The organism is Hydrotalea lipotrueae, from assembly GCF_019249625.1.
Taxonomy (GTDB): Bacteria; Bacteroidota; Bacteroidia; order Chitinophagales; family Chitinophagaceae; genus Hydrotalea; species Hydrotalea flava.
In genome coordinates this window covers 1-115,343 of record NZ_JAESDL010000001.1, presented here as the reverse complement: position 1 = coordinate 115,343, position 115,343 = coordinate 1, and the positions used below count along the sequence as shown (strand labels likewise).

The window sequence follows — 115,343 nt, the reverse complement described above, 5'->3', positions numbered from 1 at the left end:
AAAAAACAAAAGATCAGGAATACAAAAACAAGGAGGCTACTCTTCAAAAACAATTAGAAAACAGAGAAATTGAATTTAATAAAATTTTAATTGAACAAAAACAAAAATTACAAACAGAATTAGAAAACAGCATTCAACAACGCATTGCAGCAGACTTTGAAAACAAATTGCAATTGTTGCAAAAAAGCGAAATGGAAACCCGCGAAAAATTAAGAATTGCCAACGAAAAAGAAATTCAATTTTTACAAAAAGAACAAGCCTTACAGCAAAAAGAAACGGAATTAGAATTAACCATACAGCGAAAATTGTTAGATGAAAGAGAAAAAATAAAACATGAATTGCTGCAGGTAGAACAGGAAAAAATGAATTTAAAAGAAGAACAATACCAACTGCGGATGAAAGAATTAGAAAAACAAATTGAAGATCAAAAAAAGTTGGTAGATGAAATGAAACGCAGAGCCGAACAGGGCTCCATGCAATTACAAGGCGAAGTGCAGGAATTGTTGTTAGAAGATGTATTAAGAAACACCTTTCCTTTTGATGTGATTAGCGAAGTGGGCAAAGGGGTAAAAGGGGCAGATTGTATTCAAACCGTACGAAACCAAATGGCGAATACTTGCGGAAAAATAATTTATGAAAGCAAACGAACAAAAGATTTTAATAAAGAATGGATTGAAAAAATTAAAATTGACATGCGCAATTTAGGTGCCGATGTTGCAGTAATTGTAACACAGGCAATGCCAAAAGAAATGGACCGCTTTGGTGAAAAAGAAGGCATTTACATCTGCACTTTTTCTGAAGTAAGAAGTGTGGCCTTATTATTAAGAAATGCATTAATCAAAATTGCAGAAGCCAAAAAAAGCCAGGAAAACAAAGGTGAAAAAATGACCATGCTGTACGATTATCTTACCGGGGCCGAATTTGGAGAACAATGGAAGGCCATTAGTGAAGGATTCATTCAAATGAAACTTTCCATTCAACAGGAAAGAATTGCCATGGAAAAACTTTGGAAAGCCAGAGAAAAACAATTGGAAAAAGTTTTGCTAAATGCAGCACATATTAAAGGTTCGGTAGAAGGTATTGCAGGCAGCGGAGCAGTAAACCTGAATTTAATTGACGATGAATTCAACCTCTTATTACCCGATTAAAATTGGATATGACAAAAGAAAGTATAGAAACCGCTGAAAACTTTTATAAACCCAGCAGAAAGAAACCAATTTATCCAATTCAAAAAGAATTAAGGCATTATTTAATGCGCTTTGGTAGAGAATTGCAATTGCCGGCTCTATATAACGATTTAACCCGATTTACCTACACTTTACCCATTAAAGATAAAAGTGGAAATGATACTTTTTGGGAAAGTGCTATTTATGATATGCGTGATTTGGAGCTTTTGAAAGAAAACTTAGTAAAAAATTATGCCATTTTAAAAACCAAAGGCGATTATAGTTTTATTAATCATTTAGATGTTGCAGGTATTGATTTTTGTTATTTTGGCAACAGTCAGCCTTTCCGAATAAGAATCATTAATAAGTTCAACGACAACCAGGATCACTATTATATTAAACAAGCAGATGCCAGCCGGGTATATGGACTTGAATTGGAACATTTGTTATCGCCTAACCGTATTACCTATTTTACCTGTAAAAACACATTAATTGAAGAACATATACCAGGCATTCCAGGCGATAAATTTATTTCCAATTACTTACATGCACCTGATTTAAATGCTATTCGACTGGCAAAGGAATTTGTAAAATTTAATGAACGTTGTTTTACCCATTTATTGGGCGATATGCGCAGCTATAATTTTGTTGTGAATATTACACCCGATATTGAAGGTTATCAATACCGTATTCGTGCAATTGATTTTGATCAGCAATCCTATGAAGGAAGAAAAAACTTGTACCTGCCACAATTTTTTAAAGAAAATAATGCCTTTGTTGCTTTGGTAGCTAAGTATTTGAATAAAGAATCCATTTCGCAATACCAGGCTGAAGAAAAAACACTGATGGCTTTCAGGTTATCTTCCGCTAAATATAGAATCAAAGAATTATTGGATATTATGAGTAATGACATGATTTCAAAACCGGAAAAAATTAACCAGCTGAAACAAGAGTTGAGCGAACATTTTGAACAACCTGTATTCTTAAAAGCACATACAATGGGGCAAATTGTAAAAATGCAACTGAAACAAAACCTCAAAAAAAGTTTGGCTTTAATACCTAGGCAAGCTACTCCCGGAAAATCATTGTAATGCCGGCGTAGTAAGCCATACCATACACAATTGTTGCAAAAAACGATAATGAAGTAATAATGGTTGTGTTATATCCAGATTTTGAAAGTTGGCATGCAGGGTTTGGGTAATACTGTCTGTTGATTCAATACGCAACATTTCTTTAAAATCAATTTTACCCATCCCCCACCATTTGTACATGGCTTCTTTGGCACTCCACAATAAAGTTGTGGTCGCAATTAAATCGCCACCATACCGAACAAATAAAAATTCATCGGGGTGCATGAATTTGGTACTAATGTTTACAATCTTTTCTTGGGGCATTTCAATATCAATTCCTACTCTTTCATACCTGCTAACAATGGCCGCGGCATAATTACCACAATGCGAAATAGAAAAATGGTATTGTTCATCTGGTAAATAGGGCTTTCGGGTATCGGCTATTAAAATTTCATCATAAGGAAAATCATCAAATAAAAAAGGCAGTAAATATCTGCCAGCGGCATGTTGCAGCTGTTTATGTTTATGGGTAACTTTATGCTGAACAGGTATTTCTTTCAAAAAAAAATCCAATGGTTCTGTTATTTGCCAAATGGCCAGTCGGGTATTTTCGTTAATATTTTGTTGATAAAACAAGGGCATAAAAAAAGGAATAGTTCTTCATGCAGAATTACGAATTATATTGCACTATACAATGTAATTAAAACAGGAATGGGTAATTGGCCATTACATAAAAATGCTTTGAATCAACCATTTAAATAGTCAACACACATGATTTTATCGGATACACGAATTTTGGAAGAGATGGAAAAAGGTACTATCAAAATTGTACCCTTCCAACAAGACTGTTTAGGGAGTAATAGTTATGATGTGCATCTGGGCAGTACTTTAGCCACATATAAAGACCATATTTTAGATGCAAAACTACACAACACAATAGAGTATTTTGAAATACCCGATGAAGGCTTTGTATTGTATCCGCATATATTTTATTTGGGTGTTACTGCTGAATATACCGAAACCCATGCTCATGTGCCATTTTTGGAAGGCAAATCATCCACCGGACGGCTTGGTATAGATATACATGCCACTGCAGGTAAAGGAGATGTTGGATTTTGTGGCAACTGGACACTTGAAATTTCAGTAAAACAACCGGTTAAAATATATAAAGGAATGCCCATTGGTCAATTAATATATTTTCCTGTTGAAGGTGATATTGCTGTGAAATACAACCAAAAATTAAATGCAAAATACAGCCACCAACCCAATAAGCCCATTGAAAGTATGATGTGGAAAAACAGTTTTTAGTTTAACATAATAGCTCCGTTCAATATGGCTGCAAAACTTACCCAGGCAATATATGGTATTAATAACCACGCTGCCCATTTTTGAACGAAGCGCTATAAATGATGGTCAGTAAAATAAACAACCGCATCAATAGTATTTCTGCAAGCGCCCATCCGGTTTTATGCAAATAAAAAATATAAATGACCAGGCAATATTTAGCAAGAATTGTATAACAAACAATAATATAGCCTTTTGCTTTTTAGGTGAAGCAGCACTATTTTAAAGCAAATAAAAAGAAACGCCCATAGAGGCATATAAAAATGTCCACACCGGAGCAAACAAACCATTGGGCGGATTAATAAAGGGTTTATTCAAATGGGCATACCAATTTGTGGTGCAGTAACAATGCCACCTGCTGCCCCTAAAACCATAATAGTAATGAGTGCAACAATGAATTTTTAAGCATTAAATTTTTTTATATTTTTTTTGAAAAGCTATTAACAAACCCACTACTTCATTATAACTGTTAATACCGTTCTTTTGTTGATTCGCTCTTAAATAAACATCATACAAATCCATTATCTGTGGGGCAATACTGTTTTGTTCCTGCATAAAAAACCGATTGACCCGCTTAAAATCATTTCTAACCAAGGTATCTAAAGCCGGAGTAGCATCCGGAAAGGTATTTCTCAACAATAATTCATTGTATACATATTTATACAATTCACTGTAACAGGAATAAGCAACATAGGCATTTCCAGATTCTCTGGCAACCAAATAGCCTACAAAATTGGCTTCTTCTTCACCGGCATAACCAATTTGATGTGCCATTTCATGCAATACAGTGTAAGGAATTAATATGCGGGGCATATCGGCCCTTATCTGTGCTTCGCCGGTAAAGGGATTATAATAGCCCCCCCATCCAAAATATTTTGCCCACGGTGTAAACAAACTGTTTTTAATACTTCGGTAATGGTATTGAATAAATGGATACAGTTTTGAAGCCTGTTGATAGTATGTTGGTGCCTGCCAATATAAAGTTATTAAATCAGGAGATGGCAATATTGAATCCTGACCTATTTGTTGTCTTAGGCTGTTTAACTTTACAGCTAAACTGTCTCGCAACACACACAATTCATCATTTGTATAAGGATTTACCTGTAAATGTAGCTGATAAGCAATACCCAATCGATGATAATTCAATCCCCAACTCAACATAAACCAGACATAGGCAACCACAACAATTTTCAATAAATTTTTAAGTATTAACCAAATTTGTGCGCCATTTTTTCGAACCAGGCAGATTTTTATCAATCGAATAACTGAATAACACAAATAAAGACCTATTAAAATATACAAAACATCACCCAAACTAAATGGCAACCAGCCGGTTAACCATCTTAATATTTGGGCATACCCAACATATAGGTGTGTACTGTATAGTTTTTCAACAAAATTTGGATAAAATGTGGCGAACTGAATACTGCCAATCAGAATAATGAGAACATTCCAGATAAAATTTTGCTTTACCAAAAACTGTTTATTTCTTAATTTCATTATCAATTTACCGGGTCACTGAATATGGTATAATAATTTCCTTTTGCTCTTTCAATACGATATTGTACCTTTGCCCACCCTAAAAAACAAACCATGAGCCATAACAGGGAATTTGAAATAGCTTTTGTTGGGTTGAAATCAGGGCTTCATGTTTTTGAATATAGGGTTGAAGATAAGTTCTTTACAGCTTATGGACATCAGGATTTTACCAATTGCAATGCAAATATCAAACTAAGCCTCGATAAAAAGAATGGCTTTATGCAATTGAAATTTGATATTGATGGCACGGTAGATATTCAATGCGACCGGTGTGGCAATCCACTAACCAAACTACTTTGGGATGAATTTAATATTGTAGTGAAAATGGTGGAAGAACCTGATTTAATGAATCATCAGGAAGAAGACCCGGATGTATTTTATATTGGCAAAGGTGAAAGTCATTTGCTGATTGCAGACTGGATTTATGAATTCATTAATCTTTGTTTGCCCATTCAAAACATGTGTAACCCCGATGAATACGGCGGAACATTATGTAATAAGATTGTTTTAGAACAACTCAAAAAAATGGAAGAACAGGTCAATAACGGAAACAATCCCCTATGGAAGGGATTGGATCAAATAAAAGGTTTAGAATAATTTTTTGAAAGTATAAATTTTAGGTTATGCCCAATCCAAAACGCAGACATTCTCAACAACGTAGTGCAAAAAGAAGAACGCATTACATTGCAGAAACCGTTACTTTAAGTAAAGACACCACTACCGGTGAAACGCATGTACGCCATCGTGCACATGTAAGTGAAGGTAAATTGTATTACAAAGGAAAATTAGTAGCTGAAAAAGCACCCTTAAAAGCTTAATTTTCTATTACATAAATGCATACTGCTACTTGTTTTGTAACGAATAGCAGCTTTTTTTGTTTTTATCAATACCTTTACCGAAGCATATATTGTCTACAAACCTTACAGTAGTAGATTTTCAGCAATATAATATTCATCAACGTTTAAACGTTTAGCCACACAGAGTTCCATAACAGGCATTTCTTGTTGAGCAATAAAACAGACTGAATCAAATGAATATAGGAATAGATTTAATGGGTGGAGATTATGCTCCTTTAGAAGCTGTAAAAGGCATTCAAGAGTACTTGCATTCCGGTAATTATCCGCATAAAAATAATATTACCATCACAGCCATTGGTAACGAGGCCACGATAGCTCCTTTATTATCTGCCCACGAATTAAATAACATTCCTGTTGTTCATGCAGATGAAGTAATTGGATATCACGAACATCCCACCAAAGCTTTAAAAGAAAAAAACAAAAGTTCAATAGCCATTGGTTTTCATTTGCTGGCAACCCAAAAAATTGATGCTTTTATCAGTGCCGGTAATACCGGTGCCATGCTCGTAGGGGCACTTTTTAGCATTAAAGCTATTGAAGGGGTTATCAGGCCAACTATAGCCACCATCATTCCTAAAATAAACGGCAGTACAGGTGTATTGCTGGATGTAGGTTTAAATGCAGATTGTAAACCAGAACATCTGGATCAATTTGCTGTTTTAGGTAGTTTATATGCACAACATATTCTACACATTACGCAACCAAAAGTTGGATTGTTGAATGTTGGGGAAGAAGAAGGCAAGGGAAATATTTTGGCCCAAACTACCTATCCCCTTTTAAAAAACAATCCGCACATCCAATTTTCCGGAAATGTTGAAGGGAGAGATATTTTTGAAGACAAAGCAGACATTATTGTATGCGATGGATTTACCGGCAATGTGGTATTAAAATTAGCCGAAAGCTTTTATGATATTGCCAGTAAAAGAAATTTACAGAATGATGCTTACCTAAAACGCTTTCATTACGAAAATTATGGAGGTACCCCTGTATTAGGTGTTTCAAAGCCGGTAATCATTGGGCATGGCATTAGTAATGCCAAAGCTTTTGCCAATATGATTGATGTAGCTGAAAAAATGATTGAAACTGAACTCTGCAAAAAAATCCAAGCAAGTTTTAAAGCTTAGCCGGATCTTGGGTTCATTCATATATCAGCCTGTTCTGAACCAGTTTCCCAATATTACTGCTTTTCTGTTATAAAAGGAATTTCGTTTTGATTTGCATTGGCCAGATAGATGGTTTGTGATGGGAATGCAAACTCTATCCCCTCTTTTTCAAACTTTTCAAATACAGCTAGATTTATGTTCTGTACTGTATTCATATATATCAAATAATCCGGTGTTTCTATATAGTATACATATTCAAAATTGATTGAAAAATCACCAAACGACTTGAGGTGCGCCCGATCAAAAGTGGCACCTGCAGTGCGTACAATTTCCTGAAGCATACCGGGCAATTGACGTAAATGTACCGTACTGGTATTATACACTACACCAATTGACGATACCACTCTGCGCCGTTCCATCCTTTTATAATTATGTATGGTAGATTTCACCAATTCTGCATTGGGCATTACCAATTGCTGACCATCTAAACTTCTGAGATGAGAGGTTTTGATTCCAATTCTTTCAATCACCCCACCGGTATTCCCTACCACAATAAAATCACCAATTTCAAAAGGTTTATCAAAGAAAATAACCAGATAACTAAATAAATCACTCAAAATATTCTGTGCAGCCAATGCTATGGCAATACCTCCAACCCCTAAACCTGCAATAATGGTGGTAACATTGTACCCCAAATTGTCTAATAACATAATAAACCCTGCACCCCAAATCAATACTTTAATTAAAACCAATACACCATTTAATTGCTTTACGCGTTCAGTCGGTTCATTTTTAATGCTCATATACAACAAAACCAGACTATGGAACAGGTAATTGATTAACCGAACGGCATAATACATGGTTACAACAGACAGGCCGGCAGAAAAAATTTTGTCTATTTTGGGAGAAAGGGTAAGCGTATTAATAATGACATAATTGATAAAAAGATAGCTATAGGGAATTACGAACCTTTCTGCAGCTACCACTATCTGATCATCGAATTTATTTTTTGTTTTACTTGTAATTTTTTTAAGAAGCCGGATGATATATCTTTTACAGATCTTAAAAATCATCCAGACAAAAATCATCCAACCCAGCACAATGGCATAATCCAATACTTTATTTTTCCAGAAAATTTGTTTCAGAAAATCTTGCATAACCAATAGAATTTATCTTCAAAAAATAACCACAGCTCCTGAAGTCAGTTCAACAAAAAGAAATCAACCGCCATCAAAAGCGTTATTGCATTAACCTGATTTATCCAGTGTCATTTTCAAACAAATCAAAAACTGCAAACCATAGGTAATTAAACTCCAGTTTGCAATACATTAATAGTATTGGGACCTTCGCAGCAAATAATATCAATACAACTTAAATTTTTTTGAAAGCCAATTTTGGCCTCAAAAACCTGCGGATAATAAACAGGTTGATCAATATTTTGGAAATTATTAGGGCTAAACCTGTTTCTGTAATCTGTTACAAAATTAGGGTATTGTGGTAAAAAGCTATCAGTATACGTCAAATTGACAGAAAATTTTAAACACTGAATTGCCCATTGTAAAGTAGCCAGATTCAGTTCAAACAGCAAAGCGTATTCCTGAAAAATTACCTCATGAAGTGAATCAGCATAATATTCAAAAAAGGGAGAACGATTGTAACAAGACACAATAGTTCGCCAATGCTGTTGCTGCCATTTGGAACGATAGTCAATTTTAACCAACTTAAATAATCCTTTTTGATCCCGTCCTTTTAGAACAGGAACTGTTAAGCCAATCAGTCCATTAGCCCCGGCAACCATACTCCGGTTGCGAAAACTCATTTTTTGCCAGTTATCGCATATTTCAATTTTAACATTTGAAAAATTAAGTAAAGCCTTAAATAATTCAACGTTTATAAAATACTGATTATCAATTACTAATGTTAATTTATTATTCATTTATTCATATAATTTAATTTTTTGTAAATATTGTTATTTTTAGCATGAAATTATCTATTTTTTATTTTAAATAAATAATTATAAATAATTTATAAACAAGTATTTATGTTTATTTTTATCAACTAAATTTTATAGCTCTAAATTTTTCAAACGGGTATTGAAAAAAATCTAAATTGTTTAGCATCAAAAATAAGGCAAATTTTCTTTCAATTGCGTAACTGAAATTTTTGACTACTTTTCATGCAAAATTGTATAGCGTGAAAAATACCATACTCCTATCCTTTTGCATTTTCCTGTTTTGGAGTTGCCAGCAACCTCAGGCCTTTGTTTTTCGTTCTATCCAAAATGTTGCTATGCTGCCAAAAGCAAAAGATTCAATCGGCATTCGATTGAATCTGGCATTTACCAACCCGAATAATTTTAATGTGGTACTAAAAAAAGTAGAGGGAAATATTTTTGTGAACGGCAATTTTATTGGCCATTATTGTTTAGATACTTTATTAAAAATTGCCAAAAAGTCAGCTTTTGAATTACCGGCTGCAATCACCATTTCTAAACAAGTACTTTACAAAAATGCCTGGAACAGCCTTTTGCAAAAAGAAATTTTGCTGGAAGTAAAAGGGTCCAGTAAAGTGGGCAAATCGGGAATTTTTATCAATTTGCCGTTCGATTATAAAGGGAACCAGCGCATTCCTTTTTTCTAAAAAAACTATTGTATGGGTTGTATATGGCAGGGTTTTCCTTTTTGCGGGCCGCCCCCATCTGCAGCTCGTTTACAAATAGGCGGTAATTTTTGATAGGCATCCGGTTCTGCTTTTTCATTATCGGCATCAAATCCGGCATTATTTAGAGCCGTTTTAATTTCATCCACAGAAACCCTGTCGGGTATGTATTGCACCCTGATTTCGCCGGCTAATAAATTTATCTTCCACTGTATCATCCCTTTTTGCATGTTGGCATTGTTTTCAATAATCAGATATTTATCCAGCTGCTCTTTACATTGCCAGCATTTTAAATTATCAGATTTAATGGTAACCCATTGCGGCCTTGCGGCCAGTACCTGACTTTGAGCGGAATGAACAATTAAACCCAAAACAAAAACAAGTGCAATTTTTTTAAGCATAATACGAAAATTTCGATGTGTACATTAACCTTATTATTGTTGCCAGTTGGCCGGATCTGTTCTCCAATTTAGCAATAATTGTTCAGTTGAGGCATCTACCAGCTTTTTTTCGATGGATAGATCAATTAAAACGCTATAATTGGTTAACGAGCGATATACTATTCCAGCTTCTTTAAAAGCTGTTGCTGCTGCTTCAAAACCATAAGTAAATATAGATACCATCCCTACTACTTCCATGCCTGCATCCTGCAGTACTTTTACCACCAGCAAACTACTTTTTCCGGTAGATATCAAATCTTCTACCACCACCACTTTTTTGCCGGGCAGTACAGCACCTTCTATCTGATTGCCCAACCCATGTTCCTTTGGTTTAGGGCGAACATATAAAAATGGTAATTTTAACTGATCGGCTGCCATAGCCCCCCAGGCTATTCCGGCAGTAGCTACTCCGGCAATGGCCTCAGCAGCATCAAATTCACTAAACAATACATTACACAGTTCACTTTTTATAAAGTCACGCTCATAGGGATAAGAAAGTATCTTTCTGTTATCGCAATAAATTGGACTTTTCCACCCACTGGCCCAGGTAAAGGGCTGGTTTGGACTTAATTGTATGGCTTTAATCTGCACTAATTTTTCGGCAACTGCCCGTTCGTTTGTTTGCATATTTACTTTCATTTATTCGCAAAAATCAATCAAATTTTACGCTAAATTAAGCTTAGCCGCCACGATGAAATATTTACCTTGCGTAATATTATTCACATTCTATCAATAAAAGGGATATGAAAAAGAAAATTATAGCCGGTGGCGGATTGATTACCAATGAAGATGATGCAGTTTTAATGATTTACAGAAGAGGTAAATGGGATTTACCCAAAGGCAAGAAAGAAGAAAATGAAACTATTGAAGCTTGTGCACTTCGTGAAATAACAGAAGAAACCGGCTTACAAAATTTGTTAATTGAAGCAGAAATTACTGTTACAGTGCATGAATATATTGATCCATTTTCAGGAGAAGCCATTGAAAAGCACACCCATTGGTTTAAAATGCAAGCCGGTAAAAAGGAAAAATTAGTGCCCCAAAGTATTGAAGATATTGTTGAAGTGAAATGGATTGAGCGCAACGAATTAAATACTTATGTAAAAGAAACTTATCCCACTTTAATAGAAGTATTTCAAAAGGCCGGCTATCTGAATTAGTGTTTTTTAAGAATAGCTACCGTTAACCGGCTGATGCAAATTAATTGATGCTTTTCATTCGTTATACGGATATCCCAAACATGTGTAGTGGCTCCAATATGCAAAGGCGAACAGATTCCGGTAACAAACCCTTCTTTTACCCCTTTTAAATGATTGGCATTAATTTCAATGCCCACGCAAATTTGCTTATCCGGATCAATAATGAGTGCAGAAGCAACACTCCCCAACGTTTCGGCCAATGCTGCGGATGCGCCGCCATGTAATAAACCATATGGCTGGCGGGTATTTTGATTAACGGGCATGGTAGCTTTCAGATAATCACTACCTACTTCTGTAAATTCAATACCCAACACCTCGCCCATCGTATTTTTACCAAGGCTATTTAAGTCAGCAATACTAAGCTGTTCAAGGTACCAGATGTGCTTTCTCACTGAATTAATGATTAATGGTTGCAATCACTTCATCGGGTAAAAACGGGGCAGCATTTCCGCCATTTTTTAAAATATCGCGAACAATAGTAGATGCTACAGATGTATATTTTGGTTCACCGGTTAAAAAAATGGTTTCAATATTCCGATTCATTGTTCTGTTGGCATCTGCAATTGATTTTTCGTATTCAAAATCGCTAACAAAACGAATACCTCTTAAAATGAAGCGAGCACCAATTATGGCACAAAAATCAATGGTTAGGCCTTCGTAACAAATACTTTCCACTTTGGGTTCATTTTTATAAATGGCTTTAAACCAAGCCATACGTTGTGCTGCTGAAAACATTGGATTTTTTGCGGCATTAATACCTATACCAACAAAAATTTTATCGAATAATGGTAATGCCCGGTTAATAATATCCACATGCCCTAAGGTTACCGGATCAAAAGTTCCGGGAAAAAGACAGATTCTTTGCATAGCATTATTTTTTTCTGAACAAGAATATCTACTCTTTTTCAGTGTTAAGCATTACGGTTCGATAATAAATATAAAGCAGCCATACGCACCGCTACCCCATTTTCTACCTGGTGTAAAATTATTGAAAAGGGACCATCGGCCACATCGCTATCTAACTCAACACCGCGATTAATAGGTCCTGGGTGCATAATCACAATTTCTTTACCCAAATTTTCTAATAACCGGCGATTAATGCCATAGCTTAAATTGTATTCCCGCAATGATGAAAACAAGGGTTGATTTTGCCGTTCTAATTGGATGCGTAACACATTGGCCACATCGCACCACTGCAAAGCTTCTTTTAAACTGTAGGTAACCTTTACACCTAAAGCAGTTGTAATATAAGGTGGAATTAATGTTGGAGGCCCGGCTACCATTACCTCTGCTCCCATTTTGTTCAATAAATAAATATTGCTCAATGCTACACGGCTATGCATGATATCACCAATTATGGCCACTTTTAAACCTTTTAAAGAACCAAATTTTTCAGTCATGGAAAAGGCATCTAAAAGGGCTTGTGTTGGATGTTCATTGATACCATCACCGGCATTAATAATAGCTGCGGGAATATGGCGGGCTAAAAAATGGGGGGCACCACTGGCGCTATGGCGCATCACCACCATATCCACCTTCATACTTAAAATATTATTCACCGTATCTAACAGTGTTTCACCTTTTGCAGCCGATGAACCACTAGCAGTAAAATTGATGGTATCTGCACTGAGCCTTTTTTCAGCCAATTCAAAAGAGATACGCGTACGGGTAGAATTTTCGTAAAATAAATTTACAATGGTGATGTCACGAAGAGAAGGAACTTTTTTTACCGGCCGCTGCAATACCTCTTTAAATTGTGTTGCAGTATGCAGAATAAGTCCAATATCTTCTTTTTGAAGATCCTTAATACCAAGGAGATGTTTGGTAGATAGTGCCATTAAAAAGCGAAGATAATGTTTTCACAAATTAGCTGTCTAATAATTCTACATATTCCTCTTCATCTGTTTCTAACCAATGTACTTTTACCTTTTGGGAAACAATGGTATCAATAGATCGGCCAATATAATCGGGCTGTATCGGAAATTCTCTGCTGAATCTTCTGTCAATCAAGACACATAAAGCTACTTTGGCCGGCCTGCCAAAATCAACCAATGCATCTAAGGCAGCTCTAATTGTTCTGCCGGTATACAGCACATCATCTATCAGTATTACATTTTTGTTTTCAATATTAAAAAGGATATCTGTTTTATTGGCACGATGCAATTCTTTTCGAATATCGTCCCTGTAAAAAGTAATATCTAATTTTCCATAATGAAATGTTTGTTGTGGCAATAATTGCTGCAATGCCTGCGCTATTTTATTGCTAAAAAAAACCCCACGGGGCTGTAAACCTATCAACACAGTATCCTGCAAATCGGGATAATCTTCTCTAATTTGGCAAGCCAAACGTTGAACGGTTAAATGCAATTGTTCCTTTGTTAGTATTGTTTTCAAACCCTGCTATTTTTTTATAAAAATACGTGTTTCAATTTATCCTGCTTATTTTGCAAATCTATCATGCTTTATTTGAAGAAGATATCATTATTTCAATTTAAAAATTACGGCAGTAACAGTTGGGAGTTTACTGAGGCTGTAACCGGGATATGCGGACCAAATGGTACCGGTAAAACCAATTTGCTGGATGCAATTTATTATTTGTGTTTTACCAAAAGTTATTTTGCCCGACAGGATACATTTTCAGTTCAGCAAGGTAAAAAGGGTATGCGTTTGGAAGGTTTGTTCGAAAATAATAATCAATCTTTTGAAACTGTTGCCATTTTGCGGGAAAATAATAAAAAAGAATTTTTATTAGATCAGGAAACTTATAAAAAATTTTCTGAACATATTGGCCGGTTTCCCTGTGTAATGATTGCGCCCGATGATGCTGCAATTGTTGTAGGACTGAGCGAAGAAAGACGAAGGCTGATTGATACCATTTTATCACAATACAATGCTACCTATTTAGAAGCACTGATTCAATACAATAAATTACTACAACAACGCAACAGTTTATTGAAACAAATAGCCGGCACCGGGCAGCACGATATTACTTTGTTGGAAGCCATTGATACCCAGTTTGTGTATTATGGCAGCATTATTTACCAACACAGAAAAAAATTCACTATTGAATTCATTCCAAAAATTTTGGAAAACTATCAATTAATTGCAGGTAGCGATGATGGTATTTCAATCAGCTACATCAGCCAATTGAATGAAAACAGTTTTAAAGATTTACTGAAGGCTTCGTTACAAAAAGATATGCTGTTACAAAGAACCAATTCCGGCATTCATAAAGATGATCTTGAAATAACCATGCAGGAAAACAGTTTTAAAAACAGGGCATCGCAGGGGCAGAGAAAAACATTGTTGTTAGCCATTAAACTGGCAGAATTTTCTGTTTTAAAAGAACAAAAAAAAGTTGCTCCCATTATGTTGCTGGATGATGTGTTTGAAAAATTAGATGAGCAACGAATGCATCAGTTATTTTATATAGTTTGTGTACAGGAAAACTGTCAGGTATTTATTACGGATACGCACGCCGAAAGGCTCAGCAATTATTTAAAAAAAATGCAGGTAAATTTTAGTTTAATTACATTATAACCAAAGTATCTTTACAGCATGGGAGAATTTAGTATTGGAGATGCGCTCCATCAGTTTGTAAATAAAAGCAATTTACGCAATGGGCTGAGAGCCGTTCAAATTACCCAAATTTGGGAAGAAGTGATGGGTAAAACAATTGCTAAGTACACTACAAAAATAGAGATTATTAATAATACATTATTTGTATATACGCCTGTAGGCCCATTAAAAAATGAGCTACAATATCAAAAAAGCCAAATTATTGAACGTATTAATGAGGCGTTGCAGGAAAAACTTATTACTGAAGTAGTTATTCGCTAACTCCAATATTAAGCATAGGTATAATCTTCATTATGCTTTAAATGTTGTTCTTCTGCAGTTTCCTTTAAAATGTCATAAATACTTAGAACACCTAAAAATTTATGCCCTTTAAAAACCGGCAGATATAAAATCTGGAAACTGTTCATTAATTCCATACAACGTTCTGTACTATCTTCCGGTTCAACAATCGGGAAATCTTTTATCAAAATATCTTTTACAAAAGTTTTTTCCGGACACAGTCCGTTCAATGCAATTTTATGCAGGCAGTCTTTTTCACAAACAATACCTTTATACTGGTCATCATCCGTAACAATAACATAACTAACATTCGCCACCTTCATTAAAACAAGCGCTTCCAGAACAGTTGCTTTGCTGCTAATATAATTAAATTTAGCAGTTTGTTTTTCTAACAATTCATGTACATTTTTCATACGTAAGAATTTGTTTTATTACATGCGGCATTCACAAATACATATATATATTATTTTATAAAATAAAAATATATAAGTATAGGATTTGTTTAAAAACCACATGTAAGAAGGTGATTGCAGAATTGCATGATAAAGGTAGTAAAAACGATTATGTAAGAAATGATAAAAATCAGTTAATTAGAACTATGTTATTTTACTCTGGGATCAATCCATGCATACAAAACATCGGAGAGTATATTCATTACAATAAAAAAGCAAGCTGTTAACAAAACACTGCCCATAACTACCGGAAAATCAAGTTGTTCCAGAGCATCTACCGTAACTTTTCCAATCCCATTCCAACCAAAAATATATTCCACAAAAAATGCGCCTGCCAGTAATTCCGCAAACCAACCGGTTATGGCAGTAATAATAGGATTCAATGCATTTTTTAACGCATGAACAAATAGTACTTTAGTACGAGTTAATCCTTTGGCATATGCTGTTCGAATATAATCCTGTTGCAACTCATTCAATAAACTACTTCTGGTTAATTGGGTAAAAATGGCAAGCGGTCGTATACCCAAAGTAATGGCCGGAAGAATTAAGTTTTTCAAGTCTAGTTGCTTTCCTTTAAAAGGATCAATATAATATAAACTGCCCAGCATGTGCAGACCGGTATATTGAGACAATAAAAAACCAAACAGATAAGCTATTACAATTCCTGTAAAAAAAGAAGGAACAGAAATTCCCAATATGCTGGTAAATACAGTGGTTGTATCGATCCAACTTCCTTTCTTCACAGCAGCCAAAACACCTAAGCTAATGCCTAACAAAAACGCCATAAGTATAGCCGCAACAGTGAGTAATATGGTATTGGGAAATGCCTCTGTTAAAATTGCTGTTACTGTTTTCCGGCTTTGATAAGAACGGCCTAAATAAGGCAGTTTGATACCAACTTTATAATGGCCACCAATGAAAAAGCCATTTAAATTTTTTTGAAAAATGGCCTTTTCGGGATAAATAGAAAGTGGAGAAACATCATTGATGTAAATTAAAAATTGTTTCCATTTGGGTTCATCCAATGCCAATTGTTTCCGAATATTTTGAATGGTGGCTTTGTCAGCAGTTTGCCCCATGATTAATCTTGCAGGATCACCTAAACCTTGAAACAGTGTGAATACCAGCAACAAAACACCCAATAGTACCAGCATTCCATATAATGATTTTTTTAGAATAAAAATTGCCATTATTCTTGTTTTAGAAAAGCCAATACGCTTTGTGCATCTGCAAAACTTATTTTATTTTTTACAGTTGGACCTTGCATTATAATATAAGTTGGATTTACTCTTGCAGCGGTTTTCATCACTGTTGCATCGCATTGTAATACGTTAACATTTGGGAACAAACGCTTTCCTTCCGCCAGGTCAGCCGTAACGATAAAAACAGGAATATGCATACTGCCGGCATCCTGGTATATTTTCTGAAACATCTCTTCCCACTTTTTTACATTCGAAAAATCACGGGAAAAAAGAAGAATATACCTGCCTTTTGTTTGTAAAAGGGCCTGTGTAGTATCAGATCCATCAGCGGTTTGTAATGCAAAATCGGCAATGGCGGCCGTTAACCCATTGCCTTTTTTAATCAATTTGGCAGATCTGTCAACAAATACATAACTGCTATCTAAATCATCCGGAATACTGTCTTCAGCAAACTCAATCATTTTTCCATCTTTTTGATATTGAAAAGTATAGGTGTAAACATCCGAAACTGCATTTTCTGGTGTTTTCATTTCATCTAACAGATTGTTCCCAATTTTATAGGGCAAACAATCAATAAAGGGTAAATGCCGCAAAACATACCATTGTGTAATAGCTAATATCAGCACTACGCCAATTAATGTAACGAATGCAACGCCTGATGAAAAGAAAGGCTTTACATATTTAGTTGTGAAAACAAGAAAAATAATGAGTATTAATAACAATACGTCCTTCGTAAAAGTTTGAATGGGTGTTAAAGGAATACAATCTCCAAAACAGCCACAAGCTTTTATTTTGCCACTGAATAAGACGTAGCTGGTTAAAAATGTAAAAAATACAATCAGTATCAATAATAACCTGCTAAAAAACCGAGCCTTCCAGCCAATAATAATGGCAACGCCGGCCAGCACTTCCAAAAGATTCATACCAAATGCCATGTACAATGAAAATGAATCGAAAAAATTCCAATGCCATGCCTCAAAAAATTCCTGCATTTTGTAACTTAACCCAAGTGGATCATTGGCTTTTACCAAACCTGAAAAAATAAATAACAGCCCCACCAACCACCTGACAATTATTATTAAATATTTCATGGCAGTAATTTTAATTCGTTAATCTGTTAATAAAATTCAAATGGCAAAATGAAAATTAAAAAATATTTTTATAACCAAGTTTCAAACAACTTGATAAAAGCTAGCTTAATTTATATCCTGTATTTATTCATGCATTAATATTAATGCAAATACGGCATAATTGATAATATCAATAAAATTGGCATCAATTCCCTCGCTTACAATCGTTTTGCCATCATTAAATAAAATCTGCTTGATGCGCATCAATTTCATTAGAATTAAATCGGCAAAACTTTCCTGACTCATTTCTCGCCAGGCCTCACCATAATCATGATTTTTATTTTGCATAATGTTTTTGGCAATCTGTATTTGCTTTTCATACCACTCTTCTACCTGCGTAACCGGAATTTCTTCTACTTTGGCATCTCCAATTTCAAGTTGAATTAATCCAATCACTGCATAATTCACAATGGCTTTAAATTCAGAGGCGATATCATCTGCTACCAATTGTGTTTTTTTATCTTGTATCGTTCTAATGCGCAATGCCTTAATAAATAACTGATCTACCACAGAAACAATTCTTAAAACACGCCAGGCTGTTCCATAATCTGCCGCTTTTTGAACAAAAATTTTTTTACACTGCTGTATTACTGCATCGTACTGCTGGTTAGTAATGTTCATATTCATTTGTTAAAGGCCTGAGTATATAACCCGGTTATTCTATTGAAATAAAGAATGCAATATAATTTTGATGAAAATATCAATTATTTTCAATTAGAACAAACAGACTGCTTTACTATTAATTTTGTTGCAAGATAAATGAAAGCAAAGAATGTATACGCTCAATTGTAATGGAAGGTTATTGGTAATTGAAAAACCCATCATTATGGGCATTATTAATGCAACACCCGATTCTTTTTTTAAAGACAGCCGGCAAACCACCATACAAACAGCAGTTGAGCAGGCAGAAAAAATGACAAAAGAGGGGGCTGTTATTATAGACATAGGCGGACAAAGCACCCATCCTAAAAGTAGTCTGCAAACAGCTGCAACAGAAATGGAACGCATTATTCCGGTAATTACACAAATTCGTAAAACGTTACCTGAAGTTTTTATATCGGTAGATACTTTTTATGCCTCTGTAGCCAAAGCTGCTGTTGAGGCAGGTGCTGATATAGTGAATGATATTAGCGGTGGAAATTTAGACCCGAAAATGATTGAAACGGTTGCAAATCTGCACGTACCCTATATTTGTATGCATATGCAGGGCACACCTCAAACCATGCAAAAGTATACTTCATACGAGGATATTTGTTTAGATATTGTAGACTATTTTATCAAAAAAACCACGCTGGCAAAAGAGGCCGGAATTATAGATATGATAATTGACCCCGGCATTGGATTCAGCAAAAATATTCAGCAGAATTTTTTATTGATTAAACAACTCAGTATTTTTCAGATACTGCATAAGCCCATTTTGTTGGGCATTTCAAGAAAGTCTTTTTTATATAAAACACTTCAAAAAGAAAATGCCAGTGAGGCACTTAATGCAACAACAGCCATGCACATGGCGGGTTTAATAAATGGTGCAAACATTTTACGGGTGCATGATGTAGCTGCTGCGCAGGAGTGTATTACATTGTACAATGCTTATATGGCATCATAAAAAAAGCCCCCTTTCAGGAGCTTTCAAAAACTGAACAATCTATACTTTTTATTTAACTGGTTTCACTGAACCGGGTAATAACGGAGCAGGTGCTTTTTGTGGAGCTGGTATGGTTACATCCGTAACTTCAATATCAAAAATTAAATTGGTGTATGGAGGAATCACCGGAGGACTGCCCTGTGGACCATAACCCAACATAGCAGGTACCAATAAACGGCCCTTCCCTCCTTTTGCAAAATATTTCAATCCATCATCCCAACCCTGAATTACATTGTGTTTGCCAACAACAAAGGTAAAGGGTGGCTTTTTAGCAGTAGCCGTATCCATATTGCCATCAAATTTTTTTCCATTTTCAAGGTAGCCTTTATAATATACAGATGCCTGCATGCCTGAATCGGCTTTTGGCCCCTGGCCTTCTGTTTGTACCTCTACCAAAACTCCATTGGGTGATTGGATAGTTTTAATATTATTTTTTGCAGCATAGGCCTGTAAATCTTTAATTTCTCTGCTTTTCTCCTCTTCCATTTCTTTTTGGTAATCAGCATTAACTGCTGCATCATTATTGTAAACTTTCAAAATATCCACCCTGCCATCTATAGTACCGCCTTTTTTAAACAGTTCATTGTATTCAGGAATCATGCCCAGATTTTTGAGTGTATCAATACTCATTACAAAATTAATTTTATCGCCCGGAGCACATTGCAATAACACTTCAGTAAAGCTATGTTTACCAAAAGATGCAGTATCAATTTTTACAAATGCAGGAATATGCCCGAAAGTAGAATTCAAGATAGAGTCTTTCCCTCCCACTTTCATTTTGTATTCAATATTAAATTTAATAATATCACCTTGTTTTAACAGCACCTTACTATTGCCATGTATAATTTTATATACCAGGCCCGTTTTGGTTTTGTTGTACTGATGACAACCTGCAAGCAGCAGCGCAACCCCCAGAATTGTTGTTGAAATTTTCATTGGTTTATGTATTGTTATTGTTTACAATTTAGTTAGAACAAATTTTAAAACATTATTGCAGGGCTTCCTTGTAAGCCGGAATAACATTGTAAAAATGTTCTAAAGTTTTTTCTAAAGTATCACTACTTCTGCCCCCGGCTGCATTTTTGTGTCCGCCGCCTTCAAAATGATTACGGGCAAATATGTTCACATCAAAATCTCCCTTACTACGAAAACTCCATTTTCTTTCTTCATTCCTGTCAATTACAATGGCCCCAAACTTAATGCCTTTAATGGTTAATAAATAATTTACCAAGCCTTCCGTATCGCCCGTTTTAATATCATATTGAATGATATCAGCTCTGGGGATTGACATGACTGCCGTATTGTATTCGTACAATACCTCCATTCTGTTCAGTAAAGCATTCCCAATAAAACGAAGCCGATTTTCTAAAAAACTATCATAAATGTTATCATGAATGGGCGTATGCTGTAAGCCTAAATCTTTAAAATGTGCCACCATTCTGTGTACTGATGCTGAAGTTGCAGGAAACCTGAACGAGCCGGTATCAGTCATTGTACCAGTATATAAACAAGTAGCAATAGTTACATCTAATAATTCAGGACGTTCAGATTGCATAATAAAATCATACACCATTTCGCAAGTAGAACTTTTGGCAGTATTACTAATGCCAAATTGAAATGCCGATTCTTGTGGTTGTTCATGATGATCAATCAGTACTTTAATCCCTTCGGCTGCTTCTAAATGTTTTTCGAGGTGTTTGGTTCGGTGTAAAACATTAAAATCTAAACAAAATAAAATTTCAGCAGATTGAATGAGCACAAGTGCTGCATCTTTTTTTGCTTCAAAATCAATAACTTTATCCGCATCCGGCATCCAATCTAAAAAATCTGCCCAATTGGTGGGTGTAATAACAGTAACATCGTGTCCGGTTTTTACTAAAAAATGATATAAACCAAGGGCTGAACCCATGGCATCGCCATCAGGTTTTTGATGTGTTGTAATAATAATTTTTTTGGGCGTTCTCAATAGTGGATAAAATGCTTCAATTGCTTTCATAATCAGGTGGGCAAAAATAGAGTAAATCTATATGCCATTAACAGCTTTTTAAAAAGATAAGCATTTATTTAGCAGGAATATTGGAAGCACTGTAACCTAAATCATTAATTTTGCAGCCAAATTGAATAAAACATTTATGAGTAACAGAACTTTTACGATGATTAAGCCCGATGCAACTGCAAAAGGTTACACCGGTGCCATCTTAAACCAAATGATTGAAGCGGGTTTTACTATTAAAGCCATGAAGTGGACAAAATTAACCACTGAGCAGGCTGCCGAATTTTATGCCATTCATAAAGAACGTCCGTTTTTTGGAGAGTTGGTAACTTTTATGAGTAGTGGTCCCATTGTTGCTGCTATTTTAGAAAAAAAAAATGCAGTGAATGATTTCAGAAAATTAATAGGTGCTACCAATCCGGCTCAGGCCGAAGAAGGTACCATCCGAAAAAAATATGCAGCATCTGTTGGTGAAAATGCAGTACATGGTAGTGACAGTGATGAAAATGCATTGATTGAAGCTGACTTTTTCTTCTCAAAATTGGAAAGATTTTAGTAACCTCCTCAAAGTGGCATGATTTTTTCTACTATTTGAACGGTTTTTTAAGGGTTTAGGGTTGAAAAAAGGCTTCTGTAAATTGAAGCCTTTTTGAATAAAGTAAATTGAAGTACTTACTTAATATGCATTTCTTCTATAAGTGCGGGTTTTGGGTGCGAACGGACCACCACCGGGATGGCTAGTATAATATCCGCCAAGAAAAACATTATCTAACCGCACTGAGAAAGTAACCTGAAAAGAATAGAAAGCATCTTTATTATGAGGATTACCACGTGGCATATACAAAGGTGGTTTAGCACCGGGACTTACCTCATCACCCCTAAACGATAATGAAGCAGCTTCTAACTGACCTGCAGCAATTAATGCGTTGGTTGCATATTTTGGTGTACTTACGTCATCTAAATAATCGGTAAAAAGGATGCGATAATTAAATTCAAAACCAACTGCAAATGCGTCTGTAACCTCATAACGCACTCCGGCCCCAAATGGAATATTCAGTTGCATTCTATGATAAGGCTTTGGATAACCGGGTTGATTTAAATATTGTCCCTCTGTACCAATATCATGAAGGTAAACTTTGTTCCCGTTGCGATCGTAAGTGGTGGGGTTAAAATGGTATATTCCAAAACCGCCAAATACATAAGGCACAATATTATAAACATTCCGGTCTAAAATATCATATTCCATCATATTAGAAACTTCCCATATAAAACTTTTAAAATTTAAATTACGGGCTCGCAGATCTGCTCTGGGAGATAAAGCATCATTCCTTTTTACACCCAATAAAGACAATCCTAAACGATAGCGTATTTTTTCACCTAAATCGTAGGTTGCACCTCCCATAACATCAGGAGAAACTTGTTTTAATGCAGGGGGACCCTGTATTAAATCGCCCAGATAAGCGCTAACGCCTAATCCACCAAAAGCACGAACACGTTGTGCCAAAGAAGGGGAACTTAATGCTAAAAAAGTAATTAGCAGAAATGTGCGATAGGATGCTTTTAAATGCATTAAAAAGAGTTAGTGGTTTGTAATTGATGATGTACCTAACTCAGGTTAATTACTTTTCAAATATATTGATTTTGTACAATTGTTAGCAATAACTGTTCCAATTATTCAAAAAATGCATAGGAATCATAGCTTCATCTTTTCAATCAAAAAAAATAGCATTTCCCCCATCTGTCTGCATTAAAGCTTCGGGGTTGTTTTATTTACTTTTTTCAGCCAGCCATTTGGCGCGACCATACCCTTTTAAAACATGCTTTTCACTATGGTAAGAAGAACGCACCAAAGGGCCACTTTCTACATAATCGAACCCAATTTGATAGCCAATTTCTTTTAATTCAGCAAATTCATCCGGATGTACAAAACGCTGAACAGGCAAATGTTTGGCAGTTGGTTGTAAGTACTGCCCTAAAGTTAACACATCACAATCAACAGTTCTTAAATCATGCATAGTTTGTATCACTTCTTCTTTGGTTTCGCCAATACCTAACATTAAACCTGTTTTGGTGCGCATACCACCTGCTTTTAAAGTTTTTAACACTTCTAAACTTCTGTGGTATTTGGCCTGTACCCGAACTTTTCGGGTCATTCGTTCTACTGTTTCCATGTTATGGCTTACAACCTCAGGTGCAGCATCAATAATTCTTTGTATTTGATTGGATATGCCTCTGAAATCGGGAATTAATGTTTCCAGAGTTGTTGCAGGGTTTAAGGCTTTTATGGCTTTTATGGTATTGTGCCAGATAATGGAGCCGCCATCTTTCAATTCATCTCTGTCAACACTGGTAATTACTGCATGTTTTACTTTCATTAAGTGAATGGCTTCTGCAACCCTTTGAGGTTCATCCCAATCAACCGGTGCAGGCCTGCCTGTTGCTACAGCACAAAATCCACAACTGCGGGTACATACATTACCTAAAATCATAAATGTTGCAGTACCTTCTCCCCAGCACTCACCCATGTTGGGGCAGTTTCCACTTTCACAAATGGTATGTAATTGATGGGTATCAACCAAACCTCGAACATGTTTGTAACTTTCGCCAATGGGCAGTTTTACCCTTAACCAATCAGGTTTTTTTATTCTTATAGCATTTGTTGTTGCTGAAATAACCGGTAATTCTTCCACAAAATCTGTTTTTATAAAATAATTGCAATACTGCTGTTCATTTGCTATTTTAAAATATTTGCTTCCCAAACTTTGTACATGAAGCAATGTATATTTCTGATAGCCGTAAAATGAATCATCCTTCGCTCAAATAAAACAATATACGTAATAAAAGGATGTGCAAATTTACATTACTTTCTTCTTCCAAATACTATAGCAGCATACGCATTAAAGAATAATTTTCTATCAGAACTATTCACCATAATGGGCATATTCTGTGTATAGTATTCCAGATTAACGCCTAACTCTAATGCAGAAAGTAATTCGTTATACCTTCCATAATCAAACCGAAGTGCTGCCCGTGCCTGCACACCGGGAACATATTTTATTTCATTCAATCCTTTACTAAATCCGGATGAGCCTTGAATAAGCGTATAATCGAGAAATGCAGTTGGATTATCTGAATATTTAATATCGTTTACCTGATTGGCATTGTTTGGATCCTGAACCTGCAAATAGTATGGTTTTAACATGCCTAAACTAATACCACCGCCATAAATTGCTGAAACAGCAACGCCGTTTTTATTACCCTTACCACCAATTAAACGTTGCTGGCCAAGTCCTAATTTAAAACAGTAGAAATTATTCTGCTTTCCGTAAATGTAGGGATTACCCAAAAAAACAAATCCACCCCCTACCAATGGTACAGATGTTTTTTCTTCGTGTTTGTCTTTATGCTCACCTAACTCCATCCACCACAAATTGGTTTTGGTAATGGTTTTATATTTTCCATGTTCATAAAAAATACCATACCCATCGGTATTCAATTTCACGCCAAATGCTCCTTGTTTCTGATAAATGAGTGCCCCTTCTTCTTCCTGCTTAATTAAATTATTAATTCTTTCTCTACGTTCTACAGCTTTTTGTTGTCTGCTGGTAAGTGCATTTGTACTTTGTGCAAATAAAAAAACTGGTGCCAGGGCTAAGGTTAATACAATTAATTGCTTCACAAGAATTATTTTAATGCTAATTTAGATAAAAATTTAACCTATGACTTCAATTGTATTGTATAAAGGAAATTTAAGAACAGAATTAACACATTTACAAAGTGGAACGTTAATTGAAAATGATGCACCCACCGATAATCAGGGGAAAGGGGAAAGATTTTCACCAACCGATTTGGTAGCTACTGCTTTGGGTAGTTGCATGATTACAACAATGGGCATTAAAGCCAATACAATGAACATTGATTTAACCGGTACCAAGGCTGAGATTACGAAAATTATGAAGAGTGATCCCAGAAGAATTGGTAAAATCATTACCCATATCATATTTCCAACTTCTTTGCAGCAACTGGATGAAAAACAAAAACAAATTTTAGAAAATACGGCGCGTACCTGCCCGGTAGCAAGAAGCCTGCACCCGGATTTAGAAACAGATATTCAGTTTACTTGGGAATAATTACTGGCTGGTTTGCTTTAGTATTTTATGACCAACCATACAGGATAAACATTTTTTTTCTGAACAATATTGTCGGGATAAATGAATGAATGCCTGCGAATCGAATGCATTTTTGTTAGGAATTTGATATTGTAACCAGTTACTGGTAATCAAATTTTTTTCGGCAGGAAGCAGCGTTAACCATTGAATTACTTTGTTTTTATAATTGTCGTCATTATGATAATGCCCATATGCAAACAACATGGGGCTTACAGTATTAATGATTAAAGTATTGATCATTTGCCTACCTAATTTTTTGGGTAGATATGCAGTTGGTTCATCAGTTAAATTGTAATGATAATGCCAGTAATCATTTGCAGTAACGTTAAATAATGCGCTAACCTGTTGGATAGTAGTGGCTTTCTTTACCGCATCAAACAAATGAAAAGATTGATGAATGAGCATGGCCAATTGTGCCAAACGAACGGTTGGAAAATTTGCAGGTCGCATCCTTAAAAATTTAGGTAATGCATTTGCCGGTTTCAGGGAATATTTTTTTTGCAGAAATAGATACTCCTTTTGCAGCATCTGAACATATTTATCTTCAAAATCATTCCTGTTCAATAAATTGGCCTGACCAAGTAACAGCGCTTCTAATTGTTGAATATTGTTTTTGTGCTTTGCCAATATATTTACAGGTGTTAATGCTGCCATTTCCTGAAACAGCAATGCGTTTTGTGTTAGTCCAAAATTATAAGCCAAAACCTGCCAAAAAACCGCTTCCCAATGGCCTTTGGTTGCATGTAATTTTTGAATGATTTTTTCAGTATTTCCCATTAACTTTTCAACGGCCAGTCTTTCTTTCCATGCCATCCATTCTAAATAACTCAATGCAGGTAAATGAAGTGAACAGGGTATTTTTTGCGGGGTTTGTAATAATTGCTGATAATGTTCTAATAATAGTTTAGACACCCGGTTGCACAAACTTAGCGTGTGCATTGAATTACCGGATGCATCGGGTATTGCTTTGTTATTCTGCCAAACCACATGTAAAATAACATTTTTAAAATGCGGATCATTTTCGTGCTGATGTGCTAACCAATCGGAAGCCTGCACATGAATTTCTACATTACCTACCAAAGTGATTTGATTGATTTGAATAACAGCCTCTAAAAAATCGGGGCCTTGATGGGTATTGTATTGCCCCGGTTTAATAACTTTTACAGGCTCGCCTGCATCTGTTACTAATGATGCAGAATTATAATATTGAAACTGCCATATAAAATGCAGCAAACGTTCATTCAGATATTGAAGCTCAGGCATAAGTTATATCAATTAAACTTCAATATATCCAATAATTTTTATTTACACAACAAGTTGTAAATTTTATTGATGGGTAACCCCATTACATTATAAAAATCACCTTCAATGGCTTTAATACCAATAAGGCCAATCCATTCCTGAATGGCGTATCCACCCGCTTTATCAAATGGTGCATAATTGTCTACATAATAAGCTGCTTCTTCTGGTGTAAATGCATTAAAACACACATTAGTTACTTCAGCAAAAGCAATTTCCTTACTTCCGATTAACAAAACTACCCCTGTTATTACCTGATGCTTGCGATCAGATAAACTTAGTATCATTTGAATGGCTTCTGAGCGGTTCGCCGGTTTTCCTAAAATATCATCATCTACTACTACAATGGTATCTGCTGCCAAAATAGATTTATGATTCAGTTCACCATGAAAATCGGCAGCAATTTTTTCTTTTACTGCAAGTGCTTTATTTCGGGCAATATGAATGGCTACTTCATTTTTAGGAAGCGAAACAGGAAAAGATTCGTCGGTTGTTTTTGTAACAACAATAAAGGGTATCCCCACTTTTTCCAGTAATTCTTTTCTTCGGGGGGAGTGAGATGCTAAAATAATTTCTTCCATAATTTTTTGATATACTGATGCAAATTAAAGTATTACACCATATTTACATGGGATGCCCGAAAAATAACATAGAAACAATACCTGTAAGCATGATGATTTTGACCAAAGTACTTAACCGATGAAAATCGGCAGCTGATTGGGCTTTAATTAATAACCGCACTACTTGCAATAATGGAAGTGTAATACATACAAAGCCATACAAGGCGGTTACCCACCATCCAATAAAAGTTACATATAATTGCAAAAGCAGTAAAGCTGCCAATAACACAATTACCCAAACCAATGTAAATATTTTTGTACTGTTTATTCCCCAAACAATGGGCATGGTTTTACAACCATATTTTCGGTCGCCTTCTACATCTTCCATATCTTTAATCACCTCACGAATTAAAGAAATAATAAATGCAAACCCTGCATATAAAATTGTAAACCGAAAAAATTTATGGGTATCTAAATTTGTTATTGGGGGAAATACAAAAAAATAGCGTTGCTCTGCCCACCAAAGAATTAATACTGACCAGGCAGTGAGTAAAGAAATGAGCACATTACCCAACAGAAATTTTTTTTTCAGTGAAGCGGAATAAATGAACAACAACAAAACACTCAAAAAATTGAATATCCCTATAAAAGAGGACTGGGTTGTCTTATCAATATAAAAACCTAACGCAATGCCCACAATACTTAATATAAAATGCCAGAGTATTACCCAACGGCGGCTTATTGTATTGTCAACAACAAGTCGTTTGGGTTTATTGACTAAATCAATATTTAAATCAAAATAGTCGTTAATTACATAGCCGCCGGCTGCAATGCAAACTGAGCTGAATGCTAAGAGAAAGAAAGCTGAAGTATTTAATACATTATCAACCCCTGCTGCAGTAAATAAAGGCTTTACAATGCAATACTCAAACATTACCTGGGTTAAAAAAATAAACAGCAGGTTGGGCCAACGAATGAGTTGCAGAAATGCGTTGATAATTTTCAATTGATTGAATTTATGCGAATGATATTTTTAAATTTAATTTTGATGACAGCATCACGAAAATAAACGGGCTCAACCCGTTCTTGCTCAAATTTATTCTTAATCTTATACAAGTCTTTCCATTTTCGCAGCAAAAATATTGGAAACATACTGATGTTAAGGAATTTAATGCTACTTAATTAGGATCATACAATTAAAAACAATGGGTTTGTAACGATACTGCAAAGAACAATTGTCCACATGGTTGTACAAAAAAATAATTTGGTTTATACAAAAAAAATTATATTGTGTGTACGTTTACGTTCAATTGCTTGCCAAAAAGTCCCTCACGGTTATCCGTTGAGGGATTTATTTTTTAAAAGTTCGTCACGAATACATTCGGTAAACAAATCATACAATTTTGCATATTGAGGTTTTTGCACCAATAAAGCCTGCTGCTTTTGAATAGTAACAGAATCGTTTCGAATGGCCGGACCCGTTTGCATTGCAAAAGGTTCAATAGAATCATGAATTCTTACAGCAGTTTCATGTATCAAAGGAATTAATAGGGAAAAAGGAATGTTTTGTTCCCTACAATATGCAAATGCCATTTGATATAGATAGTTAGAAAAATTGGAAGCAAATACAGCCGCAAGATGCAATTGCCTCTTTTCTTCATCATTCAATACAACAATTTGTGCATCAGTTAAATCATTACACAATTTCATTAAATCTGATAAAACAGACTGGTTACCTATTGTAATGGCCAACGGAAATTCAGGCAATTTTTCAACATGTGCATTCAGGCTTTGTATTGGCCATAGTACACCAAAACTTTCAGTAAAATTTTTGAATACTGCAGCAGGAATACTGCCCGATGTATGCACTAAAAATTTGTTCTTAAATACCGGATGGGCTGCTGTTTCCTGAATCAAATTATCGGGTAATGCAAATAAATATAAATCGGCCCGGGTATCAACATCTTTAATATTTGTTGTAAATGTTGCCTGTAATTGCATGGCCAATGTTGCTGCATGTGCCGGCGTTTTGCTAACAATTTGCAGAATTTTGTGTTTTTTTTGAAATAGTAATTTACCGAATATAGTAGCTACATTACCAGCACCAAGAATAACAATATCCATATATTTGTTTTAGGATGAACAAGAAAACAAAAACCAAACTAAAGGCAATTTATTATATTGTACTGATAAAATTGATTGCAGTTTTCAGTGCCAGAGCAGCCGCCCTAAAAGCATTTAAGGTATTTTCAACTCCCTATTCGGGAAAACCCAAAAGAATACCACCGGCCGAATTTTCTTTTGCTACCCCACTAACGCTGCCCTTTGAAGGTAAAGTATTAAGGGGATGGCTATGGCAACCTGAACCAGAAAAAAATAATGGAAAAAAAATATTGATTGCACATGGCTTTGATAGTTGCAGTTACCGCTTTGCACATTTTATTCAGCCCTTTCTGCAGCAGGGGTTTACGGTTATTGCCTTTGATGCACCTGCACACGAATTAAGCGATGGTAACACTACCAATGTATTAGAATATAGAAATGCCATTGTAGCCATCAAGAAAAAATTTGGCCCATTTGAAGTAAATGTCGGGCATTCGTTAGGCGGAATGGCCATTACGTTAGCTGCTGAAAAATTACAGGACACTTCAAAGTTAATTTTAATTGCGCCTGCAACTGAAACATTTACTGCCATTCACGCTTTTTCAAAGCTCCTGCGTTTAAACGCAAATATAAAATCTGCCTTTGTTCAACACATCAAAACAATATCAAACCATAGTATTCATTATTTTTCTGTTAGCAGGGCTATTGCACATATTCATGCGCCTGTTTTATGGATTCATGATGAATCAGATATTATTTGTCCTTTTAAAAATGTACTTCCCGTACAGGAAAAGCAATATCCGCATATTTCATTTTATTGCACAAAAAGCCTCGGGCACAGCAATATTTATAGAAGCAAATCTGTTAAAAATGCCATTATTTCATTTAGCAATAATGAATAATCGTTTTTGTGATTTAAAGCTTTCAACTAATATTGCATGTACTTTATTGAAAAAATGGCAAAAAAACCATTATTTAACGATTCATCCATAGATTCGTTCGTATTGTTCACCATATATTAAAAATTAGAATGGCAAAGAATTTATTAATCGTCGAATCACCCGCAAAGGCAAAAACCATAGGCAAAATCTTAGGGAATGATTTTGAGGTGAAAAGTTGTTATGGCCATATCAGAGACCTGGAAAAAGATGATATGGGCATTGATGTTAATAAAAACTTTGAGCCACGCTATATTGTTCCGGATGAAAAACAGAAAGTAGTTAAAGATTTAAAACAATTGGCCGCCAAAGCAGCAGAAGTCTGGTTAGCATCGGATGAGGACCGTGAAGGAGAAAGTATTAGCTGGCATTTGGCTGAAGTACTGGGGTTAGACCCGAATAAAACCAAAAGAATTGTATTTCATGAAATAACCGCACCTGCCATAAAAAAAGCTGTTGAAAATCCAAGACTCATAAATATGAATCTGGTGAATGCACAACAGGCCAGAAGGGTATTAGACCGATTGGTGGGTTTTGAATTAAGTCCGGTTTTATGGAGAAAAATTGGCATGCAACGCAGCCTGAGTGCAGGCCGTGTGCAAAGCGTAGCAGTTCGGTTAATTGTAGAAAGAGAAAGAGAGATTAACCAGTTTATTCCGGAAAAAAGCTTTAAAATAGAAGCAGCATTTACGGCACCTGATATAAACCAAAAACTCGTAATTTTTAAAGCCGAGGGCCCTTCAAAAATTGCTACCAACGAAGCAGCCAACCAGTTTCTACAGCAATGTATTGGCGCTAATTATACTGTTAAGCAGGTTGAAGTAAAGCCTGCTAAACGTACACCGGCCGCACCTTTTACAACCTCTACACTACAGCAGGAGGCCTCCAGAAAATTAGGATATGGAGTTAGCAAAACAATGTTACTGGCACAAAAATTATACGAAAGCGGTTACATTACTTACATGCGTACCGATAGTATTCAGCTTTCTGATACTGCATTAACTGATATTAAAAAAGAAATTAACGAGTATTACGGCAGTCAGTACCACCAGCCTCGTAAATTCAAAAACAAAAACGAAAGTGCGCAGGAAGCCCATGAAGCCATTCGGCCAACCTACATGAGCAGACATACCATAGATGAAGCTGATACCAAAAAATTATATGAACTCATCTGGAAGCGAACCATTGCTTCGCAGATGAGTGATGCCGCATTTGAAAAAACCATAGCTCAAATAGGCATTTCTACCAATGCGGAAACGTTAACAGCCACTGGAGAAACGTTGAAATTTGATGGTTTTTTAAAAGTATATTTTGAAGGACGGGATGATGAAGATGAAGAAGATACAGAAAAAATGTTACCACCATTATCAGAAGGCCAAAAATTAGAATTCAAAGAAATGATGGCAACAGAAAAATACAGCCGCCCTCCGGCAAGATATACGGAAGCATCACTTGTAAAAAAATTAGAAGAGCTGGGAATTGGAAGGCCATCCACTTATGCGCCTACCATTACCACCATTGTTAAAAGAAACTATGTAGAAAAAAGAGACAAAGAGGGTGTACCCCGGCAAATTACCTTACTAAAACTTACACCCGAAAACAACATTGAAAAAAATATTATAACTGAAATTACCGGTGCCGAAAAAGGGAAATTGTTCCCAACTGATTTGGGTATACTGGTTACTGATTTTTTAAAACAGCATTTTCAAAAAATTATGGATTATGGCTTCACAGCTAAAATTGAAGAAAACTTTGATGAAATTGCTGAAGGTAAAATTCAATGGAATAAAATGATTGATAATTTTTATCAGCCATTTCATGTAGATATTGAACATACTTTAGAAAATGCAGAACGGGCAAAAGGTGAACGCGAATTAGGCACAGATCCGGCTACCGGGAAAAAAGTGATTGCCCGAATGGGTCGTTATGGTGCTATGGTGCAAATAGGCACTGCCGAAGAAGAAGAAAAGCCGCGTTTTGCTAAACTAAACCCTAATCAAAGTATTGAAACCATTTCATTGGAAGAAGCACTTGAACTATTTAAATTACCCCGCATTTTAGGTGAATATGAAAATCAGGAAGTGAGTGTGAATGTAGGCCGGTTTGGTCCCTATGTTAAATGGGGCGATCAATTTATTTCATTGCCTAAAGGCGTAGATTTAACTGAAATTGAATTAGATAAAGCCATCACATTCATCACACAAAAAAACCAGGCAGATGCACCCATTGCTACTTACAAAGATTTGCCGGTTACTAAAGGAAAAGGAAGGTTCGGTCCCTTTATAAAGTGGAATGATGTGTATATTAATGTACCCAAAAAATACAATTTTGATACATTGAGCAAACAGGATATTGAAGAATTAATTGAGGCGAAGATGGAAAAAGAAGCCAATCGCTTTATACAACAATGGCCACAAGAAAAAATTTCAATTGAAAATGGTCGTTGGGGACCATTTATTCGCTTTCAAAAGAAAATGCTGAAGCTGGGCAAAAAACCCGATGGCACAAAATATGAACCAGCAGAATTAGAAACGATTACTATAGACACTGTAAAAGCCATGATTGCAGAACAAGTTCCGAATGCTTTTGCAAAAAAAACAAAGGCTGCTGCAAAAAAATCGGCAACAACAAAAACAAGAAAATAAATACAATAAAAAAACCGGAAGCATCACAGTCTGTTTTTTTACATGTTAATTTTTCTGAAATACTTTAATAGTACCTGCCCATTTTTCTCAAAAAACGAACATGCGCAGCAACAGCACCCCGTACAGTAGGATATTCAATATACTGCAACTGATATTCCTTACACACTGTTCTAACGATTTTACTGATAGCCGGATAATGCACATGCGAAATTTTAGGGAATAAATGATGCTCTATCTGAAAATTTAATCCACCCACCAACCAACTCACTAATTTATTATGGGTGGCAAAATTGGCGGTTGTTTTTATTTGATGCAAAGCAAATTCATCGGGTAATTTACTGCTTACCGGATCAGCTTCAGGAAAATCGGTACCTTCAACAGTATGTGCCAACTGAAATACAATGCTTAAAATAAAGCCTGTTACACAAGTCATAGTAAAGAAACCTGCCATCCAGTCTATCCAACCAATAAAATAAATCGGGATAACTACAAATGCCATAAAATGGAATGCTTTGATAAACCAAAACCCAAGATGATCGCGTATCTCCATTTTTTTCAGGGCAATATTGCCAATTTTACCGGAAAAATATTTTTTATAATCTGCAAAAAATATCCAGAAAACATACAATAGCATATATAGTACAATAAAGTAAATATGCTGAAAACGGTGTACCCAGTATTTTTTTTGTGTTGGTGCCATTCGCATTAAAAAGCCAACTTCTATATCATCATCTATCCCATCAATATTGGTAAAACTATGGTGAATCATATTGTGTTTTACATTCCACATAAAGTGATTGGCTCCTACCAAATTCACTGAACGTGCAGCTAAGTGATTCAGCCATTTACTGCGGCTAAAGCTGCCATGACTGCCATCGTGCATAATATTAAAACCAATGGCAGCAACTACACCCCCCATTATGATTAACTCAGGAATAGCAAAATACCAGTTGGGGGTAAAAAAAATAAGATGCACATATAAAAAGCCAAAAAACAACATTAATAAAATAGCTTTTGTAAATAAAGCTGCGTTGCCAGTAGCTTCAATACCGTTTGTTTCAAAATATGCATTTACTCTGCGCCTTAGCTCAGCATGCAACGAATCTTTAACAGCAGGAAATTTAGGAATCATTCTATTCAATTTATAAAGTAAAAAACAAACTGCAAGGTACATGAATTAACGCTATCCAATACGTTAAAACGCAATGAACGCCACAAAATCAAAAACATTGTATTCGTGTATAAAAAATATTTCCACAACAATAGAATAACTTCTGCTTAAAAAAACAAAAAAAGAGCTTAGTTTGGTATTGTAATTAAAACATACTGCCATTCAAACAACTACTACGATAGCCTATATGCAACAAACGAAAGAAATAAATGCTTTGTTTTCGCTGATAGACGACCCGGACGAAGAAGTATATCATACCATTGCTGAAAGAATTGTTTCTTTTGGAAAAGGTATTATTCCCAATTTGGAAAATCTGTGGGAGAATACTCCCAATACGGAAGTGCAGGAGAAAATTGAAATGCTGATTCACCAATTGCATTACAAAGACTTAACAAACGATTTTATTGAATGGAATAAAAATCCTTATCACGATATATTATTGGGTGCATTATTAGTGGCAAAATTTCAATATCCCGATTTACACACAACTCCGGTATTACAGGATATAGAAAAAATAAGAAGAAATGTATGGCTGGAACTGAATAGCTATTTAACCCCGCTGGAACAAGCCAATGTATTATCGAGCATTATTTATAACTATTATAATTTAAAGGGCATAGAAATTAGCTATAACCACCCCGATGATTTTTTTCTGCATAAAGTAATAGAAACCAAAAAAGGCAATACCATTACCAACAGTATTATTTATCAGGTATTGTGTAACCTTTTAGAAATTAATGCCCGAATTATTAATATTCCAAGGCAAATGGTCATTGCTTATTTTCATTCAGATTATGACGCAACCACCTATAAAGGTCACCCACAGGAAAAAATTCATTTTTATGTAGACAGTATTAGCGGGCAAGCCTATTCACATGCAGATATTGAAACTTATTTCAAAAAAATTTCAGTACCACCGGTTGCTTCCTACTTTAAACCAATGCCGAACCAACGTATTATTCAAATTTTATTGCAGGAAGTTGCCAAATGCTTTACCCTTCCTTCTAACCAATACAAACAAGATGAATTATTGGCATTAGCAGCCTTATTAGATGATTAAATCATTTTTATTATATAAAATAGTTTGTATATTACAAAATAATTCATTTTCTATTTTTTAAAATAAGGATTTAAAATTTCACCTACCTAATCCAATACCACTTTGCAATTGAAGCAGGATAGAAGACGAAGAAAGTTCTAATTGTGAAAATGAAAGCAGCTCATTTCGTAATTTTACTACATATCCATTGTTAGCAATGATTACCACACATCATGAATGAAAATTACTATACATATTACGAAAGTCCGATAGGCTTAATAAAAATAGGGGGCACAGAACAATACATTACCGAATTAAGTTTTATTGATAATAGCCAGCAAATTGCACATGGCATTCCGGGCATCAGTGATTTATTGCATCAATGCACGGAAGAATTAATTGAATTTTTTCAGGGAAGAAGAAAAATTTTTGATTTGCCGGTTTACCAGGAAGGTACTCCCTTTCAGGAAAAAGTGTGGAATGAACTTTTGGCCATCCCATTTGGTAAAACCATCAGCTATATGGATTTGGCAAAAAGAATGGGTGATCCGAAATGCATACGGGCAGCAGCAACTACCAATGGGAGAAATAAAATTGCAATTATTGTTCCATGCCACAGGGTAATTGGCAGCGACAAAAATTTAACGGGTTATTCGGGTGGTTTGTGGAGAAAAAAATGGTTATTACAGCATGAATTCAAAATTGTACATGGTATTCAAACCCTTTTTTAATGCTGCTAAAAACGAACAGCCTTTGGGCATTTTAATTTTTTGGTATTATCATTCCCTCCATAAATACCTGTTTTAACCAAAGAAATTTCATAAGCCCCCTGCGAACCATTATAACCACTTAATGAAGATGTAGTAGCATCATAATTAAACGTAACTTTTATATTACTTACCTGATACCCAATCATGGGGATAGCAGCATCGCCCAAACGATAGTACATTCCCAGAATTAACTGACTGTTTCCATCACCACTTAAATTTCTATTGGCATTCATACCTATTACCGTTTCAGTTACATTACCCATTTTACTGAAGTACATATTGGGATTGAGTATCCACAAATTTTGAATTTTAATATTCCCATTCATAAAAAAATTGTAACGCGGATCAACGGTATTGTTACTTACTGAAGGAGCAAAAAAACTTTCTTTTGGCCGATTGAAATGTTGAATACTTACACCCAGATTTAAATAAATATTATCAGTTGCAAAATAGGCATAATTAATCCCAGCATTTAGATCCATATAATACACAGATGTATAATAAAATGGCTCATTAGATGGGATAGCAACATCAAAAAATTTACCATTCCATTGATCATTAAAAGTTAGTTTACTGGCATCTACCCGTTTATTTACACCACCTACACCAAAACCTATACTTAATAACCCATCATAACCCAATACCTGGTGGTAAGCCAAAGATGCATACCCTTTGGTAGAAGTGAGTGAGCCATCTCCGGCAGCATCGGTTAACAACACACCGCCTATACCCACCCACCCATTTTCAAAACGATTGTTAAACAGCTGGGCATCGCCCCACATGCTCATGGTTTTATAAGGGTTGCCAATATTGGCCCATTGGTCCCTGTAATTAATACCGAACCTGTAATCTGATTCAGGATTAAAACCGGTATTTGCCGGATTTATCAATAATGGCGCATTAAAGTATTGGGAAAAGTGTAAATCCTGAGCATACAACTGATGCACTGCTAATACATGTAACATTAGCAGTATTAACAACATTTTATATACAATTTTTATACTACTCATTTCATTACTTTAATAAGGTAATATCTCCCGTTTTTGTATATTTTTTTCCATCCGATGTTTCAATCAACAATACATAATGATACACATCCTGTGGCTGAATTACGCCGTTATATGTACCATCCCACCCCCCCGATTTTGTGAAACCCTGATAAACCAGTTTACCCCATCTGTTATAAATATTCCATTTCATTTTGGTAATGCCATATCCTTGCACATAAATAACATCATTAATACCATCACCATTTGGCGAAAATGCTTTGGGCACATCAAACAAGGGCGCAATTAATGCCTGAACCGGCAGGCATTTTTCATCAACACATCCCGATTTGTTGATAGTTTGCAGACAAGCTGTATAATTTTTGGTTGAATCGTATATATGACTAACGGGGGTGGCTATACTGGTGGTAATGGTTGAATCTCCATCTCCAAACAACCATTTATAACTCAAAGCAGGCTGCGACAGATTAGTAAATTGAATGGGCGTATTAGTAACCGGAGGCTGCGGTGCCACACTAAAGTCAGCAATTGATTTTATTTTCATTTGTACTATTTGAGTGGTGGTGTCTGATTTATTGCAGGTATTTGGATCATTTGCAATTAGGGTAATGGTATAACTGCCTGTATCATTGTATTGATGGGTAGGACTAATGGCTGTTGAGCTGCTACCATCTCCAAAACTCCAAATAAAATTGGTTCCACCAGTTGATGTATTGTTGAATATGGCAGTATAAGGAACACAACCAATAGCCGGTGTTTGAAATGCTGCTTTTACATTGGCAGCAATTCTAATTTGTAAAACAGTGCTATCATTTTGATTACAGTAGCCGGTATCTTGCAGTATTAAACTGACATTATAAATACCCTCTGATGGAAATGTGTGTGTTTGCGGTTGTGTGCCGGTTACAACAGAGGTACCATCGCCAAATTTTAAAATAAATGATTGGCCGTTAAATGGCTTATTGGGAGGTGAAGTAGAAGTATTGTTGAATTGAAAAGTTAATGATTCGCAACCACCAATTTTAGCCGCATTTAAACCCAAAGTAGCCGCATCATTCCGAACACGAATGGTAACATAAGATGTATCACTAACATTACAACTATTCGGATCGGTAGATACCAGCATTACTTTATAAAAACCAATATTTTGAAATACATGCGATGTTTTTGGAGTAGTAGTTGTTACCTGAGTAGAGCCATCATTAAAATCCCACATATAAGTTTTTCCCTGAGCTACTGTATCTGCAAAATCAACATTTAAAGGCACACAACCCGATGTATCGCGGGGAATACCATTGGCTGCAGCCTGCAGGCCTGAAGAAATGCCTGCTAAATTAAAAGCAATTTTAAGTGCCATCATATTGCAATCGGGGCCATTATTAGTTGTAGAAAATACATAGGGTGGGCTGCCGGTTAAAACAGGATTGGCGGGTGGGCCTTGTTTACAAGAACAGATGGTTTGATAAATAATACCATTTTTATCGAAACGGCTGGTGCCACCATCCACATGATCGCCTAATGCACCATTCTGTCCAAAATAGCTGCCAAACAATTGGCTTTGTGCATTTTTTTCTAATACAAAGAAATAAAAATCGGCACCATCTGTAGTGTTTTGCAGATAATTGGGAGTTGACATATTTCTAACCCCACTATTCAAATAACCGTCATCAATATCAATACCACCACCCCAGCCTGATACATATACATTTTCACAACGATCCACCAGAAAAGCTGTTGGGGAGATATTGGGCTGCGGACTGCCGGGTGCTCCAAATGTTGCTGAATAAACAAAATCTGATAAGTCGGGTTTTAATTTGCAAATAAATTGTTTACCATCTGTTTGCCCCTGTGCTTGATTAAAAGGAGAATTAACTACCTGCCATTTGCCATTTGTAGTTCCCATAATATAGGGAAAGCCCAACTTATCGAATTGCACTCCAAATAACATGTCTGCTCCATTCGTGCCAAAATAACTGCTATTGATTAATCGAGAACCATCATTACTGATGACTGCTACAAAACCATCGCAAATACCACCCTGATATGTTGAAAATTTTACATTTGCACCAATACCGGGAAAATTCGTACTGGCAGTTCCACCGGCAACATAAATGTTATTGTTGGTAGGATTGATGGATAACACAAAGGCGGCATCGTTATCATTCCCTCCTAAATATGAACTGAATAAAACCGAACTTAAATCCGGAGTAGCTTTTATTATTACTGCGTCCTGAAAAAAGCTACTGCCATTGGCACCTCCATTGTTTTTTTGGAAAGCATTTGCAGAAACGGGAAAATCCGTTGACTGTGTACAACCTGCTAAATAAATATTTCCTGCTCCATCAATAATCACTTCGCTTCTGGCATCATCGCCATAATTTAAGCGAGTAGATTGATAACCGGATGTACCTGTATATTTTCCCCGAATATTTACACCATCATCGGCACTACCACCGATAACCAGTGAGCCCACAATGCCGGTACCTGTAGCATTTAGCTTTGTGATAAAAATATCAAATCCTCCACCCGTTCCAACTTTATTGGTAGAGGGGAAATTGGCAGAACTGGTCCTTCCGGCAATAATTAAATTGCCTGCATTATCGGTTATTAAACTATGGGGTTGTTCATTGCCATTACCACCCAAATAGGTGGCATATACTCTGTTTCTGCCTGTTGGATCTAACTTCATAATTGCTACATCATAAGGAGAAAGTTCCCCCTCTCTTACCCCACCCTGAAAAGACGTTTGAAATGCGCCATTGCTCACAGGAAAAGATTGGTTATCACCTGCAAATACAATACCGCCGGCATAAAAATTTCCCGAATTATCGTAAGTGGCAGTATAGCCCCAGTTTTCAGCAGTACTGCCGGAAAAACTGGAAAAAACAAATTGTGGATCAATAACCAGTGTTGCAGCAGGATCTGTTTTTTCAACATTAAACTTTACAATACTACCCTTTATGTTGTAGGTACAAGGCACTATTTGCTTGCCCGATAAATTAACAGCATAACTATAGGGTTTAGCCTCTTTTAAATTTTGTACAGAAGTTTGAATAATGAGTTCACCGTTTTTTTGCTTCAGTCCATTTACTCCATCATAATATAACGCGATTGTATTTACGTTACCACCTGGATTTACAATGATATCATATTTTAAAGTGCCGTTGGTGGTGTAATAACGAACATCAATATTTGGATATATATTTTTGCAGGTAATGGCCTGATAAACTTTACAATTTTGCCCCCATTTAGTGGGGTCATTCCCAATTAAATAATTGTTGGCAGTTGCCAACGGTTTATCAGGAATAATTTCAGGATTGGGATTGGCATTTAAAAACTTTACCTGATATACATGCAATCTGAGTACTTTTTTTCCATTGCCGGCATCGGCTTCAGGGGGTGCGATGGCTGTAGTAGTTTGTCCATTTGCATTTACCTGTTGAATGTATTTAATGGAAGGTCTCGAAAATTGTTGATGGGGAGATAAAGTAGCATAATCTTCAGGACTATATAGTAACATTCTGAAACCACCATCTTTTTGAATGGAAAAAGCTCCGATGGTAAGGTTTCCTCTGTAGGCTATATCATTATTCCACTGACCTTTATTCTCAACAAATCGCAAATTGGACTGCGCTTTACTTTGCTGCAGCAAACCTATTATACAGAAAGCAAAAAGAAAGTACCTTATCCCACTCATACATAATAAGTTTTACTGCCAGAAAAATACATCAACAGAAAGCAATAGTAAGTTACAAAATCCCTACCATATTGTTAAATAACAGGTTGCATTTATAAATGTTTAATCAGGATATTTTACTCCATCCAGTTTTACCCTTTGATGATTGCAAAAACAAACGCAGACAGCTATTTTCCTGGGATTGTAATTCCATATCTTTTTCTACCAATTGTTCTGCCTCCATTCTGGCCACTTCTAACATTTGTCTATCATTCACAATACTGGCTAGTTTAAAATTTACTGCCCCGCTTTGTCGGGTACCTTCAATTTCACCAGGACCTCTTAATTCCAAATCTTTTTCAGCAATCACAAATCCATTATTGGTGGCACACATTATCTTGATACGTTCTTTGGCCTCAGCGCTTATTTTACTACCTGTTAAAAGGATGCAAAAACTTTGTTCGCTACCCCTTCCTACCCTGCCGCGCAATTGGTGTAACTGCGATAAACCAAATTTTTCAGAACTTTCAATCACCATTACAGAAGCATTGGGCACATTTACACCCACTTCAATAACAGTGGTACTCACCATAATTTGCGTTTCGCCTTTTACAAAGCGTTGCATATTCAATTCTTTCTGTTCAACCGGTTGTTTGCCATGCACCATACTAATGCTGAACCTGGGTTCGGGGAAAAAACTTTTAACCTGCTCGAAGCCCTGCATTAAATCTTCATAACTTAGTTTTTCACTTTCTTCAATTAATGGATAAATAAAATAAGCCTGCCTGCCTTTTTCAATTTCAGATTTTACAAAATCCATCACACTGGCACGGGCATGTTCAACACGGTGAACGGTTTTAACGGGTTGCCTGCCGGGTGGTAATTCATCCATTACACTATAATCCAAATCTCCATAGGCTGTCATTGCAAGGGTTCGCGGAATGGGTGTTGCCGTCATTACCAGCACATGCGGTGGGATGGCAGCTTTTTTCCAAAGTTTGGCACGTTGTTCTACACCAAACCGATGTTGTTCATCTATAATCACCAAACCTAAATTTTTAAACTGCACTATATCTTCAATAATGGCGTGGGTTCCTACAATAAAATGGATGGAATCATCCAACAACCCTTTTAAAATTCTTTTTCGTTCTGCGGTTTTAGTACTTCCGGTTAAAAGTGCAATTTCAAATGGCATTTCTTTTAATAAATTACACAATCCTTCAAAATGCTGTTGGGCCAATATTTCAGTTGGCGCCATCATACAACTTTGAAAACCATTATCTGCTGCCAATAGCATGGCTAATAAAGCAACAATGGTTTTACCGCTTCCTACATCGCCTTGCAACAAACGATTCATTTGATGGCCTTTGGCCGTATCTGATCTAATTTCTTTCAATACCCTTTTTTGTGCATTGGTTAATTGAAAAGGCAAATACCTGTTGTAGAAAGTATTAAAATAATCGCCAACTTTTTCAAACAAAACTCCCCTGCTGGCGTTTTGTCTTCTTAGTTTTACTATATGCAAGCGTACCTGTGCAATAAAAAGCTCTTCAAATTTTAAACGGCGCAATGCAGCTTCATAAGCTTCCGGATTGGCAGGAAAATGAATGGCCTGATAGGCTTCAAAACGAGGCACTAATTTTAATCGATTACAAATTTCAGGTGGTATATTTTCGGATATGCAACCAGATGGAAGAATGGAAAATAATTGCTGGGTTAAGTGTGCTATCTGCCGACCACTTAATCCCCTTGCTTTTAATTTTTCAGTTGCCGGATAAACCGGTTCTAAATAATTTTTTGCAGTAATATTTTGTGGCTGTTTCAACTCTATTTCAGGATGAACTAGTTGGGGTTTGCCATTAAAAAAACTCACTTTCCCAAATACAAGATACGTTGCGCCAATTTGCACATTTTTTTGAATCCAGGTAATACCCTGAAACCAGGTAAGTTCAAGCATTGCACCGGATTGGTCTGATAACTGACCTACCATTCGCCTGGCACGTTTTTCACCAATTACCTCCAATGCAATTAATTTTCCGGCCACCTGAATATATTCAGTATTGAACTGAATGGATGAAATAGGACTAATAACAGTTTTATCAATATGTCGGTAAGGAAAATGGTTTAATAAATCTTCATACACAAAAATGCTTAATTCTTTTTTAAGCAAATCGGCTCTGAGAGGCCCCACGCCTTTTAAATATTCAATAGGAGTTTGTAATATGTTTGTTGTTTGCACGTTAGTTACCACAATTTATTCAACACAAATAACAAAAGTAAATACTAAGGTCGTTCATTTAATATGAATAGCACGCAGTAATCATAAAATACTTTACTTTTAAATTCAAATGCACAAAAACAAACTACAATGGATAGAAGGATTTTTATTAAAAATGGTTCATTAGCAGGATTGGCCATTACTGCTATTGCAACAGAAGCGGCCGTTGCAAATATAAACAATTATACAGCAGCAGATTTTCCTTTAATGGAAACAACTATTGATGCTGTTCAACAAAACATGCAGGAAGGTAAATTAACTGCACGTCAGTTAACTGAAATGTATTTAAAAAGAATAAAAGCCATTGACCAATCCGGGCCGGCCATCAATGCTGTAATTGAGGTGAACCCCGATGCCCTTGCCATTGCAGAAGCATTGGATAAAGAAAGAAAAGCAGGTAAGATTAGAGGCCTCTTGCATGGTATACCTGTTTTAATTAAAGACAATATTAATACCGGTGATAAAATGATGACGACAGCCGGATCATTGGCATTAGAAGGGAATATTGCCGATAAAGATGCATTTGTAATTACACAATTACGAAAGGCGGGTGCCGTTATTTTAGGTAAAACCAATTTAAGCGAATGGGCCAACTGGCGTTCAACCCGATCTACAAGTGGCTGGAGCAGCCGTGGCGGACAAACCAAAAATCCCAACATGCTAGACAGAGGACCTTGTGGCTCCAGCGCAGGTTCCGGAGCTGCTGTTTCTGCTAATTTATGTGTAGTAGCAGTGGGAACTGAAACAGATGGTTCAGTCATTGCGCCTTCTTCTTTCAATGGTATTGTAGGCATTAAACCCACTGTTGGTTTAGTGAGCCGTAGTGGCATTATACCTATTTCTGCAACGCAGGATACCGCAGGCCCAATGGCCAGAACTGTGAAAGATGCTGCAATTTTACTGAGTGCCATGACAGGAATAGATGAGGCTGATGCAGTTACCTTAAACAGCAAAGGAAAAGTACCGGCAGATTATACTCAGTTTTTAGATGCTTCTGCATTGAAGGGAAAAAGAATCGGCATTGAAAAATCTTTTTTAAAAGGCCATGAGGGTGTTGTGGCATTGTATAAAGCAGCCATTGAAACCTTACAGCAACAAGGCGCTACCGTTGTAGAGGTTGAATTGCTGAAATTAACCAACCCTTTAGGCGAAGCCGAAAATATAGTTTTACAATACGAATTTAAAGATGGCGTAAATCGCTATTTGGCAAGCGCCAAAGGCAAAGTTCATTCCTTAAAAGAATTAATTGCATTTAATAATGCAAATGCTGCCACCGTTATGCCCTATTTTAAACAGGAATTATTAGAACAAAGTGAAGCAAGGGGAACATTGCAGGATGCCGCTTATCAGGAAGCGCATGCAAAGTCAACTTCTGCAAGAGCAATCATTGATAACCTGATGAAAACAGAACGCTTAGATGCCATTGCCGGTACCAGTATTGGCCCCGCCTGTTGTATAGACCTAATTAATGGGGATTATGATACCGGATTTTATTTCTGCCCACCTGCAGCCATGGCCGGTTATCCACATATTTCTGTTCCAGTTGGTACTTTGCAGCATCTGCCGGTTGGTTTTTCTTTTATTGCCGGAGCTTTTGAGGAGCCCAAATTATTAAGCATAGCCTATGCTTTTGAACAAGCTACTCAAAAAAGAGTTGTACCGAAGTTTATACCCAACTTTATTCCAACAGCACCTTTGGTTTAATATACCTTGCATACTTCCATACTTTTTAACAACGCCTCGCCAACAATGAGGCTTTGTTATGCTTTTATTTTATAACCACCGTATGCTTTTTAAAACAAAAATTACTTTTCTGTTTTTTCATTATCTTAACCCATCAAAATTTGCCTTACTAATTTTTCATATACCCCTTATGTTTCAATCACTGTTGCATTACGTTCCAAATGATTTACAAATGTTTATACTGGTAGTGGTATTTGCATTCATCATTGGTTTAGAACAGCGGCGGTACCACATCAATGAACCATTTGAAAATTTATTTGGTACCGACAGAACATTTACACTATTAGGCATTCTGGGTTACATTTTGTATATAATTGATAAGCAGCAATTATATACATTCATTATTGGGGCTTGCTTTAATATGCTCTTACTGGGTATTTATTATTTTCAAAAAATTAGTACAGAAAAGAAGTTTGGATTAACCACTATTCTGATTGCATTAATTACTTACACACTGGCGCCTCTTGTTTATACGCAACCACTCTGGCTAACATTTAGCATTGTAATTCTAACTTTAGTAATTACAGAAGCTAAAAAAAGTTTGTTTGCTTTTTCAAAATTATTTGATGAAGATGAATTTATTGTTTTAGCTAAATTTTTAGTTTTAACAGGTGTTATACTTCCTTTATTACCCGCACAGCCTATTTCAGTATCTATTGCAGTTTCTCCTTATCAAATCTGGCTGGCTGTTGTAGTCATATCCAGTATTTCTTATGCCAGCTATTTGGTTAAAAAATTTATATTCCCCAACGCAGGAATTATCATCACCGCAATATTAGGCGGCTTGTATAGCAGCACCGCCACAACCGTTATTCTGGCCAGAAAAAACAGGGAAAACCCCGATGACAGTACTATTTTACCAGGTATATTATTAGCAACGCTCATGATGTACATCAGGTTATTTATAATTGCCTATATTTTTAACAGCACCATTGCATTTGCACTATTACCTTATTTTTTATTTTTTATATTGGTAACATCTATCATCATTGCAGGATTGTTATGGTTACATCGGGAACAGAAAGTAAATAAAACGACTACCTTTCTAACCACCAAGGGCAATCCATTAGAATTTAAAACAGCATTGGTTTTCGCTGCATTATTCATGCTGTTTTCGCTTTTAACCAGCTTTGTATTTCGTGTGTTTGGCAATAGTGGGTTAAATGTTTTGGCATTGGTTGTAGGTGTAACAGATATTGACCCCTTTATTTTAAATCTGTTTCAGGGCAGAATGGTGATAAGTGAAGGCGTGATTGTATTAGCGGTTTTAAATGCTATTGTCAGCAATAATATTTTAAAAATGTTGTATACCATTGTATTGGGTGCGCCACTTCTTCGAAAAAAAATATGGATAAGTTTTGGTATTCTAATTGTATCTGGTATCGGTATTTCTTTATGGTTATTTCTGACTAAAGGCACTTAATACATAAAAATTGCTATTGCTTAGAAAAAAAACGAAGGCAGGAATGTACAAACAGGTTACTTAAATTATCTTCGCCGCTATGAAAAAAGAAACAGTGTTAAGCGGTATACGCCCCACCGGATACTTGCATTTGGGCAACTATTTTGGTGCCATGCGTAATTATGTAAAAATGCAGGATACCTATAATTGTTATTTTTTTGTAGCCAACTGGCATAGCCTAACTACCCATCCCGATACGAAAGCCCTTCAGGAAAGTGTGTACAGAGTAATTGCAGAAAATGTAGCCTGTGGATTAGACCCCGAAAAAGTAGCATTGTATGTACAAAGTGATGTGCCTGAAATTGCAGAGCTCTATTTGTACCTGAACATGTTGGCTTATAAAGGTGAATTGGAAAAAACAACTACTTTTAAAGATAAAGCCAAACTGCAACCCGATAATATCAATGCAGGGTTATTAACCTATCCTGTTTTAATGGCTGCAGATATATTGATACACAGAGCTGTTAAAGTGCCTGTTGGCAAAGATCAGGAACAACATTTAGAGATGGCCCGCAATTTTGCCGAACGTTTTAATTTCAGGTATGGCCATATTTTTCCTGAACCCCATGCTTTTAATTTTGGTGATAACCTGATTAAAATAATGAGCTTAGATGGAAATGGGAAAATGAGTAAAAGCGAAAACCAAATGGCCACCATTTTTTTAGCAGATGAAGATGACATTATTCGCAAAAAAATCATGAAGGCGAAAACAGACAGCGGACCTACTGTTCCCAATTCATTGAAGCCTGACTATATTAAAAATTTATTTACCTTGATGAAAATAGTCAGTAAAGCAGAAGTGTATGATACATTTAATGAAGATTATAAACAATGCAACATACGCTATGGCGATTTTAAAAAGCAACTGGCTGAAGATATGGTAGCCTTTATACAACCTATCAGAGAAAAAGCAGCAGCTATACAAAATGATAAAATTCTTTTACACCAAATCATGAAACAAGGGGCTGAAAAGGCCAGGGAAAGTGCCCATGCCACACTTCAGGAAGTAAGAAAAGCAATTAGAATGATTTATTAAAAACAAGCACTACTTGCTAATTATTTATTACATTCACCGATAAACAGCAATCCATTTCTAATTAAAATATTTTACTATAAATGGCTAAAATAAAAAAACCAAAACATATTGCAGTAGCCGGCAATATTGGTGCAGGAAAAACAACACTTACTGAAATGCTGAGCAAGCATTACAAATGGATTCCGCAATTTGAAGACGTGGACCACAATCCTTATTTGATGGATTTTTATGAAGATATGCCACGCTGGAGCTTTAACCTGCAAATTTATTTTTTAAACAGCCGCCTGAATCAGTTATTAGATATTCAAAGAGGTACCGAAACCGTAATTCAGGACAGAACCATTTATGAAGATGCTACTATTTTTGCACCCAATTTGCACGATATGGGTTTAATGCCTAAAAGAGATTTTGAAAATTATTATACTTTTTTTCAAACCCTCAAAAGCATGATTCAACCACCCGATCTGCTCATTTATTTAAAAGCATCAGTGCCTACCTTAGTAGCTCAAATTCAAAAAAGAGGCCGGGAATATGAAGACAATATTCGCTTAGATTATTTGAAAAAACTAAACGATTATTATAAACAATTTGCCGATAATTATAAAGAAGGTCCTATTTTAATTGTTGACTGCGATAAAAATAAATTTGCTGAAAACGAAGAACATTTGGGTGAAATTATCAGCAAAATAGATGCTACATTATTTGGATTATTTTAAATCAATTGTAAATAATTATCCTACACAAAAAATCCCGCAGAAACAACGGGATTTTCTCATTTGCCAGAGCAATCGAAGAGACCAAAATTTAAAATCAGGCAGTAGTTTTGGGTGCGGCACAAACAATATCCTGAGGAACACCTGATTTGTATTTTTCGAAATTTTGATTAAACAATGCAGATAGTTGATGTGCTGCCTTATCATAAGCATTCCTATCACTCCAGGTGTATCTGGGATGTAATAACTGAACCGGAACACCGGGGCAGGTTTTAGGAATTTGAACGCCAAAAACCGAATGCGTTTCAAATTCTACATGATTGAGTTTTCCAGACAATGCAGCACCAACCATGGCACGGGTATACTGCAAATTCATTCGTTTACCCACGCCATAACCACCACCGGTCCAGCCTGTATTTACCAACCAAACTTTAACTCCATGTTTTTTAATTTTGTTACCCAACAATGCAGCATATTTACCTGGATGCAAGGGCATAAACGGCGCTCCAAAACAAGCACTGAAGGTAGCTTTTGGCTCTGTTACGCCTGCTTCGGTACCGGCTACTTTTGCGGTATAGCCGCTAATAAACTGGTACATGGCCTGTTCGGTACTTAATTTACTGATAGGTGGTAATACACCATAAGCATCGCAGGTTAAAAAGAAAATGTTTTGGGGAATACCGGCAAAAGAAGGTACTAAGGCATTGCTGATATAATGTAATGGATAACTTACCCTTGTGTTTTCTGTAATGGATTTATCTGAAAAATTGATTTGATTGGTATTTGGATAAAATACAATGTTTTCCACTAAAGCGCCAGGTTGAATGGCCTTAAAAATTTCTGGTTCTTTGGCTGCATCCAAATCTATACATTTTGCATAACAACCGCCTTCAAAATTAAATACACTGTTGGCATCCCAACCGTGCTCATCATCCCCTATTAATTTTCTGCTTGCACCTGCACTCAATGTTGTTTTGCCGGTACCGCTTAAACCAAAAAATAAAGCAACATCCTCTTCATCACCCACATTTGCACTACAATGCATACTCAGGGTTTGATGCTGTAAAGGCAATAAAAAATTCAAAACAGTAAAAATTCCTTTTTTTATTTCACCGGTATATGCCGTTCCGCCAATTATAATGGTTTTTTCGGTAAAAGAAATAATAGCAAAATTGCCTTGTCGGGTGCCATCTGTTGCGGGATTAGCCAAAAAATTAGGTGCTTGAATAATGTGCCAATCGGGCTCAAATTCATGCAACTCCTCGGCACTTGGCCGAATAAACATATTATAAGCAAATAAATTACTCCACGGGTTTTCATTGATAACTCTGATTTTGATGCGATAGTCGGGATGTGCACAGGCAAAAGCATCTCTAACCCACAAACTTTTTTGATGGTTACAATAATCAATTAGCTTTTGCTTTAATGCATCAAATTTTTCGGCATCAAAAGGAATATTAAAATTATTCCAGTCAACAGTATGTTCGGTTAAACTGTCTTTTACTATAAACCTGTCTAAAGGACTTCTTCCGGTAAATTTTCCAGTTTCCACACACAACGCACCCGTATTATTTAAAACACCTTCCGATCTTAAGAGTGTTTGTTCGGTCAATGTTTTCGTTGAAAGTTGATAATGTATTTGTAAATTAAGTGAAAAACCAAGTGTGCTTAACTGTTCAGGCAATAGCGATTGATTCATTGTGGCAATCATACAAACAATCATTTGTTAGTTTTACAAAGATATAGTCATGCATTCCAGTTTAACAAACAACGTGTATCCATTACACTTTTAAAAAAATTTAATTGTTTTCAGTAATAACAATTATTTTTTAAATAAACCAAAGTAGAATTTACATGCACCTGATTAAAACCGTTATTTCTTTTACAGCATTCGAAAAATAAAAAGTTATTTATTTTTTGCATTTCTACATACTTTTTTATCCCGGTTAAAATGATTATCCTGTTTAAAAAGGGGAATTATCTGCATTTGAATTTACCTTTACTACTTTTTTATAAAACCATTTTGTAAATGATGACCCCTGAAATGATTGAAACATTAATTCAGATTGTTGGCAATGAAAATTATATTGTAAATGAAGCAGACCTATTTAAATACGGGCACGATGAAACGGAAACCATACAACAAACGCCTGAAATAGTTGTAAAGCCCAAAAATACTGCAGAAGTTGCCGCAATTATGACTTTATGCCATCAAAATTGCATCCCGGTTACCCCCAGGGGGGCCGGAACCGGTTTAAGCGGTGGCGCTATTCCACACAAAGGTGGCGTAGTATTAAGTTTAGAAAAATTCAATAAAATCATATCTATTGATGAGCAAAATTTACAGGTAACTACCGAACCTGGTGTAATAACCGAAGTACTACAAAATGCAGTAAAAGAGAAGGGTTTATTTTATCCGCCCGACCCCAGCAGCAAAGGCAGTTGTTTTATTGGGGGAAATATTGCCGAAAACAGTGGTGGACCCAAAGCTGTAAAATATGGTGTAGTGAAAGATTATGTATTGAATCTGGAGGTTGTTCTGCCAGATGGTACCATTATTGAAACCGGTGCCAATGTGTTAAAAAATTCAACCGGGTATAACCTTACCCAGTTAATGGTAGGAAGTGAAGGTACTTTAGGAATTGTTACCAAAATTGTATTAAAATTAATTCCCTTGCCCAAATATGATGTTTTAATGCTGGCAGCTTTCAACAATTTACAAAAAGCAGGTGAAGCGGTAAGTGCTATTTTTAGAGCAGGTTTTGTACCCAGCGGACTTGAATTGGTAGAAATTGATGCACTAAAAATAGTAAGTACAATGATGAATAGTCATGCAATTCCGGTAAATGATGCAATTGCTGCACATTTACTGATTGAATTAGACGGCAATCACAAAGACATTTTAATGCAGGAAATGGAAGCTATTGCACTGCTTTTAGAAAATTTTGAAGTAGGCGATTTATTTTTTGCAGAAGATGAAGCACAAAAAAATGAGCTTTGGAAATTAAGGCGCCGTGTAGCTGAAGCTGTGAAATTAGATGGATATACCATTGAAGAGGATAGTGTTGTGCCCAGAGCATTTTTGCCCGATTTAATTTTGGGTGTGAAACAATTGGCACAGCAATATGGTTTTAAAGCCGTTTGTTATGGCCATGCCGGTGATGGTAATTTGCATATCAGAATAAAAGATCCGAATACCACTACCAGCTTTAATCAACCGCATATTCAAAAAGCATTGGCAGATTTGTTTATTTTAGTAAAAAAATTAGGTGGCACCATTAGCGGCGAGCATGGTATAGGTTTAATTCAAAAAAAATACATGCCATTGGTAATGCAGGAAGCGAATTTGCAAATAATGCGCTCTATCAAAAAAGTATTTGATCCTAACAATATTTTAAACCCCGGAAAAATTTTTGATATGCATTAAGCACTTAGGTTTGTATTGTATAATTTTTAAAACCATCCAATTCATTTCCATAAAAACACAGGTATGAAAAAAACTTTTTTATTGATGGCATTTTTTACAGTGGCTTTGGGCAGCAGCTTGTCATTAAAAGCACAACAAAGGCAAATACCTCCTACTTATTCTAATTCGCCTTATACCAGTAGCACAAATGCCCCCGCCGGCACAGGCTTTCAGAAACAAAACATGTTTATTGGAGGAGGTTTGTCACTGGGTTTTGGCACCTATAGTTTTAATATTGGTGGTACACCCGAAATTGGCTACTCGTTCAATGAGTGGTTAGATGCTGGTGTTTCTATTAACCTCAATTATCAATCCATTAAAGCAGATCCTTATTACAATAATGATATCAGACAAAGAAGCTTTAATTACGGTGGCGGACCATTTGTGCGAATTTTTCCCATTAAACAATTGTTTCTTCAGGGGCAATTTGAACAAAACTGGATTAAATACAATTACCTCAATATGACCAATAATCAGGCTACCAGTTTTAACACCAATGCTTCCAGCTTTTTAGCCGGTGTGGGTTATGCACAACGCATTATTGGACAAAGCACATTTTATACGGTCATTATGGTAGATGTATTAAACAGTCCCTATTCACCTTACAGAAGTTACAATGGTGTAACCAGTACCGCTTTACCTATTATAAGAGCAGGTTTTAATTTTTATCTCCATCCAAAAAAGCAATAATTTCTGAAGGAGTAGCAAACTGGTATAAAAAGCTATCCCAGTTTTCATATAAAAATCCATAATGCTGCATATTTTGTAAATGCGCTATCAATGCATGATAATATCCTGCTGAGTTTAGCAGGATTATTTTTTTATCGTGAATCCGTAAATTATTCCAGGTAAGCATTTCAAACAATTCATCCATTGTGCCATTACCACCAGGTAACACAATGGCTGCATCACATAACTCGTACATCATTTTTTTACGGGTATGCATGTTGTCCACTACTTTCAATTCGGTTAAACCCAAGTGCTGCCGCTCCTGTTCCACCAAAAGTTCGGGAATAACACCGGTAACTTTGCCGCCATTTTCCAATACCGCATTGGCCACTGCGCCCATTAAGCCCACATTGCCACCTCCATACACCAAATCCATATTTTTTGAAGCCATTAAACTGCCCAGTTGCCGTGCATGTTCTACAAAAATTGCATTATTCCCATTTTTACTTCCGCAAAACACAGCTATCTTTTTATATTGCATCTTTATTATTTTAAGCACAATATTAATTGCCTTTATTAAAAGTATGAATAAAGCACTGTAAAATATTTATGATATTGTGTTGAATTATTCATTGAAAGTTGCGCTTATGCCACCCCTACTCTTATTAAGTTTTGTTGTTGCCTACTTTGTAATATTATTAGCCGTAGCCTGGTATACCGGAAAAAATAGTACTAATGATTCATTTTTCATAGGCAACAGAAATAGTAACTGGATGCTGGTGGCTTTTGGAATGATTGGCACATCGCTAAGCGGTGTAACTTTTGTAAGCGTACCCGGAACAGTTAGTACCAATGGGTTTTATTATATGCAGGTAGTATTTGGCTACTTATTGGGGTATATTGTTGTTGCATTTGTTTTAATGCCGCTTTATTATAAATTACAACTTACTTCAATTTACAACTACCTGCAAAACCGTTTTGGTTTTATTGCCTACAAAACAGGCGCCTTATTCTTTATAATTTCCAGAACGGTAGGCGCCACCGCAAGATTATACCTTGTAATTAATGTATTGCAAATATTTATATTAGACGAAATGGGTATTCCATTCTGGTTAACCAGCATCGTTATTTTAATAATGATTTTATTGTACACATTTGAAGGAGGCGTAAAAACTATTGTATTTACAGATACCCTGCAAACCAGCTTTATGTTGATAGGTTTAGTGGTTTGTGTACTTTATATTATGCACCATTTACAACTTTCTTTTTCAGGAACCATTCAACAACTTCAACTAAAAGGTTATACCCATTTTTTTAATACCGATATCAATAGTAAAGGCTTCTTTTTAAAACAAATAATTGGTGGCGCATTTATTACCATTGCTATGACAGGTTTAGACCAGGAAATGATGCAAAAAAACATTAGCGTAAAAACACTGAAAGGTGCTCAAACCAATATGCTCAGTTTTAGTGTCATTATTGTATTAGTTAACTTTTTGTTTCTATTGTTAGGGGGCTTGTTGTATTTGTTTGCTGCACAAAACGGATTAAATTATACCGGAGATGACTTATTTCCCACCATTGCTTTGCACTATTTACCTAAAGCAGTGAGCATGATTTTTATTATCGGACTTATTTCAGCATTATTTCCCAGTGCAGATGGTGCTTTAACTGCGCTTACTTCTTCATTTTGTATTGATATATTGGGCATCAGAAGAGGCCAACTTGCAGAAAATCAGCAAAAAAAAATCAGACAAAACGTACACTTAACTTTCACAATTATTTTTCTGATTTGCATTTTTGTTTTTAAAATAATTAACAGCAAATCCATCATCAACGTAATATTAGATTTGGCCGGTTATACCTACGGCCCACTGCTTGGATTATTTGCTTTTGGTATTTTCAGTAAAAAAATATTGAAAGAAAGTTATGCCATTACTTTTGTATGCCTTATAGCACCAGTATTGGGTTATTTTTTAGAAAAACTGATACCTAATCTTACCGGCGGCTTTAAAATTGGAATTGAGCTATTGCTTATCAACGGATTATTAACCTATTTAGGCTTATGGCTAATTGCGAAACCGGCCGTTAAACAACAAAAATAATCGTATGGAATTATTGAATCCGTTAGCAGAAAAATATGCAGAAAAATTTACCTCTGTTCAAAATGAACATTTGCAGCGAATTTATGCACAAACCAATGAGTTGCATCCGCATGCACACATGATGAGCAACAGCGTGCAGGGACAATTATTATCCTTTCTAAGTAATATCATCCGGCCAAAATACGTTTTAGAAATTGGAGCTTTTACCGGATACAGTGCTTTATGTTTGGCGGAAGGATTAACAAAAGATGGCGAATTGCATACCATTGAGTTAAGAGCAGGAGATGCAGCAACTGCACAACAAAATTTTATCAAATCGCCATTGGCAAAACAAATACATTTGCACATCGGAAATGCTTTAGACATTATTCCAACCCTTCCTTTTGAATGGGATCTTGTTTTTATCGATGCCGATAAAACCGGTTATATTCAATATTATGAGCTGGTATTACCCAAATTGAAAAAAAATGGTGTAATTATTGCAGACAATGTGCTGTTTCACGGTCAGGTTTTAGAAGAACCCATTAAAGGAAAAAATGCAAGCGCCATTCATGCTTTTAATGAATGGGTAGCCAATGATGTTAGAACCCATCAGGTTTTACTGACAGTTAGAGACGGACTTTTACTAATTAGAAAGCGATAAAAAATGAAGTTTTTGAGTTGTTTATTTTTGTTTTTTGGGCTCCATGCAGCCATTGCACAATCGGATAAAACCCTGGCATATATTAACCAATATAAAGATATTGCCATGCAGGAAATGATTAGAACCGGTGTACCGGCTTCCATTACGCTGGCTCAGGGCATTTTAGAATCATCAAATGGAGAGAGTGACCTTTGCAAAAAATCGAACAATCATTTTGGTATTAAATGTAAAAACGACTGGACCGGCGATCGGGTTTTTCATGATGATGATGCCAGGCACGAATGTTTCAGAAGCTACCCAAATGCAGCCGCCTCTTTTCAGGACCATTCTAATTTTCTAAAATCAAGGTCTAATTATCAAAACTTGTTTGCATTAAACCCAACCGATTATACCAATTGGGCTTATGGCTTAAAAAAAGCCGGCTATGCTACTGAAAAAGATTATGCCCAACGCTTAATTGAGCTGATTAACCGTTATAATTTGAACGAATACAGTGTAATGGCACTGACAAAAGGAAAAGAACAACAGGCCAATTTTGCCCAACAAAGTACTGCCACATTCAATAACGATAAAGAAGTGAAAGCTACAATGCCCACCACGCCCGAGCCGGCAGCTTCCCCTGCAAAAGCTGTTATGCAAACCAACACCGCGGTTGCATCTGCCAATACCAAATCAGTTGCTGAACCTGAAACGGTTTATCCCAAAGGGATATTTACCATCAATCACCTGAAAGTTGTCTATGCAAAAAAAGGCACAGCCTTATTATCCATTGCCAATCAGTATCAAATTAACTTAAGCCGCTTATTAGAGTACAATGATTTGGAAGATGAAAATATTCTGCAAGCCGGTCAACTCATTTTTTTAGAGAAGAAAATGAAGAAGGGCGATAAAGATTTTCATATTGTAAAAAATACAGAAACCTTATACAACATCTGCCAACAGGAAGGCATTAGAATGGAATACCTGCTTCAATTTAACAAATTGCAAAAAAATATGCAGCCACTACCGGGAGAAAAAATTTATTTGCGCTTTCTGGCTCCGGCATCTCCAAAATATACTACTATTGCTCCTGAAAACAGCAGTACTACATCTCGCTAAATAATACAATGCACATGGCCAATACAATTCAGGTATTAGACAAACATTTTGTACCTTTTATAGATGCAGCTGCCATTCATATAAAAGTGATAGCATTGGCTGAGCAATTAGCTTCCAATTATCAGGATAAAAAACCCCTTTTTATTTGCATTTTAAATGGGGCTTTTATGTTTGCTGCAGATGTATTTAAAGCATTACCCATTGAGGCGGAAATTTGTTTTATTAAATTAGCCTCCTACAAAGGCACCAAATCAACCGGCAATGTTATCACTTCAATTGGTCTGGATGTTTCCATCACCAACCGGCATGTCATTATTCTGGAAGATATTATTGATACCGGAAAAACCCTTCATAGTTTTTTACCCCAAATTTATAACCAGCAACCTGCCTCTTTAGAAATTGCAGTGTTATTGCACAAACCCGAAGCAACAGAATATCCCGTTCCGGTTAATTATTGCTGCTTCTCCATTCCCAACAAGTTTGTGGTAGGTTATGGGTTAGATTATGATGGTTTTGGCAGAAATCTGGGTGCTATTTATCAGTTGGTGGAATAGTTCTGTCCATTTTTAATAGAAGCAAATCATTAATTTTATTTGGAATGATAAGAATCTTTTATCTTTAAGATTCCTATTCACCAACAACTCATGAAGCATTGCCTGCCGGTATGTATATTTTTATGCTTTGCCATTCCTTCATATAGCCAGTATTTTTTACGTGGCGAAATAAAAGATGAAAAAGGAAGGCAATTAGAAAGGGCTAAAATATTTTTAGCCTCGAAAGGGAATATGCCGTTTTACAGTGGCAATTTTGGTGCATTTGGCATATTATGCCCTTATCCGCAAGATACCATTACCGTTTTTTATGATGGATATAAAGTGTATAAAAAGGAAGTAAATACAAAAGTATTTAATGAAATTATACTGAAAATGCTGCCTGAAACGGCCAGCCTTTATGCCAATAAATTGAGTTCCAGAACCATCAATCTGGAAGATAACGGCGAATCTTATTTTTCTACTTTAGGTGAAAGCTACAGTTCATTAATAGAAAATCAGTTTGTAAATGCCAGGCTGTATCCTGAAACAGGTTTTTCACTAAATATTGATAAAGCTTCCTACAGTAATATCCGCCGTTTTATCAATAATGGCATGTATGTTCCATCAAATGCCGTTCGTATTGAAGAAATGTTGAATTACTTTGATTTAAGAAGAACCAATTTTCCTAAACCCAAAGACAGCAGTAGTTTTAGTGCAGCATCTACCATAACCGACTGCCCCTGGAATGATAAAAATTTTTTATTGTTTGTTCAATTGCAGGCACCTAAAATTAATCTGGATAACATTCCACCCAACAACTTAGTTTTATTAATTGATGTATCGGGCTCAATGGACCACCCCACCAAGTTACCCTTACTGCAATCGGCTTTTAAATTATTGATAGAAAATCTAAGAGTAGAAGATAAAGTGTCGATTGTTACTTATGGCGGAGGCGTTCATGTTGCATTATCAACCACCTCAGGCAATAACAAACAAAAAATCAATAATATTATTGATTCATTGTATGCCGATGGCGATACACCTGGCGAAAACGCTATCAGAACCGCTTACAGCATTGCTAAAACCAATTTTATACCCAATGGTAATAACCGGATTATATTAGCTACCGACGGTGATTTTAATGTTGGGCAAACTACCGAACAGGAATTGGAGAACTTAGTTACTTTTCAAAAACAATCGGGCATATTTTTAACCTGCCTCGGTGTTGGCATGGGCAATTATAAAGACAGCAAACTGGAAGTTTTAGCCAAAAAAGGCAATGGCAATTTTGCTTACATAGACAATATACACGAAGCCGAAAAAATTCTAATAAAAGAATTTACCAAAACCATGTATGCGGTGGCAGTAAACGCGTATGCCAATATACAATTTAATCCGGCTGTAATTAAGAAATACAGATTAATTGGCTTCGATAATAAAAAAACGGCAATTGTTGATACCACCAGTTTATTAGAAGGTGGCGAAGTTGGCAGTGGGCATAACATGATGGCAGTGTTTGAAATTGTACCTGCAGAAACCATTCATACAACAGAAACATTAGCAGGCTCTTTAAACCTAACCTTTCAATTGCCTAAACATACTCAAAAAATTACGCAAAGCTTTCAATTACCCTACCACCCTATTGCATTTAATGATGCGCCTCCGCAAATAAAATTAGCTACTTCTATTGTGGTGTTTGGTTCATTACTCAGGCAATCGAAATTTGTAAAAAACTATACTTTTCAAGATACCATTAATTTGGCACAAACTGCTATTAATCCTGCCAATACTTCAGAGCAAGAGCTTTTGCAGTTAATGCAAAAAGCAAATAATATTTATAATTATCGCAAAAAAAGATAGCGATTTACAAGCATTAAAAGGTATTCGGTTATTTTTTAAATTGAAGGGTAACAATATAGAAGAAACCTTTAAAGAAAAACAGGCTTCTGTATCTTTGAATAAACTATCCGTTCATCCATGTCGAAGAAAAAATTCATTCAAAGAGATATTAGCTGGTTAAGTTTCAATGCACGTGTATTACAGGAAGCTAACGACCCTACCGTTTCATTAAAACAACGTATCCGTTTTTTAGGTATATTTTCAAACAATACAGATGAGTTTTTCAGAGTAAGGGTGGCCACTTTAAAAAGAATGGTAGAATTTAGTGCCAAACGCAAGTTACTCAATATGCACATGGAAGAGCATCCACAAAAAATTTTGGATGAAATACACACCATTGTATTGCAACAACAAAATGAGTTTAACCGAATATGGGATGCAATTCTGGAAGAATTAAAAAGAGAAAAAATTTTTTTGGTAGATGAATCTCATTTAACAAAAGAACAATTGGCTTTTGTTAAAAATTATTTCGATAATACCGTTCGGGTAAATGTAATTCCTTTAATGATTGAAAGTTTGCCGCAAATGCCCTATCTGCGTGATAAAAGCATTTACCTAGGGGTAGTAATGCGAAAAAAAAATTCGGCTTATCAGCAAAAATATGCGTTAATTGAAATACCTGCAAAAGCAGTAGGGCGTTTTGTTTTACTACCCTCAAAAGAGGAAGAAAGTCACATTATGTTATTGGAAGATGTGATTCGGGCTAATTTGCCGAATATTTTTTCATATTTTGAATATGACTATTTTAGTGCACATGTATTTAAAGTTACCAAAGATGCTGAGATAGATATTGACAATGATGTATCTACCACCTTTGTTGAAAAAATTGAAAAAGGTTTAAAAAACCGACGCAAGGGCAAGCCCGTAAGATTTGTGTATGATAAAGAAATGGATGCCGGATTATTAGAATATCTGATTAGACGCCTGAACCTCAACAGAAAAAGTAATATTATACCTGGTGGTCGAATCCATAATTTCAGGCATTTTATGGATTTCCCGGATGTATTTCATCACACTACCGAACGCCGGAAACCCTTTACACATCCTGATTTGCAGCATGCACAACGTATTACAGATGTTATTCTAAAGCAAGATTTAATGTTGCATTTTCCCTATCACTCATTTAACGCAGTAATCGATTTATTGCGTGAAGCTGCTATTGATCCGGATGTAAAATCAATAAAAGTAACTGCCTACAGACTGGCACCAACATCTAAAATCATTAATGCACTCATCAATGCAGCACGCAACGGAAAAGAAGTGGTAGTAATGCTGGAATTAAAAGCACGATTTGATGAAGAGGCCAACTTAGAATGGAAAAAAGTTTTGGAAGAAGAAGAAGGAATCAAAGTACTGTTAGGCGTTCCACGCATGAAAATACATGCCAAATTATGCATCATCAAAAAAAGAGTGAAACATAAAATTATACAATATGGGTTTGTAAGCACCGGCAATTTGAATGAAGATACCGCCAAAGTGTATGGTGATATATGCTTATTTACTACCAACAGAAATGTAATGGCAGATATTAACCGTATTTTCAGGTACCTTGAATTTTGGAAATTGGGTACCGGCAATTTAAAATTGTGCAAAACATTAATGGTATGCCCTACCAATATGCGCAACGAAATTAATGCCCTTATTAATAAAGAAATTAAAAATGCCAAAGCAGGTAAAAAAGCAGGCATTACACTAAAACTAAATTCGTTAAGTGATGCCCCACTCATTGAAAAATTGTACGATGCAGCTGCCGCAGGTGTACCCATTCAACTAATAGTAAGAGGAATATTCTGTGCACAAATGGATTTTGGTAAAATGCGTAAAAATGCAAGCGCCATTAGCATTGTAGATGAATATTTAGAACATGCCAGAGTAATGATATTTCAAAATGAGGGCAATCCTAAAATATATATATCATCAGCAGACTGGATGGTAAGAAATTTAGACCATCGTGTAGAAGTGGCAATACCCGTATTGAATGTAAAACTTCGGCAGGAAATTATTGATATCATCAACATTCAACTTTCAGACAATGTAAAAGCACGGATATTAGACAGTGAATTATCCAATAATTATGTTCCCCATTCAGGGAAAAAACAAATCCGTTCTCAAATAGAAACCTATTTTTACCTGTATAAAAAAACACAACAACAAATTGAGATTAGCAGCAATTGATATTGGCAGTAATGCAGCAAGGCTATTAATAGCAGATGTTATTGAATTCAAAGGAAAAGTTCAATTTAACAAAGTAAATTTAGTACGGGTGCCTTTGCGACTGGGGTTTGATGTTTTTGAAAATGCTGAGATTTCAAAACACAAATGCGGAATGATTTTACAAACCATGAAGGCATACAGCCATCTGCTCAATGTTTATGAGGTACAACACATAAAAGCCTGTGCAACCAGTGCCATGCGTGATTCTAAAAACAGCAGCGATATCATCAGAAAAGTAAAGTTAGAAACCGGAATTGAAATCAAAATCCTTACCGGCGATGAAGAAGCTACCATGATATTCGAAAATCATATTGCAGAAAATTTAGACACACAGCACGCTTACCTGTATATTGATGTTGGCGGCGGCAGCACTGAACTTACATTTTTTGCAGAAGGAAAATTAAAGTACAAGGAATCTTTCAATATAGGCACCATCCGTTTATTAAAAGGACTGGTGGCAGATAATACCTGGTTAGAAATGAAAGAACACCTGAAGACCAATACCAAATCGGCTTTACCAATTATAGCCATTGGTAGTGGTGGTAATATTAATAAAATATTCTCACTAAGCAAAAAGAAAGAAGGAAAACCATTATCAATAGACTTACTGAAAGATTATTACAAAGAATTATCAAATGTGAGCCTAGAAGAAAGAATCAGAATATATAAACTACGCGAAGACCGCGCAGACGTAATTGTTCCGGCTCTACAGATCTACACCAATGTAATGCGCTGGGGAGGCATTAATGAAATTTATGTTCCCAAAATTGGATTGGCCGATGGGTTAATTCAAAGCTTATATGAAGGGCTTACACAGGCTTCAAAATAAATACATGTTCTTATTTCTGTAAAATAGAAAAAATCAATCATCATGTCTCTTCAAAAAGAAATAAAAAAAATAACCACCCACACTTTACAAAAAATGAAAGCCGGTGGAGAAAAAATATCCATGCTTACTGCTTACGATTATTCATTTGCAGGCATTTTTGATGCAGCAGGAATAGATGTAATATTGGTAGGCGACAGTGCCAGCAATGTAATGGCCGGTCATGAAACTACATTGCCTATAACACTTGATCAAATGATTTATCATGCAGCCTCCGTTATCAGGGCAGTGCGCCGTTCGTTGGTTGTGGTAGATCTTCCTTTTGGAACCTACCAGTCTAATAGTGATATTGCTTTGGCTTCAGCCATTAGAATTATGAAAGAAACCGGCGCCCATGCCATAAAATTAGAAGGCGGTGAAGAAGTGCTTGAAAGTATTCAAAGAATTGTAAAAGCAGGTATTCCGGTAATGGGGCATTTAGGTTTAACCCCGCAAAGCATTTACCAGTTTGGCACCTATGCAGTCAGGGCTACTCAAAATGAAGAAGCAGAAAAACTGAAAAATGATGTATTGCTATTGCAACAGGCCGGTTGTTTTGGCATTGTATTAGAAAAAATACCGGCCCAATTAGCCAAAACAGTAACACAATCTGTTCAAATTCCTACCATTGGCATTGGTGCAGGCCCTCACTGCGATGGGCAGGTATTGGTAATGCACGATATGCTGGGCATTAATACAGAATTTAAACCACGTTTCTTAAGGCAGTACCTCAATTTACATGAGCAAATTACACAGGCAGTTCAGCAATATATCCAGGATGTAAAAACCAATGATTTTCCAAACAAAAATGAGTCTTATTAAATTTTTACCGACAGATTGAATATTTCACCCGAAAAAAAATGAACAGACTAAAACTACTGATTAGCTTTATATAAAGCAACCAACTGTATGCAAACGGGTTCAAAAAAATTCATTATTGTTCTAATACATATTGTTGCATGGATTTCATTTTTCATGCTTCCCTATATTTTTGCTCCGCAGCCAAAAGATATTCCCCAACAAGTTAGTCGTTATATCATTACACTGTTTATCACCATCAACCTTTTTTTGCTGGTATTTTATTATTTAAACACTTTGTTATTTATACCCAACCTGCTATTTAATAAGCAATGGATACCTTACGTTCTGGTAATTGCGATATGTATGTATGGATTTTTATATTTGCCACGGCAATTGGCTTTGTGGATGAACAATACCACTGAAACAAAAATCAGAAATGAGTTTAGAAATGATTTTAAAAAAGCTGACTCGGTTATGTTGCAACAACATGGAGCAGGGTATAAAGCAGGCAACAATAAAAAAGCATCCGCACCACCACCTATCCCAAAAAGAAGATCCGGCAGATATTTTCCAGGAAGTTATGCGGTTTTTTTACTGGTATTTGCCGTAGGTACCAGCATTTCTGTACTGCAGCAATGGCTAAAGGTAGAGCGTACCAAAGAAAAAATTGAGAAAGAGATGTTGCAAACAGAACTTTCGTTTCTCAAATCACAAATTAATCCCCATTTCTTTTTTAATACACTCAACAATATTTATTCATTAGCCATTACAGGAAGCGATCAAACACCTTCTGCCATATTAAAGCTTTCGGCCATAATGCGTTATATTTTAGCCGAAACTAAAAACGATTGGGTACCTCTGCAAAATGAAATTGATTTTTTGAACGATTATATTGATTTGCAGAAAGTCAGACTTACACAGAATGTAGCATTAACCTTTACAGTAGATGGCAATATCAGTAATCAACGTGTTGCCCCCCTTATTTTTATTCCATTTGTAGAAAATGCATTTAAATATGGGGTAAGCACAATTGAGCCGTCATTTATTCATATTAATATTGCCATTCAGAACAATACTATTATTTTTTCTGTCAAAAATTCCATTGTTTCTAATGCAGGTAATTCGCTTACAGAAACAACAGGAATTGGAATAAAAAATGTGGAAAGAAGACTTACCTTACTTTATCCGGCCAAACATGAGTTGAAAATAAAAAATGAAAAAAATATATTTAGTGTAGAATTAACACTCGTGCAGGTTGTTTAAACATTTTTTAGCTATCTAACCATAGTTTAAAACAATTAAATTTTCATTTGAAAATACAAATATTCAACATCAAAAATATATGCATATGAAATGTATTGCTATCGATGATGAACCCCTGGCACTCCAAATTATTTCTCAATACTGCGAAAAAATACCATTCCTACAGTTAGAAAACATTTTTACCAATCCGAATGATGCTATACAATATTTGTCAGAAAATAAAATGGATTTGTTGTTTTTGGATATTCAAATGCCCGATATCAACGGATTGCAGTTATATAAAAATTTAACCAATAAGCCATTGGTAATTTTTACCACCGCCTTTAAAGATTTTGCTGTAGAAGGGTTTAATGTAGATGCAATTGATTATTTATTAAAGCCCTTTGATTATAATCGCTTTCTAAAAGCAGCTTACAAAGCAAAAGAATATCAGGAATTTTTATCTTCTCAGGAACTACAATTAAATTCTATTTATGTAAAGGTGAATTATGAAATGATGAAAATTAATTTGAAGGATATTGAATTAATTGAAGCGTTGGATGATTATATCAAAATTCACATAAAACCCTACCCTGTATTAACTTTAATGACCTTAAAAAGTATGCAGGAAAAACTTCCAAACAAAGAATTTGTTAGGGTACATCGCTCCTATATTGTACCCATTAGCAAAGTTGACAAATTCAATAAAAATAAAATTTTAGTAGCCGGTAAAGAAATACCCATTGGCAGTAGCTATTCAGATGTATATGATTTATTATTGAGCCGTCAGCTACAATAAGTTCTCCGATATTTTCTTCCCATTCACCTATCAAATCATAAATTTATTAAAGTTGCTTCGAATTTTACATTCGTTTCAAACTGTTTTATTTTCATGCAGGGTTACATTGAAAAGGTATTGCTGATTGATCACAATCCGGGCAATACCTTTTTTATTTTTACATTTATCTTACCTTGCAGTCCTTAAATATTTATCATGGACTTTATCAGATTGCTGCATATAGAAAAAACCAATCCGGGTACATCGACCGGTTCAGAATGGATAAAAAGTTATGGTGCTGAAATAGAAAGCTTTACACCTGTTAATGGCGCTTCAATTGCTGCTGTAATTAGCACCGACAAAGAAGCTTATGAAGCTGTTGTGCATAAAGCCGCTGCAGCATTTAAAATTTGGCGTAACTGGCCGGCACCTAAAAGAGGCGATGTAGTTCGCCAAATTGGTGATGCAATAAGATTAAATAAAGAAAATTTAGGCAAATTAGTGAGTTATGAAATGGGAAAAAGTCTGCAGGAAGGCTTGGGTGAAGTGCAGGAAATGATTGATATCTGCGATTTTGCCATTGGCTTATCACGCCAGTTATATGGCTTAACCATGCACAGTGAACGGCCTAACCACCGTATGTATGAACAATGGCATCCGCTGGGTATGGTGGGAATTATTTCCTCTTTTAATTTCCCGGTGGCTGTATGGAGTTGGAATACCGCCGTTGCCTGGGTATGTGGAAATGTTTGCATTTGGAAACCAAGTGAAAAAACACCGCTTTGCAGCATTGCCGTTCAAAAAATAGTGGCTGAAGTTTTTGCAAAAAATCATGTACCAGAAGGCGTAAGTTGTTTGATACAAGGTGATAAAACTGTTGGAGAATGGATGAGCCATGATACCAGAATTCCTTTAATCAGTGCCACAGGCTCTACCAGAATGGGAAAAGCTTTGAGTACAGCCATAGCAGCAAGGCTCGGAAAATCAATTCTTGAATTAGGAGGCAATAATGCCATTATTATTTCGCAACACGCAGATTTAGATATGGCTTTACGCGGCTGCCTTTTCGGCGCCGTTGGCACAGCCGGCCAACGTTGCACAACAACGCGTAGATTAATTATTCACGAATCAGTATATGAAACATTTAAAGCCAAACTTGTTGCAGCTTACCAGCAACTTAAAATTGGCAATCCATTGCAACCCGAAAATCATGTAGGACCCTTAATTGACAAAGCTGCTGTACAACATTATTTACATGCTATTGACCAATGTATACAACAAGGCGGGAAGTTTGCAGTGCCAGGAGGTGTAGTAGAAGGTACTGGATACGAAAGTGGTTGTTATGTAAAACCCTGTGTAGCCGAGGTACAACCTGGTATGCCCATTGTTCAACAGGAAACCTTTGCTCCTATTTTGTACATCATGCCTTATACCAATTTAGAAGATGCCATTGCTATACAAAACAACGTACCACAAGGCTTATCTTCTGCAATCATGACTTTAAACCTGCGTGAAGCAGAAGCCTTTTTATCATATGCCGGCAGCGATTGCGGCATAGCCAATGTAAATATTGGTACCAGTGGTGCTGAAATAGGCGGGGCTTTTGGTGGAGAAAAAGAAACCGGAAGTGGCAGAGAAAGCGGAAGCGATGCCTGGAAAGCCTATATGCGCCGACAAACCAATACCATTAACTGGGGAACCCATTTGCCTTTAGCACAGGGCATTACTTTTGAATTATAATAATTATGCCACTTATTCATGTAGCCGAACTGCCTGTTAAAGAAATTGTTCCGGGTTATAAAGCACAGTTCATACATACCGGAACCAATACATTTTCGTATTTACAGGTTACTGCCGGCAGTAAATTAGGCCTGCATCACCATCCGCACCAGCAAATTGCGCATGTATTACAAGGTACTTTTCAACTAACTGTTGATGGAATTGAATATACCTTACAGCCGGGCGAAGTAATGGTCGTTCCACCTAATGTACCACATGCCGGTTTAGCCATTACCGATTGTAGCTTACTGGATGTATTTTATCCGGAAAGAGAAGATTATAAAAAACTGTAAATGCAGCTTTTTACTTAACATTTAGCTAAATCGCATTGTACTGTTGCCTTTATTGCAGGGATAATCAGACATTTGCTAATGGTAGTTACCCAATTGTAAACAAATTATTGCCTTTCATTTCTACTGTATCGCTTAAAATGCACCCCAATGAACAAACGTTATTGCTTCGCTTTATTAGTATCTATTTTTATCCATTCCACAGCTCCTGCACAAATGCGCAATGTACCTGAAGGCTGGCATTTGATGGATGCAACAAAAGACAAATACTATGGCATTAGTTTAAATGAAGCTTATCAATACCTGAAAGCCAATCACATCAAATCAACGCCCGTTATTGTAGCTGTTTTAGATTCTGGTGTAGATACCACCCATGAAGACCTGAAAGGCATTTTATGGCATAACCCCAAAGAAATTCCTGGCAATGGCATTGATGACGACCACAATGGATATGTAGACGATGTGTATGGATGGAATTTTCTAGGAAATAAAAATGGAGAAAATTTAAAAAAAGCCGGAGATGAACGATCCAGAGTATTTTATCAGTTTAAAAATAAATTTTCAGGCAAGAATATTGACACTACCCAATTCAGTCAAAAAGACAAATACGAATACCGAATTTGGAAAATGGCAGCCGATGAAATGAATAAAGGCAACGACGATCAGATGGAAATTGCTTTTTTAAACATCACCCTGAACTCTATCAAAAAACACGATTCTTTAATACAAAAAGAAATGGGCACTAAAGTATACAATTGTGCCCAGTTAGAAAGCTTTGAACCTACTACGCCTGAAGGAAAAAAAGCCAAATTCGGGTATCTTACTTTAATGAAAATGGTGGGAATTGATCCCGATGAAAAGAATACAGCAGTAATCAGCGAATTAAACGATTATATTGAAGGGAAACAGGATGCACTCAATGAAAAAGATACACCACCCATTAATTACCGTAGCAAAATAGTTCAAGACAATTATAACAATATTCAGGATAAATATTATGGCAATGCAGATGTAATGGGCCCAGACCCTATGCATGGCACGCATGTAACCGGCATTATTGCTGCACAGCGCAACAATGGCATTGGCATGGATGGCGTTGCAGACAATGTAAAAGTAATGATGGTAAGAGTTGTTCCCGATGGGGATGAATACGATAAAGATATTGCCTTAGGCATTTTTTATGCTGTAAATAATGGAGCCAAAGTAATCAATATGAGTTTTGGAAAATCTTATTCGCCCCAGAAATATTGGGTAGATAGCGCCGTAAAATATGCCGAGCAAAAAGATGTTTTAATTGTGCATGCTGCCGGGAATGAATCGGCAGATATAGATACAAAAGAAAATTATCCCAATCCTCATTTTCTATTTCAAAACAGTACAGCCAATAATTTTATTACAGTAGGCGCCAGCAACGACCCGTCAATGGGTCAGGGTATGGCTGCAGATTTTAGTAACTATGGAGGCAAAGAAGTAGATGTATTTGCCCCGGGTGTAAAAATATATTCCACCTTACCCAAAAAAAATGAATACGGCAATTTACGGGGAACCAGCATGGCAGCTCCTATTGTAACCGGTCTTGCTGCAATGATTCGATCTTATTTTCCGAATTTAACTGCAGTAGAAGTAAAACAAATTATCATGGCTTCTGTTCTGCATCCTGATAGCACACTGGCCGATTTTAAGCCCGGAACACAACAAACCATTCCTTTTGCAGCTCTTTCAAAAAGTGGGGGTATTATCAATGCTGCCCATGCAGTAAAACAAGCAGAAGATTTGGGAAGGAAATGGGCTGCAGAAAAATCGAGTGCCGATAAAAAAACCGCTACGCAACTGAAATAAAGATATTATTAACCCTACAATCATCGTATATGAGCAGACCACTCCCCGGAGAATATCCATCTTATTATGAAGATTACATTCAACAAACAGCAGGTTGCAATAACCTGAAAGAACTGGTTACAACATTCAGCCATTCCATTATTCAGTTCTTTTCAGGTATTCCGAAGGAGAAAGAAAATTTTATTTATGCTCCAGGCAAATGGACACCGAAAGACATCCTGCAACATATTATAGATACAGAACGTATTATGGCGTATCGCATGCTCACCTTTGCAAGATCAGACAACAAAAATTTACCCGGCTTTGATGAGCAATGGTACGCTGAAAGAGCGATTGCCAATAACAGAAGTTTAAAAAATTTGTTGGATGAATTTATTGCACTCAGGCAATCAACCGATTATTTTTTACAATCACTGCCGGAGCCAACGCTCTCATTATCGGGAACTGCTAATAATTATCCCCTAACTGTAAATGCCATCGGCTTTATCATTTTTGGGCATTTGCTCCATCATCAGCGGGTTTTAGAAGAAAAATACTTACAGTAAATATTTTTTTAATACCATAAATACCAGTATAAGCACTACAAAAACCTTAACTTCGCATCCTAAATAGTTACGTATGAATTTACATGAATTTCAGGCGAAAGAATTATTAAAAAAATACAATGTACCCGTTCAAGACGGTATGGCGGTAGATACAGTAATGGCTGCTGAAGAAGCATACAGACAAATTAAAACACAAACCAATAACAATTTTGCGGTTGTTAAAGCGCAAATACATGCCGGCGGTCGCGGAAAAGGAAAAATTGTAGGCTCTGAGCAAAGAGGAGTTGCCGTTGTCAAGAGTGCAGAAGATATTACCAATATTGCCAAAAATATTTTAGGTGGTACATTGGTTACCATACAAACAGGACCTGTAGGAAAAAAAGTGAATAAAATTTTTGTTGCTCAAGATGTTTACTATCCGGGCCCCAATCCTGTAAAGGAATTTTATTTATCGGTTTTGTTAGATCGTGCAAAAGGTCAAAATGTAATTATGTACAGCACCGAAGGCGGTGTTGATATTGAAGAAGTAGCCCACAAAACTCCGGAAAAAATATTTAAAGAATGGGTGCATCCTTCCGGTGGATTACTTCCTTTTCAGGCCAGAAAAATTGCCTTCAATTTTGGTTTAACCGGCGAAGCATTTAAAAATTGCGTAAAATTTGTAACCAATTTATACAATGCATATGTGGGATTGGAATGTTCCATGCTAGAAATTAATCCACTCTTCAAAACCAGCGATGATAAAATAATTGCGGTAGATTGTAAAATGAATTTGGATGATAATGCTTTAATGCGCCATTCAGATTTAGCGGCCTTACGCGACATTACAGAAGAAGATCCTACAGAAGTAGAAGCCGGCCAATACAACTTAAATTTTGTAAAATTAGATGGCAACGTTGGTTGCATGGTAAACGGGGCCGGATTGGCGATGGCTACCATGGATATGATTAAATTAAGCGGTGGTGAACCTGCCAACTTTTTAGATGTAGGTGGAACTGCCAATGCCCAAACCGTTGAGGCTGGGTTCAAAATCATCATGAAAGATCCCAATGTAAAAGCCATTCTTATCAATATTTTTGGTGGCATTGTTCGCTGTGATCGGGTTGCTGCCGGAGTAATTGAGGCTTATAACAAATTAGGCAATATTCATATTCCCATTATTGTTCGCTTACAGGGAACCAATGCGGCAGAAGCCAAAAAATTAATTGATGAAAGCGGACTGAAAGTTCAATCTGCCATTGAATTAAGCGAAGCTGCTGCTTTGGTAAAAAAAGCAGTTGCATAAATATAAATATATTTCAAATTATTGTAAACGTTGGATGGTTTTACTGTTCAACGTTTTTTTATTGTGCTGCATACAATTTCACTTCACAAATAGCGCTGAAAGCATACCTTAATCCCGATTGCACTTCCACACATTCATATCGCTTTCTTCGTTTATGCCCCTTTTTAAATAACCGGCCATTTTCAGTAATAAAAACTGCACCCTCCGGCACATGCGCCAACAGCAACACATCTGTTGTTGAAACTGTGTTATATTTTCGTAATACAATCAGCAATTCTGTTTCGCCATTTGCAGTAGCTGAAGGATTGCGAATGCTTTTCTGCAATGCCAATACAATATCTTCGGGAAATACCTGCTGTTCAGTAAAGCGAAGCAATAACTTGCTGTAAAATTGTTTCCATTCTTTACCATGTGGTTCTACCTTATGGCCAAAGATTTCAAATGTAAGTAAATGCGCCAATTCATGTAAAAGTGTTATCAAAAACTCATATTTATTCAAATTTCCATTAATAGTAATGGAATGATTCCTATGTTGCGATGCATGCCTGTAATCGCCCAATACCGATTTCCGTTTTCGGGTAATGGTTAAATGTACTTTATAGTGGTTTAGATAATCTGCAACAGGTTCAAAACAGCCTTCGGGTAAGAACTCTGCCAGTATATGCATTGGATGTTGCGTAACAGCCATATCTATTTGTTATTTCCATTAATTTTAGCCGCAATGTATACTTCTAAAAAAGTATACATCAAATACAAAACCATGCCAACAAAAACTGCATAAACACTTCTGTTTGGACCGGCTAATACCAAATATAAAATAGCAGCTCCTCCCAATACTAATAATTTCATAAGTGTTACCATCATTACATTACTTACTGATGCCATGGGTGTTTTTTTATGGGCCGCCTGTATATGCAAGGCAAGGCTCAAAATGCTGATTACAAATAAAATGCAATTGGCAGAAAATACTACCCACACATCTATTTGATGCGTATACATCATTTTTTTAAAGAAAATAAGCAAACTATTTACCGATACGAATAAAATAAATAAAGGCAAAATGTTTTTTGAGAAAGAAAAGGGGGTTTGTTGCATATTATTTTCTGCTTGTGTCTTTAATAACTTTTATAATTAAAACAATAATAACAATTAAAGGTAATAGCCAAACCAATAAAGGAATAGCGAATGAAAATTTTACATCCATCCACCAACCAGAATAAACTGAAATGGCAATGGCAATAATCAGTTCGCCGGTTAATGTAGCATATTGAAGCAATAATTTCTTATTATCTGGCTGCTCGCTCATTCTTTAATTAACTCTTGTTTAGGAATTATTAAACTGGCGGTATCTTTCTGTGCAGGCATATTACCCGAAAGCACTTTTTTCAGATTTTCTAAATACTGATCTTTATATTGAATAGATTTCTCTAATGAATCGGTACGCATTTGCAAAAGTTGTAATTCTGTTCTGCTTTCCCTTGAACCATAACCGGGAATGTAATATTTTAGCGGGGTAAAAACAATCAGCGCTACCGTTAAACTAATCAATAAAACAAATGCAGTACTAAAAACAACATATACACTTAAACGTGATAATTTAAAAGTTACCAGCTCTTCATAAGTATCATCATTAATTAATACAAGCCGGTACTGATTTCTTAATCGTTTAAAAGTGTTAGTTTCAAAAGTTTGTTTTGCCATGCTACAAAATAAGGTTAAAGGTACATAACAAGGGCTGTTTTGCCACATTTATTAGAAAATAACTGTACTTTTAAACAGTTTAGATTTGTGTTGAATTATGCCTATGAAGCAGAAGTATTTTTTGATGTGGTTCCTTTTCTTCCCTGCCCTGCTGTTTTACCAGACCAAGGTATGGGGACAACCCAATACTACCATTAATTTAGATAAAGAAAAACCCGCTCAATACCAGGATCGGCAACTGGCTTCTGAAAAAACAGGCGAAAAAAAAATAGGATTTGTAAAGCGTACTTATCAGGATATGGTAAGCCATTACAACTATTTTTTTAATGCCAACAATAAATTAAACCATATTATTGAACTGGCACAACAAATGCATACGGATGATTATAGTAAACTTCTGCCATTCTATAATTACAGCCTTTCGGTTACTGCTTTAGATAAGCGGGATATTGATTCCATTATTTACAAGTGTTATGCAGGTATTCTGTTACATGATTTAAGATCTGACTGGGTAGATGATTTTTATTTGTTGCTGGGCAAAGCGTATTTACTACGACAAAATTTTGATTCTGCCGCAACTGTTTTCCAATACATCAATTACATATATGCGCCAAAAGATGATGGATATGATATTCCAATAGGTAGTAATGTAAGTAACCAACAAGGTATTTTTACCGTTGCAACCAATGAAAACAGAAGTCTGCTGAAAAAAATTATCAAAAAACCAACCACCCGGAACGACAGCTTCATCTGGCAAATCAGAAATTATATAGAAAGCAACCAATTAGACAAAGCCACCGGTTTAATAGCTATTTTAAAAGCTGATCCCTTCTTTCCGAAAAGATTAGAAAAAGATTTGTTTTTGCAGCAAGCTTATTTGTTTTATAAACAAAATATTCACGACAGTGCTGCTACCTATTTAAGCAAATCCATTTCAGAAGCTTCCAATAAACAGGAACAGGCAAGATGGGAGTTTTTAACCGGCCAGCTTTTTCAATTGGCACATCAAAACAAACCTGCCATCCAGGCATTTGAAAAAGCCATCCATCATACCATTGATCCCTATCTGGAAGTGTATGCCCGCCTGAATATTGTGGCACTTTCTGATACTGCAAATGGCAATCATTCATTGCAAAACAATTTGAAACAATTGTATCAATTGGCCAGAAGAGATAAATATGCTGATTATCGAGATATTATTTATTATGCTGCAGCTTCGCTTGAAATTAAACAACAGCATTTTAAAGAAAGTATCAATAATTTATTGAAAAGCATTGCATTCAGTGTTAACAACCCGGCACAAAAGCAAAAAAGTGTGTTATTACTGGCATCAACAGCCTACAATATCCGCCAATATCCGCTTGCTTCATTATATTATGACAGTGTGCAGGTTAATCAGTTAGATTCTTCCCTGCAAAATGAAATTACTAACCGAAAAAAAGCTTTAAAAATTATTACGAAAAATCTGGCATCGCTCCAATTACAGGATAGTTTATTGCAACTAAGTAATTTGAATGAAGCGGCGCGGCTGGCTGCTGTAAAAAAATTATACCGCCGATTACGCAAAGAGCAAGGCCTGGCAGATGAAAGGGAAGAAATTGATTTTGGCAGTACCAATTCCACCACAAACGCAGCAAGCAGTGGCTTATTTGGCAGTACCACCACGAATAGTGCCAGTGATTTTTATTTTGCCAATACTGCACTTAAAACACAAGGTTACAAAGAGTTTAAACAAACATGGGGTAACCGGCCCAATGTAGATAACTGGCAACGTCAATCTGCTATTAACAACAGCATGCGGTTGAACAATAACAATGTAACCACAACAACCAATGCAACTCCCGAAGCCGTTAAAACCAATGCTTCTACTGCCTTAACCTTGAAAGGAATGCTGGAAAATGTTCCACTTACCGAAAAGCAAATTGGAGATACACATAATACAATTATTGACGACTTATATAAAAATGCGCAAACTTTCCAAAACGATTTAGAGAAATATCCTGACGCAGTAGATGCTTATGAAACCCTTATGAAACTGTATCCGGAAAACAAATATGAAGAGCCCGTTTTATTCAATCTGCTATACTGTTACAACCAATTGGGTTTATTGGCAAAATCAGATTCAGTAAGAAAAAAATTAATGCTTGCTTTTCCGAATGGCATCTATGCTGAAAAAATAAAAAATACAGGTAAACCCACCATTCAAGACAAAGCAACAGCACAATACGAACATATTTATGATTTGTTTATTGAAGGAAATTTTAAGCAGGCATTAGCAGAAAAAGAGCAGGCCGATAAAATATTTGGGAAAAATTACTGGGGCCCGCAATTAATGTACATTCAGGCCGTATACGATGTAAAACAAAAAAATGACAGTACTGCCATCCAAACTTTGGAAGCATTGGTACACCAGTTTCCCCAATCGCCAATGGTTGAAATGGCCAATACCCTCATTAGCGTAGTAAAGCGTAGAAAAGAAATTGAAAATTATTTAACCAATTTGGTGATTGAAAAAAATGAAGACAATGTTGTGGGCAATATTGACCTACACCCGGCCACCATTGCAAAAGCACCTGTTAAAAAAATAGTAGATACTGTATCAACACAAATCCATAAACAATTAGATACCACTGCATTGGTTCAGGTACCCGTTAGCAATCCGGTAATACAGGCTGTAAACAATTATGCATTCAATCCGGCCGATTCGCAATACATTGCGGTAATATTACATAAAGTTGATCCCGTTTTTGCCAGTGAAGCCAGAAATGCATTTTACCGTTTTAACTTAGAAAAATTTTATACACTACGTTTAAAAGTTACCGGAGAAAAATTAAATGATTCAACCACAATTGTACTAATTGGCCCATTTGAAAATGCCGGAGATGCAGTTGAGTATTTAGATAAAACCCGCCCAATGGCTACCGGTAGAATTATACCCTGGCTTAAACCCGATAAATATGCTTTTAGTATGATTAGTCCTTTAAACTTACAGTTGTTGCATACTAAAAACAATATTACAGATTATATTCAGTTTATGAAAAACACTTTACCCGAGAAATTTTAACTACTTGGCAGGGTAACATCTGCCGTAGATGCTTAGTTTTACAACCTTAACCATACCTTGTTTATGTTGCGTTCAGTAAAAATATTTTGGAAAGCCTTTTTTATAGCTGTTGCTGCTTTTATTTTATTTCTCCTGCTTTGTAATTGGGGCGTTTTCGGAAAAATGCCCTCTATTGAAGATATTCAAAATCCTTCAGCCTCATTATCCAGTCAGGTATATGCGCAAGATGGTACCTTAATGGGTAAATATTATTTAGAAGATAGAGTAAATGTTGATTATAAAGATATTAGCCCCAACATTGTTCATGCATTGGTGGCAACTGAAGACCAGCGTTTTTATGAGCATAGTGGCATTGATTTTATTTCTTTATTGCGTGCTTTAAAAGGATTAGGCCGCGATGGCGGGGCCAGTACTATTACTATGCAAACAGCCAAAAACTTATTTACTGAAAACTGGGCAACCCGAAATTTTTTACTCCGTGCCATACAAAAAGTTAAAGAGTCAATCATAGCCGTAAAATTGGAAAGAAATTTTACCAAAGAAGAAATCATTAATCTGTATTTGAATACCGTTGCTTTTGGCGATAATGTTTTTGGCATTCGCAATGCCGCTAAAACCTTCTTTCAAAAAGAGCCGGATCGGGTAAATGTAAATGAAGCAGCCGTTTTGGTGGGCATGATTAATGCGCCTACGTTATACAATCCCAGACGTAATCCCAAACAGGCTTTAGAACGCCGTAACCTGGTTTTAAACAGAATGGTTACCAATGGTTATTTAACAGCACAGGATGCGGCAAAAATTAAAATGGAACCTATTGAATTAAATTATAAAAAATTAGATGAAACAACAGGTTTGGCTCCTTACTTCAGAATGATTCTGGGCGAGTACATGAAAGTATGGTGCAAAAACCACAAAAAAAGTAATGGTGATGAATATAATTTGTATACAGATGGTTTAAGAATTTATACAACCCTCAATCCACGTATGCAAATCTATGCCGAAGAAGCAGTAGCCAAACACATGAGCTACATGCAGCAAATTTTAAATCAACAAACCAACATAAAAAAAGGAACTGTATGGGATGGGCATCAAAACATTTTAGAATCGGCCATGAAACAAAGTGACCGCTGGCGTAATTTGAAAAAAGATGGAATGAATGATGCAGACATAAGAAAAACATTTTTTGTGCCTACACAAATGCGGGTTTTTGCCTGGAATAATAACCGGGAAAAAGATACGACCATGACGCCAATGGATTCTATTAAATATTCCCGCCAAATGATGCAGGCCGGTTTTATGGCATTAGACCCTTTAAGTGGTGAGGTTCGTGCATGGGTAGGTGGCATTGATTTTAAAACCTTCAAGTTTGATCATGTGAATTACAATACCAAACGGCAGGTGGGCTCTACTATTAAACCATTATTGTATAGTTTAGCTATTGAAGATGCCGGTTTTACACCAAATACAATTGTGCAGGATGTTCAACAAAGTTTTGGCGCATATGGAATGGTGCCTGCTACTTCTACCTCTTGCACCGGAGCCTCTATTCCTATGGCACAAGCCCTTGCATTTTCCAGAAACTGTGCCACTGCTTATATTATGAAGCAGTTAGATCCCAAGGGCAATAATGCAGCCATCCGTTTTGTTGATTTTCTAAAAAACAAGTGCGGCTTACAAACCAATATAGAACCACACCCCTCCATTGCTATTGGTGCATGCGAAATTTCATTGTATGAAATGATGCAGGCATACAGCATGTTCCCGGGAAGAGGATTCAATGTAAAACCACTATTTATTACCCGTATTGAAGATAGAAATGGCAATGTATTGGAAAATTTTGCACCCATTAGAAAAGAAGTTATCAGCGACATTACTGCTTATTCTGTTATTAAAATGATGGAAGGCGTGGTTGAATTTGGTACAGCCCGTGGCCTTAAAATGCAATTTGATGTTAGTGGGAATATTGCTGGCAAAACGGGAACTACCAATGATAACAGCGATGCCTGGTTTATGGGCTACACACCGCAATTATTAGCAGGTGCCTGGGTAGGTTGCGATGATCGATTTATACACATCAATAGTAGTAGCTATAATGGGCAGGGTGCACGTGCTGCCATGCCTATTTGGGGTTATTTTTATGAAAAAGTTTTGAAAAATGCAAACATTTTAGGCATTGATGCAAATGTTGACTTCTCTAAACCGGAAGGTATGGCCAACGACATTGAATTGGATTATACCAATCCCACACCCAATGTGCCTATTGGTGTTGAGGGCGACCAGCAATTAATGGGAAATGGCACCTCTCAGGATTATGTACCAGCCGATATTAAACCGGAAGATCTGGCACCCGAATCACAAATAGATACCAATAAATTACCGGGATTATCTCCCAATAAAAAAAATAATAATACACCAAAATTACCTGCTCATCAGCAACCCATTCCAAAAGCTATTTTGCCCAAAAAAGTAGGAGGAAATCATTAATGTAATTAAGAAAACAAATTTTAAATATTTTTTCCGGTTAACATGGGAACAAAAGAAAATAAATCAAAAGATTCTTCTTTGCAGGCATCGGCAAAAACTTTGGTAATGCGCAGCATTCTTTGAGAAGCACCTTCATCAACAGGTATTACCATTATTCCGCCTACTTTTAATTGTTCTATTAGTTTAGGAGGAATAAATGGCGCCGCTGCTGTGATGAGAATTTTATCGAAAGGTGCAAAAGTTGGCAGGCCTTCAAAGCCATCGCCAAAAAAGCATTTGATATTGGGGTATTTATTTTTAAAACTAAACTGCTTATTTAAATCAAATATTTTTTTCTGCCGTTCAATAGTATACACCCAGGCACCCATTTCTGCCAATACACAAGCCTGATACATACTACCGGTACCAATTTCCAATACTTTATCCGATTTTTTTATTTGTAATAATTGTGTTTGATATGCAACTGTATAAGGTTGAGAAATGGTTTGACCTTCAGCAATGGGAAATGCACGGTCTTCATAAGCAATTTTATCGAAAGCAGAATCTAAAAAATAATGACGTGGTACATTTTGTAACGCTAATAAAACAGCCTCATCGGTAATACCTTTTTGTTTTATCAGTTCTACCAACTGTTTACGCAGTCCTTTGTGGCGATAAGTATCTTCAAACTTTCTCATAAACCATACAAAGCTAATAGTATCGGCACATTTTAAAGCATAAATTCATTACATGGGGAAATTAAAATGCCGTGCATTTTTTTTGCACAGCATTTTAAGAAAAGTTGTTTAAGAAACTGCTTCACTTTTATGGAATATTTGTTCACACTGTAAAAGCTGCAGTTAAGCGTATTAAGACAATTGCATGGATGCAATGATACCCGAAATTTTTTGCTTCAGTTCTTCAAACTTTTTGTCAAATTCATTTTTATTGGGAAGCGTAGTATGTACACTAAAATAGAATTTTATTTTAGGTTCCGTACCCGATGGCCGGGCCGAAATTTTGCTGCCATCTTTAGTAATAAATTGCAGCACATTGCTTTTAGGTAGTTGAATTGCCCATTGCTCACCTGTTAATAAATTAGTGCCTTTTTGTAATTCATAATCTAACAATGTTACTACCTGACTATTGTTAATGAATTTAGGTGGATTAGATCGGTAACCTTCCATCATTGCAGCAATCTCTTTCTGGCCATCCATTCCCTTTTTGGTAATACTGATTAGGTTTTCATAATAAAAACCATATTGCATATACAGTTCAATCAATTTATCAAACAAGGTTTTACCTTGTTGTTTTTCATAAGCTGCCATTTCACATAATAAAGCTACGGCACTGATGGCGTCTTTATCACGTATCTGGTTGCCAATCATTAATCCAAAACTTTCTTCGCCACCAATTACATAGTTTTCTTTACCTTCTTTTTCTTTTATTAGTTCGGCAATCCATTTAAAGCCTGTTAATACATTGTAGTAAGCTACATTATTTTGACGGGCAACTTCATTAATCATTTCAGTGGTTACAATTGTAGTGATCACCATATCATTGGGCTGTGCAATTCCCTTTTTTCTTCGGGCTTCAATCAAATATGCAAAAGCAAGTACTGCAGTTTGGTTGCCATTCATTAATATCCATTCTCCTTTGTGGTTTTTTACACCAACACCTACCCTGTCTGCATCCGGGTCGGTACCTAACAAAATATCTGCATCTAATGCTTTTGCTTTTTCAAGGCCCATTCGCATGGTTTCACTTTCTTCCGGATTGGGATAAGCAACTGTAGGAAAATTGCCATCGGGTGTGGCTTGTTCTTCCACAATATGTACATTGGTAAATCCGAATGCCGATAATGCAGCAGGTACTAATTTAATACCACTGCCATGTATGGGCGTATAAACAATTTTAAGGTCTTTTTGCTGTTGTATTACTTCCGGATACACACTCAGGCTTTTCACCATTTTTAAATATTGTTGATCCATCTCTGCGCCAATTATGGTAATATTGGCATTACCTCCACTCCATTTCACATCATCAATACTTTGGATGGCTTCCACCTCTTTAATTACGTTTTTATCGTGTGGTGGTACCAATTGGCCGCCATCATCCCAATAGGCTTTATAACCGTTGTACTCTTTTGGATTATGTGATGCGGTACATACCACGCCTGCATTACAGTGTAAAGAACGAATTGTAAAACTCAGTTCTGGTGTTGGGCGTAAATCTTCAAACAAAAACACCTTAATACCATTGGCTGCAAAAACCTGTGCTGTTGTTTCGGCAAAAAAACGGCTGTTGTTTCTACAATCATGTGCAATGGCTACCCGTATGGTTTGGTTTGGATAGGTTTTCATCAAATAGTTGGCAAAACCCTGTGTAGCCATTCCAACCGTATATTTATTCATTCTGTTGGTACCCACACCCATAATGCCACGCAGGCCACCGGTACCAAACTCCAAATTTTTATAAAAAGCTTCCATCAGCTCATTGGGATGGTGGTTAATCAATTCCTGTACTGCATTTTTTGTATCGGCATCGTATTTTCCGTTCACCCAACTCCGGGCTTTTTCTAAAATAGCTGTATCCATGTTATATTTTTTAATGATGAAATTTTGGCAATTGAATATGCTGCACTATGATAGAAAAAATGGGTTATAACAAATAAGCTCCTATTATTTGATGATCATCCATTTCCACAACAATATGTTCCTGAAGTGTAGTAGCAAGAGAAAGGCCAACATAATCGGGTTTTATCGAAAATAATTTATGCATTCTTTCTATCAATACCATGGTTTGTATACGTTTAGGGTATTGTTGCAATAATGGTTTTAATGCATACAACAAAGTTCTGCCCGTATTGGCCACATCATCAATTAACAAAATACATTTGCCATTTGCAGAAAATGGAACATCTAATTTTATTTCTTCAGGTTTTTGTTTATTCATGGCAATACCATTTACTTCCACTATTTGCTGAAAATAGGGTTGTATAAGTGTAGCCATCATATTTGCCATTATATAGCCATTGTTCCGTATACCTATCAAAACAATATCTTCTGGTTCATCCCCCAAATTTTCGGCCACTTCTAATGCCAGCCGCTCTAATTTGAATTGAATAATTTGTTGCGATAATATTTCCTTCTTTTCTTTCATTCGCCCTGAATTTAATGCATTGTGATTTTTATCAATCAATTCTTATGAAAAACTGTATACGCAATCTGTTGTTCAAAATTCGAATTAATTTGTTGGAATTAGCTTTTCCTAAAAAATATTTTTTAAAATATTTCTGTAATGCTTTCATGAACCAGAAAGGCCAATTATTGTATTATCTGTCATAAATGTATGATTTATTGCGTTAACTATATTCACTTAACTATTAATTTAGCATTACAAGAAAACCACTATGCATATTATTTCACAACTTGTTTTCATATTAATACTGGCTGCAGGCATATATCTTTTTTCTGCAAAAGTAATCTATATCAGAAAAAATATTTTAATGGGAAGAGATGAGTCTCGAAACGACCAGCCTAAATTACGTTGGCGCAATGTTTTATTGTTAGCATTTGGGCAAAAAAAGATGTTTAAAAACCCCTTAGTGGCAGTGATGCATTTTATTATTTATGCAGGTTTTATCATTATTAATATTGAAGTGCTCGAAATTATATTAGATGGAATTTTAGGAACCCACAGGCTTTTTGCAGAACCACTTGGCTACATCTATACACTGCTGATTAATGTATTTGAATGCCTTGCTGTTGGCGTTATAGCTGTTTGTATTATTTTTCTTATCAGAAGAAATATTTTACATATTCAGCGTTTCATGAGTAAAGACCTAAATGGATGGCCAAGAAGCGATGCCAATTATATATTAATTACCGAAATTATATTAATGAGTCTCTTCCTCACCATGAATGCAACAGATACCCTCCTGCAAAACAGGGGTTATGGGCATTATGCTGAACATTTAACCGGTAATTTTTTGTTTTCAGGAAGTCTGCAATCACTTTTTAACGGGCTATCTTCTGAACAGCTTGCCACTATTGAACGAAGTGCCTGGTGGTTGCATATTGTTGGTATTATTGCATTTTTAAACTATTTGCCTTATTCTAAACATTTGCACATACTTTTGGCATTCCCCAATGCATATTATGCCAGTTTAGAGCCTAAAGGCAAAATGCACAATATGCCCGACATTCAAAAAGAGGTACTGTATGCCATGCAACCGGAATTAATACCTGCCAATGCTCCGCAAGCAACAGCCCATAAATTTGGTGCCAGAGATGTGATGGATTTAAGCTGGAAAAACCTGTTAGATGCTTATGCCTGTACAGAGTGTGGCCGTTGCACTACCGCATGTCCTGCTAATATTACCGGCAAATCACTCAGCCCCAGAATGATTATGATGAAAACCCGCGACCGTTTGGAACAAGTGGGCCAAAAAAGCAAGGCCATGCAAAACTGGCAGGATGATGGAAAATCATTGCTGCACGATTATATTACGGAAGAAGAATTAAGAGCTTGTACAACCTGTAATGCATGTGTAGAAGAATGTCCGGTAAGTATTTCACCACTCGATATTATTTTGCAAATGAGAAGATACCTGATTATGGAAGAAAGCAATGCACCACAAGAGTGGAACAGCACATTCAGCAATATTGAAAATAATTTTGCACCCTGGAAATTTTCGCCGGAAGAAAGAGACCAATGGGCCAAAGATTAGTGTTATTATTATTATATTACAACATAGACAAAAACAACATTCTGTATAATTGAATCATTGCCGCAAATAAGAAAACAATACCCATAATAATATTTAAAGTTCGGGCACCGGCATTCATTTTCTTAATCAGCCAGTTGCCACCATGCATGTAAAATGCCAGTCCCGTAATCGTTCCAATGCCACATCCAATGGTAAATACGTTTAATGAAAGTGTATTTGCTTGCAGAATTTTTGCATTTATTAGATAGGTGCTCCATATAAACCAAAAAGGTATTTGTGCAGGATTCAAAGCACTCATACTCATGCCTAATACGAAGCGGTTCAACTTATTTTGCAGTAATATGTTTTTTTCATTCGCTTTATTTTTAATTACCATTACAAAACTAATAATAGCAAATAAAAGAAAAAAAACAACTGCTAACCATCCTATAATAGTAAACAATAATTTGTGTGCGTATACCCACTGTACACCAACCAATACCAGCCTTAAATAAAGAATTTCAATCAATGCAACACCAATGGCATAGCGCCAGGCATTTTTAAAACTTTCTAAAATAGCAATATGGGTAGCAGTAATGCTCATGGTACCTAATGGCAATTGACCCAAAAAACTAACAAGCCAACCCATTAAAAGTATAAATAAAAAATGCATGCAAAAAAGTTAGTACAGTAATGCTTTTTAAAACAGTGAAAATAACATGTTTATTCAAAATAACCACTCAAAATAAATTTACAGTACATTCGTAAAAAGGTTATGTATGAAGGTACCTGTAATGGCAGATTTAGCTGCAAATGGAACCATCCCCGAAATATTATTCTGGGTAGGTTGCTCCGGCAGTTTTGATGTTCGGGCACAAAAAATTACCCGTGCATTTGCCTCTATTTTAAATAAACTCAATATTCAATTCGGTATTCTGGGGAAAGAAGAAGCCTGCACAGGCGATCCGGCACGCAGAGCCGGCAACGAATTTTTATTCCAAATGATGGCATATAACAATATCCAAATATTAAATGGATATGGCATTAAAAAAATTGTGACTACCTGCCCTCATTGCTTTAATATTTTTAAAAATGAATATCCGGAATTGGGTGGAAGCTATGAAGTAGTGCACCATACCGTTTTTTTACAACAACTGATTGATACCGGTAAAATAGTGATGAAAGAAGGTGGCCCTTTTAAAGGAAAAAAAATTACTTACCATGATAGTTGTTATTTGGGGCGTGCCAACGGCATATATGAAGCCCCAAGAAAAGTTTTAGAGGCATTAGATGTTGCACTAACCGAAATGAAACGCTGCGGCAGTAAGGGTTTATGTTGTGGAGCGGGTGGCGCACAAATGTTTAAAGAAGATGAGCCCGGCAATAAGAGAATTAATATAGAACGAACCGAAGAAGCACTGCAAACCAATGCCAGCATTATTGCAGCAGCCTGTCCGTTTTGTAATACCATGATGACTGATGGTGTAAAAAACAAAGAAAAGGAAACAGAGGTTCAGGTATTAGATATTGCTGAATTAATTGAGCAATCGATGGTATAATCAGGCAAAGCGCAAACCATTTATCAGGCATTTCATCATACTTTCATGTAATTACACTTCAATTTTAAAAAATTTTTGATGGCTGCCATCATTTTATTTCCAATACTGCTGTTTATGGATGCAGCACATGATTGGTTATTTCATGAATGGGATGTGCATGCTTTATTTTCAACAGAAAACATGCTATTTAAAGGAATTGTGGCGGGTATTGGCGGCTATTTTTATGTTGTGCTTACCCAAAGAAAGAACACTGAAAGTTAAAATAAAATACTTAGGCTTAAATATGAGCAGGTTATAATAATTTTGCAGCATGAATACGCAAGTTGAAAACTTTATTCCCGCTGATTTTTCAGATCATTCAAAAGTTTGGGTATATCAATCCAGCAGATTGCTCACCATTCAGGAGGCCATGCAATTAGAACCATTGCTTTCAAATTTTACAAAGGAATGGCGCAGTCATGGTGATCCGGTTAAAGGATATGCCAATTTATTATACGGCCAGTTTATTGTATTAATGGCAGATGAAACCTATACGCAGGTGGGTGGTTGCAGCACCGATTTCAGCGTGCACTTTATTCAACAAATAGAAAAACAATTCAACATTCAATTGTTTAACCGCCAGATGCTGGCTTTTATTATTAAAGACAAAGTGGAGTTATTGCCTTATTCACAACTGGAATATGCCATACAAAACGGTTTTATCAATCAGCATACCCTTTATTTTAATAATCTGGTTGCAACCAAGAAAGAGCTGATTCAAAACTGGATAATTCCGGCAGGTAAAAGCTGGCTGGGCAAACGTTTCTTTAACCTCCAACCCGCTTCATAATGTTGTATCAGGTATATGGTATACCCAATTGTAATACCGTAAAAAAGGCATTAAACTGGCTAACAGTGCACCATGTGCCACATACCTTTCATAACTTCAAAAAAGAGGGTATTGCTGTATCCGTTATAAAAGAATGGAGCAGTCAGGTGGGTTGGGCTGTTTTATTGAACAAACAAGGTACTACCTGGAAAAAATTAGATACATCCATACAGGAAACCATAACTACTGAACAGAAAGCCATAGCCCTCATGCAACAATCAGTCAGTATTATTAAACGACCGGTGATTGTAAAAGATGGTACCGTTGTAGTGATAGGATTCAATGAAACACTTTATCAGCAAATTTTTAATTCCAAAACTTATTAGCACTTTTTTTTAACAAAAATGAACATAGTGTTTATTTGGTAAATAATTTATTGAATTACTTCTTCTAATTTTTGTTTCAGTTGTTCACTTCTCAGCCCTCTGGCAATGATTATTCCATTGGGATCAATCAACATATTATCTGGAATGGATTCAATATGGTATAAACGGGCAACTGCGTTATTCCAAAATTGCAAATCACTTACATGTGTCCAGGTTAAACCATCATCATGAATAGCTTTTATCCAATTATCTTTTTGTTGATCTAATGACACACCTAAAATGGTAAAATTTTTATTTTTAAATTCATTGTACACTGCAACAACGTTCGGATTCTCCATACGGCAAGGCCTGCACCAACTGGCCCAAAAATCAACCAACACATATTTTCCTTTAAAAGATGCAAGTGATACGGGTTGATTGGCAGTATCGTTTTGTGTAAAATTAATGGCCTTAGTTCCAATTGCACCCACTTTTGCAGCTGCTACTGTTTGAGCAATTAATTTTCCATAAAAACCATCTTTGGCTGTTGGTGCCAATTGATTGTATTTATTTTCCAATTCATCCGGACCTGAAAAAAGAGGGTTTACTGCATATACCACAAAAGCACTTACCTGTGATGCAGGTTTTTGTTTGATAAAGGTATCTACCTGCCGAATCACCATATTTTTATACACCCCAAAAGAAGTAATGAGTGAGTCACGCTTTTCGCCGGGTTTTTCGGCATTAATGGCGGTTACTAATTTGGCTAATTTTTCTTTGAGCGGATTAAATCCTTTTAAATACTGCACATAATCGTTTTGCAAAGCAGAACCTGAAAAAACCAAATCTTTTAAATGTTTTACATCGCCATTTACAAATACCTGATCATTCTGCATAAACACTTCAGGTGTTTCATTGTACCCAATAAAATTTAATTGATAGATATCGGCATTTTCAAGATCGCCTTTTAAAGTAAAACGACCATTTTTTGAATAATCTTCAGCAATTGATTTTCCGGTTGCCCCGCTTACCAAAAATACCAGCGTGCTATCTTTCAAGCCTTTCACATCACCTTTCATCACAAAACCTTTTTGTGCAATAACACTAAAAGGTAACAACATAAATAAAATTAATTTTTGCATAAATGCGTTTATTTTAAAATTCAAATTAACCAACAAAAATATATTTGAACATTTGAATGAAATGCTTCATTTATTGTGCATGTCTTTCCTGCAACACTTTTATAACATCTTTTAACGAATAATTTTTAGCAGCCAGCAGCAGTAAATAATGAAACAACAAATCGGCAGATTCGTTTAAAAATAGTGTTTCATTGTTGTCTTTTGCTTCTATTACCATTTCTACAGCTTCCTCGCCAACTTTTTGTGCAACTTTATTAATGCCTTTTCCTATCAATCGGGCTACATAAGATACTTCAGGTGAAGTCTGACTTCTTAAACGAATGACCTCTTCCAGATACAATAAAAAATTGTCTGAATGGTTCTTTTCACTCCAACAAGTATCGGCACCGGTATGGCAAACGGGCCCATTGGGTATTACCTTTATAAGTAAAGTATCATTATCACAATCGGGTGTAATGCTCTTTACATCCAAAAAATGGCCACTCTCCTCGCCTTTTGTCCATAATCGTTGCTTACTTCTGCTATAAAATGTTACTCTTCCGGTTTGTTCTGTTTGCTGGTAGGCTGCTTCATTCATAAACCCAAGCATTAATACTTTAAGGGTATTGTAATCCTGAATTACTGCGGGCACTAATCCATCACTGTATTTTTTAAAATCAATTTGCATGTGTAATCTATCTAAATGAATCTTATTTTTCAGTCTTTGCAAAATTACCTATAAATACCCGATTGAAAATGCAACAACTTACTTAAATGCTGTTTTAATTTAGCTTTTCCAATACATAAATAACTGAACTGCACATTTTAACATCCTGCCACATTTTAAAAGCAGAGCGTAAACCTATCCAGCCTGCATTCATAAGGTTGGTGCTTCCATGTTTATATTTTTCGCTTAACAAAGCCACATAAAAACTATCGAAAGGCATAGAGCGGTATTGTAGAATTTTAAATTGGCTTTGAGCAGCCAAAACTGCCATGCTTTCCGGAGAAAAATGATACAAATGGCGCGGCACATCATAAGCTGCCCAATATTGCTGATAATAAGCTGCATCGTAAGATGTATAATTAGGTACAGCAATCACTAATTTGCCATTGACAGTTAACGACCGATAAAAAATTTGCATATATCCATGCAAATCATGCACATGTTCTAAAACATGCCAAAGCGTAATAATGTGAAAAGATGCCGGAGAAATTTGGTACAAATATTCAGGTAAATGAAAGTTGAGTTTGAATTTTGAGGCTGCAATGTTTCTGGCTCCTGTATCTACTTCAACCCCACTCACCTGCCAACCCGCCTGTTGCATAGTGAATGCAAAAGCTCCTGTACCGGCGCCAACATCTAAAATTGTTTTGGCTGCACCGGCTGATAATTGCTCAATAAAATTTCTTTTTCTTTTTAATGTAATAGAACGAACAGAATGGTATAGCTGATTGATGAACCCCTTTTTGGTATCACTATGCGAAATATAACTGTCCGATTGGTAATAGGCAGCAATTGCGGAAAGATCGGGTACATCCTGTGTAAACCGGCCATTACAGTGGTTGCAATGCCAAATTGCAAACAGCTCATGCGATACGGTAAAATCTTCAGCAAAAAAGGAAGGTTGAATTGATGCACTGTTACAAATAGGACAATGGGTATAGTGTATTCTGTGGTTCATTCAATCAAAAATTACAAAAATGCAATAAATAGTGCAGCCAAACCAATCACCGTTAAAATAATGGCATAAATCCACCATTTATCTTTTGTTTCATTTTCAATAGAAGACTCTGCCTCGGTTGCTAAAGTTTCCGCAGCAGGAATATTATCTAAAATTGAAATGGGCTTTGATGTGGAAGGAGGAACAGCAGTTGTAATATGCATGTGGCTAAACGAAATATTTTTTAATAACCTATTGTTTTGGGGAACCGGCCTGAAAAACACTTCCCCATCCGGATTGAGCAGTAAAGTACCTATACCCGGCAATAAAGCGCCACCTTGTTGCAACTGCTCTTTTAAATGATACACAAATTCAGTGAATTGTTGAATGGCCACAACTTCCGAAATATTTAATTGTTGGGCAACGGTTCGGTAAAAGGCATGATCGGCTTCCATCGTTTCGGGTACAAAACTGATTTGATGTACCGGTGGGTGTACCGTTTTTTTTCCCCAATCAACAGAAGGCGCTGTTCTTATCAATTGAAAACAACCTATGCCCGGTATGCCCAAACGTTGATGCACCATTAAATATGGGAACAAAAGTTCATTCATCTGGTTTCATTAATGGAACGAATATACGATTCCTCCCAGAACATTAAAGCCCAAAACCTGGTATTGACTCCAACGTTGGTATTTATTATTAAAAATATTATTGAATTGTAGCCATATATTCAGGTTTTTATGCACTGCAAATTCGGCACCGGCATTCAAATCAATTGCAGCGGGTAATTTGCGGGAGGCAAGGGAAACGGGGTCACGGTATTGTGCTCCATCCCATAAAAATAAATCAGACTTCAACGAGAAATCTTTGGTGAGTTTATAAAGTAGAGTTCCGGTAACATCTAAAGGCAATAAACCCCAGGGCTTATCATACACCTGTTGCTGGGTATATTGGGTATAATCTATTCCGGCAATAAAAGACAATTTTTCCTGATCGGTGTAAGTAATTTCGCCATGCAATTTTAAAGCCTGCAATTTTGGTTCATTCAACACCACAAACCCCTGCGATTTTCCTGCAGCAGTATCATTAGCAAATAAGGGCTGGTTATCGATTTGTAGGAAAGAGACTTTTGCCAGGTAAGTGAAATGTTTGCCTGCATTACCTTTTAATCCTGCATATTGTTCCGTGAATTTTGTATTCAATAAAGTAGTAGGCTGTTCAATAAACGGATTAAAAGCAGCCAGACTCTGGTAAGTATTTTTATGAAAGTATCCCTGCCATCCTGCCAATAATATCAACCGATTTTCTGCAATATTTGCCTGAAGGGTAATGTCGGGTAGCAAAGAGAACTGACTATTGTCCCAACTTGGCTGCATACCAGCTTTAATTTGCACATTGGGTACTTTAAACTCTAAAGCTGGTGCCACATAAAACAAATTATTGTTGATAGTAGTGGTATTCAGTGTTTGCAAGTGTGTAATATCGGCCAAACCTGTTACATGAAACGTAAGCAGTTTGCCCAATGTTTTACTGATGGGGGCTTTGATGATAGCATTCATTTCATTGGCCTGGCGATTATCAAAAAAAGAGGAGAATCCTACCTCGGGATGATAAGCAATACCATAATCGTTTGGCATGGTAGTTTCCAAACCTAAATTACCACCAATGGTATTAAACTGCTGCTGCAACTGATCTTTAGTATAATTATTGCTTCCGGTAAATCCATATAAATATTGTGTACTGTTATCAAAATAAATTTTTCCGGTTAACTGTTGCTGATTGGGTAATGCAAAAACACCATTGGCATCAATACCGCCCTTTGTAAAATTTTGATAAGGTAAATTACCTTTTGAAGAAGTATATTTTCCATGCAATAAAATGGCCGATTTTTGTCCATCGCCCAATGCAACACCTGCTTCTGCATAAGGTGTAGCATAGTTCCCATAACCTACTTTAATATATCTGTCTTTATTCCAGTGCAGAGCAGTATCTACCATTAATGCCAGCGGTTTAATAGCTACAGGATGATAAGAGAAGGTTAAATTTTCTGCAGGAATACTATACATTAAAGGTATTATTGATACTTCAGCAGGTGCAGTTGCAGCCGTTAAATTTATTTTAGCAGCACTTCGCAAAGAAGGTTTAAAAACGGAAGTAACCACAACCACTTTAGGGGCAGTAGTATCCAGCAATGAAGCCACAGAAATTACTGTTTTTTGAGCACTTGTTACCGGTTTTACAATGGTTTGAACAGAATGTATAACTTTTTTATGTACCGCAGTTTTTTTTGCAACGGTATGCTGTTTGCTTTTTGCTTTTTTCTGGAAAGCATGATGACGTGAGGCCAATGCAGATTGCAGCATACTACAAAAAACAAAGGTTGTAAATAATATATTCAGACAATATTTTTTCATCATCATTTGATTGATTAAATGCATTACTGATTGGTTTGTGGTAATTTATTTTTTGCAGCCTGAACCATTGCCAGTTTTTGTACTGCAATGTTTTTTAATGCTTCAATGGTTGCATTTTCGGCAACACTTTTAAATGTAGCTTCAGCGTTAAACAAATCATTCTCTTTAAAATATATATCGCCCAATAACAGGTAACTGTCGGTTACCCAATAATCATAAGAACCATATTTTTTAATCACTTCAAAAGCAGCTTTTTCAGCAGCCGGTAATTGATTTTGCAGGCATAATATCTGAGCAATTCTATATTGCGCTTCGGCACTGTATTCTGATTTGCCTAATTTAATAACCTGTTGATAAACATTTGCCGCTTCTGTTAATGAGCTATCTGCCTGAAAATTTTTAGCTACAATCATATTGGCTATCATCCGGTCATCTTCTGCAGCACCTTTTTCCTGTAGTATATCCTGTGCATTGGCTACTGCAGCTTTCCATTGTTGTAATTTATACTGGCAGCGCAATAAACCACGCATAGCTTCTAATTTGTTTTCCTGTTGTGTTGCAATAGACTTTAGTTGTTCATAATAAGATGCCGCTTTTGTATAATCTTTTACATCAAAATATTCAATACGGGCACATTGCAGTACACTTCTTTCTGCATAAATATTGGGAGCCTTTGCAGCTATTGCAGCATAATAAGGCAAAGCCTTTTGCGGATCTTTATTAACAAGATAAATTTCTGCTGTAAAATAATTGGCTTCAATATTATATTGTCCATCGGGAAATTTTGCCAGATAATTGGTAAACCCTTTCATTGCCGCAGGCAAATTTCCGGCATCATAAAAAAGTTGCGCTGAACGGTAGGTCAATGAATCTTCTTCACTATACGATACCGGCTTGCCGTTTTGTTTCATGAACGCAACAAAAGCATCGGGCTGATGATTTTCTAAAAATATATTCCGAATGTACTCTATTGCCTCATCACTTTCAGGCGAATTGGGATAGTGAGAAACCAATTGTGTAAATTGCTGCAATGCCTGATTATTTTCATTTAAATTAAAGGTGCAAACGCCTAATTTTAAATATATTTTAGGCCACAAGGCAGTAGCTTCATTATTTTGCAAAATGGCTTGTAAATATGGAATAGCTGCACTGAAATTTTCAGCAGCCATATAAGTATTAGCAATTTCAAAATTGGATTCATTGGCTAGGTCAGAATGCGAATATTGTTTCACCAAACTTTGTAATAAACTAATTTTTTCATTGTTCTTATTATATGCGCCTGCAATGATGGCTTTCTGATACAGTGCATAATCGGCACCCTTCGCATTCATATCAATAATTTTATCATAAATAGCCAGTGCCTGTTTGTAATTTCTATTCATAAAATAACAATCACCGGAACGGATGTAAGCATCTAATTCAATGGGTGTTGGATTGAAAGATATATTACGGGCAACCTGTTGAAAGTTACTCAGCGCTTCACTGTACATTTCTTTTTTCAATAAAGCATAACCCAAATTATAATGTGCATTCACCGGATTTACTTCACCCAATACTACCGGATTTTTTAAATAAGCATTATCGTATTGTATAGCCTGATCAATATTCCCATTCCGATAGGCAATTTCGCCTTTCCAGAAATAAGCATATGGTAACTGCGTTTCATTATAAGGCACTTGTAAAATGCGGGTAAGCAATGCATCGGCTTCATTGGTATGCTGATCGTTCAGTAACTCTACTGCCCTTCCGTATAAAATTCGCGGATATATTTTTTTTACATTTTCACTTTGTACTGGCAAACTTTCAAACAATAACAATGCATCTTTATAATTACTGGTATTGGCTAAAACACTGACTTCAATTTCTTTTGCTTCCTGCATATAAGGCGATGAAGGATAGTTATTGATGAAATTTTCCAGTTCGCGTTGGGCAATATCAAAATATCCCAATTCATAACTTAATTTGGCATAATTAAATATAGATACCTGTTTTTGAGTTGGATTGGAATTGTTGGTAGCACAAAATAAAAAAGCGTTTCTGGCATTGGCCTTCTGGCCTGTTTTTAAAAATGCATCGGCCAATAAATACATGCTATTTTGTGCCAGCGAATCTTCTTTACCGCCCAACTGCTTAAATCCTGGAATACTTTGCTGATAGTTTCCGGTTGCATAATAGCAGTACGACAATTCATAAACATCCTCACGATTAGGCGTTGGCGTAGCGTTAATGTAAGCTTCTAAATAAGGCCTTGCTCTCTCATAATCTTTTTTATCAAAATACAAATGCCCTATCAATTGCTTGAGCTGCAACTCGTAGTATTGATTACCGGTTAACAATGCAGCTTCAGCATACAGTAACGCTTTATCATAATTTTCATTAAAATAATAAATTTCTGCTATATAAAATGGAATAATATTTTTATAAGTTTTATTTTTTTCGATAATGGTAAAAGCCTGTAATGCAGCACTATAATTTTTGTCATAAAAACAAATAAACCCATAATAATAATTGGCATCAATATAATTAGGGTCTGATTTTATTTGTCTGATTACATCAAATAATGGCTTGGCTTCTTTAAATTTTTGCAAAGTAAAATAAGCGTAGGCCATATGAAACTTTAAAGCAGAAATTTGGTTATTGCTTAAATTTTCGATACCTGCTTTTTGATAGTAGGTAAGTGCATCGGTATAATTTTTTTGTTGAAAGAAATATTCTGCTAAATAAAAACTCATCATTTGTACCAAAGGTGTGCTCGTTTCTAAACTAACAAATTCTATGGCCTTATTAGCTGCACCTGAACTTTTTAAGTGTAATTCACAAATAATTACATAAAATTTTATTTGTTCCTGAATGGCGGCATCTATTAATGTAGCGCCATATTCGGGCTTTTGCAAATTTTTAAAAACAGGATAAGCCAAACTATATTCATCATTTTGAAAATATTCTTTAGCCTGTTTAAATTGTGTGGTGGGGTCGTTGTTCATTTTAGTAGCCTGTGCATATAAAGAAGATGCGGCTAAGCTAAACAACACAACGAAAGTATATTTTTGTATTAAACGCATATGCATGAAACGTGTATGATGAGCAAAGATTATGTTATGAATCTTAAATAAAAGTAAAATCAGCCTAAAGTTACTACCCGCATACTGTAACCAAATACCATTCCATAATTTGTGGATAAAGAGTAAAGCTTAATACCTTTACCAACAAATTTTAAAAAAATGTACGAAAGTGTTACTCAGGTTCGGGTTAGATATGCAGAAACCGATCAAATGAATGTGGTATATCATGGAAATTATGTTCAGTATTTTGAAGTGGGCAGAACAGAAAGTATACGGCAATTAGGATTTACCTATAAGGATATGGAAGCCATGGGCATTGTAATGCCCATTGTTGAAGTACATGCTAAGTATTTAAGACCCGCACATTATGATGACCTCCTCACTATTAAAACCATTTTAAAAGAATTGCCTACCCATCATAAAATTGAATTTCATCAGGAAATTTATAACGAAAGCAATAAATTAATTACAGTAGGGCGTGTTGTTTTATATTTTATCAATGCTACAACGAAAGAAAAAACAACGATGCCTAAGCATTTGTATGAAAAGTTAGCAGTATATTTTAAACAGTAACCAATACCCCGATCGTTTCAAAAAATATGCATCAGTTGTTGAAATTTTAGTGCAACATTTCTGCAAAAGGAAAATGATTGCTATTATTTTACTATTTACTGTTTTACTTTGCATGCAATTTGAAATTTATGGATACAGTTTCAGCATCAATTATTACCATTGGAGATGAATTATTGATTGGGCAGGTAATTGATACCAATAGTGCCTGGATGGCACAAGAATTAAATAAAATTGGCATTCCTGTTCATCGCAGAATAGCAGTTGGTGACAATTGGGATGCTATTTGGAATGCATTGAATCAGGAAAGTGCAGCATCAAATATTATTTTAATTACAGGCGGCCTCGGGCCCACTTCTGATGATATCACCAAACCCCTACTTTGCGAATACTTTGGGGGAAAATTAGTACTACACCAACCTACCTTGGAGCATGTTACCTATTTATTTGAACATGTTTTTAAAAGGGGCCTCCCTTTAGCAGAAAGAAATATAAAACAAGCAGAAGTACCCGACAATTGTACTATATTAAAAAACGAACTGGGTACCGCACCCGGTATGTTATTTGAAAAAAATGGATGTTTGTTTTTTTCCTTACCCGGCGTTCCGCACGAAATGCAGGGATTAATGAAGCAGGAAGTGATTCCGCTACTGCAAAAACGCTTCACTACGGGTTGTATTGAACATCGCACACTTTTAACAGCCGGAATTGGTGAATCGATGCTGGCAGATCGGTTGGTTGATTTTGAAGCGGCATTACCCAAAAACATTTCATTAGCTTATTTGCCCAATTTTGGAATGGTACGTTTACGTTTAACAATGTTTGGCAACCACCATGATGAGGTCAATCTATCAATTAACGAACAGTTTGCGGCCTTGAAATTGCTGGTAAAAGATGTGTTAATTACAGATAAGGATGAACCATTAGAGGCTATTATTGGCCATTTATTAACCGAACAAAAGAAAACCATTGCAACTGCCGAAAGCTGCACCGGTGGATATATAGCGCATTTAATTACATCCATTGCAGGCTCATCTGCCTATTATGAAGGCAGTGTAATCAGTTATTCGTACGAAGTAAAAGAGAAAGTACTGCAGGTCAAAAAAGAAATCCTAGAAAAATATGGAGCAGTGAGTGAACAGGTGGTTACGGAAATGGTTAAAAATGTACTTGCACTCATGCAAACAGACTACGCCATTGCAGTGAGTGGTATCATGGGGCCCGCCGGCGGCACTCCCGATAAACCGGTGGGGACCGTTTGGATGGCTGTGGCCGGCAAAGAACGGTTGATTACTAAAAAAATGCATTTCAGGTTTAACCGGCAGCGCAATATTCAACTTACTGCTGCCAATACTTTGCTTTTAATGCGACAATTAATGGTTGAATAATGATGAAGCAACGTTATTAAATTATTGGCATCTGTCAAAAAACCTTCGTATGTACCATTGTAAAATACTATTTTTGACGCGAATTAATGTATATTGAAATTTATAGGGTTGCTGCCATTGATCATACAAAATAATTTTTTCAGGAACACCCTTTCACAAAAAAAACAATTTTATGGCCTTAGCAGATTTAGTGATGCCCAAAATGGGTGAAAGTATTATGGAAGCCACCATTTTACGCTGGCATAAAAAAGCAGGTGATTTTGTGCAACAGGATGAAACCATCTTAGATATTGCCACAGACAAGGTTGATAGTGAAGTGCCCAGTACCGTATCGGGCATTATTAAAGAAATTTTATACAATGTAAATGATGTGGTACCGGTAGGGGCTGTATTAGCTAAAATTGAAGTGGCCGATACTGCCGGCAGTGAACCTCAAAAACCGGAAACACCCGCTACACAAATGCCGGAAACAGGAACGATGCAGGTTACAGCCAATGGTATTTACAAACCTTTAGAACCGGCTTTATCAGAAGAACCTATCACTGTACCCTATACGCCTGCTGCAGTTTCATCTGCTGCAACCGGCGGAAATAATAGGTTTTATTCACCATTGGTATTAAATATTGCCAACAGTGAAGGTATTAGTATGGCTGAATTGGAAAATATTCCCGGAACAGGTGCAGAAGGCAGGGTTTCAAAAAAAGATATTTTACAATATCTGGCCGATAAAAAATCAGGCAAAATAATAGCAGCACCAACAACTGCTGCACCAATGCCTGTTAAAACAATTGTACAGGAAAATGTTCAACCCATTACAAATACAACAGCAACTACCCAAGTGGCGATAGCACCGCAACAAAATGTTGAAATAATTGAAATGGACAGAATGCGGAAACTCATTGCCAAACACATGGTTGACAGCAAGCATATTAGTCCGCATGTTACCAGTTTTACAGAAGCAGATGTTACCAACATGGTGCTATGGCGCAATAAAATAAAAGACAATTTCGAAAAGGTAGAAGGTACCAAAATTACTTTTACCCCTATGTTTATAGAGTGTATTATAAAAGTGCTGAAACGTTTTCCCATTATCAATAGTTCAGTAGATGGTGATAAAATCATCATTAAAAACTATTTTAATATTGGAATGGCTACTGCCCTACCCAACGGCAACCTGATAGTGCCGGTTATTAAAAATGCCGAGAGCCTAAGTTTGGTTAGCTTAACCAAAACCGTCAACAATTTAGCCGAAAATGCCAGGCATAATAAACTAAAACCCGATGATACGCAGGGTGGCACCTTTACCTTAACCAATGTAGGCACATTTGGCAGTTTAATGGGTACGCCCATCATCAGTCAGCCGCAGGTTGCTATTATGGCTGTTGGTACCATTAAAAAAAGGCCGGTAGTAATAGAAACCGAAAAAGGTGATTATATTGGTATTCGCCACATGATGTATTTATCTATGAGCTACGATCATCGCATTATTGATGGAAGTATTGGCGCCAGTTTTTTACACGAAGTAGCCAAAGAGTTTGAAGCCTGGGATGTTCATCGTGAATTAAAACTGGTGGTTCAGGAACATTATATTGATTAATTTTTTATAACAAGTTATTATACCAAGCGAGGCTGCCTCCATTCTGGAACAGCCTTGTTTTTGTTAGGTTTAAAATGAAATAGAATTAGTTGGTTTCCAATCCCCAATCTCTTCCTTTTAAAACGGCGGGTACACCTTCTGTTAACCATTTTGCAGGTTGATCGCCTTTCAATTGCCAGTCAAAAAATTGTTGTTCTCTTATTTGAATATCTTTTCTGTTTCGGCGTTCTACTAAATTATGTGCTTCACCATTATATACCAATAACCAAACCGGTTTATTCAATCGCCGCATGGCCGTATAAAACTCAATACCCTGATACCATGGTACGGCGCCATCTGCATCATTACTCATAATCACCAAAGATGTATGAATTTTTTTCAGGTGAAACAATGGCGAATTTTCTATATATAAATCAGGTCGCTGCCAAATATCAGCCCCAATTCTGCTCTGTGTTTTTTCATATTGAAATTGGCGGTTTACACCTGTTTCCCACCGAATACCACCATAAGCACTAAACATGTTGACAACCGGAGCACCGGCCCATGCTGCTTTAAAAAGATTGATTCTGGTAATTACATATGCGGTTTGATAGCCTCCCCAGCTTTGCCCCTGAATTCCAATTGTAGTACTGTCTACAAATCCTAATTTTACCACAGCCCTTGCACCGCTTACAATATAATCGTATGCACTTTCGCCGGGATGCCCTTTTCTATACCAAATATCAGGCACAAAAACCACATAACCCCTGCTTACAAAAAATGAAATATTTAAGCGGGATGGCGTTGGTGCAGGTGGAATGTAATTATATAATGTTTGATTGTTGCGTTCATAGAAATAAACAATCATGGGATATTTTTTTGTACTATCAAAATTCTCAGGTTTATAAAGAATTCCTTCTGCCATTTTACCATCATAAGCTTTCCATTTAAACAGGTGTGCAGTTCCCCAATTATATTGCTGTTGCTGCAGATTGAGTTCAGTTAACTGAACAGGCAAAGATTTTAACTGATAAAATTTTGGCTCATTGAGAATAAACACATTCGGACTGTTTATATAATCTTCCATCGTGAAGAGTAGGGAATGTAAATTTTTATCGGGTTCTACTCCATTAACAGATTTGGGAACATTTAGAACCATTTCATTTTTACGCTGCATAGTGGCATTAGATGGAGCACCAGGAAAAGAAAGTGCAAAACCGCTATATTTATTTTGTTCATTGAATACTTTTAACCATGCTGGTTGATTTGAAACAATAAAAGGTTCATCTTTTATGGCAATATAGCGGTATTGGGTTTTTGTACCTCTTCCATTTGTGATTTGAATTGAACGGGCTTTTCCCATCGGATCTACCTGCCAAATATCAAAACGATCATACAACCAAATAAATTGATCATTTTCTGTAAACCCAGCTACGCCATAATTATAGGGATCATCCGGCACATCATTGGTTTCATCATAAAGTGCAACATTAATATCTTTCCCAACGGTATAGTATTGCTGTGTTTCAGCATTGTAGCAGTTGTATTTTTTCAAAATTTCATTATATACCAAAAGAAATTGACCATTTACAGACGGATACATACGCATTTTAATATTATAAATAATTTTATTTCGATGGCCGGTATTGGGATTGATGACATAAACATCTTTAAAAGTAAATCCCTGCCATTGTTTTTGTACGCGTTTGCCGGTATCGGTATATGCATAAAAATAGCGGCCATCACCCTTTTGGGTCTCCATTACATTTTCAAAAATTGTATTGGCCAATTGTACAACAGTATCTGCCTTAAAATCGTATCGGGCTAAATAATTTTTGTGCAGTGTTCTTTCTAAATTTTTTAATTGTGCCGGCATAATATCTTCATCGGCATAATGCCAAATATCCAATCCTGCCTGCTCAAATGCAGGTGTGGCGGTATCTTTAGGAGGTAGTATGGGTGCAGTTCCAAAAAACAAACGTTTACCCGACTCGCTAAAATGATTGTTACTATATTGGCTTACTGCCCAATTTTTTTGAACACCTTTTGTGTATCGATGAACAATTAACCGGGCACTGTCATCTCCATTTTTATAATAGTACAGGTTAAAAAAACGCTGTAATGCTTTACTACTGCTGTCTTTTTCGGCAACAAATGCCAATTGGGTGTCTTGATCATCAATTGTTAAGCCATTGATTTCATGCAGGTGTTGTGCAATGCTGTTACTTTGTCTGTATGTAGTTTGATACCAATACACAGCAAAATTTTCGGAAGCCATCCAATGGTCATATGCAATGGTGTTACCTGATTTAGAAAGTTGTACATGTTGTACTTTAGGTATAACCTGCGGCTGCATATCGGGTAAATGAAAAATGTATAAATCAGTTTTTACACCCGGCTCATTCATTTTATTACTATTCTCTGAAGTTTTGGCAGAATAGGTATTGAAATATTGAAAGCCCTTCTCCTCTAAAAGCCGAACCTGTTTTTTTAGGCTGTCTTCTAATTTTTGTGTACCATTTAACTTCTTTTTTAATTGCATTAAAACGGTTGTAGAATCTGAGGCAACAGGTTCATGCGCAGGCATATTTTCTTTCAAACAAACCAATATACCATTGCCTTTTTCAGGCAACATAAATGTTTGCACAGCCGCTATTTTTGTTACCTGACCGGTAAGTATATTAATGATGGCCATACTGTCTTTAGGCATATTTTCCGATTTTACCTTTTGAATTTTTGCCTGTCGTATTTGTTGATACAAAGGTTTTATTTTACAAACCACAAAGGCCGCATCGTTCGATATTTTAGCCTGATAGCCACGTGGGATGATTGTAACAGTATCCCACCTGTTTTGCTCTTTTAAAAAATTTCTTATCCATAACTGCCCATCTCCTTCTTGTGGTACAATGGTGTACACCGCAACTTGCCCATCATTACTGATTTGTTTTTCGCCAATACTTTGCCATTCATCGTATACGGAATGATCTAAAACTTTTTTTTGAGCAGAAGCTGTTAAAGCAGTAGTAACTGCGCATAGCAGGAATACATATTTTCTCATATACATTTCATTCAATGATTGCTAAGATAAATAAATACGGACTAATCCAATGCAAAGAATGACTAATAGCCGAATTGCCATGAAGCGAATGCTAAAACCGAATAAGTTGTAATTAATTACTCCATATACACTTAGAATAATATCCAGAAAAATGGTGTAAATTTTTTACAGAAAGGCATATTTAATTGAATCAGTGTTTACGACCTTTTACAATTCGCTGCATTTGTATGGCAACAGAAAATACAATACAGGCCATTCCAACATAAAAAGTATTTTGCAGGTATCTGTTTTCATGAAAAATAATAAAAGCCAGTAAAATACCATAAACCGGTTCCAGATTCAAAGTTAAATTTTGCGTAAAGGCCGATACGTTATGCAAAGCTTTCAGCATCAGTTCCATGGCTAAAACCGTACAAAACCATGCCAAAATGAACAACCAAAAAATATCAGCAAATGAAGGAATCCATTTGGCATCAGGAAAACACAATACATAGCCGGGCAACAACAGCGTTAAAAACAAAAAACCACCACCCATTTCAAATAACATGATGGTTTGAGGAGCAGCTGTGGTAATATTTTTCTTATTCAGAACTGAGAATAAAGCTGCAATGAGCGCTGAACTTAATCCAAATAAAATACCGGTTCTGTATCTGATATCAAATTGAAAAATGATATAAATCCCTAACAGACTCAACAATCCCAACAACAATTCAGCTTTCTTCCATTGTGTGTTGTTCAACAATGGTTCTATCAATGCCGTAAATAAACTGGTTGCGGCAAAACAAACCAACCCAATTGATACATTGGCAAATTTTATGCTGGCATAAAAAAGTACCCAATGAAGTGCAATTAGCATACCAATACCGATTAGTATCATTATTTTACGAAAGGCTAATTGCAGTTTTTGTTTTCGAAGTACAAGAATAAATATTAAGGTAATGAAGGTTATGCCCATTCTGTACCATACTAAGGGCAATTCATTTAACTGAATTAAAACGCCGAAAACGCCTGTAAAGCCCGCTAATAAAACAGATATGTGCAGTTGAATAAGCGATTGCTTCATGTGCCAGTACTAATAAAATAAAAACGGAAAAATAAATACTAATGAACGTCTGTAACCTGTTTAGATATACCAGATGATTGTATTGCAGCCACTTTTTTACGGTAATTTTTAAACATGCTGAGCCATTGAATTTTAATAACACCAAATACCCCTTCCTTTAAAATGCCTTTACTCATTTTACTGACGCCAATTTTTCGGTCGATAAAAGTGATAGGTACTTCTTTGATGGTAAATCCCAGTTTCCATGCTGCAAATTTCATTTCTATTTGAAAGGCATACCCAACAAATGTGATAGCATCAAAATTAATGGTTTGCAATACTTTTCTTTTATAACAGATAAAGCCTGCCGTTGGGTCTTTAACCGGCATAAAAGTAATGAGCCTTGTATAAATTGCACCGCCTTTTGAATAGATGTGTCTGTCTAATGGCCAATTTTCAACCTTTCCGCCTTTTGTATAACGGCTACCAATTGCCACATCGGTACCATTGAATTTACAGGCTTGATACAACCGTTCCAAATCGGCAGGATTGTGAGAGAAATCCGCATCCATTTCAAAAATAAATTGATACCCGTTTGCCAATGCCCATCTAAAACCATGAATATATGCGGTACCTAATCCTAATTTACCCTTTCGTTCTTCTAAAAATAAAGCACCGGGATATTTTGAAAAAAGATTTTTTACTGCATTTGCAGTTCCATCAGGCGAGCCATCATCAATCACCAATACATGATAGTTTTGGTTTAAAGCAAAAACAGTTTCAACAATTGAAACAATATTTTCAACTTCATTGTAAGTGGGTATAATAACGATTTTTTCCAACTGTATAAATACTTAAACCTGAAAATACAAAGTTCCTGCAAATATGAAGTGAAATGATTTACTAATTTTTATAAATACTGAGGCATTTTTAATTTTTATCCTTTTTTAAGTAAGTTCTATTGAGTATTTCGGTAAACTTTTGCTTGGTATTCATCGGAAAATCGCCTTTCATCATCCAATCGTAATACTGTGGTTCTTCTTTTAGTACCTGTGTTACCGGTTTACCTTTGTGTTTGCCAAAATTGAATACTTCCACTCCATTCACTTTAATAAATCTACGTGCAAAATCTACCATATCATCTTCACCTGAAAACTTTGCTAATTCATCGGTAGTTTTACCAATATCCGGATAACGTTCTACCTGTGCCTCCAGAATTTCCCAGGTTGCCATTGCATCCACTTCGGCACCATGAGCGCCATCTAATTGTTTATTGCAGTAAAATTTATACGCTGCACTCAGGGTTCTTTGTTCTTTTAAATGAAATATTTTTTGAACATCAATAAACTTTCTTCCTTCAATTGAAAAGTCAAGCCCCGACCGTGAAAATTCTTCAATTAGCATAGGTATATCAAACCGGTTGCTATTATAGCCACATAAATCGGCATTGCCAATAAATTGTTTTATTTCGTTGGCTACCTGTTTAAAAGTTGGTGCATTTTTTACCATTTCATCTGTAATGCCATGCACATCTGATGCGCCTTTTGGAATGGGCATTCCCGGATTGATGAGTTTACGTTTCACCTGCCGGGTACCATCGGGCATTATTTTAACAATGGCAATTTCTACAATTTTATCGGTGCCAATATTAATACCGGTTGTTTCTAAATCAATGGTAGCAACAGGTTTGTTCAATTGAATGTTCATAAATAACGTTTAAAACTGCAAAGAAAAGAATTGATTGTAAACGAAAGTAATACAGATTAGCCTGTTTACCTTGTATTCTGTTAAAATGTTTGTTGAATGATCACTTGAATGCTTTTTGCAATTCATTTAAATTCAAACCATCAAAATTGCCACTGCTCATCAATAATATATTTACATGATGTTTAGGCTGTTGGTGTAACCAATTTTGTAATGCTTCTTTGTTATGAAAAATGCATACCTCCGGTTTTGCAAAGCCTTCTTTTAATAATGCTTCGTTAATAAGCGGCATTTTTTTAATGGCTAATGCATGTTCTGCATAAAACACCGCACAGGAGTCGGCCATTTGAAAAACGCCCTGATACTCTTTGAAAAAAGAGGCGTTGAGGCTACTATAAGTATGTAATTCAAATACTGCCGTTAAATGTCGGTTCGGATATTGTTGTTTTACTGCCTCAATGGTTGCTTTTACTTTACTGGGTGCATGTGCAAAGTCCCTGAAAATGGTTATATCATCTGTTTGCATAATAACTTCCAATCGCTTGCTGGCACCGGTAAAACTACACATGGCAGCTAAAAAAGCGGCTGCGTTAATACCCAGCGCTTTGCAAACAAAATAGGCAGCATTTAAGTTAAAGAGATTATGATTTCCAAAAACCTTTAATGGCGTGGTAATGCCTTCAATTGTAATATAGGTAATACCATCCTTCACTTCGTGTTCAGGCAAAATATAAGGAATGTATTGAATATCATTTCGGGGATGTTTTTCAACCAAATCTTTTAATACGGCATCGGCAGCATTGTAAACCAGTATACCATGCTGTTCTATTTTCGATATAAAAATTTCGAACTGTGTTTTATAGATTTCAAAAGTTGGAAATACATTGATGTGATCCCATGCAATACCTGTTATTACAGCTATGTGTGGGAATAAGAAATGAAATTTAGGCCTTTTATCTAATGCACTTGCCGGATATTCATCGCCCTCACAAACAATAACTGGCGCATTGGTCAGTTGAACGGATTGCTCAAAACCATTGAGTTGAGCTCCAATCAGGTAATCAAATTTTAATTGTTGTTGTTGCAAAACATGCATAATCATGGCAGTTGTGGTGGTTTTACCATGACTACCCCCTATCACTACCCGCTTTTTATTCCGGCTTTCATTAAAAATAAATTCGGGAAATGAATAAATTGGAATACCTAATGTTTTTGCCTGCATTAACTCCGGATTATCTTCCCTGGCGTGCATACCTGCAACCACTGCATCTAAATTATTTGTAATTTTTAAAGGAAACCATCCCAGCGCATTGGGTAATAAACCTGCAGCTTTTAAGTTAAAAAGTGCCGGTTCAAATATTTCATCATCCGAACCTGTAATGGTATACCCTTTTTTGGCAAGCGTAATGGCCAATTGATGCATTACATTTCCTCCAATGGCAATAAAATGAATATTTGGCATAAAATTTATTACTTGTTTTAACGTTTAAGTGCATAGGTAAATAAAAAAACAGCATTAAAGCAACATTTTGTAACGAATTCTTATCTTTGAATTTTGGTAAACAGCCAATTTGAACAAACACATTTTTTATGAGAAAAATTATTATTGCGGCAACACTTTTAATAATGGTAGCTTTTACCGTTAGTTCCTGTGTGTCATCCAGAGGACGTGGTTGCCCTACTACCAACAAAAATTACTTTAAACCATAACTGCTTTTTTTTGTTACTTTGCATAAAAAAGTGCGTATGAACTGGAAAGTGCTTTCCACAGAAGATCAATTAGCGCAAATAAAACAGGCCTCATTCAAAACTCCTCAGGTAATATTTAAGCATAGCACCCGTTGCAGTATTAGCAGTACGTCACTCAACCGATTAGAACGTGCAGCAATGCCAGAAGGCGTTGATTTTTATTTTTTAGATTTAATTCAATACCGTTCACTCTCTGCAAAAGTTGCCGACTATTTTCAGGTTCAACACGAATCCCCACAAATACTTTTAATTAAGAACGGAAGCTGCGTGTACGATGAAAGCCACATGTCTATTTCTATGGATGAGATAGTAGAAAATGCATTTACACAATAATCTACTATTTTTGTAGAAAAATAGAAAATATGTTGCACTGGCTTCAACAACCCTGGCCTTGGTATGTTTCCGGGCCTTTAATTGGTTTAATGGTTCCGCTATTGTTGTTATTGGGCAATAAAGTATTTGGCATCTCATCCTCTCTCAGGCATATATGTGCAGCATGTTTACCTGCCAAGCTGCCCTTTTTTAATTATAACTGGAAAGCTGAACAATGGAATTTATTTTTTGTGGGCGGAGTAGTTATAGGTGGATGGGTAGCATCCAATTGGCTAACCAACGGGCAACCCATAGTTATAAATCCGGTTCTACTCAATAACTTAAGCTATTACCAAGTACAGGAAAACAATAGTTTAATGCCTGCTGCCATTTTTAGTTGGCAGGGCTTATTAACGCTAAGAGGATTTATTATGATGGTGGTGGGCGGATTTTTAGTTGGGTTCGGTACCCGTTATGCCGGAGGATGCACATCAGGACATGCCATTAACGGACTCAGCAATCTGCAATTACCTTCATTCATTGCCACCATTTGTTTTATGATTGGCGGATTTTTAATGGCCAACTTTATTTTACCTTTTATTTTACAATTATAACCATGCAAAACACAACAACCATACAAAAAATAGATACAAATACTGATTTTGAAGTTCGTTCATTAGATGCTATGTGCACCAATGACAGTAGTTTACAACATCCCTGGTGGTATAATTTAAAATATGGGATTGCCGGAATTATTTTTGGCATTATTTTAATCAAAGCAGAAGTGATTTCCTGGTTTCGGATACAGGAAATGTTTCATTTGCAAAGCTTTCACATGTATGGGGTAATTGGCTCTGCAGTAATTACAGGTGCAACAGGTGTGTTCCTCATCAAAAAATTACATTTAAAAACCATTCATGGAGAGCCCATCGTTTTTATACAGAAAAAATTCAGCAAAGGACAGGTTTATGGTGGCATTATATTTGGTTTAGGATGGGCGATGACCGGTGCCTGTCCGGGTCCGCTTTTTGTACTGATTGGTTCGGGTATTACCGTAATATTGGTAGTTTTATTTAGTGCCATTGTGGGAACCTGGGTATATGGTGCCATTCGCGAAAAACTTCCGCATTAGCATACTCGCCATCAAAATTACCAGCGTTGCTTTAAGTATTACCAACTGCGGTTTGCATTACCCAATCCAACTGAACATCCTTTCCTAAAATAAACTGTTGCTCACCTGCTATGGTAAAACCCTGCTTTTCATAAAATGAAATAGCCGCATAGTTTTGTTTCCATACAATAAGCCAAAGCAGGCTGCATGCATTTTGTTTAGCAACATTTTTAGCCAGTTCAATCAACTGTTTGCCAATTCCCAGGTTTTTGTAATTGTTCACAACATACAACCGGGCAATTTCAAGTGCATGAGTAAAATGCAAGGTATCTGGTTGTGTATGGCGTGCCAATTTGCAATAACCAACAGGTGTGCTACCTAACCAGGCAATATAAAAATAACAATCGGGATTTTTTTTCCATTCCTGAAAAATGGTTTCATCATTCAAATTGGCATCTAAATATAACTGCATATTTTCTGCAGAATTATAAGCATGATAGGCATCAAAAAAAGTACTGCGACTCAGTTCAACCAATTGTTGTAGTTCTGATTGTAATACCTCGCTTATAACAATAGTAGCATTTTCACTACCGGATATTTTTTTGTTCATACCATTAAGAGAAAGATGCATTCGCAGATAGAGGAATATCTGTTACTTGCCCTCGTTCGGTTTTTAACATACGTGAGGGGTAACGATTAATCACAATAAAATCGTGGGTGGCCATGATTATGGTGGTACCATAGTCTTTCGCAATTTGAAACAACAACTGCATAATTTCATCACTGGTTTCGGGATCCAGATTTCCGGTAGGTTCATCTGCTAAAATTAATTTAGGAGAATTGAGTAGTGCACGGGCAATATCAACTCTTTGTTGTTCGCCTCCGCTAATTTCAAAAGCCATTTTAAAGCCTTTGCTTTTTAAACCAACTTTATCTAAAACATCATTAATTTTTTCATCCATTAAACGTTCATCTTTCCATCCGGTTGCTCTTAATACAAAACGAAGATTTTGATGAATATTTCTATCGGTTAATAATTGAAAATCCTGAAAAACAACACCCAGATTTCTTCTTAAATAGGGCACTTTTTTCCAATTCATCTCACGCAGGTTAAACCCTACTACGTTACCCTGCCCTTCCCGAAGGGGTAATTCGCCATACAAGGTTTTTAATAAACTACTTTTACCGGTTCCGGTTTTACCAACCAAATACACAAATTCTCCTTTTTCAATGGTAAAATTTACATCCTGCAGTATTAAAGTAGATCCCTGATATATATTGGCATTACTGAGTGTTACAACTGGTTCCATGATAGCGCAATAATTTTTTGTATTACAGATGCTTAAAATTAAGTAAAAAGGGCTTTCAATTGTGTTAATAAGTATATTGAATAGAGCCAAATGCACCTTGAATAAATAATTCATTTTGCCGGGCTGCTTCGGTATGGCCAATAATTGCAGCTTCAATATTAAACTGAGCAGCCGTTGCAATCATTTGTTGAGCAGCTTTTTCATTGGTAAAAACTTCTAGCCGATGCCCCATATTAAATACTTGAAACATTTCTTTGTTATCAGCTCCTGAATTTTGTTGAATCAATTGAAAAACTATTGGTATGGGCAACAAATTATTCTTCACCACTTTCAAAGGTCTGGGCAGGTATTTCATGCATTTGGTTTGTCCGCCGCCGCTGCAATGAATTATTCCATAAATATCTTCAAATTGTTGTTCTAACAATTGTTTTACCAACGGTGCATAAGTACGGGTTGGCGATAATAATAATTGGCCTACTGTATAATTTTTTTCATCAATGGCAATGGTATCTGTTAATCTTTTATTGCCGATATAAACTACATCATCGGGAAGGGTTGGTTCAAACGTTTCGGGATAATGTTGTGCATACCATTTACTCAATACATCATGCCTGGCGCTGGTTAAACCGTTGCTGCCTAATCCACTATTATAAGTTGTTTCATAAGTTGCCTGGCCACTGCTGGCAAAACCAACAATTACATTTCCGGCATCAATTTTATTGTTTGTAATTAATTTGTTTTTAGGCCATCGTGCAGCAATGGTTCCGTTAACGGCAATGGTGCGCACCACATCGCCCACATCGGCCGTTTCACCTCCTAAATAGTGTATGTGAATGCCATAAGCAGCTAATTGATTAAAAAAATGCTGTGTGCCATTGATTAGTTGTTCTATAATTGCCCCATCAATCAAATGTTTATTTCTATCAATTGTAGAAGCAAAAATCATTTTATCATAAATGCCAATACATAACAGGTCATCAATATTCATGGCTACAGCATCCTGTGCAATGCCCTTCCAAACATCCGTATTACCAGTTTCTTTCCAATACAAATAAGCTAAAATTGATTTGGTGCCCGCACCATCGGCATGGCTTACATTTATCATTTGCTCATCACCACCCAGGTAATCAGGATATATTTTGCAGAAAGCATTGGCATATAATCCCTGATTCAAATTTTTGATAGCCTGATGAATTTCTTCTTTTTGGGCAGAAACGCCCCTTTGAGCATATAATGACATGAAAAAGATTTAATGTACACAATCGGGGCAAAGTTAAACAAAGCTTACATACAATTGTGCTAACGAATTTTTGTAGCAATGCTTTGTATTAAATTTGCATACCTGAAAAATCAGTTGCTTTAGCAAAGCACATCAATGGCATACTAAATAAGCCTTATGCAAGTACACAGAAATCTCACTTCATTACCCAAATTTCATCATGCAGTGGTTACCATTGGCACGTTTGATGGTGTGCATATTGGCCATAGAACCATTTTACAGCAATTAAAATCGGAAGCTGCTACCGTAAATGGGGAAACAGTGGTCATTACTTTTCATCCGCATCCCAGAAAAATTGTGGGCGATGTGCCGGATATTAAAGTATTATCTACGCTTGAAGAAAAAATTTTTTTAATAGAAAAAGAAGGTATTGATCATTTGGTAGTGGTTCCCTTTGATGAAGATTTTTCTAAATTAAGTGCTGAGTCTTATATTAAAAATTTTTTATTTGAAAAATTTCATCCGTACACCATTATTATTGGCTACGACCATCATTTTGGGCACGATCGTACCGGAAACTTTGCATTATTGGAAAAATACGGTAAAGCATTAGGATTTTTCGTGAAGGAAATACCGGTTCAATTAATTGAAGCCGCAGCCATTAGTTCAACCCGCATCCGGAAAGCATTACTGCAGTGCGATATTGCAACAGCTAAGCATTTATTAGGGTATGATTATTTTTTTGCAGGCACTGTAATTACCGGCGATCAGTTGGGCAGAACCATTGGTTACCCTACTGCTAATATACAATTAGCCCATCCTGATAAATTGGTACCGGGTGATGGGGTGTATGCCGTGCATTTTTATTATAAGGAATCAGCAGCCAACCAATCTGCTGCCATAGCTTTTAAAGGTATGATGTATATTGGCAGCAGGCCTGTAGTAAATGGCAAACGAAGAGTAATTGAAGTAAATATTTTTGATTTTAACCGCGATATTTATGGCGCAACGGTACAGGTTGCTATTTTAGATTATATTAGAGGAGATATGCAATTAAGTGGCTTAGAAGCATTACAACAACAATTAGCCATTGATAAACGCGCTGTACTGAACGTACTGCATGATTAACGGCATTATAACATTATTTTAACCACCAACTCTTTCATTAAATCGGCACCGGAACTACCTGCATCATGAATACCAATACTTTTTAAATTGTATTCATGTAATAATAACAGTATTTGCTGTGTTTGCTGATAACTGTAATATTTAACAGCAGCAGTATGATCGGCAATGGCATTGGGGTGATTACTGCCAATGATTGCAGCAATATTTTTAGGGCCGCCTGCAGCATGAATTAACAATACCCTGCAAAAAAATCCATGAATAGCCGGCAATACCATTTGTAACGGCCCTGCCTTTGGGTTGGCATCAAAATACTGAATAATTTTAATGGCCTTTCCCAGGTTTTTTTGAGCAATGGCACTTTGCAGTTCAAAAACATTGAACTCTTTGCTAATACCCACATATTCTTCCACATCATCTTCTGTAATTTCTTTTCTGCCTTTTAAATTAAGGGTTAGTTTTTCAATTTCATTATACAGCCGATTTAAATCATTGCCAATGGCATCCACCAAAAGTGATAAAGCTTTGGGTTGAATAACATAACCCATATTTTGTGCAGTTTGCTTTACCCAAACCGGCAATTCGTTCTCATATAATTTTCGGGTAGTAAATACCTCATGTTTTTGCTTTAAAAGCTTTGCCATTTTAAGGCGGCCATCTAGTTTTTTCTCCTTATAGCCTACAATTAAAATAGTAGAAGTAAGTGGCTGTTCTATATAAGCCTCTAATTTTTCAATATCCTTCATTTGTTGTGCCTCTTTCAATAGCACCACTTGCTTATCGGCAAACATGGGGTATCGTCTACAGGCATTAATCAGTTGCGCCCAATCGGTATCCCGACCATAAAATACAGTTAAATTAAATCCCTTTTCAGCTTCGGTTAGTAATTTATCTTCGGCAAATTGCATTAAATGGTCAATAAAGTAAGGCTCCTCGCCTTCTAACCAATAAATTGGTTTAAACTGTTGCTTTTGCCAGTCGGTTAGAATTTTTTCGAAACTCATACCCACAAAAATAAGTGGATAGGCATGCTTTGCCAGCCATCTTTTTTATTTGTGCATAAATACAGGAGGTATGTTTACATCATGATACACATCAATGCACAACAAGTACCTGATTTTCTTTCAATATGGGCAATTGCATAAACCGAAGAATGATATTGGCTGTTACCACCACATCGCGTTCGCAATAGCTAACAATACGGCTTAAATTTTTTTCTTTATAGTACACTTCCTGCACCATACTACCATTTATATCGGTTTTAGAGGTAGGTATTTGGAGTACTTCGGCTAATAAATCGAGAGAAATATAATTTTTGTTATCCCCAAATTTCCACCAGTTTAAAGTATCCATCATTTTTACTTCCCAGGGCTTTCTGTTGTGCAACTGCAGGCAGGCCGGTAAGGGTAATCCATTAATAATCATGCGCCGGCAAATATAGGGTATATCAAACTCCTTTATATTGTGGCCGGCAAAGGTAAAACCATGATGAATACTACTCATTTTACTACATAGCAGCGAAAAATTTTCTAAAATCGGACGTTCATCATCACCATAAATACTCTTTACTTTTAAACAAATTTCTTTGGCTTCATTTTCATAAAAAAAAGCAGTTGAAATGCAAATAATTTTGCCAAATTCGGCCAAAATACCCGCCCGCATACGATAACTTTCTTCAGGTGTAATATTTTCTGGCACGGTTTTAGAAATTTTATTCCACCATAATGATTTCCTCCTTTCAGACAGCTCGTCATAATGAGCAGTTTGAGGAACGGTTTCAATATCCAATACCAATAAATCGCTGAGTTGCATGAAAATAATTTTTAAAAAAATATTACATTAAAGTTATGCTTTACGAACCAATAGAACCGCAACAGGTTGCTAAAAAAGATAAAAGAAACTGGATTTATTCGCTTTTTGTAGTAATGTTATTAGGAACATGGGCTTATATTATTTATGATAAAAGTACCACCACCCATTCTAAAGAACAATTACAGGTACAGGTAAATGCCATTGATAGTTCAAAGGCTGAATTAAGGGTTGAATTCAATGCCACCTCTGCCCGATTAGATTCTTTAACCGGCAAGCACATTCAGTTAATTGATAAACTGGCTGATAAAAACAAAACCATTCAACATTTAAAAAACAATATTGTGGCATTATTGCAACAACGCAATACTACTGCTACACAATTGTTACAGGCCAAAAAAATGATTGATGAATTAAATGAAAAAGTGAATGATTTATACAATGAACTGGCACTTTTGCAAAGTAAAAACCAGGCATTAACTTTAGCCAATGAACAGTTAAACAATGACAAAGCCCACTTACAGGATACCCTTAGTAAAACGGTTGCATTCAACAATTATATAACCAATGAGGCTTCTACACTGCATGCTTCCAATTTTAGTATTGAAGCATTAAAATTACGCAACAATGGTAAAGAGAAAATGATTACCATTGCCAAAAAAGCAGATATTTTGCGAATCAATTTTGATTTGGATGAAAACAGAATAGCACCCAGCGGCGAAAAAGAATTATACATCTGTATCATTAACCCAGATGGTGTTATTGTTTCTTCCGGCAATACCATCCTTACTAAAAAAGAAGGTGTAAAACCTTATACTATAAAAGTAGTAGTGCAATATGAGCAGGGTAAAACTGTAACGGTTAATTTAAACTGGCGCAACAATGAAGATTATCAGCCCGGCGATTATACCATTATGGTTTACCAAAATGGATATAAAATAGGTCAGGGATCTATTTTACTCAAGAAAAGTAGCCTGTTTGGTTAACAGATACCTACTAAATAAAAAACAATCCAATATTTAAATACAGTTTCACTATAAAAATACATTTACAAAGATTATTTTAGTACCGTAAAACATACAACTATGAGTTATACAACAGAAAACCCACAAAGCCAACCTTCCTCATCTGGAAAAGACAATCGCAAAACCTTTTATGGTATTTTAATTGCTGCACTTGTTTTAACCTGGGGTTATATCATTTATGACAAGAGTAAAACAAAAGATATTATTACCCAAAAAGAAACACAAATTACAACTGCTTTAACAGCAAAAGATTCTTTACAGGTATTGTTTAATGATGCTTCTGCAAAAGCCGATTCATTAACCGGCAGCAATGTTAAATTACAAGGTGCTTTAGCCGAAAAAAACAGTGAGATTTTAAAATTAAAATCTAATATCAGAGGTATTTTAAACAAAAAGAACGCTACAGAAGCCGAATTAAAACAGGCCAAAGAAATGATTGCAGAATTAAATGCAAAAATTGATAGTTTATTTGCTGAAATTCAACAACTGAAGGGCGAAAATCAACAATTAACTGCTGCCAATCAGCAATTAACTACCGAAAAAACCCAATTAACCAGCCAAAATACCGAGTTACAGGGTAACCTATCAAAAACCCAAACAGAAAAAGCCAATATTGAAGACATTGCTTCTACACTGCATGCCTCTAACATCAATGTTAAAGCTGTAATTGTTAAAAAGAGCGGCAAAGAAGTAAGCACCAATAATGCCAAAAGAGCCGACATGTTTGTGATTACCTGCAATATTGATGAAAACAGGATTACACCAAGCGGCAAAAAAACCTTATATGTTTGTGTTACCAATCCCGATGGTACACCCTCCGGCACAGAAGGTACTTTTAAATTAAGAGATGGTAGCGACAAAGCCTATTCGAACGCAGTTGAAGTAAATTACGAGCAAGGCAAAACCCTTCCAGCTACTTTTAACTGGAAACCCGGTAGCAAGTTTGAAGGTGGAGAATATAAAATTGAAATTTATAATAATGGGTTTAAAATTGGAGAAGCCAAAAAAACTTTGAATAAAGGTGGATTTTTAGGCCTGTAAACTTTACCCTTTTTTTTTATCACAACTTTTAAAGCCGTCTCAATATTTATTGAGGCGGTTTTCTTTATTTTATAGGTACTTTTCATTTAAAGTATCTAATTCTAAAAAAAATTTACCCCTACAAACTACGTTCAAATTGTATCTTGCACCCATGACAAAAAAAGTAAAAAAAGAACTTCCGGTTATATTGGTTACCAACGATGATAGTATTGGCGCACCCGGCATCAAAGCATTGGTAGAAGCAGTGATGGATTTAGGAAGAGTAGTGGTAGTAGCACCCGATAAACCACAAAGCGGCATGGGGCATGCCATTACCATTGGGCACCCCTTACGGTTACAAAAAGTACATTTTACAGATGGTGTAGAAGCTTATACTTGCAATGGTACACCGGTTGATTGTGTAAAATTGGCGGTAGATAAAATTCTACATCGCAAACCCGATATTTGTTTAAGCGGCATTAATCATGGTGCCAACCATAGTATTAATGTAATTTATAGTGGAACCATGAGTGCTGCTATGGAAGCTGCCATTGAAAGCATACCCTCTGCCGGATTTTCACTTTTAGATTATAGTATGGAGGCAAATTTTACTGCCGCCAAAATTTATGTACGAAAAATTACAGAACAGTTGCTGAAAAGAAAATTACCCAAACACTTGTTGTTTAATGTAAATATTCCGGCATTAGATGCAACACTCATTAAAGGCATTAAAGTATGCCGACAAGCATATGCCAAATATGAAGAAGATTTTATTGAACGTACCGATCCGCATGGAAGAAAATACTATTGGCTTACCGGCGATTTTGTAAATTTTGATAAAGGAAAAGATACCGATGTGTGGGCACTCAATAACAATTATGTTAGCCTGGTACCCATTACATTTGATTTAACAGACTACCAACTGAAACAACAATTAGAAACCAACTGGCAATTATAATGTTTTTAAAAAAAGATAATATTCAATTAGGTATTATACTAGGTTTGTTAGCACCTTTTGCCGGCATGTTAGGTTTTTATTTTTGGCGATTTAGAAGGTTAACCATTGTAGAGTTTATTCAATTTTTAGCCATTGAGAAACACTTAATTTCAGCCATGCTCAGTTTTTCATTATTGGCCAATGCTATTGTATTTACCATTTATATTAATACCAGAAAAGATAAAACTGCTAGAGGCATATTTGCGGTTACCGTAATATATGCAATTGGCGTATTGCTATTAAAATTATTCTACTAATCTTACATCCATATTTCAAGCTTCAACAAGTATACAACCAATAATGCTATTTTTTATGTATTGGATAGTGCTAATGGATTTTGAAGAAAAAATATTCAATTTATTATAGAGGAACACAGAAAACCAACAAAAGCAACCTTTTACAAGATTGCCTTTTTGGTAATAAAGTCGGCCTGCCTACCTACCCTTCGAGCTTTTTAAAGGAAGATGTGAAAGGGGTGATGAGGTTTTGAGGTAAATTTAAATAGTTAAATGGGTGTTGATGAACTATAAATAACAAAGCCTGAATTACTCCAGAGCTTTGTTATTTTATTGAGTTGAAAAATATTTATCAGTATACCTTACCATTATGGTGCATTGCATATAGGATGCTGCAAATAATTATAGAGGTAAAAAATATATATAAAACGTATAAAAAAACATTTGACAGCTTCTTATATGCTGCTACCTTTTTAGAATCATTTCCTTTTCTTCTCAAAGGGAATAAATTCTTGGGTGAATAAATACCAATTAATAGTGATACAAAGCTCTTTGAAGAGGATTACCACAAGACCTTTGCGGTAATAAAAGACATTAATCTATAAGCAGATTAATAAAAGCACAACAAGAAAAAATAGCATAAAAGAAATTTTGATTATTAGTTATTATTTTTTCTGCTTAGGGTAAATAATCATCGGCGCTTTACCCGTGTTATCCGTTTTTGATCTACCATTATCTGGAATATTTATAGGTGGCGACTGATTAAGTAAATAGTCGTTCCTCAAAAACGAATAGAACACAATGGGATCAATAGTTTATGAACAAATGCGGATAAAAAAGGTTG

109 protein-coding genes and 2 pseudogenes (1 of these 111 running past the window's edge) are annotated in these 115,343 nt (G+C 36.0%); 56 read left to right on the top strand and 55 right to left on the bottom strand.

Annotated features, from left to right (window positions below; translation table 11 throughout):
• On the top strand, positions 1-1,148 hold the 3' portion of the coding sequence (locus tag JK139_RS00555; RefSeq protein WP_074419357.1) for a DUF2130 domain-containing protein. 109 nt of this gene lie to the left of the window's left edge; the window shows 1,148 of its 1,257 coding nt (coding positions 110-1,257); its start codon lies off the left edge, out of view; its stop codon occupies positions 1,146-1,148.
• An 8-nt stretch (positions 1,149-1,156) separates the two neighbouring features.
• The gene (locus tag JK139_RS00550) at positions 1,157-2,257 is read left to right on the top strand and encodes a hypothetical protein (protein WP_074420260.1); all 1,101 of its coding nucleotides are present in this window, start codon (positions 1,157-1,159) and stop codon (positions 2,255-2,257) included.
• Here the strand turns inward: JK139_RS00550 and JK139_RS00545 are convergent.
• Complete coding sequence (locus JK139_RS00545; RefSeq protein ID WP_074419359.1) at positions 2,249-2,878, bottom strand: 4'-phosphopantetheinyl transferase family protein; 630 nt, start codon at positions 2,876-2,878, stop codon at positions 2,249-2,251. The two genes, JK139_RS00550 and JK139_RS00545, sit on opposite strands and share 9 nt — an antisense overlap.
• Positions 2,879-3,007: 129 nt before the next feature.
• Here JK139_RS00545 and dcd point away from each other — a divergent pair, with 129 nt between their 5' ends.
• A complete protein-coding gene (dcd, locus tag JK139_RS00540) occupies positions 3,008-3,544 on the top strand; it encodes a dCTP deaminase (protein WP_068241373.1) in 537 nt (178 codons plus the stop codon).
• On the opposite strand, the pseudogene JK139_RS15800 reads toward dcd, so the two are convergent.
• The 3 genes and pseudogenes from JK139_RS15800 to JK139_RS00525 all read right to left on the bottom strand — a co-directional run.
• A pseudogene (locus JK139_RS15800) lies at positions 3,541-3,618 on the bottom strand (tryptophan-rich sensory protein); the annotation flags it as partial. The gene dcd and the pseudogene JK139_RS15800 sit on opposite strands and share 4 nt — an antisense overlap.
• Before the next feature lie 52 nt (positions 3,619-3,670).
• Positions 3,671-3,979, bottom strand: a pseudogene (locus tag JK139_RS15795) (TspO/MBR family protein).
• Between the two features lie 9 nt (positions 3,980-3,988).
• A complete protein-coding gene (locus JK139_RS00525) occupies positions 3,989-5,056 on the bottom strand; it encodes a DUF3810 domain-containing protein (protein ID WP_179855927.1) in 1,068 nt (355 codons plus the stop codon).
• A 117-nt stretch (positions 5,057-5,173) separates the two neighbouring features.
• Between JK139_RS00525 and JK139_RS00520 the strand changes: the two genes are divergently transcribed.
• The 3 genes from JK139_RS00520 (at position 5,174) to plsX (ending at position 7,100) form a co-directional block, all read left to right on the top strand.
• The gene (locus tag JK139_RS00520; protein WP_218330334.1) at positions 5,174-5,716 is read left to right on the top strand and encodes a YceD family protein; all 543 of its coding nucleotides are present in this window, start codon (positions 5,174-5,176) and stop codon (positions 5,714-5,716) included.
• A gap of 26 nt (positions 5,717-5,742) precedes the next feature.
• Positions 5,743-5,937, top strand: coding sequence for a 50S ribosomal protein L32 (gene rpmF, locus JK139_RS00515; protein ID WP_068241381.1), 195 nt, complete (start codon positions 5,743-5,745; stop codon positions 5,935-5,937).
• A gap of 212 nt (positions 5,938-6,149) precedes the next feature.
• The gene (gene plsX / locus JK139_RS00510) at positions 6,150-7,100 is read left to right on the top strand and encodes a phosphate acyltransferase PlsX (RefSeq protein ID WP_074420962.1); all 951 of its coding nucleotides are present in this window, start codon (positions 6,150-6,152) and stop codon (positions 7,098-7,100) included.
• Between the two features lie 53 nt (positions 7,101-7,153).
• Here plsX and JK139_RS00505 read toward each other — a convergent pair whose 3' ends face one another.
• Positions 7,154-8,236, bottom strand: coding sequence for a mechanosensitive ion channel family protein (locus JK139_RS00505; protein WP_218330333.1), 1,083 nt, complete (start codon positions 8,234-8,236; stop codon positions 7,154-7,156).
• Between the two features lie 149 nt (positions 8,237-8,385).
• Positions 8,386-9,015, bottom strand: a complete 630-nt coding sequence (locus tag JK139_RS00500; protein WP_218330332.1) for a WbqC family protein — start codon at positions 9,013-9,015, stop codon at positions 8,386-8,388.
• A gap of 353 nt (positions 9,016-9,368) precedes the next feature.
• On the opposite strand from JK139_RS00500, the gene JK139_RS00495 reads away from it, so the two are divergent.
• Complete coding sequence (locus JK139_RS00495) at positions 9,369-9,719, top strand: NDR1/HIN1-like protein (RefSeq protein ID WP_218330331.1); 351 nt, start codon at positions 9,369-9,371, stop codon at positions 9,717-9,719.
• Positions 9,720-9,724: 5 nt separating this feature from the next.
• Here the strand turns inward: JK139_RS00495 and JK139_RS00490 are convergent, their stop codons facing one another.
• Together JK139_RS00490 and pyrE are read right to left on the bottom strand one after the other, a co-directional pair.
• Positions 9,725-10,138 (bottom strand): hypothetical protein, encoded by a 414-nt coding sequence (locus JK139_RS00490; protein WP_218330330.1) that lies wholly within the window; start codon positions 10,136-10,138, stop codon positions 9,725-9,727.
• Positions 10,139-10,171: 33 nt separating this feature from the next.
• Positions 10,172-10,804, bottom strand: coding sequence for an orotate phosphoribosyltransferase (gene pyrE / locus JK139_RS00485; RefSeq protein WP_074420966.1), 633 nt, complete (start codon positions 10,802-10,804; stop codon positions 10,172-10,174).
• Positions 10,805-10,920: 116 nt separating this feature from the next.
• Here pyrE and JK139_RS00480 point away from each other — a divergent pair, with 116 nt between their 5' ends.
• Entirely contained in the window at positions 10,921-11,337 is a 417-nt protein-coding gene (locus JK139_RS00480; protein WP_074420957.1) for an NUDIX hydrolase, read from the top strand.
• Here the strand turns inward: JK139_RS00480 and JK139_RS00475 are convergent.
• The 4 genes from JK139_RS00475 to pyrR are packed head-to-tail and all read right to left on the bottom strand — an operon-like array spanning position 11,334 to position 13,770.
• The gene (locus tag JK139_RS00475; protein ID WP_317196278.1) at positions 11,334-11,768 is read right to left on the bottom strand and encodes a hotdog fold thioesterase; all 435 of its coding nucleotides are present in this window, start codon (positions 11,766-11,768) and stop codon (positions 11,334-11,336) included. The genes JK139_RS00480 and JK139_RS00475 overlap by 4 nt on opposite strands.
• A 4-nt stretch (positions 11,769-11,772) precedes the next feature.
• Complete coding sequence (gene coaD / locus JK139_RS00470) at positions 11,773-12,243, bottom strand: pantetheine-phosphate adenylyltransferase (protein ID WP_074420956.1); 471 nt, start codon at positions 12,241-12,243, stop codon at positions 11,773-11,775.
• A 44-nt stretch (positions 12,244-12,287) separates the two neighbouring features.
• Positions 12,288-13,214, bottom strand: coding sequence for an aspartate carbamoyltransferase catalytic subunit (locus JK139_RS00465; RefSeq protein ID WP_218330329.1), 927 nt, complete (start codon positions 13,212-13,214; stop codon positions 12,288-12,290).
• 28 nt (positions 13,215-13,242) lie between these two features.
• The gene (pyrR, locus tag JK139_RS00460; protein ID WP_074420954.1) at positions 13,243-13,770 is read right to left on the bottom strand and encodes a bifunctional pyr operon transcriptional regulator/uracil phosphoribosyltransferase PyrR; all 528 of its coding nucleotides are present in this window, start codon (positions 13,768-13,770) and stop codon (positions 13,243-13,245) included.
• A 63-nt stretch (positions 13,771-13,833) separates the two neighbouring features.
• Here pyrR and recF point away from each other — a divergent pair, with 63 nt between their 5' ends.
• Together recF and JK139_RS00450 are read left to right on the top strand one after the other, a co-directional pair.
• A complete protein-coding gene (recF, locus tag JK139_RS00455) occupies positions 13,834-14,916 on the top strand; it encodes a DNA replication/repair protein RecF (RefSeq protein WP_218330328.1) in 1,083 nt (360 codons plus the stop codon).
• A gap of 18 nt (positions 14,917-14,934) precedes the next feature.
• On the top strand, positions 14,935-15,216 hold the full coding sequence (locus JK139_RS00450; protein WP_068241404.1) for a DUF721 domain-containing protein: 282 nt from the start codon (positions 14,935-14,937) through the stop codon (positions 15,214-15,216).
• Between the two features lie 8 nt (positions 15,217-15,224).
• Here the strand turns inward: JK139_RS00450 and JK139_RS00445 are convergent, their stop codons facing one another.
• From JK139_RS00445 to JK139_RS00430, 4 genes are all read right to left on the bottom strand, one after another.
• The gene (locus JK139_RS00445; protein ID WP_218330327.1) at positions 15,225-15,647 is read right to left on the bottom strand and encodes a CBS domain-containing protein; all 423 of its coding nucleotides are present in this window, start codon (positions 15,645-15,647) and stop codon (positions 15,225-15,227) included.
• A 188-nt stretch (positions 15,648-15,835) separates the two neighbouring features.
• Positions 15,836-16,876 carry an ABC transporter permease gene (locus JK139_RS00440; RefSeq protein WP_218330326.1) on the bottom strand — a complete coding sequence of 347 codons (1,041 nt, stop codon included), beginning with the start codon at positions 16,874-16,876 and terminating at the stop codon, positions 15,836-15,838.
• Positions 16,876-17,979: a BT_3928 family protein gene (locus tag JK139_RS00435; protein ID WP_218330325.1), complete on the bottom strand. Its 1,104-nt coding sequence runs from the start codon at positions 17,977-17,979 to the stop codon at positions 16,876-16,878. The genes JK139_RS00440 and JK139_RS00435 overlap by 1 nt, the downstream gene beginning before the upstream one ends.
• A gap of 123 nt (positions 17,980-18,102) precedes the next feature.
• On the bottom strand, positions 18,103-18,639 hold the full coding sequence (locus tag JK139_RS00430) for a DUF1599 domain-containing protein (RefSeq protein ID WP_218330324.1): 537 nt from the start codon (positions 18,637-18,639) through the stop codon (positions 18,103-18,105).
• Between the two features lie 151 nt (positions 18,640-18,790).
• Here JK139_RS00430 and folP point away from each other — a divergent pair, with 151 nt between their 5' ends.
• Complete coding sequence (gene folP, locus JK139_RS00425) at positions 18,791-19,624, top strand: dihydropteroate synthase (protein ID WP_218330323.1); 834 nt, start codon at positions 18,791-18,793, stop codon at positions 19,622-19,624.
• Positions 19,625-19,672: 48 nt separating this feature from the next.
• On the opposite strand, the gene JK139_RS00420 is transcribed toward folP, so the two are convergent.
• Positions 19,673-20,599, bottom strand: a complete 927-nt coding sequence (locus JK139_RS00420) for an FKBP-type peptidyl-prolyl cis-trans isomerase (protein ID WP_074417759.1) — start codon at positions 20,597-20,599, stop codon at positions 19,673-19,675.
• Positions 20,600-20,651: 52 nt separating this feature from the next.
• Positions 20,652-21,659: a DHH family phosphoesterase gene (locus JK139_RS00415; protein WP_218330322.1), complete on the bottom strand. Its 1,008-nt coding sequence runs from the start codon at positions 21,657-21,659 to the stop codon at positions 20,652-20,654.
• Between the two features lie 136 nt (positions 21,660-21,795).
• Here JK139_RS00415 and JK139_RS00410 point away from each other — a divergent pair, with 136 nt between their 5' ends.
• Positions 21,796-22,212, top strand: a complete 417-nt coding sequence (locus tag JK139_RS00410; protein ID WP_068241422.1) for a nucleoside-diphosphate kinase — start codon at positions 21,796-21,798, stop codon at positions 22,210-22,212.
• Positions 22,213-22,332: 120 nt separating this feature from the next.
• On the opposite strand, the gene JK139_RS00405 is transcribed toward JK139_RS00410, so the two are convergent.
• The 3 genes from JK139_RS00405 to JK139_RS00395 all read right to left on the bottom strand — a co-directional run bounded on the left by JK139_RS00405 (position 22,333) and on the right by JK139_RS00395 (position 25,335).
• Positions 22,333-23,226, bottom strand: coding sequence for a DUF6089 family protein (locus JK139_RS00405; RefSeq protein ID WP_218330321.1), 894 nt, complete (start codon positions 23,224-23,226; stop codon positions 22,333-22,335).
• Positions 23,227-23,422: 196 nt separating this feature from the next.
• The gene (gene lipA / locus JK139_RS00400) at positions 23,423-24,346 is read right to left on the bottom strand and encodes a lipoyl synthase (protein ID WP_081301400.1); all 924 of its coding nucleotides are present in this window, start codon (positions 24,344-24,346) and stop codon (positions 23,423-23,425) included.
• Positions 24,347-24,516: 170 nt separating this feature from the next.
• Positions 24,517-25,335: a hypothetical protein gene (locus tag JK139_RS00395; RefSeq protein WP_218330320.1), complete on the bottom strand. Its 819-nt coding sequence runs from the start codon at positions 25,333-25,335 to the stop codon at positions 24,517-24,519.
• Between the two features lie 40 nt (positions 25,336-25,375).
• Between JK139_RS00395 and JK139_RS00390 the strand changes: the two genes are divergently transcribed.
• The gene (locus JK139_RS00390; protein ID WP_074417754.1) at positions 25,376-25,786 is read left to right on the top strand and encodes an OsmC family protein; all 411 of its coding nucleotides are present in this window, start codon (positions 25,376-25,378) and stop codon (positions 25,784-25,786) included.
• On the opposite strand, the gene JK139_RS00385 is transcribed toward JK139_RS00390, so the two are convergent.
• The 4 genes from JK139_RS00385 to JK139_RS00370 all read right to left on the bottom strand — a co-directional run bounded on the left by JK139_RS00385 (position 25,787) and on the right by JK139_RS00370 (position 29,808).
• Positions 25,787-27,088 (bottom strand): DUF2851 family protein, encoded by a 1,302-nt coding sequence (locus JK139_RS00385; protein WP_228733063.1) that lies wholly within the window; start codon positions 27,086-27,088, stop codon positions 25,787-25,789.
• A gap of 38 nt (positions 27,089-27,126) precedes the next feature.
• Positions 27,127-27,705 (bottom strand): Maf family nucleotide pyrophosphatase, encoded by a 579-nt coding sequence (locus JK139_RS00380; protein ID WP_074417753.1) that lies wholly within the window; start codon positions 27,703-27,705, stop codon positions 27,127-27,129.
• A 43-nt stretch (positions 27,706-27,748) separates the two neighbouring features.
• The gene (locus tag JK139_RS00375; RefSeq protein ID WP_074421038.1) at positions 27,749-28,690 is read right to left on the bottom strand and encodes a geranylgeranylglycerol-phosphate geranylgeranyltransferase; all 942 of its coding nucleotides are present in this window, start codon (positions 28,688-28,690) and stop codon (positions 27,749-27,751) included.
• A gap of 329 nt (positions 28,691-29,019) precedes the next feature.
• Positions 29,020-29,808, bottom strand: a complete 789-nt coding sequence (locus JK139_RS00370) for a Rossmann-like and DUF2520 domain-containing protein (RefSeq protein ID WP_074421039.1) — start codon at positions 29,806-29,808, stop codon at positions 29,020-29,022.
• Between the two features lie 14 nt (positions 29,809-29,822).
• On the opposite strand from JK139_RS00370, the gene JK139_RS00365 reads away from it, so the two are divergent.
• Positions 29,823-30,689 (top strand): alpha/beta hydrolase, encoded by an 867-nt coding sequence (locus JK139_RS00365; protein WP_074421040.1) that lies wholly within the window; start codon positions 29,823-29,825, stop codon positions 30,687-30,689.
• A 128-nt stretch (positions 30,690-30,817) separates the two neighbouring features.
• Positions 30,818-33,370 (top strand): type I DNA topoisomerase, encoded by a 2,553-nt coding sequence (topA, locus tag JK139_RS00360; protein ID WP_074417747.1) that lies wholly within the window; start codon positions 30,818-30,820, stop codon positions 33,368-33,370.
• A gap of 64 nt (positions 33,371-33,434) precedes the next feature.
• Here the strand turns inward: topA and JK139_RS00355 are convergent, their stop codons facing one another.
• Positions 33,435-34,502 (bottom strand): fatty acid desaturase family protein, encoded by a 1,068-nt coding sequence (locus JK139_RS00355; RefSeq protein ID WP_218330319.1) that lies wholly within the window; start codon positions 34,500-34,502, stop codon positions 33,435-33,437.
• 226 nt (positions 34,503-34,728) lie between these two features.
• Here JK139_RS00355 and JK139_RS00350 point away from each other — a divergent pair, with 226 nt between their 5' ends.
• Both JK139_RS00350 and JK139_RS00345 read left to right on the top strand, forming a co-directional pair.
• Complete coding sequence (locus JK139_RS00350) at positions 34,729-35,601, top strand: transglutaminase family protein (RefSeq protein WP_074417745.1); 873 nt, start codon at positions 34,729-34,731, stop codon at positions 35,599-35,601.
• Positions 35,602-35,813: 212 nt separating this feature from the next.
• Positions 35,814-36,311: a methylated-DNA--[protein]-cysteine S-methyltransferase gene (locus tag JK139_RS00345; protein ID WP_074417744.1), complete on the top strand. Its 498-nt coding sequence runs from the start codon at positions 35,814-35,816 to the stop codon at positions 36,309-36,311.
• A 5-nt stretch (positions 36,312-36,316) separates the two neighbouring features.
• Here JK139_RS00345 and JK139_RS00340 read toward each other — a convergent pair whose 3' ends face one another.
• The 3 genes from JK139_RS00340 to recG all read right to left on the bottom strand — a co-directional run bounded on the left by JK139_RS00340 (position 36,317) and on the right by recG (position 43,272).
• Positions 36,317-37,360 carry a PorP/SprF family type IX secretion system membrane protein gene (locus tag JK139_RS00340; protein ID WP_081300457.1) on the bottom strand — a complete coding sequence of 348 codons (1,044 nt, stop codon included), beginning with the start codon at positions 37,358-37,360 and terminating at the stop codon, positions 36,317-36,319.
• Between the two features lie 4 nt (positions 37,361-37,364).
• The gene (locus tag JK139_RS00335) at positions 37,365-41,054 is read right to left on the bottom strand and encodes a DUF7948 domain-containing protein (protein ID WP_218330318.1); all 3,690 of its coding nucleotides are present in this window, start codon (positions 41,052-41,054) and stop codon (positions 37,365-37,367) included.
• 106 nt (positions 41,055-41,160) lie between these two features.
• Positions 41,161-43,272: an ATP-dependent DNA helicase RecG gene (gene recG, locus JK139_RS00330; RefSeq protein WP_218330317.1), complete on the bottom strand. Its 2,112-nt coding sequence runs from the start codon at positions 43,270-43,272 to the stop codon at positions 41,161-41,163.
• 129 nt (positions 43,273-43,401) lie between these two features.
• On the opposite strand from recG, the gene JK139_RS00325 reads away from it, so the two are divergent.
• From JK139_RS00325 to JK139_RS00310, 4 genes are all read left to right on the top strand, one after another.
• Positions 43,402-45,015 (top strand): amidase, encoded by a 1,614-nt coding sequence (locus JK139_RS00325; RefSeq protein WP_074417741.1) that lies wholly within the window; start codon positions 43,402-43,404, stop codon positions 45,013-45,015.
• Between the two features lie 169 nt (positions 45,016-45,184).
• Positions 45,185-46,477, top strand: coding sequence for an MgtC/SapB family protein (locus tag JK139_RS00320; protein WP_074421045.1), 1,293 nt, complete (start codon positions 45,185-45,187; stop codon positions 46,475-46,477).
• Between the two features lie 79 nt (positions 46,478-46,556).
• A complete protein-coding gene (trpS, locus tag JK139_RS00315; protein WP_074417740.1) occupies positions 46,557-47,552 on the top strand; it encodes a tryptophan--tRNA ligase in 996 nt (331 codons plus the stop codon).
• 80 nt (positions 47,553-47,632) lie between these two features.
• Positions 47,633-48,268, top strand: coding sequence for a deoxynucleoside kinase (locus JK139_RS00310; RefSeq protein WP_068241453.1), 636 nt, complete (start codon positions 47,633-47,635; stop codon positions 48,266-48,268).
• Between the two features lie 94 nt (positions 48,269-48,362).
• On the opposite strand, the gene pckA is transcribed toward JK139_RS00310, so the two are convergent.
• Positions 48,363-49,976: a phosphoenolpyruvate carboxykinase (ATP) gene (gene pckA / locus JK139_RS00305; RefSeq protein ID WP_228733062.1), complete on the bottom strand. Its 1,614-nt coding sequence runs from the start codon at positions 49,974-49,976 to the stop codon at positions 48,363-48,365.
• A gap of 318 nt (positions 49,977-50,294) precedes the next feature.
• Here pckA and JK139_RS00300 point away from each other — a divergent pair, with 318 nt between their 5' ends.
• Positions 50,295-51,692: an FAD-binding oxidoreductase gene (locus tag JK139_RS00300; protein ID WP_218330316.1), complete on the top strand. Its 1,398-nt coding sequence runs from the start codon at positions 50,295-50,297 to the stop codon at positions 51,690-51,692.
• Positions 51,693-51,755: 63 nt separating this feature from the next.
• On the top strand, positions 51,756-52,421 hold the full coding sequence (locus JK139_RS00295) for a hypothetical protein (RefSeq protein ID WP_218330315.1): 666 nt from the start codon (positions 51,756-51,758) through the stop codon (positions 52,419-52,421).
• Here the strand turns inward: JK139_RS00295 and JK139_RS00290 are convergent.
• Positions 52,390-52,941 carry an LOG family protein gene (locus tag JK139_RS00290; RefSeq protein ID WP_218330314.1) on the bottom strand — a complete coding sequence of 184 codons (552 nt, stop codon included), beginning with the start codon at positions 52,939-52,941 and terminating at the stop codon, positions 52,390-52,392. The two genes, JK139_RS00295 and JK139_RS00290, sit on opposite strands and share 32 nt — an antisense overlap.
• Before the next feature lie 106 nt (positions 52,942-53,047).
• Between JK139_RS00290 and JK139_RS00285 the strand changes: the two genes are divergently transcribed.
• The 15 genes from JK139_RS00285 to sucC all read left to right on the top strand — a co-directional run bounded on the left by JK139_RS00285 (position 53,048) and on the right by sucC (position 70,316).
• Positions 53,048-54,505: a sodium:solute symporter gene (locus JK139_RS00285; RefSeq protein WP_218330313.1), complete on the top strand. Its 1,458-nt coding sequence runs from the start codon at positions 53,048-53,050 to the stop codon at positions 54,503-54,505.
• Positions 54,506-54,509: 4 nt separating this feature from the next.
• Positions 54,510-55,148 (top strand): O-methyltransferase, encoded by a 639-nt coding sequence (locus tag JK139_RS00280; RefSeq protein WP_218330312.1) that lies wholly within the window; start codon positions 54,510-54,512, stop codon positions 55,146-55,148.
• A 12-nt stretch (positions 55,149-55,160) separates the two neighbouring features.
• Entirely contained in the window at positions 55,161-56,246 is a 1,086-nt protein-coding gene (locus JK139_RS00275; protein WP_218330311.1) for a glucosaminidase domain-containing protein, read from the top strand.
• A 14-nt stretch (positions 56,247-56,260) separates the two neighbouring features.
• Positions 56,261-56,800: a hypoxanthine phosphoribosyltransferase gene (gene hpt, locus JK139_RS00270; RefSeq protein WP_218330310.1), complete on the top strand. Its 540-nt coding sequence runs from the start codon at positions 56,261-56,263 to the stop codon at positions 56,798-56,800.
• A gap of 90 nt (positions 56,801-56,890) precedes the next feature.
• A complete protein-coding gene (locus JK139_RS00265; protein ID WP_218330309.1) occupies positions 56,891-58,639 on the top strand; it encodes a vWA domain-containing protein in 1,749 nt (582 codons plus the stop codon).
• Between the two features lie 117 nt (positions 58,640-58,756).
• Positions 58,757-60,853: a polyphosphate kinase 1 gene (ppk1, locus tag JK139_RS00260; RefSeq protein WP_074420849.1), complete on the top strand. Its 2,097-nt coding sequence runs from the start codon at positions 58,757-58,759 to the stop codon at positions 60,851-60,853.
• Complete coding sequence (locus JK139_RS00255; protein ID WP_074420848.1) at positions 60,834-61,721, top strand: Ppx/GppA phosphatase family protein; 888 nt, start codon at positions 60,834-60,836, stop codon at positions 61,719-61,721. The genes ppk1 and JK139_RS00255 overlap by 20 nt, the downstream gene beginning before the upstream one ends.
• A 42-nt stretch (positions 61,722-61,763) precedes the next feature.
• Entirely contained in the window at positions 61,764-62,579 is an 816-nt protein-coding gene (gene panB / locus JK139_RS00250) for a 3-methyl-2-oxobutanoate hydroxymethyltransferase (RefSeq protein WP_074420573.1), read from the top strand.
• Between the two features lie 153 nt (positions 62,580-62,732).
• On the top strand, positions 62,733-63,821 hold the full coding sequence (locus JK139_RS00245; protein WP_179855920.1) for a sensor histidine kinase: 1,089 nt from the start codon (positions 62,733-62,735) through the stop codon (positions 63,819-63,821).
• An 85-nt stretch (positions 63,822-63,906) separates the two neighbouring features.
• Complete coding sequence (locus JK139_RS00240; RefSeq protein WP_081301369.1) at positions 63,907-64,599, top strand: LytR/AlgR family response regulator transcription factor; 693 nt, start codon at positions 63,907-63,909, stop codon at positions 64,597-64,599.
• A gap of 195 nt (positions 64,600-64,794) precedes the next feature.
• On the top strand, positions 64,795-66,318 hold the full coding sequence (gene amaB / locus JK139_RS00235; RefSeq protein ID WP_074420579.1) for an L-piperidine-6-carboxylate dehydrogenase: 1,524 nt from the start codon (positions 64,795-64,797) through the stop codon (positions 66,316-66,318).
• 5 nt (positions 66,319-66,323) lie between these two features.
• Complete coding sequence (locus JK139_RS00230; RefSeq protein WP_068241480.1) at positions 66,324-66,650, top strand: cupin domain-containing protein; 327 nt, start codon at positions 66,324-66,326, stop codon at positions 66,648-66,650.
• 147 nt (positions 66,651-66,797) lie between these two features.
• Positions 66,798-68,486, top strand: a complete 1,689-nt coding sequence (locus JK139_RS00225; RefSeq protein WP_074420845.1) for a S8 family peptidase — start codon at positions 66,798-66,800, stop codon at positions 68,484-68,486.
• Positions 68,487-68,515: 29 nt separating this feature from the next.
• On the top strand, positions 68,516-69,031 hold the full coding sequence (locus JK139_RS00220; RefSeq protein WP_074420844.1) for a DinB family protein: 516 nt from the start codon (positions 68,516-68,518) through the stop codon (positions 69,029-69,031).
• Positions 69,032-69,104: 73 nt separating this feature from the next.
• On the top strand, positions 69,105-70,316 hold the full coding sequence (sucC, locus tag JK139_RS00215) for an ADP-forming succinate--CoA ligase subunit beta (protein ID WP_074420843.1): 1,212 nt from the start codon (positions 69,105-69,107) through the stop codon (positions 70,314-70,316).
• Between the two features lie 58 nt (positions 70,317-70,374).
• Here sucC and JK139_RS00210 read toward each other — a convergent pair whose 3' ends face one another.
• Genes JK139_RS00210 through JK139_RS00195 form a run of 4 tightly spaced genes read right to left on the bottom strand, consistent with a single transcriptional unit; the run spans position 70,375 to position 72,017 of the window.
• Complete coding sequence (locus JK139_RS00210; protein ID WP_218330308.1) at positions 70,375-71,004, bottom strand: SprT-like domain-containing protein; 630 nt, start codon at positions 71,002-71,004, stop codon at positions 70,375-70,377.
• Between the two features lie 2 nt (positions 71,005-71,006).
• A complete protein-coding gene (locus tag JK139_RS00205; protein WP_218330307.1) occupies positions 71,007-71,411 on the bottom strand; it encodes a hypothetical protein in 405 nt (134 codons plus the stop codon).
• Between the two features lies 1 nt (position 71,412).
• Positions 71,413-71,622: a hypothetical protein gene (locus JK139_RS00200; protein ID WP_074420840.1), complete on the bottom strand. Its 210-nt coding sequence runs from the start codon at positions 71,620-71,622 to the stop codon at positions 71,413-71,415.
• Complete coding sequence (locus JK139_RS00195) at positions 71,619-72,017, bottom strand: hypothetical protein (protein WP_074420855.1); 399 nt, start codon at positions 72,015-72,017, stop codon at positions 71,619-71,621. Before JK139_RS00195 ends, JK139_RS00200 begins: the two co-directional genes overlap by 4 nt.
• Before the next feature lie 103 nt (positions 72,018-72,120).
• Between JK139_RS00195 and porW the strand changes: the two genes are divergently transcribed.
• Together porW and JK139_RS00185 are read left to right on the top strand one after the other, a co-directional pair.
• Positions 72,121-75,081, top strand: a complete 2,961-nt coding sequence (gene porW / locus JK139_RS00190; RefSeq protein ID WP_218330306.1) for a type IX secretion system periplasmic lipoprotein PorW/SprE — start codon at positions 72,121-72,123, stop codon at positions 75,079-75,081.
• A gap of 63 nt (positions 75,082-75,144) precedes the next feature.
• Complete coding sequence (locus JK139_RS00185; protein WP_218330305.1) at positions 75,145-77,565, top strand: penicillin-binding protein 1A; 2,421 nt, start codon at positions 75,145-75,147, stop codon at positions 77,563-77,565.
• A gap of 20 nt (positions 77,566-77,585) precedes the next feature.
• Here JK139_RS00185 and JK139_RS00180 read toward each other — a convergent pair whose 3' ends face one another.
• The 3 genes from JK139_RS00180 to JK139_RS00170 form a co-directional block, all read right to left on the bottom strand.
• A complete protein-coding gene (locus tag JK139_RS00180; RefSeq protein WP_074420837.1) occupies positions 77,586-78,242 on the bottom strand; it encodes a protein-L-isoaspartate(D-aspartate) O-methyltransferase in 657 nt (218 codons plus the stop codon).
• 171 nt (positions 78,243-78,413) lie between these two features.
• The gene (locus JK139_RS00175) at positions 78,414-80,141 is read right to left on the bottom strand and encodes a phospho-sugar mutase (protein WP_218330304.1); all 1,728 of its coding nucleotides are present in this window, start codon (positions 80,139-80,141) and stop codon (positions 78,414-78,416) included.
• Between the two features lie 64 nt (positions 80,142-80,205).
• Entirely contained in the window at positions 80,206-80,706 is a 501-nt protein-coding gene (locus JK139_RS00170; protein WP_218330303.1) for a phosphoribosyltransferase family protein, read from the bottom strand.
• A 250-nt stretch (positions 80,707-80,956) separates the two neighbouring features.
• Here JK139_RS00170 and JK139_RS00165 point away from each other — a divergent pair, with 250 nt between their 5' ends.
• Positions 80,957-82,276 carry a (Fe-S)-binding protein gene (locus tag JK139_RS00165; RefSeq protein ID WP_218330302.1) on the top strand — a complete coding sequence of 440 codons (1,320 nt, stop codon included), beginning with the start codon at positions 80,957-80,959 and terminating at the stop codon, positions 82,274-82,276.
• Positions 82,277-82,292: 16 nt separating this feature from the next.
• Here JK139_RS00165 and JK139_RS00160 read toward each other — a convergent pair whose 3' ends face one another.
• Positions 82,293-82,928 carry a LysE family transporter gene (locus JK139_RS00160; RefSeq protein WP_218330301.1) on the bottom strand — a complete coding sequence of 212 codons (636 nt, stop codon included), beginning with the start codon at positions 82,926-82,928 and terminating at the stop codon, positions 82,293-82,295.
• A 106-nt stretch (positions 82,929-83,034) separates the two neighbouring features.
• Here JK139_RS00160 and JK139_RS00155 point away from each other — a divergent pair, with 106 nt between their 5' ends.
• The 4 genes from JK139_RS00155 to JK139_RS00140 all read left to right on the top strand — a co-directional run bounded on the left by JK139_RS00155 (position 83,035) and on the right by JK139_RS00140 (position 85,008).
• The gene (locus tag JK139_RS00155; RefSeq protein ID WP_074420833.1) at positions 83,035-83,814 is read left to right on the top strand and encodes a (Fe-S)-binding protein; all 780 of its coding nucleotides are present in this window, start codon (positions 83,035-83,037) and stop codon (positions 83,812-83,814) included.
• Between the two features lie 78 nt (positions 83,815-83,892).
• Positions 83,893-84,075: a hypothetical protein gene (locus JK139_RS00150; RefSeq protein WP_218330300.1), complete on the top strand. Its 183-nt coding sequence runs from the start codon at positions 83,893-83,895 to the stop codon at positions 84,073-84,075.
• Between the two features lie 49 nt (positions 84,076-84,124).
• Positions 84,125-84,643, top strand: coding sequence for a hypothetical protein (locus JK139_RS00145; RefSeq protein WP_218330299.1), 519 nt, complete (start codon positions 84,125-84,127; stop codon positions 84,641-84,643).
• A complete protein-coding gene (locus JK139_RS00140) occupies positions 84,643-85,008 on the top strand; it encodes a Spx/MgsR family RNA polymerase-binding regulatory protein (protein ID WP_218330298.1) in 366 nt (121 codons plus the stop codon). The genes JK139_RS00145 and JK139_RS00140 overlap by 1 nt, the downstream gene beginning before the upstream one ends.
• A 47-nt stretch (positions 85,009-85,055) precedes the next feature.
• On the opposite strand, the gene JK139_RS00135 is transcribed toward JK139_RS00140, so the two are convergent.
• From JK139_RS00135 to JK139_RS00110, 6 genes are all read right to left on the bottom strand, one after another.
• Positions 85,056-86,129 carry a TlpA disulfide reductase family protein gene (locus tag JK139_RS00135; protein ID WP_074420853.1) on the bottom strand — a complete coding sequence of 358 codons (1,074 nt, stop codon included), beginning with the start codon at positions 86,127-86,129 and terminating at the stop codon, positions 85,056-85,058.
• Between the two features lie 70 nt (positions 86,130-86,199).
• Positions 86,200-86,796: a bifunctional phosphoribosyl-AMP cyclohydrolase/phosphoribosyl-ATP diphosphatase HisIE gene (hisIE, locus tag JK139_RS00130; protein ID WP_074418297.1), complete on the bottom strand. Its 597-nt coding sequence runs from the start codon at positions 86,794-86,796 to the stop codon at positions 86,200-86,202.
• 94 nt (positions 86,797-86,890) lie between these two features.
• Entirely contained in the window at positions 86,891-87,793 is a 903-nt protein-coding gene (locus JK139_RS00125) for a class I SAM-dependent methyltransferase (protein ID WP_074418292.1), read from the bottom strand.
• Positions 87,794-87,804: 11 nt separating this feature from the next.
• Positions 87,805-88,383 (bottom strand): hypothetical protein, encoded by a 579-nt coding sequence (locus JK139_RS00120; protein ID WP_141676787.1) that lies wholly within the window; start codon positions 88,381-88,383, stop codon positions 87,805-87,807.
• Positions 88,384-88,392: 9 nt separating this feature from the next.
• Positions 88,393-90,135, bottom strand: coding sequence for a TonB-dependent receptor (locus JK139_RS00115; protein ID WP_074420828.1), 1,743 nt, complete (start codon positions 90,133-90,135; stop codon positions 88,393-88,395).
• A gap of 74 nt (positions 90,136-90,209) precedes the next feature.
• On the bottom strand, positions 90,210-93,254 hold the full coding sequence (locus tag JK139_RS00110; protein ID WP_228733061.1) for a tetratricopeptide repeat protein: 3,045 nt from the start codon (positions 93,252-93,254) through the stop codon (positions 90,210-90,212).
• A gap of 153 nt (positions 93,255-93,407) precedes the next feature.
• On the opposite strand from JK139_RS00110, the gene JK139_RS00105 reads away from it, so the two are divergent.
• The 3 genes from JK139_RS00105 to JK139_RS00095 all read left to right on the top strand — a co-directional run bounded on the left by JK139_RS00105 (position 93,408) and on the right by JK139_RS00095 (position 96,803).
• Positions 93,408-93,821 carry an acyl-CoA thioesterase gene (locus tag JK139_RS00105; protein WP_074418644.1) on the top strand — a complete coding sequence of 138 codons (414 nt, stop codon included), beginning with the start codon at positions 93,408-93,410 and terminating at the stop codon, positions 93,819-93,821.
• Between the two features lie 128 nt (positions 93,822-93,949).
• Positions 93,950-95,206 carry a CinA family nicotinamide mononucleotide deamidase-related protein gene (locus JK139_RS00100; RefSeq protein WP_218330297.1) on the top strand — a complete coding sequence of 419 codons (1,257 nt, stop codon included), beginning with the start codon at positions 93,950-93,952 and terminating at the stop codon, positions 95,204-95,206.
• Between the two features lie 172 nt (positions 95,207-95,378).
• On the top strand, positions 95,379-96,803 hold the full coding sequence (locus JK139_RS00095; protein ID WP_074418294.1) for a dihydrolipoamide acetyltransferase family protein: 1,425 nt from the start codon (positions 95,379-95,381) through the stop codon (positions 96,801-96,803).
• An 85-nt stretch (positions 96,804-96,888) separates the two neighbouring features.
• On the opposite strand, the gene JK139_RS00090 is transcribed toward JK139_RS00095, so the two are convergent.
• From JK139_RS00090 to JK139_RS00070, 5 genes are all read right to left on the bottom strand, one after another.
• Positions 96,889-99,840 carry an alpha/beta hydrolase family protein gene (locus JK139_RS00090; RefSeq protein ID WP_218330296.1) on the bottom strand — a complete coding sequence of 984 codons (2,952 nt, stop codon included), beginning with the start codon at positions 99,838-99,840 and terminating at the stop codon, positions 96,889-96,891.
• A gap of 190 nt (positions 99,841-100,030) precedes the next feature.
• Entirely contained in the window at positions 100,031-100,903 is an 873-nt protein-coding gene (locus JK139_RS00085; protein ID WP_074419634.1) for a DMT family transporter, read from the bottom strand.
• A gap of 38 nt (positions 100,904-100,941) precedes the next feature.
• The gene (locus JK139_RS00080) at positions 100,942-101,724 is read right to left on the bottom strand and encodes a polyprenol monophosphomannose synthase (protein WP_074418296.1); all 783 of its coding nucleotides are present in this window, start codon (positions 101,722-101,724) and stop codon (positions 100,942-100,944) included.
• An 88-nt stretch (positions 101,725-101,812) separates the two neighbouring features.
• Positions 101,813-102,589 (bottom strand): 3'-5' exonuclease, encoded by a 777-nt coding sequence (locus tag JK139_RS00075; protein ID WP_074420262.1) that lies wholly within the window; start codon positions 102,587-102,589, stop codon positions 101,813-101,815.
• 100 nt (positions 102,590-102,689) lie between these two features.
• Positions 102,690-104,048 (bottom strand): UDP-N-acetylmuramate--L-alanine ligase, encoded by a 1,359-nt coding sequence (locus tag JK139_RS00070; RefSeq protein WP_074419454.1) that lies wholly within the window; start codon positions 104,046-104,048, stop codon positions 102,690-102,692.
• Between the two features lie 284 nt (positions 104,049-104,332).
• Here JK139_RS00070 and ytxJ point away from each other — a divergent pair, with 284 nt between their 5' ends.
• The 3 genes from ytxJ to JK139_RS00055 are packed head-to-tail and all read left to right on the top strand — an operon-like array spanning position 104,333 to position 105,779.
• Complete coding sequence (gene ytxJ / locus JK139_RS00065) at positions 104,333-104,668, top strand: bacillithiol system redox-active protein YtxJ (RefSeq protein WP_074419455.1); 336 nt, start codon at positions 104,333-104,335, stop codon at positions 104,666-104,668.
• A gap of 29 nt (positions 104,669-104,697) precedes the next feature.
• Positions 104,698-105,261, top strand: coding sequence for a YeeE/YedE family protein (locus tag JK139_RS00060; protein ID WP_074419456.1), 564 nt, complete (start codon positions 104,698-104,700; stop codon positions 105,259-105,261).
• Between the two features lie 2 nt (positions 105,262-105,263).
• Positions 105,264-105,779, top strand: a complete 516-nt coding sequence (locus JK139_RS00055; protein WP_074419457.1) for a DUF6691 family protein — start codon at positions 105,264-105,266, stop codon at positions 105,777-105,779.
• Between the two features lie 31 nt (positions 105,780-105,810).
• On the opposite strand, the gene JK139_RS00050 is transcribed toward JK139_RS00055, so the two are convergent.
• The 3 genes from JK139_RS00050 to JK139_RS00040 form a co-directional block, all read right to left on the bottom strand.
• On the bottom strand, positions 105,811-106,368 hold the full coding sequence (locus JK139_RS00050) for a GNAT family N-acetyltransferase (protein ID WP_074419458.1): 558 nt from the start codon (positions 106,366-106,368) through the stop codon (positions 105,811-105,813).
• 4 nt (positions 106,369-106,372) lie between these two features.
• Positions 106,373-107,068: a cell division ATP-binding protein FtsE gene (locus tag JK139_RS00045; RefSeq protein ID WP_228733060.1), complete on the bottom strand. Its 696-nt coding sequence runs from the start codon at positions 107,066-107,068 to the stop codon at positions 106,373-106,375.
• 64 nt (positions 107,069-107,132) lie between these two features.
• On the bottom strand, positions 107,133-108,308 hold the full coding sequence (locus JK139_RS00040) for an AIR synthase related protein (RefSeq protein ID WP_074419459.1): 1,176 nt from the start codon (positions 108,306-108,308) through the stop codon (positions 107,133-107,135).
• A 156-nt stretch (positions 108,309-108,464) separates the two neighbouring features.
• On the opposite strand from JK139_RS00040, the gene JK139_RS00035 reads away from it, so the two are divergent.
• Positions 108,465-109,415, top strand: a complete 951-nt coding sequence (locus JK139_RS00035; RefSeq protein WP_074419460.1) for a bifunctional riboflavin kinase/FAD synthetase — start codon at positions 108,465-108,467, stop codon at positions 109,413-109,415.
• A 5-nt stretch (positions 109,416-109,420) separates the two neighbouring features.
• On the opposite strand, the gene holA is transcribed toward JK139_RS00035, so the two are convergent.
• Complete coding sequence (gene holA, locus JK139_RS00030) at positions 109,421-110,416, bottom strand: DNA polymerase III subunit delta (protein WP_074419461.1); 996 nt, start codon at positions 110,414-110,416, stop codon at positions 109,421-109,423.
• Between the two features lie 91 nt (positions 110,417-110,507).
• Positions 110,508-111,224, bottom strand: coding sequence for a ribonuclease H-like domain-containing protein (locus JK139_RS00025; protein WP_074418505.1), 717 nt, complete (start codon positions 111,222-111,224; stop codon positions 110,508-110,510).
• Positions 111,225-111,259: 35 nt separating this feature from the next.
• Here JK139_RS00025 and JK139_RS00020 point away from each other — a divergent pair, with 35 nt between their 5' ends.
• The 4 genes from JK139_RS00020 to JK139_RS00005 all read left to right on the top strand — a co-directional run bounded on the left by JK139_RS00020 (position 111,260) and on the right by JK139_RS00005 (position 114,520).
• On the top strand, positions 111,260-112,207 hold the full coding sequence (locus JK139_RS00020; RefSeq protein ID WP_074420261.1) for a hypothetical protein: 948 nt from the start codon (positions 111,260-111,262) through the stop codon (positions 112,205-112,207).
• A 99-nt stretch (positions 112,208-112,306) separates the two neighbouring features.
• The gene (locus JK139_RS00015) at positions 112,307-113,287 is read left to right on the top strand and encodes a hypothetical protein (RefSeq protein WP_074418507.1); all 981 of its coding nucleotides are present in this window, start codon (positions 112,307-112,309) and stop codon (positions 113,285-113,287) included.
• 151 nt (positions 113,288-113,438) lie between these two features.
• Positions 113,439-114,224: a 5'/3'-nucleotidase SurE gene (surE, locus tag JK139_RS00010; RefSeq protein WP_074419464.1), complete on the top strand. Its 786-nt coding sequence runs from the start codon at positions 113,439-113,441 to the stop codon at positions 114,222-114,224.
• Positions 114,224-114,520: a hypothetical protein gene (locus JK139_RS00005; protein WP_074418509.1), complete on the top strand. Its 297-nt coding sequence runs from the start codon at positions 114,224-114,226 to the stop codon at positions 114,518-114,520. Before surE ends, JK139_RS00005 begins: the two co-directional genes overlap by 1 nt.
• The last annotated feature ends 823 nt before the right edge of the window (positions 114,521-115,343 follow it).

Excerpts from the sequence above, each read along its gene's own strand:
- JK139_RS00550 (WP_074420260.1), top strand. The coding sequence starts at position 1,157 with ATGACAAAAGAAAGTATAGAAACCGCTGAAAACTTTTATAAACCCAGC.
- JK139_RS00545 (WP_074419359.1), bottom strand. The coding sequence starts at position 2,878 with ATGCCCTTGTTTTATCAACAAAATATTAACGAAAATACCCGACTGGCC.
- dcd (WP_068241373.1), top strand. The coding sequence starts at position 3,008 with ATGATTTTATCGGATACACGAATTTTGGAAGAGATGGAAAAAGGTACT.
- JK139_RS00520 (WP_218330334.1), top strand. The coding sequence starts at position 5,174 with ATGAGCCATAACAGGGAATTTGAAATAGCTTTTGTTGGGTTGAAATCA.
- rpmF (WP_068241381.1), top strand. The coding sequence starts at position 5,743 with ATGCCCAATCCAAAACGCAGACATTCTCAACAACGTAGTGCAAAAAGA.
- plsX (WP_074420962.1), top strand. The coding sequence starts at position 6,150 with ATGAATATAGGAATAGATTTAATGGGTGGAGATTATGCTCCTTTAGAA.
- JK139_RS00505 (WP_218330333.1), bottom strand. The coding sequence starts at position 8,236 with ATGCAAGATTTTCTGAAACAAATTTTCTGGAAAAATAAAGTATTGGAT.
- JK139_RS00500 (WP_218330332.1), bottom strand. The coding sequence starts at position 9,015 with ATGAATAATAAATTAACATTAGTAATTGATAATCAGTATTTTATAAAC.
- JK139_RS00495 (WP_218330331.1), top strand. The coding sequence starts at position 9,369 with ATGCTGCCAAAAGCAAAAGATTCAATCGGCATTCGATTGAATCTGGCA.
- JK139_RS00490 (WP_218330330.1), bottom strand. The coding sequence starts at position 10,138 with ATGCTTAAAAAAATTGCACTTGTTTTTGTTTTGGGTTTAATTGTTCAT.
- pyrE (WP_074420966.1), bottom strand. The coding sequence starts at position 10,804 with ATGCAAACAAACGAACGGGCAGTTGCCGAAAAATTAGTGCAGATTAAA.
- JK139_RS00480 (WP_074420957.1), top strand. The coding sequence starts at position 10,921 with ATGAAAAAGAAAATTATAGCCGGTGGCGGATTGATTACCAATGAAGAT.
- coaD (WP_074420956.1), bottom strand. The coding sequence starts at position 12,243 with ATGCAAAGAATCTGTCTTTTTCCCGGAACTTTTGATCCGGTAACCTTA.
- JK139_RS00465 (WP_218330329.1), bottom strand. The coding sequence starts at position 13,214 with ATGGCACTATCTACCAAACATCTCCTTGGTATTAAGGATCTTCAAAAA.
- recF (WP_218330328.1), top strand. The coding sequence starts at position 13,834 with ATGCTTTATTTGAAGAAGATATCATTATTTCAATTTAAAAATTACGGC.
- JK139_RS00450 (WP_068241404.1), top strand. The coding sequence starts at position 14,935 with ATGGGAGAATTTAGTATTGGAGATGCGCTCCATCAGTTTGTAAATAAA.
- JK139_RS00445 (WP_218330327.1), bottom strand. The coding sequence starts at position 15,647 with ATGAAAAATGTACATGAATTGTTAGAAAAACAAACTGCTAAATTTAAT.
- JK139_RS00440 (WP_218330326.1), bottom strand. The coding sequence starts at position 16,876 with ATGGCAATTTTTATTCTAAAAAAATCATTATATGGAATGCTGGTACTA.
- JK139_RS00435 (WP_218330325.1), bottom strand. The coding sequence starts at position 17,979 with ATGAAATATTTAATAATAATTGTCAGGTGGTTGGTGGGGCTGTTATTT.
- JK139_RS00430 (WP_218330324.1), bottom strand. The coding sequence starts at position 18,639 with ATGAACATTACTAACCAGCAGTACGATGCAGTAATACAGCAGTGTAAA.
- folP (WP_218330323.1), top strand. The coding sequence starts at position 18,791 with ATGTATACGCTCAATTGTAATGGAAGGTTATTGGTAATTGAAAAACCC.
- JK139_RS00420 (WP_074417759.1), bottom strand. The coding sequence starts at position 20,599 with ATGAAAATTTCAACAACAATTCTGGGGGTTGCGCTGCTGCTTGCAGGT.
- JK139_RS00415 (WP_218330322.1), bottom strand. The coding sequence starts at position 21,659 with ATGAAAGCAATTGAAGCATTTTATCCACTATTGAGAACGCCCAAAAAA.
- JK139_RS00410 (WP_068241422.1), top strand. The coding sequence starts at position 21,796 with ATGAGTAACAGAACTTTTACGATGATTAAGCCCGATGCAACTGCAAAA.
- JK139_RS00405 (WP_218330321.1), bottom strand. The coding sequence starts at position 23,226 with ATGCATTTAAAAGCATCCTATCGCACATTTCTGCTAATTACTTTTTTA.
- JK139_RS00390 (WP_074417754.1), top strand. The coding sequence starts at position 25,376 with ATGACTTCAATTGTATTGTATAAAGGAAATTTAAGAACAGAATTAACA.
- JK139_RS00385 (WP_228733063.1), bottom strand. The coding sequence starts at position 27,088 with ATGCCTGAGCTTCAATATCTGAATGAACGTTTGCTGCATTTTATATGG.
- JK139_RS00380 (WP_074417753.1), bottom strand. The coding sequence starts at position 27,705 with ATGGAAGAAATTATTTTAGCATCTCACTCCCCCCGAAGAAAAGAATTA.
- JK139_RS00370 (WP_074421039.1), bottom strand. The coding sequence starts at position 29,808 with ATGGATATTGTTATTCTTGGTGCTGGTAATGTAGCTACTATATTCGGT.
- JK139_RS00365 (WP_074421040.1), top strand. The coding sequence starts at position 29,823 with ATGAACAAGAAAACAAAAACCAAACTAAAGGCAATTTATTATATTGTA.
- topA (WP_074417747.1), top strand. The coding sequence starts at position 30,818 with ATGGCAAAGAATTTATTAATCGTCGAATCACCCGCAAAGGCAAAAACC.
- JK139_RS00355 (WP_218330319.1), bottom strand. The coding sequence starts at position 34,502 with ATGATTCCTAAATTTCCTGCTGTTAAAGATTCGTTGCATGCTGAGCTA.
- JK139_RS00350 (WP_074417745.1), top strand. The coding sequence starts at position 34,729 with ATGCAACAAACGAAAGAAATAAATGCTTTGTTTTCGCTGATAGACGAC.
- JK139_RS00345 (WP_074417744.1), top strand. The coding sequence starts at position 35,814 with ATGAATGAAAATTACTATACATATTACGAAAGTCCGATAGGCTTAATA.
- JK139_RS00340 (WP_081300457.1), bottom strand. The coding sequence starts at position 37,360 with ATGAGTAGTATAAAAATTGTATATAAAATGTTGTTAATACTGCTAATG.
- JK139_RS00335 (WP_218330318.1), bottom strand. The coding sequence starts at position 41,054 with ATGAGTGGGATAAGGTACTTTCTTTTTGCTTTCTGTATAATAGGTTTG.
- JK139_RS00325 (WP_074417741.1), top strand. The coding sequence starts at position 43,402 with ATGGATAGAAGGATTTTTATTAAAAATGGTTCATTAGCAGGATTGGCC.
- JK139_RS00320 (WP_074421045.1), top strand. The coding sequence starts at position 45,185 with ATGTTTCAATCACTGTTGCATTACGTTCCAAATGATTTACAAATGTTT.
- trpS (WP_074417740.1), top strand. The coding sequence starts at position 46,557 with ATGAAAAAAGAAACAGTGTTAAGCGGTATACGCCCCACCGGATACTTG.
- JK139_RS00310 (WP_068241453.1), top strand. The coding sequence starts at position 47,633 with ATGGCTAAAATAAAAAAACCAAAACATATTGCAGTAGCCGGCAATATT.
- pckA (WP_228733062.1), bottom strand. The coding sequence starts at position 49,976 with ATGATTGCCACAATGAATCAATCGCTATTGCCTGAACAGTTAAGCACA.
- JK139_RS00300 (WP_218330316.1), top strand. The coding sequence starts at position 50,295 with ATGATGACCCCTGAAATGATTGAAACATTAATTCAGATTGTTGGCAAT.
- JK139_RS00295 (WP_218330315.1), top strand. The coding sequence starts at position 51,756 with ATGAAAAAAACTTTTTTATTGATGGCATTTTTTACAGTGGCTTTGGGC.
- JK139_RS00290 (WP_218330314.1), bottom strand. The coding sequence starts at position 52,941 with ATGCAATATAAAAAGATAGCTGTGTTTTGCGGAAGTAAAAATGGGAAT.
- JK139_RS00285 (WP_218330313.1), top strand. The coding sequence starts at position 53,048 with ATGCCACCCCTACTCTTATTAAGTTTTGTTGTTGCCTACTTTGTAATA.
- JK139_RS00280 (WP_218330312.1), top strand. The coding sequence starts at position 54,510 with ATGGAATTATTGAATCCGTTAGCAGAAAAATATGCAGAAAAATTTACC.
- hpt (WP_218330310.1), top strand. The coding sequence starts at position 56,261 with ATGGCCAATACAATTCAGGTATTAGACAAACATTTTGTACCTTTTATA.
- JK139_RS00265 (WP_218330309.1), top strand. The coding sequence starts at position 56,891 with ATGAAGCATTGCCTGCCGGTATGTATATTTTTATGCTTTGCCATTCCT.
- ppk1 (WP_074420849.1), top strand. The coding sequence starts at position 58,757 with ATGTCGAAGAAAAAATTCATTCAAAGAGATATTAGCTGGTTAAGTTTC.
- panB (WP_074420573.1), top strand. The coding sequence starts at position 61,764 with ATGTCTCTTCAAAAAGAAATAAAAAAAATAACCACCCACACTTTACAA.
- JK139_RS00245 (WP_179855920.1), top strand. The coding sequence starts at position 62,733 with ATGCTTCCCTATATTTTTGCTCCGCAGCCAAAAGATATTCCCCAACAA.
- JK139_RS00240 (WP_081301369.1), top strand. The coding sequence starts at position 63,907 with ATGAAATGTATTGCTATCGATGATGAACCCCTGGCACTCCAAATTATT.
- amaB (WP_074420579.1), top strand. The coding sequence starts at position 64,795 with ATGGACTTTATCAGATTGCTGCATATAGAAAAAACCAATCCGGGTACA.
- JK139_RS00230 (WP_068241480.1), top strand. The coding sequence starts at position 66,324 with ATGCCACTTATTCATGTAGCCGAACTGCCTGTTAAAGAAATTGTTCCG.
- JK139_RS00225 (WP_074420845.1), top strand. The coding sequence starts at position 66,798 with ATGAACAAACGTTATTGCTTCGCTTTATTAGTATCTATTTTTATCCAT.
- JK139_RS00220 (WP_074420844.1), top strand. The coding sequence starts at position 68,516 with ATGAGCAGACCACTCCCCGGAGAATATCCATCTTATTATGAAGATTAC.
- sucC (WP_074420843.1), top strand. The coding sequence starts at position 69,105 with ATGAATTTACATGAATTTCAGGCGAAAGAATTATTAAAAAAATACAAT.
- JK139_RS00210 (WP_218330308.1), bottom strand. The coding sequence starts at position 71,004 with ATGGCTGTTACGCAACATCCAATGCATATACTGGCAGAGTTCTTACCC.
- JK139_RS00205 (WP_218330307.1), bottom strand. The coding sequence starts at position 71,411 with ATGCAACAAACCCCCTTTTCTTTCTCAAAAAACATTTTGCCTTTATTT.
- JK139_RS00200 (WP_074420840.1), bottom strand. The coding sequence starts at position 71,622 with ATGAGCGAGCAGCCAGATAATAAGAAATTATTGCTTCAATATGCTACA.
- JK139_RS00195 (WP_074420855.1), bottom strand. The coding sequence starts at position 72,017 with ATGGCAAAACAAACTTTTGAAACTAACACTTTTAAACGATTAAGAAAT.
- porW (WP_218330306.1), top strand. The coding sequence starts at position 72,121 with ATGAAGCAGAAGTATTTTTTGATGTGGTTCCTTTTCTTCCCTGCCCTG.
- JK139_RS00185 (WP_218330305.1), top strand. The coding sequence starts at position 75,145 with ATGTTGCGTTCAGTAAAAATATTTTGGAAAGCCTTTTTTATAGCTGTT.
- JK139_RS00180 (WP_074420837.1), bottom strand. The coding sequence starts at position 78,242 with ATGAGAAAGTTTGAAGATACTTATCGCCACAAAGGACTGCGTAAACAG.
- JK139_RS00175 (WP_218330304.1), bottom strand. The coding sequence starts at position 80,141 with ATGGATACAGCTATTTTAGAAAAAGCCCGGAGTTGGGTGAACGGAAAA.
- JK139_RS00170 (WP_218330303.1), bottom strand. The coding sequence starts at position 80,706 with ATGAAAGAAAAGAAGGAAATATTATCGCAACAAATTATTCAATTCAAA.
- JK139_RS00165 (WP_218330302.1), top strand. The coding sequence starts at position 80,957 with ATGCATATTATTTCACAACTTGTTTTCATATTAATACTGGCTGCAGGC.
- JK139_RS00160 (WP_218330301.1), bottom strand. The coding sequence starts at position 82,928 with ATGCATTTTTTATTTATACTTTTAATGGGTTGGCTTGTTAGTTTTTTG.
- JK139_RS00155 (WP_074420833.1), top strand. The coding sequence starts at position 83,035 with ATGAAGGTACCTGTAATGGCAGATTTAGCTGCAAATGGAACCATCCCC.
- JK139_RS00150 (WP_218330300.1), top strand. The coding sequence starts at position 83,893 with ATGGCTGCCATCATTTTATTTCCAATACTGCTGTTTATGGATGCAGCA.
- JK139_RS00145 (WP_218330299.1), top strand. The coding sequence starts at position 84,125 with ATGAATACGCAAGTTGAAAACTTTATTCCCGCTGATTTTTCAGATCAT.
- JK139_RS00140 (WP_218330298.1), top strand. The coding sequence starts at position 84,643 with ATGTTGTATCAGGTATATGGTATACCCAATTGTAATACCGTAAAAAAG.
- JK139_RS00135 (WP_074420853.1), bottom strand. The coding sequence starts at position 86,129 with ATGCAAAAATTAATTTTATTTATGTTGTTACCTTTTAGTGTTATTGCA.
- hisIE (WP_074418297.1), bottom strand. The coding sequence starts at position 86,796 with ATGCAAATTGATTTTAAAAAATACAGTGATGGATTAGTGCCCGCAGTA.
- JK139_RS00125 (WP_074418292.1), bottom strand. The coding sequence starts at position 87,793 with ATGAACCACAGAATACACTATACCCATTGTCCTATTTGTAACAGTGCA.
- JK139_RS00120 (WP_141676787.1), bottom strand. The coding sequence starts at position 88,383 with ATGAATGAACTTTTGTTCCCATATTTAATGGTGCATCAACGTTTGGGC.
- JK139_RS00115 (WP_074420828.1), bottom strand. The coding sequence starts at position 90,135 with ATGCTGCAATCTGCATTGGCCTCACGTCATCATGCTTTCCAGAAAAAA.
- JK139_RS00110 (WP_228733061.1), bottom strand. The coding sequence starts at position 93,254 with ATGCATATGCGTTTAATACAAAAATATACTTTCGTTGTGTTGTTTAGC.
- JK139_RS00105 (WP_074418644.1), top strand. The coding sequence starts at position 93,408 with ATGTACGAAAGTGTTACTCAGGTTCGGGTTAGATATGCAGAAACCGAT.
- JK139_RS00100 (WP_218330297.1), top strand. The coding sequence starts at position 93,950 with ATGGATACAGTTTCAGCATCAATTATTACCATTGGAGATGAATTATTG.
- JK139_RS00095 (WP_074418294.1), top strand. The coding sequence starts at position 95,379 with ATGGCCTTAGCAGATTTAGTGATGCCCAAAATGGGTGAAAGTATTATG.
- JK139_RS00090 (WP_218330296.1), bottom strand. The coding sequence starts at position 99,840 with ATGAGAAAATATGTATTCCTGCTATGCGCAGTTACTACTGCTTTAACA.
- JK139_RS00085 (WP_074419634.1), bottom strand. The coding sequence starts at position 100,903 with ATGAAGCAATCGCTTATTCAACTGCACATATCTGTTTTATTAGCGGGC.
- JK139_RS00075 (WP_074420262.1), bottom strand. The coding sequence starts at position 102,589 with ATGAACATTCAATTGAACAAACCTGTTGCTACCATTGATTTAGAAACA.
- JK139_RS00070 (WP_074419454.1), bottom strand. The coding sequence starts at position 104,048 with ATGCCAAATATTCATTTTATTGCCATTGGAGGAAATGTAATGCATCAA.
- ytxJ (WP_074419455.1), top strand. The coding sequence starts at position 104,333 with ATGAACTGGAAAGTGCTTTCCACAGAAGATCAATTAGCGCAAATAAAA.
- JK139_RS00060 (WP_074419456.1), top strand. The coding sequence starts at position 104,698 with ATGTTGCACTGGCTTCAACAACCCTGGCCTTGGTATGTTTCCGGGCCT.
- JK139_RS00055 (WP_074419457.1), top strand. The coding sequence starts at position 105,264 with ATGCAAAACACAACAACCATACAAAAAATAGATACAAATACTGATTTT.
- JK139_RS00050 (WP_074419458.1), bottom strand. The coding sequence starts at position 106,368 with ATGAACAAAAAAATATCCGGTAGTGAAAATGCTACTATTGTTATAAGC.
- JK139_RS00045 (WP_228733060.1), bottom strand. The coding sequence starts at position 107,068 with ATGGAACCAGTTGTAACACTCAGTAATGCCAATATATATCAGGGATCT.
- JK139_RS00040 (WP_074419459.1), bottom strand. The coding sequence starts at position 108,308 with ATGTCATTATATGCTCAAAGGGGCGTTTCTGCCCAAAAAGAAGAAATT.
- JK139_RS00035 (WP_074419460.1), top strand. The coding sequence starts at position 108,465 with ATGCAAGTACACAGAAATCTCACTTCATTACCCAAATTTCATCATGCA.
- holA (WP_074419461.1), bottom strand. The coding sequence starts at position 110,416 with ATGAGTTTCGAAAAAATTCTAACCGACTGGCAAAAGCAACAGTTTAAA.
- JK139_RS00025 (WP_074418505.1), bottom strand. The coding sequence starts at position 111,224 with ATGCAACTCAGCGATTTATTGGTATTGGATATTGAAACCGTTCCTCAA.
- JK139_RS00020 (WP_074420261.1), top strand. The coding sequence starts at position 111,260 with ATGCTTTACGAACCAATAGAACCGCAACAGGTTGCTAAAAAAGATAAA.
- JK139_RS00015 (WP_074418507.1), top strand. The coding sequence starts at position 112,307 with ATGAGTTATACAACAGAAAACCCACAAAGCCAACCTTCCTCATCTGGA.
- surE (WP_074419464.1), top strand. The coding sequence starts at position 113,439 with ATGACAAAAAAAGTAAAAAAAGAACTTCCGGTTATATTGGTTACCAAC.
- JK139_RS00005 (WP_074418509.1), top strand. The coding sequence starts at position 114,224 with ATGTTTTTAAAAAAAGATAATATTCAATTAGGTATTATACTAGGTTTG.